The organism is Roseovarius sp. SK2 (assembly GCF_028807495.1).
Taxonomy (GTDB): Bacteria; Pseudomonadota; Alphaproteobacteria; order Rhodobacterales; family Rhodobacteraceae; genus Roseovarius; species Roseovarius confluentis.
Genome location: NZ_JARAMK010000003.1, coordinates 281,864 through 394,107, shown reverse-complemented (window position 1 = coordinate 394,107; position 112,244 = coordinate 281,864). Strand labels below are relative to the sequence as shown.

The 112,244-nt window shown below is 64.4% G+C and carries 109 protein-coding genes and 2 tRNA genes (2 of these 111 running past the window's edge); 52 read left to right on the top strand and 59 right to left on the bottom strand.

All coding sequences use genetic code 11. From position 1 onward, the window contains the following. Window positions 1–749 carry the 3' portion of a saccharopine dehydrogenase gene (locus PVV74_RS08905; protein ID WP_274592930.1) on the top strand. It extends 298 nt beyond the left edge of the window, so the window shows 749 of its 1,047 coding nt (coding positions 299–1,047); its start codon lies beyond the left edge, outside the window; the stop codon is at window positions 747–749. A gap of 13 nt (window positions 750–762) precedes the next feature. Then, window positions 763–1,905, top strand: coding sequence for a saccharopine dehydrogenase family protein (locus tag PVV74_RS08900; RefSeq protein WP_274592929.1), 1,143 nt, complete (start codon window positions 763–765; stop codon window positions 1,903–1,905). Window positions 1,906–1,971: 66 nt separating this feature from the next. Here PVV74_RS08900 and PVV74_RS08895 read toward each other — a convergent pair whose 3' ends face one another. From PVV74_RS08895 to PVV74_RS08865, 7 genes are all read right to left on the bottom strand, one after another. Then, on the bottom strand, window positions 1,972–2,586 hold the full coding sequence (locus PVV74_RS08895; protein WP_274592928.1) for an outer membrane protein: 615 nt from the start codon (window positions 2,584–2,586) through the stop codon (window positions 1,972–1,974). Between the two features lie 150 nt (window positions 2,587–2,736). Beyond that, the gene (locus PVV74_RS08890) at window positions 2,737–3,063 is read right to left on the bottom strand and encodes a DUF3775 domain-containing protein (protein ID WP_103762865.1); all 327 of its coding nucleotides are present in this window, start codon (window positions 3,061–3,063) and stop codon (window positions 2,737–2,739) included. 70 nt (window positions 3,064–3,133) lie between these two features. Next, complete coding sequence (locus tag PVV74_RS08885) at window positions 3,134–3,868, bottom strand: SDR family NAD(P)-dependent oxidoreductase (RefSeq protein WP_274592927.1); 735 nt, start codon at window positions 3,866–3,868, stop codon at window positions 3,134–3,136. After that, window positions 3,865–4,446 (bottom strand): DUF3833 domain-containing protein, encoded by a 582-nt coding sequence (locus PVV74_RS08880; protein WP_421998544.1) that lies wholly within the window; start codon window positions 4,444–4,446, stop codon window positions 3,865–3,867. The genes PVV74_RS08885 and PVV74_RS08880 overlap by 4 nt, the downstream gene beginning before the upstream one ends. After that, the gene (locus PVV74_RS08875) at window positions 4,446–5,711 is read right to left on the bottom strand and encodes an MFS transporter (RefSeq protein WP_274592925.1); all 1,266 of its coding nucleotides are present in this window, start codon (window positions 5,709–5,711) and stop codon (window positions 4,446–4,448) included. Before PVV74_RS08875 ends, PVV74_RS08880 begins: the two co-directional genes overlap by 1 nt. Then, complete coding sequence (locus PVV74_RS08870) at window positions 5,708–6,463, bottom strand: DUF1365 domain-containing protein (protein ID WP_103762862.1); 756 nt, start codon at window positions 6,461–6,463, stop codon at window positions 5,708–5,710. The genes PVV74_RS08875 and PVV74_RS08870 overlap by 4 nt, the downstream gene beginning before the upstream one ends. Further along, the gene (locus PVV74_RS08865; protein WP_274592924.1) at window positions 6,460–7,758 is read right to left on the bottom strand and encodes an NAD(P)/FAD-dependent oxidoreductase; all 1,299 of its coding nucleotides are present in this window, start codon (window positions 7,756–7,758) and stop codon (window positions 6,460–6,462) included. Before PVV74_RS08865 ends, PVV74_RS08870 begins: the two co-directional genes overlap by 4 nt. Before the next feature lie 116 nt (window positions 7,759–7,874). Here PVV74_RS08865 and PVV74_RS08860 point away from each other — a divergent pair, with 116 nt between their 5' ends. Together PVV74_RS08860 and PVV74_RS08855 are read left to right on the top strand one after the other, a co-directional pair. Continuing rightward, entirely contained in the window at window positions 7,875–8,534 is a 660-nt protein-coding gene (locus tag PVV74_RS08860; protein ID WP_103762860.1) for a sigma-70 family RNA polymerase sigma factor, read from the top strand. An 8-nt stretch (window positions 8,535–8,542) separates the two neighbouring features. Further along, entirely contained in the window at window positions 8,543–9,193 is a 651-nt protein-coding gene (locus tag PVV74_RS08855; protein ID WP_103763005.1) for a ChrR family anti-sigma-E factor, read from the top strand. Window positions 9,194–9,276: 83 nt separating this feature from the next. On the opposite strand, the gene PVV74_RS08850 is transcribed toward PVV74_RS08855, so the two are convergent. Then, complete coding sequence (locus tag PVV74_RS08850) at window positions 9,277–10,221, bottom strand: LysR substrate-binding domain-containing protein (protein ID WP_274592923.1); 945 nt, start codon at window positions 10,219–10,221, stop codon at window positions 9,277–9,279. A gap of 116 nt (window positions 10,222–10,337) precedes the next feature. Here PVV74_RS08850 and PVV74_RS08845 point away from each other — a divergent pair, with 116 nt between their 5' ends. Continuing rightward, entirely contained in the window at window positions 10,338–10,982 is a 645-nt protein-coding gene (locus PVV74_RS08845; RefSeq protein WP_103762858.1) for a glutathione S-transferase family protein, read from the top strand. A gap of 41 nt (window positions 10,983–11,023) precedes the next feature. Continuing rightward, window positions 11,024–11,299: a DUF4242 domain-containing protein gene (locus tag PVV74_RS08840; protein ID WP_103762857.1), complete on the top strand. Its 276-nt coding sequence runs from the start codon at window positions 11,024–11,026 to the stop codon at window positions 11,297–11,299. Window positions 11,300–11,471: 172 nt separating this feature from the next. Here the strand turns inward: PVV74_RS08840 and PVV74_RS08835 are convergent, their stop codons facing one another. Beyond that, entirely contained in the window at window positions 11,472–12,215 is a 744-nt protein-coding gene (locus PVV74_RS08835; protein ID WP_103762856.1) for a glutamine amidotransferase, read from the bottom strand. 193 nt (window positions 12,216–12,408) lie between these two features. Between PVV74_RS08835 and PVV74_RS08830 the strand changes: the two genes are divergently transcribed. Next, complete coding sequence (locus PVV74_RS08830; RefSeq protein ID WP_274592922.1) at window positions 12,409–13,629, top strand: 3-deoxy-D-manno-octulosonic acid transferase; 1,221 nt, start codon at window positions 12,409–12,411, stop codon at window positions 13,627–13,629. Beyond that, the gene (gene lpxK, locus PVV74_RS08825) at window positions 13,629–14,621 is read left to right on the top strand and encodes a tetraacyldisaccharide 4'-kinase (protein ID WP_274592921.1); all 993 of its coding nucleotides are present in this window, start codon (window positions 13,629–13,631) and stop codon (window positions 14,619–14,621) included. Before PVV74_RS08830 ends, lpxK begins: the two co-directional genes overlap by 1 nt. Before the next feature lie 68 nt (window positions 14,622–14,689). Here lpxK and PVV74_RS08820 read toward each other — a convergent pair whose 3' ends face one another. The 3 genes from PVV74_RS08820 to PVV74_RS08810 are packed head-to-tail and all read right to left on the bottom strand — an operon-like array spanning window position 14,690 to window position 17,037. Further along, the gene (locus tag PVV74_RS08820; RefSeq protein ID WP_103762853.1) at window positions 14,690–15,811 is read right to left on the bottom strand and encodes a CaiB/BaiF CoA transferase family protein; all 1,122 of its coding nucleotides are present in this window, start codon (window positions 15,809–15,811) and stop codon (window positions 14,690–14,692) included. Then, on the bottom strand, window positions 15,808–16,509 hold the full coding sequence (locus PVV74_RS08815; protein WP_103762852.1) for a DsbA family protein: 702 nt from the start codon (window positions 16,507–16,509) through the stop codon (window positions 15,808–15,810). Before PVV74_RS08815 ends, PVV74_RS08820 begins: the two co-directional genes overlap by 4 nt. Before the next feature lie 9 nt (window positions 16,510–16,518). Then, on the bottom strand, window positions 16,519–17,037 hold the full coding sequence (locus tag PVV74_RS08810; RefSeq protein WP_103762851.1) for a DUF721 domain-containing protein: 519 nt from the start codon (window positions 17,035–17,037) through the stop codon (window positions 16,519–16,521). An 83-nt stretch (window positions 17,038–17,120) separates the two neighbouring features. Between PVV74_RS08810 and mutY the strand changes: the two genes are divergently transcribed. After that, window positions 17,121–18,200 carry an A/G-specific adenine glycosylase gene (gene mutY / locus PVV74_RS08805; RefSeq protein WP_274592920.1) on the top strand — a complete coding sequence of 360 codons (1,080 nt, stop codon included), beginning with the start codon at window positions 17,121–17,123 and terminating at the stop codon, window positions 18,198–18,200. Window positions 18,201–18,266: 66 nt separating this feature from the next. Then, window positions 18,267–19,427, top strand: coding sequence for an alkane 1-monooxygenase (locus PVV74_RS08800; RefSeq protein ID WP_274592919.1), 1,161 nt, complete (start codon window positions 18,267–18,269; stop codon window positions 19,425–19,427). A gap of 115 nt (window positions 19,428–19,542) precedes the next feature. Here PVV74_RS08800 and PVV74_RS08795 read toward each other — a convergent pair whose 3' ends face one another. From PVV74_RS08795 to petA, 3 genes are read right to left on the bottom strand one after another with little or no spacing between them, the layout of a single operon-like run. After that, a complete protein-coding gene (locus PVV74_RS08795; RefSeq protein ID WP_103762848.1) occupies window positions 19,543–20,334 on the bottom strand; it encodes a cytochrome c1 in 792 nt (263 codons plus the stop codon). Window positions 20,335–20,351: 17 nt separating this feature from the next. Continuing rightward, the gene (petB, locus tag PVV74_RS08790; protein ID WP_103762847.1) at window positions 20,352–21,692 is read right to left on the bottom strand and encodes a cytochrome b; all 1,341 of its coding nucleotides are present in this window, start codon (window positions 21,690–21,692) and stop codon (window positions 20,352–20,354) included. A gap of 12 nt (window positions 21,693–21,704) precedes the next feature. Next, a complete protein-coding gene (gene petA / locus PVV74_RS08785; RefSeq protein WP_103762846.1) occupies window positions 21,705–22,283 on the bottom strand; it encodes a ubiquinol-cytochrome c reductase iron-sulfur subunit in 579 nt (192 codons plus the stop codon). Window positions 22,284–22,510: 227 nt separating this feature from the next. Between petA and PVV74_RS08780 the strand changes: the two genes are divergently transcribed. The 4 genes from PVV74_RS08780 to PVV74_RS08765 all read left to right on the top strand — a co-directional run bounded on the left by PVV74_RS08780 (window position 22,511) and on the right by PVV74_RS08765 (window position 25,879). Continuing rightward, window positions 22,511–23,191, top strand: a complete 681-nt coding sequence (locus tag PVV74_RS08780; protein ID WP_274592918.1) for an outer membrane protein — start codon at window positions 22,511–22,513, stop codon at window positions 23,189–23,191. A gap of 39 nt (window positions 23,192–23,230) precedes the next feature. Next, entirely contained in the window at window positions 23,231–23,623 is a 393-nt protein-coding gene (locus tag PVV74_RS08775) for a hypothetical protein (RefSeq protein ID WP_103762844.1), read from the top strand. A gap of 44 nt (window positions 23,624–23,667) precedes the next feature. Continuing rightward, complete coding sequence (locus tag PVV74_RS08770) at window positions 23,668–25,074, top strand: PepSY-associated TM helix domain-containing protein (RefSeq protein WP_274592917.1); 1,407 nt, start codon at window positions 23,668–23,670, stop codon at window positions 25,072–25,074. Between the two features lie 103 nt (window positions 25,075–25,177). After that, entirely contained in the window at window positions 25,178–25,879 is a 702-nt protein-coding gene (locus tag PVV74_RS08765) for a calcium-binding protein (RefSeq protein ID WP_274592916.1), read from the top strand. A 1-nt stretch (window position 25,880) separates the two neighbouring features. Here PVV74_RS08765 and PVV74_RS08760 read toward each other — a convergent pair whose 3' ends face one another. The 4 genes from PVV74_RS08760 to dapF form a co-directional block, all read right to left on the bottom strand. Beyond that, window positions 25,881–26,483, bottom strand: a complete 603-nt coding sequence (locus tag PVV74_RS08760; RefSeq protein ID WP_274592915.1) for a glutathione S-transferase family protein — start codon at window positions 26,481–26,483, stop codon at window positions 25,881–25,883. Window positions 26,484–26,535: 52 nt separating this feature from the next. Then, the gene (locus tag PVV74_RS08755; protein WP_274592914.1) at window positions 26,536–27,156 is read right to left on the bottom strand and encodes an FMN-binding negative transcriptional regulator; all 621 of its coding nucleotides are present in this window, start codon (window positions 27,154–27,156) and stop codon (window positions 26,536–26,538) included. A 123-nt stretch (window positions 27,157–27,279) separates the two neighbouring features. Next, a complete protein-coding gene (gene mtaB / locus PVV74_RS08750; protein WP_274592913.1) occupies window positions 27,280–28,548 on the bottom strand; it encodes a tRNA (N(6)-L-threonylcarbamoyladenosine(37)-C(2))-methylthiotransferase MtaB in 1,269 nt (422 codons plus the stop codon). Next, window positions 28,545–29,384 (bottom strand): diaminopimelate epimerase, encoded by an 840-nt coding sequence (dapF, locus tag PVV74_RS08745; RefSeq protein ID WP_274592912.1) that lies wholly within the window; start codon window positions 29,382–29,384, stop codon window positions 28,545–28,547. Before dapF ends, mtaB begins: the two co-directional genes overlap by 4 nt. Before the next feature lie 107 nt (window positions 29,385–29,491). On the opposite strand from dapF, the gene PVV74_RS08740 reads away from it, so the two are divergent. Continuing rightward, window positions 29,492–29,567: transfer RNA gene (locus PVV74_RS08740), tRNA-Lys, on the top strand. Window positions 29,568–29,753: 186 nt separating this feature from the next. Here PVV74_RS08740 and PVV74_RS08735 read toward each other — a convergent pair. Together PVV74_RS08735 and PVV74_RS08730 are read right to left on the bottom strand one after the other, a co-directional pair. Further along, window positions 29,754–30,440 carry a GntR family transcriptional regulator gene (locus tag PVV74_RS08735; protein ID WP_274592911.1) on the bottom strand — a complete coding sequence of 229 codons (687 nt, stop codon included), beginning with the start codon at window positions 30,438–30,440 and terminating at the stop codon, window positions 29,754–29,756. After that, the gene (locus PVV74_RS08730; protein WP_274592910.1) at window positions 30,437–33,337 is read right to left on the bottom strand and encodes an FAD-binding and (Fe-S)-binding domain-containing protein; all 2,901 of its coding nucleotides are present in this window, start codon (window positions 33,335–33,337) and stop codon (window positions 30,437–30,439) included. Before PVV74_RS08730 ends, PVV74_RS08735 begins: the two co-directional genes overlap by 4 nt. Before the next feature lie 122 nt (window positions 33,338–33,459). Here PVV74_RS08730 and PVV74_RS08725 point away from each other — a divergent pair, with 122 nt between their 5' ends. From PVV74_RS08725 to PVV74_RS08710, 4 genes are all read left to right on the top strand, one after another. Beyond that, complete coding sequence (locus PVV74_RS08725) at window positions 33,460–34,650, top strand: pyridoxal-phosphate-dependent aminotransferase family protein (protein ID WP_103762836.1); 1,191 nt, start codon at window positions 33,460–33,462, stop codon at window positions 34,648–34,650. Window positions 34,651–34,789: 139 nt separating this feature from the next. Next, window positions 34,790–35,758 (top strand): Bug family tripartite tricarboxylate transporter substrate binding protein, encoded by a 969-nt coding sequence (locus tag PVV74_RS08720; RefSeq protein WP_245890461.1) that lies wholly within the window; start codon window positions 34,790–34,792, stop codon window positions 35,756–35,758. Between the two features lie 75 nt (window positions 35,759–35,833). Next, window positions 35,834–36,340, top strand: a complete 507-nt coding sequence (locus PVV74_RS08715) for a tripartite tricarboxylate transporter TctB family protein (RefSeq protein WP_274592909.1) — start codon at window positions 35,834–35,836, stop codon at window positions 36,338–36,340. A gap of 19 nt (window positions 36,341–36,359) precedes the next feature. Then, window positions 36,360–37,874, top strand: coding sequence for a tripartite tricarboxylate transporter permease (locus PVV74_RS08710; RefSeq protein WP_103762833.1), 1,515 nt, complete (start codon window positions 36,360–36,362; stop codon window positions 37,872–37,874). Window positions 37,875–38,477: 603 nt separating this feature from the next. On the opposite strand, the gene bhcD is transcribed toward PVV74_RS08710, so the two are convergent. The 4 genes from bhcD to bhcA form a co-directional block, all read right to left on the bottom strand. Continuing rightward, on the bottom strand, window positions 38,478–39,443 hold the full coding sequence (bhcD, locus tag PVV74_RS08705) for an iminosuccinate reductase BhcD (RefSeq protein ID WP_103762831.1): 966 nt from the start codon (window positions 39,441–39,443) through the stop codon (window positions 38,478–38,480). A 70-nt stretch (window positions 39,444–39,513) separates the two neighbouring features. Continuing rightward, the gene (gene bhcC, locus PVV74_RS08700) at window positions 39,514–40,677 is read right to left on the bottom strand and encodes a 3-hydroxy-D-aspartate aldolase BhcC (RefSeq protein ID WP_274592908.1); all 1,164 of its coding nucleotides are present in this window, start codon (window positions 40,675–40,677) and stop codon (window positions 39,514–39,516) included. 111 nt (window positions 40,678–40,788) lie between these two features. Further along, entirely contained in the window at window positions 40,789–41,757 is a 969-nt protein-coding gene (bhcB, locus tag PVV74_RS08695; protein ID WP_103763003.1) for a beta-hydroxyaspartate dehydratase BhcB, read from the bottom strand. Then, a complete protein-coding gene (gene bhcA, locus PVV74_RS08690; protein ID WP_103762829.1) occupies window positions 41,757–42,947 on the bottom strand; it encodes an L-aspartate--glyoxylate aminotransferase BhcA in 1,191 nt (396 codons plus the stop codon). Before bhcA ends, bhcB begins: the two co-directional genes overlap by 1 nt. Window positions 42,948–43,114: 167 nt before the next feature. Here bhcA and bhcR point away from each other — a divergent pair, with 167 nt between their 5' ends. Together bhcR and PVV74_RS08680 are read left to right on the top strand one after the other, a co-directional pair. Next, window positions 43,115–43,957, top strand: a complete 843-nt coding sequence (gene bhcR, locus PVV74_RS08685) for an HTH-type transcriptional regulator BhcR (RefSeq protein WP_103762828.1) — start codon at window positions 43,115–43,117, stop codon at window positions 43,955–43,957. Window positions 43,958–44,014: 57 nt separating this feature from the next. Further along, on the top strand, window positions 44,015–46,198 hold the full coding sequence (locus PVV74_RS08680) for a dehydrogenase E1 component subunit alpha/beta (protein ID WP_274592907.1): 2,184 nt from the start codon (window positions 44,015–44,017) through the stop codon (window positions 46,196–46,198). 186 nt (window positions 46,199–46,384) lie between these two features. Here the strand turns inward: PVV74_RS08680 and PVV74_RS08675 are convergent, their stop codons facing one another. From PVV74_RS08675 to msrB, 6 genes are all read right to left on the bottom strand, one after another. Then, on the bottom strand, window positions 46,385–47,782 hold the full coding sequence (locus tag PVV74_RS08675; protein ID WP_103762826.1) for a TRAP transporter large permease: 1,398 nt from the start codon (window positions 47,780–47,782) through the stop codon (window positions 46,385–46,387). Next, a complete protein-coding gene (locus PVV74_RS08670) occupies window positions 47,782–48,411 on the bottom strand; it encodes a TRAP transporter small permease subunit (RefSeq protein ID WP_274592906.1) in 630 nt (209 codons plus the stop codon). Before PVV74_RS08670 ends, PVV74_RS08675 begins: the two co-directional genes overlap by 1 nt. Window positions 48,412–48,414: 3 nt before the next feature. Then, window positions 48,415–48,675, bottom strand: a complete 261-nt coding sequence (locus PVV74_RS08665) for a hypothetical protein (protein WP_103762824.1) — start codon at window positions 48,673–48,675, stop codon at window positions 48,415–48,417. Between the two features lie 60 nt (window positions 48,676–48,735). Next, window positions 48,736–49,752 (bottom strand): C4-dicarboxylate TRAP transporter substrate-binding protein, encoded by a 1,017-nt coding sequence (locus PVV74_RS08660; RefSeq protein WP_274592905.1) that lies wholly within the window; start codon window positions 49,750–49,752, stop codon window positions 48,736–48,738. A 149-nt stretch (window positions 49,753–49,901) separates the two neighbouring features. After that, entirely contained in the window at window positions 49,902–50,411 is a 510-nt protein-coding gene (gene msrA / locus PVV74_RS08655) for a peptide-methionine (S)-S-oxide reductase MsrA (RefSeq protein ID WP_274592904.1), read from the bottom strand. Continuing rightward, window positions 50,411–50,854 (bottom strand): peptide-methionine (R)-S-oxide reductase MsrB, encoded by a 444-nt coding sequence (gene msrB / locus PVV74_RS08650; protein WP_103762821.1) that lies wholly within the window; start codon window positions 50,852–50,854, stop codon window positions 50,411–50,413. Before msrB ends, msrA begins: the two co-directional genes overlap by 1 nt. Window positions 50,855–51,219: 365 nt before the next feature. On the opposite strand from msrB, the gene PVV74_RS08645 reads away from it, so the two are divergent. Next, window positions 51,220–51,642 carry a response regulator gene (locus PVV74_RS08645; RefSeq protein ID WP_170067170.1) on the top strand — a complete coding sequence of 141 codons (423 nt, stop codon included), beginning with the start codon at window positions 51,220–51,222 and terminating at the stop codon, window positions 51,640–51,642. Here PVV74_RS08645 and PVV74_RS08640 read toward each other — a convergent pair. The 5 genes from PVV74_RS08640 to PVV74_RS08620 all read right to left on the bottom strand — a co-directional run bounded on the left by PVV74_RS08640 (window position 51,622) and on the right by PVV74_RS08620 (window position 58,144). Beyond that, a complete protein-coding gene (locus tag PVV74_RS08640; RefSeq protein ID WP_274592903.1) occupies window positions 51,622–51,966 on the bottom strand; it encodes a hypothetical protein in 345 nt (114 codons plus the stop codon). The genes PVV74_RS08645 and PVV74_RS08640 overlap by 21 nt on opposite strands. Window positions 51,967–51,988: 22 nt before the next feature. Next, window positions 51,989–56,350 (bottom strand): chemotaxis protein CheB, encoded by a 4,362-nt coding sequence (locus tag PVV74_RS08635; RefSeq protein ID WP_274592902.1) that lies wholly within the window; start codon window positions 56,348–56,350, stop codon window positions 51,989–51,991. A gap of 98 nt (window positions 56,351–56,448) precedes the next feature. Further along, window positions 56,449–56,835 (bottom strand): DUF4112 domain-containing protein, encoded by a 387-nt coding sequence (locus PVV74_RS08630; RefSeq protein ID WP_274592901.1) that lies wholly within the window; start codon window positions 56,833–56,835, stop codon window positions 56,449–56,451. 814 nt (window positions 56,836–57,649) lie between these two features. Next, window positions 57,650–57,725: transfer RNA gene (locus PVV74_RS08625), tRNA-Ala, on the bottom strand. 95 nt (window positions 57,726–57,820) lie between these two features. Next, window positions 57,821–58,144, bottom strand: a complete 324-nt coding sequence (locus tag PVV74_RS08620) for a TIGR02300 family protein (RefSeq protein WP_103762815.1) — start codon at window positions 58,142–58,144, stop codon at window positions 57,821–57,823. Window positions 58,145–58,258: 114 nt separating this feature from the next. Between PVV74_RS08620 and PVV74_RS08615 the strand changes: the two genes are divergently transcribed. The 4 genes from PVV74_RS08615 to PVV74_RS08600 are packed head-to-tail and all read left to right on the top strand — an operon-like array spanning window position 58,259 to window position 60,829. After that, the gene (locus PVV74_RS08615; protein WP_274592900.1) at window positions 58,259–58,948 is read left to right on the top strand and encodes a M48 family metallopeptidase; all 690 of its coding nucleotides are present in this window, start codon (window positions 58,259–58,261) and stop codon (window positions 58,946–58,948) included. A 45-nt stretch (window positions 58,949–58,993) separates the two neighbouring features. Further along, the gene (locus PVV74_RS08610) at window positions 58,994–59,671 is read left to right on the top strand and encodes a GntR family transcriptional regulator (protein ID WP_103762813.1); all 678 of its coding nucleotides are present in this window, start codon (window positions 58,994–58,996) and stop codon (window positions 59,669–59,671) included. Window positions 59,672–59,714: 43 nt separating this feature from the next. Continuing rightward, the gene (gene ubiG, locus PVV74_RS08605) at window positions 59,715–60,434 is read left to right on the top strand and encodes a bifunctional 2-polyprenyl-6-hydroxyphenol methylase/3-demethylubiquinol 3-O-methyltransferase UbiG (protein WP_274592899.1); all 720 of its coding nucleotides are present in this window, start codon (window positions 59,715–59,717) and stop codon (window positions 60,432–60,434) included. Then, on the top strand, window positions 60,431–60,829 hold the full coding sequence (locus PVV74_RS08600; RefSeq protein WP_274592898.1) for a DUF4149 domain-containing protein: 399 nt from the start codon (window positions 60,431–60,433) through the stop codon (window positions 60,827–60,829). Before ubiG ends, PVV74_RS08600 begins: the two co-directional genes overlap by 4 nt. Here the strand turns inward: PVV74_RS08600 and PVV74_RS08595 are convergent. Next, a complete protein-coding gene (locus PVV74_RS08595; RefSeq protein WP_103763002.1) occupies window positions 60,826–61,788 on the bottom strand; it encodes an acetyl-CoA carboxylase carboxyltransferase subunit alpha in 963 nt (320 codons plus the stop codon). The two genes, PVV74_RS08600 and PVV74_RS08595, sit on opposite strands and share 4 nt — an antisense overlap. 111 nt (window positions 61,789–61,899) lie before the next feature. Between PVV74_RS08595 and PVV74_RS08590 the strand changes: the two genes are divergently transcribed. After that, a complete protein-coding gene (locus PVV74_RS08590) occupies window positions 61,900–62,457 on the top strand; it encodes a helix-turn-helix domain-containing protein (protein WP_274592897.1) in 558 nt (185 codons plus the stop codon). Then, window positions 62,454–62,981, top strand: coding sequence for a GNAT family N-acetyltransferase (locus PVV74_RS08585; protein ID WP_274592896.1), 528 nt, complete (start codon window positions 62,454–62,456; stop codon window positions 62,979–62,981). Before PVV74_RS08590 ends, PVV74_RS08585 begins: the two co-directional genes overlap by 4 nt. On the opposite strand, the gene PVV74_RS08580 is transcribed toward PVV74_RS08585, so the two are convergent. Next, complete coding sequence (locus PVV74_RS08580; protein WP_103763001.1) at window positions 62,978–63,601, bottom strand: hypothetical protein; 624 nt, start codon at window positions 63,599–63,601, stop codon at window positions 62,978–62,980. The two genes, PVV74_RS08585 and PVV74_RS08580, sit on opposite strands and share 4 nt — an antisense overlap. A 44-nt stretch (window positions 63,602–63,645) precedes the next feature. Next, a complete protein-coding gene (locus PVV74_RS08575) occupies window positions 63,646–64,251 on the bottom strand; it encodes a LysE family translocator (RefSeq protein WP_103762808.1) in 606 nt (201 codons plus the stop codon). Window positions 64,252–64,332: 81 nt separating this feature from the next. Between PVV74_RS08575 and PVV74_RS08570 the strand changes: the two genes are divergently transcribed. Further along, window positions 64,333–64,776, top strand: a complete 444-nt coding sequence (locus tag PVV74_RS08570; protein ID WP_103762807.1) for an Lrp/AsnC family transcriptional regulator — start codon at window positions 64,333–64,335, stop codon at window positions 64,774–64,776. Here the strand turns inward: PVV74_RS08570 and PVV74_RS08565 are convergent. The 4 genes from PVV74_RS08565 to PVV74_RS08550 form a co-directional block, all read right to left on the bottom strand. After that, window positions 64,773–65,933, bottom strand: coding sequence for a cation:proton antiporter (locus tag PVV74_RS08565; RefSeq protein ID WP_274592895.1), 1,161 nt, complete (start codon window positions 65,931–65,933; stop codon window positions 64,773–64,775). The genes PVV74_RS08570 and PVV74_RS08565 overlap by 4 nt on opposite strands. A 108-nt stretch (window positions 65,934–66,041) precedes the next feature. After that, a complete protein-coding gene (locus PVV74_RS08560; protein ID WP_274592894.1) occupies window positions 66,042–67,352 on the bottom strand; it encodes an ABC transporter permease in 1,311 nt (436 codons plus the stop codon). Further along, window positions 67,349–68,155 (bottom strand): taurine ABC transporter ATP-binding protein, encoded by an 807-nt coding sequence (locus PVV74_RS08555; RefSeq protein ID WP_103762804.1) that lies wholly within the window; start codon window positions 68,153–68,155, stop codon window positions 67,349–67,351. Before PVV74_RS08555 ends, PVV74_RS08560 begins: the two co-directional genes overlap by 4 nt. An 86-nt stretch (window positions 68,156–68,241) precedes the next feature. Further along, window positions 68,242–69,234 (bottom strand): taurine ABC transporter substrate-binding protein, encoded by a 993-nt coding sequence (locus tag PVV74_RS08550; protein ID WP_103762803.1) that lies wholly within the window; start codon window positions 69,232–69,234, stop codon window positions 68,242–68,244. Window positions 69,235–69,632: 398 nt separating this feature from the next. Here PVV74_RS08550 and PVV74_RS08545 point away from each other — a divergent pair, with 398 nt between their 5' ends. Next, window positions 69,633–71,018 (top strand): aminotransferase family protein, encoded by a 1,386-nt coding sequence (locus PVV74_RS08545; RefSeq protein WP_103763000.1) that lies wholly within the window; start codon window positions 69,633–69,635, stop codon window positions 71,016–71,018. A 93-nt stretch (window positions 71,019–71,111) separates the two neighbouring features. Here PVV74_RS08545 and PVV74_RS08540 read toward each other — a convergent pair whose 3' ends face one another. After that, window positions 71,112–71,783, bottom strand: a complete 672-nt coding sequence (locus tag PVV74_RS08540; RefSeq protein WP_274592893.1) for an OmpA family protein — start codon at window positions 71,781–71,783, stop codon at window positions 71,112–71,114. 187 nt (window positions 71,784–71,970) lie between these two features. Then, on the bottom strand, window positions 71,971–72,834 hold the full coding sequence (locus PVV74_RS08535; RefSeq protein WP_274592892.1) for a bifunctional helix-turn-helix domain-containing protein/methylated-DNA--[protein]-cysteine S-methyltransferase: 864 nt from the start codon (window positions 72,832–72,834) through the stop codon (window positions 71,971–71,973). 97 nt (window positions 72,835–72,931) lie between these two features. Here PVV74_RS08535 and nth point away from each other — a divergent pair, with 97 nt between their 5' ends. Both nth and PVV74_RS08525 read left to right on the top strand, forming a co-directional pair. Further along, window positions 72,932–73,576, top strand: coding sequence for an endonuclease III (nth, locus tag PVV74_RS08530; protein ID WP_103762800.1), 645 nt, complete (start codon window positions 72,932–72,934; stop codon window positions 73,574–73,576). After that, window positions 73,573–74,559 (top strand): adenosine kinase, encoded by a 987-nt coding sequence (locus tag PVV74_RS08525; RefSeq protein ID WP_103762799.1) that lies wholly within the window; start codon window positions 73,573–73,575, stop codon window positions 74,557–74,559. Before nth ends, PVV74_RS08525 begins: the two co-directional genes overlap by 4 nt. Window positions 74,560–74,982: 423 nt before the next feature. On the opposite strand, the gene PVV74_RS08520 is transcribed toward PVV74_RS08525, so the two are convergent. Next, entirely contained in the window at window positions 74,983–75,801 is an 819-nt protein-coding gene (locus PVV74_RS08520; RefSeq protein ID WP_274592891.1) for a sulfotransferase family protein, read from the bottom strand. 150 nt (window positions 75,802–75,951) lie between these two features. Here PVV74_RS08520 and PVV74_RS08515 point away from each other — a divergent pair, with 150 nt between their 5' ends. From PVV74_RS08515 to PVV74_RS08505, 3 genes are read left to right on the top strand one after another with little or no spacing between them, the layout of a single operon-like run. Next, window positions 75,952–77,529 carry a DUF5928 domain-containing protein gene (locus tag PVV74_RS08515; RefSeq protein ID WP_103762797.1) on the top strand — a complete coding sequence of 526 codons (1,578 nt, stop codon included), beginning with the start codon at window positions 75,952–75,954 and terminating at the stop codon, window positions 77,527–77,529. 11 nt (window positions 77,530–77,540) lie between these two features. Then, window positions 77,541–77,927, top strand: a complete 387-nt coding sequence (locus PVV74_RS08510; RefSeq protein ID WP_103762796.1) for an HIT domain-containing protein — start codon at window positions 77,541–77,543, stop codon at window positions 77,925–77,927. Between the two features lie 49 nt (window positions 77,928–77,976). Continuing rightward, entirely contained in the window at window positions 77,977–78,807 is an 831-nt protein-coding gene (locus PVV74_RS08505) for an ion transporter (protein WP_103762795.1), read from the top strand. A 6-nt stretch (window positions 78,808–78,813) separates the two neighbouring features. Here PVV74_RS08505 and PVV74_RS08500 read toward each other — a convergent pair whose 3' ends face one another. Continuing rightward, window positions 78,814–79,743 carry an ABC transporter ATP-binding protein gene (locus PVV74_RS08500; RefSeq protein ID WP_103762794.1) on the bottom strand — a complete coding sequence of 310 codons (930 nt, stop codon included), beginning with the start codon at window positions 79,741–79,743 and terminating at the stop codon, window positions 78,814–78,816. A 74-nt stretch (window positions 79,744–79,817) separates the two neighbouring features. On the opposite strand from PVV74_RS08500, the gene PVV74_RS08495 reads away from it, so the two are divergent. From PVV74_RS08495 to PVV74_RS08485, 3 genes are all read left to right on the top strand, one after another. Beyond that, window positions 79,818–79,997, top strand: coding sequence for a zinc-finger domain-containing protein (locus PVV74_RS08495; protein WP_103762793.1), 180 nt, complete (start codon window positions 79,818–79,820; stop codon window positions 79,995–79,997). 251 nt (window positions 79,998–80,248) lie between these two features. After that, the gene (polA, locus tag PVV74_RS08490; protein ID WP_103762792.1) at window positions 80,249–83,047 is read left to right on the top strand and encodes a DNA polymerase I; all 2,799 of its coding nucleotides are present in this window, start codon (window positions 80,249–80,251) and stop codon (window positions 83,045–83,047) included. Between the two features lie 301 nt (window positions 83,048–83,348). Beyond that, the gene (locus PVV74_RS08485) at window positions 83,349–83,474 is read left to right on the top strand and encodes a hypothetical protein (protein WP_268873914.1); all 126 of its coding nucleotides are present in this window, start codon (window positions 83,349–83,351) and stop codon (window positions 83,472–83,474) included. A gap of 145 nt (window positions 83,475–83,619) precedes the next feature. Here PVV74_RS08485 and PVV74_RS08480 read toward each other — a convergent pair whose 3' ends face one another. Next, window positions 83,620–84,201, bottom strand: a complete 582-nt coding sequence (locus PVV74_RS08480) for a DUF1285 domain-containing protein (RefSeq protein WP_274592890.1) — start codon at window positions 84,199–84,201, stop codon at window positions 83,620–83,622. Between the two features lie 69 nt (window positions 84,202–84,270). On the opposite strand from PVV74_RS08480, the gene PVV74_RS08475 reads away from it, so the two are divergent. From PVV74_RS08475 to PVV74_RS08460, 4 genes are read left to right on the top strand one after another with little or no spacing between them, the layout of a single operon-like run. Then, window positions 84,271–85,278: an AAA family ATPase gene (locus PVV74_RS08475; protein ID WP_274592889.1), complete on the top strand. Its 1,008-nt coding sequence runs from the start codon at window positions 84,271–84,273 to the stop codon at window positions 85,276–85,278. Beyond that, window positions 85,275–86,153, top strand: a complete 879-nt coding sequence (locus tag PVV74_RS08470; protein WP_274592888.1) for a DUF58 domain-containing protein — start codon at window positions 85,275–85,277, stop codon at window positions 86,151–86,153. The genes PVV74_RS08475 and PVV74_RS08470 overlap by 4 nt, the downstream gene beginning before the upstream one ends. Further along, the gene (locus PVV74_RS08465; protein ID WP_274592887.1) at window positions 86,150–88,924 is read left to right on the top strand and encodes a DUF4159 domain-containing protein; all 2,775 of its coding nucleotides are present in this window, start codon (window positions 86,150–86,152) and stop codon (window positions 88,922–88,924) included. Before PVV74_RS08470 ends, PVV74_RS08465 begins: the two co-directional genes overlap by 4 nt. Continuing rightward, the gene (locus tag PVV74_RS08460; protein ID WP_274592886.1) at window positions 88,921–90,969 is read left to right on the top strand and encodes a hypothetical protein; all 2,049 of its coding nucleotides are present in this window, start codon (window positions 88,921–88,923) and stop codon (window positions 90,967–90,969) included. Before PVV74_RS08465 ends, PVV74_RS08460 begins: the two co-directional genes overlap by 4 nt. A 158-nt stretch (window positions 90,970–91,127) precedes the next feature. Here the strand turns inward: PVV74_RS08460 and PVV74_RS08455 are convergent, their stop codons facing one another. Continuing rightward, window positions 91,128–91,487: a hypothetical protein gene (locus PVV74_RS08455; RefSeq protein ID WP_103762786.1), complete on the bottom strand. Its 360-nt coding sequence runs from the start codon at window positions 91,485–91,487 to the stop codon at window positions 91,128–91,130. A gap of 143 nt (window positions 91,488–91,630) precedes the next feature. On the opposite strand from PVV74_RS08455, the gene PVV74_RS08450 reads away from it, so the two are divergent. The 7 genes from PVV74_RS08450 to PVV74_RS08420 all read left to right on the top strand — a co-directional run bounded on the left by PVV74_RS08450 (window position 91,631) and on the right by PVV74_RS08420 (window position 98,077). Continuing rightward, window positions 91,631–93,070: an FAD-linked oxidase C-terminal domain-containing protein gene (locus tag PVV74_RS08450; RefSeq protein ID WP_274592885.1), complete on the top strand. Its 1,440-nt coding sequence runs from the start codon at window positions 91,631–91,633 to the stop codon at window positions 93,068–93,070. A gap of 44 nt (window positions 93,071–93,114) precedes the next feature. Continuing rightward, window positions 93,115–94,251 carry a glycolate oxidase subunit GlcE gene (gene glcE / locus PVV74_RS08445; RefSeq protein ID WP_274592884.1) on the top strand — a complete coding sequence of 379 codons (1,137 nt, stop codon included), beginning with the start codon at window positions 93,115–93,117 and terminating at the stop codon, window positions 94,249–94,251. Then, window positions 94,248–94,433, top strand: coding sequence for a hypothetical protein (locus tag PVV74_RS08440; protein ID WP_274592883.1), 186 nt, complete (start codon window positions 94,248–94,250; stop codon window positions 94,431–94,433). Before glcE ends, PVV74_RS08440 begins: the two co-directional genes overlap by 4 nt. Further along, window positions 94,430–95,716, top strand: coding sequence for a glycolate oxidase subunit GlcF (gene glcF / locus PVV74_RS08435; protein ID WP_274592882.1), 1,287 nt, complete (start codon window positions 94,430–94,432; stop codon window positions 95,714–95,716). Before PVV74_RS08440 ends, glcF begins: the two co-directional genes overlap by 4 nt. An 80-nt stretch (window positions 95,717–95,796) precedes the next feature. Then, window positions 95,797–96,609 (top strand): trypsin-like serine peptidase, encoded by an 813-nt coding sequence (locus PVV74_RS08430; RefSeq protein WP_274592881.1) that lies wholly within the window; start codon window positions 95,797–95,799, stop codon window positions 96,607–96,609. A gap of 1 nt (window position 96,610) precedes the next feature. Continuing rightward, window positions 96,611–97,465, top strand: a complete 855-nt coding sequence (locus PVV74_RS08425) for a trypsin-like serine peptidase (RefSeq protein WP_274592880.1) — start codon at window positions 96,611–96,613, stop codon at window positions 97,463–97,465. A gap of 144 nt (window positions 97,466–97,609) precedes the next feature. After that, window positions 97,610–98,077 (top strand): Hsp20 family protein, encoded by a 468-nt coding sequence (locus tag PVV74_RS08420; RefSeq protein WP_103762781.1) that lies wholly within the window; start codon window positions 97,610–97,612, stop codon window positions 98,075–98,077. Window positions 98,078–98,336: 259 nt separating this feature from the next. Here PVV74_RS08420 and PVV74_RS08415 read toward each other — a convergent pair whose 3' ends face one another. From PVV74_RS08415 to PVV74_RS08400, 4 genes are all read right to left on the bottom strand, one after another. Beyond that, window positions 98,337–100,355 (bottom strand): vWA domain-containing protein, encoded by a 2,019-nt coding sequence (locus PVV74_RS08415; protein ID WP_274592879.1) that lies wholly within the window; start codon window positions 100,353–100,355, stop codon window positions 98,337–98,339. Beyond that, on the bottom strand, window positions 100,352–100,888 hold the full coding sequence (locus PVV74_RS08410) for an RNA polymerase sigma factor (protein WP_274592878.1): 537 nt from the start codon (window positions 100,886–100,888) through the stop codon (window positions 100,352–100,354). The genes PVV74_RS08415 and PVV74_RS08410 overlap by 4 nt, the downstream gene beginning before the upstream one ends. Window positions 100,889–101,023: 135 nt before the next feature. Beyond that, window positions 101,024–101,908, bottom strand: coding sequence for a dihydrodipicolinate synthase family protein (locus tag PVV74_RS08405; RefSeq protein WP_274592877.1), 885 nt, complete (start codon window positions 101,906–101,908; stop codon window positions 101,024–101,026). Window positions 101,909–101,916: 8 nt separating this feature from the next. Continuing rightward, a complete protein-coding gene (locus PVV74_RS08400) occupies window positions 101,917–103,395 on the bottom strand; it encodes an NAD-dependent succinate-semialdehyde dehydrogenase (protein WP_103762778.1) in 1,479 nt (492 codons plus the stop codon). A gap of 83 nt (window positions 103,396–103,478) precedes the next feature. Here PVV74_RS08400 and PVV74_RS08395 point away from each other — a divergent pair, with 83 nt between their 5' ends. Further along, window positions 103,479–104,267, top strand: coding sequence for an alpha/beta hydrolase (locus tag PVV74_RS08395; protein ID WP_274592876.1), 789 nt, complete (start codon window positions 103,479–103,481; stop codon window positions 104,265–104,267). Window positions 104,268–104,374: 107 nt separating this feature from the next. Here PVV74_RS08395 and PVV74_RS08390 read toward each other — a convergent pair whose 3' ends face one another. Beyond that, window positions 104,375–105,373: a P1 family peptidase gene (locus PVV74_RS08390; protein WP_274592875.1), complete on the bottom strand. Its 999-nt coding sequence runs from the start codon at window positions 105,371–105,373 to the stop codon at window positions 104,375–104,377. A gap of 163 nt (window positions 105,374–105,536) precedes the next feature. Between PVV74_RS08390 and PVV74_RS08385 the strand changes: the two genes are divergently transcribed. Further along, window positions 105,537–106,775 (top strand): aminopeptidase P family protein, encoded by a 1,239-nt coding sequence (locus PVV74_RS08385; protein ID WP_274592874.1) that lies wholly within the window; start codon window positions 105,537–105,539, stop codon window positions 106,773–106,775. Window positions 106,776–106,813: 38 nt separating this feature from the next. On the opposite strand, the gene PVV74_RS08380 is transcribed toward PVV74_RS08385, so the two are convergent. Then, window positions 106,814–107,629, bottom strand: a complete 816-nt coding sequence (locus tag PVV74_RS08380; RefSeq protein WP_103762774.1) for a cyclase family protein — start codon at window positions 107,627–107,629, stop codon at window positions 106,814–106,816. Window positions 107,630–107,754: 125 nt separating this feature from the next. Here PVV74_RS08380 and PVV74_RS08375 point away from each other — a divergent pair, with 125 nt between their 5' ends. Next, window positions 107,755–108,351: a DUF1523 family protein gene (locus PVV74_RS08375; RefSeq protein WP_274592873.1), complete on the top strand. Its 597-nt coding sequence runs from the start codon at window positions 107,755–107,757 to the stop codon at window positions 108,349–108,351. Window positions 108,352–108,353: 2 nt separating this feature from the next. On the opposite strand, the gene PVV74_RS08370 is transcribed toward PVV74_RS08375, so the two are convergent. The 4 genes from PVV74_RS08370 to PVV74_RS08355 all read right to left on the bottom strand — a co-directional run. Then, window positions 108,354–109,226 (bottom strand): dimethyl sulfoxide reductase anchor subunit family protein, encoded by an 873-nt coding sequence (locus tag PVV74_RS08370; RefSeq protein ID WP_274592872.1) that lies wholly within the window; start codon window positions 109,224–109,226, stop codon window positions 108,354–108,356. After that, window positions 109,226–110,005 carry a 4Fe-4S dicluster domain-containing protein gene (locus tag PVV74_RS08365; RefSeq protein ID WP_274592871.1) on the bottom strand — a complete coding sequence of 260 codons (780 nt, stop codon included), beginning with the start codon at window positions 110,003–110,005 and terminating at the stop codon, window positions 109,226–109,228. Before PVV74_RS08365 ends, PVV74_RS08370 begins: the two co-directional genes overlap by 1 nt. Further along, entirely contained in the window at window positions 110,002–110,154 is a 153-nt protein-coding gene (locus PVV74_RS08360; protein WP_170067169.1) for a hypothetical protein, read from the bottom strand. The genes PVV74_RS08365 and PVV74_RS08360 overlap by 4 nt, the downstream gene beginning before the upstream one ends. 115 nt (window positions 110,155–110,269) lie before the next feature. Next, a protein-coding gene (locus PVV74_RS08355; RefSeq protein WP_274592870.1) for a molybdopterin oxidoreductase family protein crosses the window boundary here: on the bottom strand, window positions 110,270–112,244 show its 3' portion. It continues 851 nt past the right edge of the window; 1,975 of the gene's 2,826 nt are visible here — the last part of the coding sequence; the start codon falls outside the window, past its right edge; its stop codon occupies window positions 110,270–110,272.

The following is a 112,244-nucleotide window of genomic DNA, read 5'->3' as shown; positions in this document are numbered from 1 at the left end:
CCGGCCGCCGCCTGCTGGACCGCTTCAAGGCAGGCGGCGGCACGCTCTACGACCTGGAATACCTGGTGGATGAACACGGCCGCCGCGTTGCCGCCTTCGGCTACTGGGCGGGCTATGCCGGCGCCGCCGTCAGCCTCTTCGCCTGGGCCGCGCAGCAGCAGGGCCAGACCTGCGGGCCCGTCACCGCCTACCCGGACAAGGACGCGCTGCTCGCGGATCTGGCCGAAACACTCGACGCCACCGGCGTTGAGCGCCCTTCGGCCATCGTCATCGGCTCGCTTGGCCGCGTCGGCACCGGCGCGGCCGACCTCTGCACCGCGATGGATGTCACCACCACCAAGTGGGACATGGACGAAACCGCCCACGGCGGCCCCTTCCCGGACATCCTTCAGCACAACCTTTTCCTCAACTGCATCTTCGCCCGCCCCGGCACGCCCGTCTTCGTGCCACGCGAGGCCCTGACCGCCCCCCGCCGCCTGACCGTCATCGGCGACGTGGCCTGCGATCCGGACAGTGATTACAACCCCGTGCCGGTCTATTCCCAGGCCACCACCTGGGACGCCCCCGTGACCCGCGTGCACGACGCGCCCCCGCTCGATGTGATGGCGATCGACAACCTGCCGTCGCTCCTTCCGCTGGAATCCTCGCAGGACTATGCCAGCCAACTCTTGCCATCCTTGAAAACACTGGACAAACTGGACGCCGGAGTATGGGCGCGCACGGAACAGACCTTCCGCGAGCACGTTTGAAGGGGGCACCGACATGACAATCCACTGGTGTGGCACCGGCCTGTCGGCCGTGCCCGGGCTGCGCAGGCTGATCGAGGCGGGCCACGACGTCACCGTCTGGAACCGCTCGCTGGACAAGGCCGAGGCCGCCGTGGGCGACCTCACCAACCGCATCCGCGCCTTCGATTTCGACATGCTGTCGGCCGAGGTGCAGGAGGGCGATATCGTGGTGTCCATGTTGCCCGGCGACTGGCACGTGCCGATCGCCGAGATGTGCATCAACAAGGGCGCACACTTCGTCTCAAGCTCCTACATCGCCCCCGAGATGCGCGCGCTCCACGCCAAGGCGCTTGTGCGCGGCGTCAGCGTGGTCAACGAGATCGGCCTCGATCCCGGCATCGATCACCTGATGGCCCATCACCTGATGGCCGAGTACCGCGCCTCCGCGGCGTTCAACCCCGAGAACGATCTCAGCTTCCTCAGCTATTGCGGCGGCATCCCCAAAAACCCCAACCCGTTCCGCTACAAGTTCAGTTGGTCACCGCTGGGCGTGCTCAAGGCCCTGCGCTCGCCCTCTCGCTCGATCCGCAATTTTTCGGAACTCAACGTGCAGCGCCCCTGGGACGCGCTCGGCACCTACACCGCGCCCCTGCCCACGCCGGAAACGTTCGAGGTCTACCCCAACCGTGACAGCCTGCCCTTCCTCGAGGACTACGGCTTCGAACCGACCTGGCGGGTCAAGGAGTTCGTGCGCGGCACGCTGCGCCTCAACGGCTGGTCCGAGGCCTGGGGCGACGTCTTCGCCGAGATCGAGACGCTCGAAGGCCCCGAAGGCGAGGCCCGGCTCAAGGAGATGTCCGACCAGTTCTGGCGCGACAACGCCTATGGCGAGGATGATCCCGACCGCGTGGTGCTCTGCGTCGACCTAAAGGCCGAACGCGGCGGCAGCCCTGTCTGGCACAAGACCTTTGTCATGGATGCCTGGGGCGACGCGCGCGGCACTGCCATGTCCCGGCTCGTGTCCTTCCCGGTCTCCCTCGCGGTCGAGGCCGTGGCCAACCACGAGATCCCCGCCGGCGTCAGCCCCGCGCCCAGCGACCCCAGGCTGGTGGAACGCATGCTGTCAGAGGTCGACCGGCTGGCCCAGCACCTTCAGGTCGTGGACCACCTCGCCTGACGCATGGTCAAAAGGCGTAGGGTGGGCGAAAGCCCACGCGCCACCCTCGCTATGCTTGCCGTGGCCCTAGAACCGGTAGGACACCCGCGCGCGATAGGTCATGCCATCGACGCTGCCACTGGGCGAGACGTCGTCGAACTCGTGGTAAAGCGCGTCCGCGCCCATCACCCACGTCTCGTTCAGCTTGAAATCCACCCCGGCACCGGCAACCCAGCCCCAGCCATCCAGGCTGACACCACCACCGCCACCGCTCATATGGGCCGCACCTGCGGTGCCATAGACAAAAGCGTTGCCTGCATCGACGCCCATCCGCAGCCGCAGCCGCGCAATCGAGTCCACGTCCACCGCGTTGAAAGAGATGTCGGTAAAGTCGATATCCCCCTCGACGCCGTAAACCAGCGTGCCACGATCCCAGTTGTAGCCAGCGTGGACACCGCCAAGAAAGCCATCATCGCCAAGATTGATGACCTGCGGAATGTTCGCCCCGGCAGGAGGTGGCAAAGTCGCGTCAAGATCAAGATCACCAAAGCCCAGCTGCACGCCGACATAAGGGCCGGCCCAGTCCGAAACTGGTGCGGGTGGCGGCGGCACGTAAGGATCCGCCGGCGGCGCGATGTTGCCCGCAAATGCAGGGGCGGTCGTGATCGAAACAATGGCTGCGACGAGTACAAATGCTTTCATTTCACCCTCCTGGAAACGCCTTCAGGAGGGATGATACCACGTAAACCGCCCTTTCGGACGGTCTTTGCGCGTCCCGTCACATTTTTCGGACCGCGCGGGCAAAGGCGCAACACCACGTAGGTGGGTGAGAACCCACCCCGGCGCTAACCGTCAGCCCCCGCGCACCAGGTCGTCCTCGTCGTCCTGCGCCGACAGGCCCAGCTCGTCCAGCCCGTTCTCCAGATGATCCGACAGGTGCGGCGTGCCCAGCAGGTAATCGGCGGTGGGCGTCGTCGCCTCGTCGCGCGCCGTCGCCTTGGCCTCTTCGATCTCGTCGGCCGCGAAACTGCCGCGCCCGATCCACATCAACGCCACCAGGCTGGCCTGCTCGTCCTCGGCCAGCCGCTCGATGAACGCCCTCAGCTCTCCCTCCGCGCGGTCCAGTTCGCGCGACATGAGGATCACCTGGGCGACTTTGTAAGTGCTGATATCCAGCATGTCCCGACCTCCTTTTCCGGCAGTGAGTCTACCAAGAATATGGCCTTCGGGACAGGCGCCGACCTTGATCTCACGCAAACAAGCGGAAATACAGCCAGTTGGGCAGGAAGCGCGCACCGCGAAAAACAAGGCTGAACCAGCTGGGGAAATTCCGGTCGAACGCGTTCTCGTCGTTCATCAGCTCGAACATCACCTGCGCGGCGTCCTCGGGCTCCATCAGGCCCGGCATCCTGAAATCGTTCTTGTCGGTCAGCCGCGTGCGAATGAACCCCGGATTGGCGCATTGCACCAGCACACCCGTGCGCCACAGATCCGCTCGCATACTCTGCGCCAGCGACATGATCCCGGCCTTCGACGCGCCATACCCGATCGCCCCCGGCAGGCCCCGAAAGCCCACCAGCGAGCCGGTCACGACGATATGCCCACGATCCCGCGCAACCATCTTCGGCACCACGTGGTTCAGCACCCGCACCGTGCCGGTGAAATTCACGTCCGCCATGGCGGTGACCTGCTCAGGCTCCCACTCGGTCGCCTTCATCGGCCAATAGACCCCGGCCAGCGTCACCACGCCGTCGATCTCACCGACCTCCTCGGCGGCCGCCTTCACGCTTTCCTCGTCGGTCACGTCCACGGTCACGATACTGGATCGCCCCGGCAGCATCTCCGCCACCTCTTTCAGCCGGTCCTCGCTGCGGGCCGACAGGATCACCTCCGCCCCCACCGCGCTCAGTTTCCGCGCAAGCGCCGCGCCAAGCCCTTCGCTCGCGCCCACCAGCCAATAGCGTTTTCCAGTCCAGTCCATCATGCCGCTTTCTGAATTTCCGTGTCGTCCAACTTGTGCATGGTCGCCACAAGCTCGGCGACCTTGATCCCATACTTGCGAAACTGGCTGCGGTTCACAATTGTTCCACCCGGCGTCAGGTACATCCAGTCCTCGACGCTCAGAACATGACCACCCGCCTCGGCGGGCAGGCGAATATCATAGCACAATTGCACCGCCGCCCCCGCGTGCCGGCCCTGCCCGGTGCCGACCACGTCATCGGCCTCGGCCCGGATGCGCCCGTCATTGCCCAGTTCCAGCCGCCATTCGCGCTCCTGTACCGTGCCGCTGTCATAGGTGAAATGCTCGGCCATCACCCCCTTGTTGCCGTCCCAGCTTGCATCGAACCGCGCCGAAAACCGCGAGGCCACACGCCCCAGGGGCCCGTAGATCACGCCCTCGCAGCGCAGCGCGCCGTTCAGGTGCTGGCGCAGGTCGAAGCGCGGCAACGTATCGGCGTAATCCTCGACGCTCTGCGCCCGGAACCCGGCGAACCGGTTGCGCAGCATCGCAACCCCGGTTGCCAGCGCCGCCCCGCACATGATCAGAAATCCTTCGAACATCATCTCCGTCTCCCCGCTTCAACCATGGTCCCCACGGGCGCGTCCCCGCCCCCGGGCACCGTTGCCAGCAGCGCAATCGCCGCCAATTTCAAAACACAGGGCACAGCCCCGTAAAGCAGGCTCAGCGCCCACAAGGCTGCGTCGGAATTCTCCTGCCCCGAGGCATAGCCAACCGACTCCAAGAGCGGCAGCAAACCCACCGCCGCGATGGCCAGCGTGATCTTCGAAACGAAGGACCACAGGCTGAATCCCTCGGCCGCGCCCGGCGACACCTCCGCCATGCGATCCGCGAACAGCGCCGGCAACAGCGTCATGTCGGCCCCCAGCGCCACGCCGGTCAGTACGCAGATCACCGCAAAGGCCCAGACATCCCCCGCGCCCAGCATCACGGCAAAGCCGAAGGCGGCAATGGCCAGCACCATCGCCCAGATCAGCACCTGTCGCGGCCCGTGCGCCTCGGCCAGCTTGCCCCACATCGGCGCCGCCGCCGCCGCGCTCAGGAAGAACACCAACAGCAGCGGCCCCTCCCAGCCCGGCGCCGCCAACCTGTCCTCGACATAGAACAGGAACAGCGTGCTGCTCACCGCCACCGGCGCCGAGTTGGCCAGCGCCACCAACAAGAGCCGCCGCGCCACCGGGTCGCGCAGCACCGTGCTGATCTGCGAGGTCACGCCCTCCTCGGGCGGCTGCTCGCGCCACTCGGTCCCCATCGCCCACAGCGCCACCAGCCCCAGCCCGGCAAACGCCACGGCAAACGCCGCGTACCCGCCCAGCGCCACGGGGGCCACGGCGGCGGCACAAATGCCCAAGAGCGCCCCGGTCTCGCGCCACCGGGCCACGCGCAGGTGCCCGCCTTCGCCCATGCGGCCCGCCACCGACACGCCTTGCGCGTAGAAACATATCGTCAGGTAACTGAACGCCGAGAACACCAGCGTCAGCATCACCGCGAACCACCACAAGGGCGGCAGCATCGGCTCCACCGCGAACAGCCCCAGCATCCCCGCGATCATCGCCACCCCGGCGATCACCACGGTCAGCCCGCGATAGCCTGCCGTCATCGCCGACACCCGCCCCAACAGCGGGTCCTGCACGAAATCCAGCAAACGCAGCACCCCCAGGACGGTGCCCAGTGCCGCCAGCGACACGCCATACTCGTCGACGAAAAACTTCGGCGCATGCATGTAAAGCGGCAGCCCCGCCGCCGACAGCATCGCCGCGAACAGCGCAAAGGCCGGCAGGCGCGGCCTCTTGCCCACGTCGCTCATCGGCTCACTTCCCGCGTCGGCGGCTCGGGCCGGTTCTGGAATTTCGCGCCCTTCCACCACAGCTTCAGCGCCTGCCAGTGGATCAGCGCCAGCACCCGGCGTGACCCCAGCGGCCGCCGCGCCAGCGCCTTCAGAACACCGCCGGTCGTCAACGGCCTGCGGTCCCCCACCAGCGTCGCGATCACCCCGCCCTTGCCCCGGCTCAGGTCGATCCAGATGCCGATCCGGTCGGGCCGGATGTCGAACCGAAAGGTGTATTCCCCCTCGATCGTCTGGAACGGCGAGACGTGAAACACCTTCTTTGCCCGCAGCCGGTCCTCGGGACCGATGGGACTGCGATCATCATGGTGACACAGGTAGGAATGCCGGTCGCCATAGGTGTTGGTCACTTCCGCGATCACCACCGTCAGGTCATCCGCCGCGTTGTAACACAGCCAGAAAGACACCGGGTTGAAGATATGTCCCAGCACCCGCGGTTGGGCCAGCAATTCGATCCGCACGGGCGCGGCGAACTGGTGCGCCTCCAGCACCTCGCGCACCCACGCGGCACCACGTCCCTGCCCCGGCGGGCCGCCATGGTCGCGGTCGCGCAGGCTGAAAAGCCCCGCCCGGTTGCGCCCGAACACCCGGCCGGATGGCAGCGCGGCTTCCGCATCCACCATCACGTAATCGATGCTGTACCGGAACGCGTTGCGGACCTCGCCCTTGCGCCCATGCCACGTATGGCCCGCGATATGGTCGGGCCCATTCACGCCGCCGCCGCCGCGCTGTCCCGCGCCAGGATCGCGTCCGCCACGTCATAGGCGCTCGACAACCCGTCCTCGTGAAACCCGTTCTTCATCCAGGCGCCACAAAACCACGTCCCGTTGTCGCCATTGATCCGGGCCACCTCGGCCTGCGCGTGCAGCATGTCCATGTCGTAGACAGGATGCCGCAGCACGCAGCTGTCATAGATCTTTTCCTCCCGGATCCGCCGCGTGCTGTTCAGCGTCACGAAATGCGGGTCGTCCATCGGGATCGGCTGCAGGCTGTTCATCCAGTAGGTCAGGTCGATCTGACCGTCCCGCTTGGCCGGCCCTTCCATGTAGTTCCAGGACGACCACACCGCCCGACGCTTCGGCATCACCGACGTATCGCAATGCAGTACCACGTCATTGGGCTGATACTTGACCCGGCCCAGCGCGCGCTGCTCTTCGGGGGTCGGGTCGGTCAGCATCTTCAGGCTGTCATCGCCGTGGGTGGCGAAAACCACCTCGTCGAATGTTTCCCACTCGCCACCTTGCGCACGCAGCTCGACGCCGCCGTCGGACCGCCGAACCGCGACGACCGGCGCACTGGTCCTGATCTCCACTCCGGCGCGTCCCAGCCATTTGCCCAAGCGATGCACGTACTGGATCGACCCTCCATCGACGGTGTACCACTGGTGCTGCCCGTCATAGCCCAGCAGCGCGTGGTTCTCCATGAATCGGATCAGCGCCTGCGCGGGAAAATCCATCACTTTCTCCGTCGGCGTCGACCATATCGCGCCGGTGAACGGGCTCAGGTACCGCTCGCGAAACCACCGGCCCAGCCCCATGGTCCGCAACAGTTCGCCGATGCTGGCGTCGGGATAGGCCTTCGACGTGCGTACGGCCCGCGCATTGAACCGCAGGATATCGCGCAGCATCATCCACATGCGCGGGTCCAGCACGTTGCGTGTCTGGGCAAAGAACGCCTGCGCCCCGTCCAGCCCGTATTCGAACCGCGTATCCCGGAACGATGCGCCAAAGCTCATCTTGCTCTTGACCACCGGCACGTCCAGCACGTCGAAAAGGTTCGCCAGGTTGGGATAGTTGGCATAGTTGAACACGATGAACCCGGTATCCACCGGCTGCGTCCCGTACTTCCCGGCCATCTTCGTGCGGGCATGGCCGCCCAGCCGCGCAGCGGCTTCGAAAATCGTGACATGGCAGTCCCCGGCCAGCCGCCACGCAGCCCCCAGACCACTGATCCCCGCACCGACGACTGCGACTTTCTTGCGCGTCAGCGCAACTTTCTTAACTGGCATTACGTGTAGTACCCTAACTTGTCTTTACAGAAGTCTACGCGAAACCAGCACTATCGGATGACAAAGAAAACGCCCGAATTTTTGATCCGGTCTGATCGAACCAGCGTACCGTTCACATGTTCAGTGATGCTGACGCCCTCGAGATCACCGGCACCAGTGCCGACGTCCCGCCTCCGGTGGGCGCGCTGCTTTCGATCCGTGGCAACGGCAAGAGTATTGAACCGGTGATCGAGAAGACGGAAGAGCATACCCAGGACTGGGCGCAAGTCATCGCCCGGATACGCGACAAGCGCGACCGCGCCGCCTTTCAGCGGCTGTTTTCGCATTTCGCGCCGCGGGTCAAAGCCTTCCTGATGAAGTCCGGTACAGATGCCTCACTGGCCGAGGAATGCGCACAGGAGGTCATGGCGACCCTCTGGCAAAAGGCCCATATGTTCGATCCCTCCCGCGCCAGCGCGGCGACCTGGATCTTCACCATCGCGCGGAACCGCAGGATTGATGCGATCCGCAAGCAAAGACGACCCGAGCCCGAGGATTTGCCCTGGGGCCCGGAGCAGGAACCAGACCAGGCCGATGCCCTGGCCCTGCAACAGGAGAGCGAAAAACTGGGCGCCGCCATCGCGCAGCTGCCCGAAAAACAGAAGGACCTGATCGAAAAGGCCTATTTCGGCGACCTCACCCATTCCGAGATCGCCGAGGAAACCGGCCTCCCGCTCGGGACCATAAAATCGAGGATCAGACTGGCGCTGGACCGCCTGCGCCACCAGATGAAGTGATTGAGACGATGACAGACACGATCAAACATCACCTGAGTGACAAGTTGCTCATGGCCTACTCCGCGGGCACCCTGCCCGAGGCGTTCAGCCTCGCGGTGGCCGCGCATATTTCCATGTGCGATGAATGCCGCGCCCGGCTCGCGTCCTTCGACGCGGTTGGCGGTGCCCTGATGGAAGAGTGCAGCGATGCCGACCTGTCCGAAACAGCCTTCGAGGATACGCTGGCCCTGATCGACGCGGTCGACATGACCGCCCCCGCAACGGCCGCACCCGCCATCGGCACGCTGCCGCGCCCGGTGCAGGACTACATCGGCGGCGACCTCGACGCGGTGAAATGGAAATCCGTCGGCATGGGCGTGAAACAGGCCATCCTGCCCACGTCGCGCGAGGCCACGGCCCGCCTGCTCTACATCCCCGCCGGCGCCGCCGTGCCCGACCACGGCCACCGCGGCACGGAACTGACGCTGGTTCTGCAAGGCGCCTTCGCAGACGAGGTCGACCGTTTCGGCCCCGGCGACATCGAGATCGCCGACGAAGACCTCGACCACACGCCAGTGGCCGAGGTTGGGGCCGACTGCATCTGCCTCGCCGTCACCGACGCGCCCCTGCGCTTCCGCGGCTTCATCCCACGCATCGCGCAGCCGTTCCTGCGCATCTGATTTCCTCCGTTCGGAGCGTTACCGAACACCGAAAAGCCCTGTCGTTCCGACGGCAGGGCTTTTTTCTCCGCGCATCTAAACTGTCAGTCGGATGTGGCGCCCAGCACCCTCGGACACTCTTGTTCATGGTGTTCCGCCTGCTGCAATAGCCAGGTGACAAAGGCTTCCGCCGCCTTCGACAGCCGTTTCCTTCGATCCCACAGGATGCGATAGGCATACGCTGTCGGATATGTCATCGCGGCGCCGAACGGCGCGACCAGTTGGCCGATGCGCAGACCGTGATAGGCCTCAACCATCCCTGCCATGATCAGGCCCTGCCCCGAAACCGCCGCCTGCAATCCCGAGCTTGTCTTGGAAAACCGCACGCCATGCTCCATGTCCGCTGGCGCGAACCCAAAGCGCGCGCCCCATTCACGGAATCCGACCCAATCCGGGTCGCCGGTCCGGTTCAGCACATGGATCAACGGGATCTCCGACAGGTCGCGCGCCGACCCGTCGATCGCATGCGCGCGTGCGAAGTCCGGCGCACAGACCGGCAGCACCGCGTCCCCGAAAAGCAGGCGAGAGTCGTAGTCTTCGCCCGGCTCGGACCCGTATCTCACGGCCAGGTCGAAATCCTCTGCCATCAGGTCCACGTCCCGGTTCGACGCATCCAGATCAAGCTCGACGCCGGGGTGATCCCTCTGAAACTGCGACAGGCTCCACGACAGCCAGTTTTCGGCAAAGGATTCCGGCAGCGTGACCCGAAGCCGCTGCGACGCCTCCTGTGCCTTCAACTGTTCCAGGGCCTCGGCGATCGCAGCAAAACCGCCGTTCAGGCCACGCGCGACCTGCCGCGCCTCTGGCCGCGCCACCGCCCTGGTACCCGACCGCTCGAACAACGGTCGACCAAGATAGTCTTCCAGCGCACGCACGCGCTGACCCACCGCTGCTGGCGTTATGCCGATTTCCATCGCCGCGGCAGAGAAGTTGCCCAACCTGAGGGTCGCTTCCAGCGCCCTCAATGCATTGAGGTGCGAGAGTTTCATGACGTCAAGGCTAAAGCTTTCCTTTAGCCACACCAAGCAAAATCTGCCGTGCATCCTTTAGCCGGTGTTCGGATACTGAACCTGACCGCGACGCACAGCATATTGGGGGTTTGCAAATGTACACGCTTTTCTGGGAATACATGGCCGGGTCGATCGTGGTGCAGGCCACGCTCGAAGCGATGAATGCCGACTACCGAATGGAGTATGTCGACATGAGCGCCGGACAACATCTCGAGCCCGAATTCCTCGCGCGCAATCCAGCGGGCCGCGTCCCCGCACTCCAACTTCCTGATGGCGGCATCATGGGCGAAACCAGCGCCATCGTGACGCATCTTGGCGAAATGGCCCCGACGTCCGGTCTGACGCCACGTCCCGGCGACCCCGATCGTGGAGACTTTCTGTTCTGGCTCAGCGTGATGTCGACGGCCGGCTATATCACCTCCGGCCGGGTCGGCCATCCAGAACGCTACGCACGGGACAGGGATGCGATCCGCCAGGTCAAGGCGCAGGGCGACAAGGACTACGCTGCCTTCTTCGATCTGATGGAAAATCACATCGCGGGCGCCCCCTATTTTCTGCCGCGCGGGCTGACGGTTCTCGATTTCTACCTAGCCATGCTGGCGGAGTGGATCAGCGACCGGGACAAGGCCCTGTCGCAACGACCCGCGTTGGCTCGGCTGTGCAGCACGGTGCGCGAGACCCCGTCCTATGCCACCGCGCTCGCCGCCCACGCGATGCCGGAACCCGTTTTGCAGGCCTGACGCCACGCGCCGAAGGCCCGGATTTGAAAGGAGACCGACCAATGAACAAGTACATGATCGAAAGAGACATCCCTGGTGTCGGTGCGATGAGCGGTGACGAACTGTGCGGTGCTGCCAACACGTCGAACGCGGCGCTGGCGCAACTGGCCCCAAAGGTGCAGTGGCAGCATTCGTACGTTGCCGGGGACAAGACATTCTGCGTCTATCTTGCAGACGACGAGGACGCCATCACCCGGCACGCCGAACTCAGTGGCTTCCCGGCGACAAAGATCACGCTCATCGAAACGATGATCGACCCGACGACCGATGATACATGACGCCAACAACCCGGTCGAGCGGGGGCGCGTTCGCGATCTGATCGGCACCGCCGTCAAAGGTGTCCTCGCATCGCACGCTCTGTGAACCGCCGGAACGCAAAAAATCACACCGTCGCCATACCACCCGGATACCGACGTGATACCGACGCGGGTTTGCATCTGTTCGCAGGCGTTACCCTTGCGCGTAACGCTGCACGAAATTCCGCAGGATCATCTCGGGCGCGAAAACGTCCGCCGCCCGGCACATGGCAATCAGGTCATCGGCATCCTCGGGCGGGAAATAACCCCGGTCGCGATAGATCCTGATCCGCGTCTCGAACCCTGCCGCATCCGCCTCGGGGTGAAACTGGGTGGCATAGACATGCTCTTTGTACCGCAACATCTGGTAGGGGCACGCCTCGGACCTCACAAGATGCACGCATCCTTCTGGCAGATCCTGCAACGCCTCCTTGTGCCCCACGAAGGCGTCGAACGCCGTCGGCACGCCGACCAGCAGCGCGTCCTCCTTGCCCTCCGGCGTGACGTCGCAGGCCGACGTGCCCACTGCCTCTCCAAAGGCCCGCTTGCTGACATCGCCCTTCAGGTGCGCACCAAGAATCCCGATCCCGTAACAGCAACCCAGGAAAGGAAAATCCCGCGCCGTCACCTTTGGCATCAGCCCCAGCACATCCGCCTCGATCCGCGCCTCTATCTCGGATTTGTCCTCCGGCGCATCGCTGACACAGCCCGGCCCTCCGCCCACGATCACGCCGGAATAATCTTCCAGAACAATATCTTCCGGCAGCCGCTCCTGGTCCATCCGGATACGGCGCGTGCCGCCCGCCTCCAGCCCGCCCTTGCGCAGGATCGCCGCAAACTCGTCATCCGCGGCTTCAGTCTCGGGGCGCAGCTGAAGGATCAAAAAGGGCTTCGTCATCGGGCGTTCTCCGGTATCATCCCATCCATTGGCCCCATTCCGCAGCCAGGGTCAACCCGCCGGCCTCTCTTGACCCCGCCCGGCAATCCAATACCCTGCGCAGAACCCGGCCCGCCGCGAAGGACCCCATGGTGCAGCGCTCCTACAACCCTGATTTCCGGGACTTATTCACCCAAGTCCACATGCTTCGGCCATGAGCCGCTCGCTCAGCCTCGCCGCCTATCTCGCCTATGCAAGGCGCGGCCCCGCACGCCGTTACACGCCCGCCGCGCCGCGCCCGCCGGGCCGTCTGCTCTGGGCGCACGCCGCCGACACGATCCATATCGACGCACTGTTGCAACTCTTCGACCGGCTGCGCCTGCACCGGCCCGAACTGTCGCTTCTGCTCACCACCGCCGGCGCCGCGCCCGACGCCCCCTTCAAGGCCCGGGCCGAGGTCATGGTCGAACAACTCCCCGAGGATACCGTCGCCAACGCCGCGTCCTTCCTCACCCATTGGCAGCCCGACATCGCCCTCTGGACCGGCGGCGCCCTTCACCCCGCACTGATGGATCGCACGGCCGAAACCGGCATCCCCATGGCTCTGATCGACGCCACCGAAACCGCCATGTCCCGCCCCGCCTGGCGCTGGTTTCCCGACCTGCCCCGCGCCCTGTTGCGGCAGTTCGAGTTCGTCATGGCAAGGGACGATGCATCAGCCCGCTACCTGCGTCGCATGGGCGTGCCGGAACGCACGCTCTCCGTCACCGGCCCGCTCCTCGAAGGCACCGTTTCGCTGCCCCATAACGAGACCGACCGCACCGAACTCGCCGCCCTGCTGCTTGGCCGTCCGGTCTGGCTCGCCGCCATGCTCCGCCCCGAGGAAATCGGCACGATCCTCACTGCCCACCGCGAGGTCAGCCGCTTTTCCCACCGCACCCTTCTGATCGTCGTCCCCGACACGCCCGAGGACACCACCCCCTTCACCGACGCCCTGGCCGAGGCCGGGATGCGCCATATCACGTGGTCGACCGGCACCTTCCCCGATGAGACGACACAGGTCATCCTCGCCGACACCTATGGCGAGATGGGCCTGTGGTACCGGCTCGCGCCGATCACCTTCATGGGCAGTTCTCTGATCTCCGGCGCCCATGGCTGCGACCCGAACGAACCCGCCGCCCACGGCTCGGCCATCCTTTACGGCCCCAACATCCGCCGCTACCTGTCCAGCTATTCGCGCTTTGCCGAGGCCGGCGCCGCCCGTATCGTCCGCGATGCCGAAACACTGGCCGCCGCAGTCAAGCGCCTGATCCCCCCGGATCAATCCGCCGCCATGGCGCATGCCGCGTGGGAGGTCGCCTCGCGCAGCGCCGAACTGACCGACCGGATCGCCGATCTTCTGAACGACCGCCTCGACCAACTGGAGGTCCGCTGATGCGTGCACCCGCCTTCTGGGACACCCCGCCGCGCCGCCCATCCCTGCGCGCCCGTGCACTATCGCCACTCGGCGCACTCTATGCCCGCGCCACCGCCCGCCGCGTGGCCACACCACCGGGCTATCGCGCGCCAGTGCCGGTGATCTGTGTCGGCAACATCAACGCCGGCGGCACCGGCAAGACACCCACGGTCATCGCGCTCTTGCAGCACCTGCAGGCGCGCGGGCGCACCCCTGCCGTCATCTCGCGCGGTCACGGCGGCAGTCTCGAGGGCCCCGTCGAGGTGGACGAGCGCAGCCACACCGCGGCCGATGTCGGCGACGAGCCCCTGCTGATCGCCGCCTTCACCCGCACCTGGATCGCCCGCGACCGGACGCTTGCAGCCGAGGCCGCGGCCACCTCCGGCGCAGATGTGATCGTCATGGATGACGGCCACCAGAACCCGTCGGTGGCCCGTGACCTCTCGGTCGTGGTGGTCGACGCGGTCAAGGGCTTCGGCAATGGCCGTTGCATACCCGCCGGCCCCCTCCGCGAACCCGTTCAGACCGGCCTCGACCGCGCCGACCTGCTGCTCTCGATCGGCCCCGACGCCGCCCAGATCGAGTTCCGCAAGACATGGGGCCACGTCATCCTGATCCCCCATGTGGGCGGCAAGCTGGAACCGCTGCAAACCGGCATGGACTGGACAGGCACCCGCTTTCTCGCGTTCGCGGGCATAGGCCACCCCGAGAAATTCTTCGCCACCCTGCGCGGTCTCGGTGCCACCCTCTCGCGGGCCGAGGCGCTGGACGATCACCAGCCCCTGACCGAGGCGCTGATGACCCGGCTGGAAAACGAGGCCGCGCTCATCCATGCCCAGCTCGTCACCACCGAAAAGGACGCCGTTCGCCTGCCCCCGACCTTCCGCCGCAAGGTGCTGACCCTGCCGGTCCGCCTCAACCTATCCGATTGGTCGGCAATCGATGCCAAGCTGGAAAACCTCGGCCTCTGACCCGGCTTTCACTGTTCCTCAAATACTCAAATCCAAAAAATAAAGCGTGGCGCAGCCACACAATCGGATCACGCCAGATCGTCCTCGCCCAGCTTCGGCGAGGCGCGGCGCAACGACAGGTCCGCATCGGAAAACCGCATCGGGCTTCGTACGCCCGGCACCCCGTCCACCTCCACCCTCAGGCCCCGCGCCACGACCTGCGGATCGGCGAAAACCTCCGCCATGTCGTTGATCGGTCCCACCGGCACGCCCTGCGCCTCGCACCCGGCTTGCAACTCGGCCTTTGTCAGACGCATCGTGTATCCGGTCAAAACCTCGGTCAGCGCATCGCGATGCGCCACCCGGTCGGCGTTGGTGGCATAGTCCGGCGCGGTCTTCACCTCCGCCGCGCCCAGCACGTCGCAGAACCGCCCGAACTGCGCGTCATTGCCCACCGCCACGATCAGGAAGCCGTCCGAACACTCGAACACCTGGTAAGGTGCCAGGTTCGGATGCTGGTTCCCCAGCCTTTGCGGCGGCGTGCCCGTGGCAAGGTAATTCATCGCCTGGTTCGCCGTCACCGCCACCGCAGTATCCAAGAGCGCCATGTCGATATGCTGGCCCTTGCCCGTCGCCTGCCGCTGGTGCAATGCGGCCAGGATGGCGGTGCTGGCATAGACGCCGGTGAAGATATCCGTCACGGCCACGCCCACTTTCACCGGTTGGCCCTCAGGATCGCCGGTCATGCTCATCAGACCCGACATGCCTTGGATAATGTAGTCATATCCGGCCTTGCCCGCATAAGGCCCGTCCTGCCCGAACCCGGTGATCGAGCAGTAAATCAACCCCGGGTTCACGTTCGCAAGGCTCGCATAATCCAGCCCGTACTTGGCCAGCCCGCCGACCTTGAAATTCTCGATCAGGATGTCGGCCTCCGCCACCAACTCACGGACACGGGCCTGACCCGCCTCGGTGCGGAAATCAACGGTAACGCTTTGTTTGCCGCGATTGCAGGAGTGGAAATAGGCGGCCGAGCGGTCGCCGTCCCGCTCTATGAACGGCGGGCCCCACTGGCGCGTATCGTCGCCGGCGGGGCTTTCCACCTTGATCACGTCCGCGCCCAGGTCGGCCAGCACCTGCCCGGCCCACGGGCCGGCCAGGATCCGGGCCAGTTCGACAACCTTCAGCCCGGCCAGCGGCGCGGGCTTCATTCGGCCAGTTGGTCGTCGATCATCGCCTTCAACTCGTCATAGGACATGTTGGAATGCGTCTCGCCGTTGATGACCAGCGTCGGCGTCGAATTCACGTCATCGGCCTCGGCGTTCTCCTGGAACCACGCCACCAGCGTCTTGGCCTTGTCGGCGTCGTTCAGGCAAGCATCCAGTTGCTCATCGTCCAACCCCGCGACCTTGCCGATCTTGCGCAGCCGCTCTGAGATGCCCACCGGGTCCTGCCCGTCGCCGATCCAGTCCTTCTGCTGGTCATAAATCATCTCCGTGATGCCAAAGAACCGCTCTTCGCCGCCGCACCGCGCCACCATCGACGCCCACAGGCCGTAGCGGTCGAAATAGACATCGCGATAGGTGAAATGCACGTCGCCATTGTCGATATATTCGGATTTCAGCTGCTTGAACTGGTTCTCGTGAAAATTCGCACAATGCGGGCAGGTGAAGGACGCGTATTCCACGATCTTCACCGGCGCGCTTTCCTCACCCAGTGTCATTTCCACGATCGAGGAGGTGTCGATCTCTTCGGCCGGCGCGTCCGAGGCCTCCTGCGCATTGGCCGCACCGGGCAGGTCGGTCATGCCACTGCCTTGCGTCGTGTTGCCGGTCTGCCCGCTCAGCCACCAGCCGCCGCCGGCCGCCAGGACAAGGGCCGCGGCCCCGGAAAGAAGCACGTTTTTCATCTTATCACCTTACGATTTCTGCGTGTTGCTTTTCGATAGTACGTTCCGGCCCAGCGTTTCCAGCGCATCGCGCAGGCCGTCGTCGCCCACCGGCTGCGCCAGCTTGGCGGCCGCGGCCACTGTCATTTCGCTGGGCGCGGGCTTGGCTGCCGGCTTGGGCCGGTGCTCGAAGCTCGCCTGCCCCTCGGCAAAGCCGGTGGGCGCGGTCTGCGTGATCTGCACCCGCGCGATGGCGTTGTAACCATAGGCGGTGTTGACCCGTTCGCGCAGTTTTTCCTTCTGCATCTCCAGCATCGGCGCCTGTGCGCCCGTCGTCAGCACGACCAGCGTCGCGCCAAACCCCTGCCGTGCATAGCTCACCTTGACCGGGCGGCAGATCGCGGCGATCTCTTCTCCCGCGATCTCTGGCCAGTGGGTCACCACGCGCGACACCGCAAAGCCCCGGCTTTCCGACGCTTTCCGGATCTGCGCCCCCAACAGGGCACCGCTGCGCTTGAAGCCTTTCGTCGTGCCCCGATGTGCGGGCATGGCTGACCTCCCGTTTCCTCGCCCTAATGTAGGGGGTATGAGAGTGAACAACAAACGCAAAGCTGGCAAAGGCGGGATAACAGATGCGTGACAGCGAGATGAGCGCAGAGCTGCTGGACTGGTACGACCGCCACGCCCGCCAGATGCCATGGCGCGTGCCCCCCGAGGCCAAAAAGGCGGGCGTGCGCCCCGATCCCTATGCCGTCTGGCTGTCGGAGGTGATGCTGCAACAAACCACCGTCGCCGCCGTAAAAAGCTATTTCGAACGCTTCACCGCGCTCTGGCCCACCGTGACCGACCTCGCCGCCGCCGAGGACGCGCAGGTCATGGGCGAATGGGCCGGCCTTGGCTATTACGCGCGCGCCCGCAACCTGCTGAAATGCGCCCGCGTCGTCGCCTCGGACCATGACGGTCAGTTCCCCGGCACCGCCGCCGAATTGCAGAAGCTGCCCGGCATCGGCCCCTATACCGCCGCCGCCATCTCCGCTATCGCCTTCGATCAGCCGTCGGTGGTGGTCGATGGCAATGTCGAGCGGGTCATGGCCCGCCTGCATGACATCCACACGCCCCTGCCCACCGCCAAGCCCCAACTGACAGAGGCCGCGGCGACCCTCACGCCGCACACCCGCCCCGGCGACTATGCCCAGGCGGTGATGGACCTCGGCGCCACCATCTGCACGCCCCGCTCGCCCGCCTGCGGCATCTGCCCGTGGCGCACGCCCTGTATCGCCCGCACGAACGGCACGCAGGCCGAATTGCCGAAGAAGGCCCCGAAAAAGGCCAAGCCCACCCGGTTTGGCATCGCCTATGTCGCCCGCCGCGCCGATGGTGCCTGGCTGCTGGAACGCCGCCCCGACAGCGGCCTGCTGGGCGGAATGCTCGGCTGGCCCGGCAGCGACTGGTCCGACGCGCCCACCCCCGCCCCGCCGCTCGACGCTGACTGGCAAATGCTCGACGCCGAGGCCCGCCACACCTTCACCCATTTTCACCTGCGCCTGAAGATCGCCTATGCCTGCCTTGGCCCGGACGCGGACACTCCATCCGACTCCACCTGTTTTGTCCCCGCCCACACCTTCAAACCGACGGAGTTCCCCACCGTCATGCGCAAGGTTTTTGACTTGGCCCGCGAAGCCTTGCAAGACTGCACCTCGAACACGTCCTGAGGCGATTTGCGCAATCGCCCCGCCCCCGCGCATCGCACTATAATCGCGGGCAAAAAGGTGAAGGCCATGCAGACCACCACGCCCAAGTATCTCGGCCCCGACAAGGTTGCGCGCCTGCAACGCGCGCTGCCCTTCTGGGCGGCCTTCTCGCTTGTCCCGCTGGCGATCCTCAGCGCCACGCAGGGCGGTTGGACGGTGATCCTCCTGCCGCTCTTCACCTGGTATTTCTTCGCCGCGCTCGACGCAGTGCTGGGGCTGGAGCTGGACAATCTCGACCCCGAAACGCGCGAGCGGCATATCCGCATGTACACCGCCGTCACCGTGCTTTGGCCGCCGGTGCAGTTCGCCTTGCTTTTCTGGCTGATCTGGTACGCCACCGGCCCCGGCGACGCGCACCTGAACGCTTTGGAGACCATCCTGCTCTTCTTCGGCATGGGCGTGATTTCCGGCACCGTCGGCATCAACTTCTCGCACGAACTCATGCACCAAAAGGACAAAGGCGAGCGTTTCCTGGGCGACGCACTCCTGTCGATGGTGCTCTACTCCCACTTCCGGTCCGAGCACCTTCAGGTCCATCACCGCCATGTCGGCACCCCGCGCGACCCCGTTACGGCCCGCTACAACGAGGGATTCCACCGCTTCTTCCCCCGCGTCCTGCGCGAAAGCCTGGTGTCCTCGTGGGAGGCCGAAAAGGCCATGCTGGCCCGCAAGGACAAGCCATGGTGGGACCTCAAGAACCCGTTCTGGAAATACTGGGCGCTGCAAGGCTTTATGCTGCTTCTCGCCGCGCTGATCGGCGGCTGGATCGGCCTCGCGCTTTTCCTCTGGCAGGCCTTTATCGCCATCTGGCAGTTGGAACTGGTCAATTACGTCGAGCACTACGGCCTCACCCGAAAGCATCTCGGCGACGGTAAATATGAACACGTCAAACCCCAGCACAGCTGGAATGCCGCGCAGAAGGCATCGAACTGGCTGCTGATCAACCTGCAACGCCATTCCGACCACCACTACAAGCCCAACCGCCGCTTTCCGCTGTTGCAGAACTACTCCGAGGACGAGGCTCCGCAACTACCCTACGGCTACCCGGTGATGACCGTGGCCGCGATGATCCCGCCGCTCTGGCGCCGGGTGATGAACCCCCGCGTGCGGCGCTGGCGCGAGAAATACTACCCCGAGATCACCGATTGGAAGCCTTACAACAAGGCGCTGAATCCGCTCCCGCGTTAGTCGTTGAGCCTGCGCGGAATCGAGGCGCAGCAAGCTGAGCCGCCGCGCATCGCCCAAGCAAAAGCCCCCGCTGCATGGCAACGGGGGCTCTGAAATCTCGGCGAAGGCTGAACCCTCAGCTTTCGTATTTCTTCTTGATCGGCTTCCAGATCCGCTTGTTCGTCAGGTACAGCAGCACCGACAGAAGCGTCAGGAAGATCACACCGGTCAGGCCCGCCTGCTTGCGGTCCATCATCTTGGGTTCCGCCGTCCACATCAGGAAGGCCGATACATCCTTGGCGATGGCGCTCAGGTCATTGGCGTGACCATCGGCATATTCCACGTCTTCACCGTAAAGCGGCGGCGCCATGGCGATCCAGCCGCCGGGGAACGCCTCGTTCTCATAGAACGTTGTGCCGGCCTCTTCCTTGGTCTCGCCGGTATAGCTGGTCAGAAGTGAATAGATATACTCCGGACCACCCATGCCTTTGACAAGTTGGTTGATCCCGGTGCCGGCCGGCCCGTGGAACCCGGCGCGGGCCTTGGCCATCAGGCTCAGGTCCGGCGCGTTTTCCAGGTTGGAACCCGGGAAGTGATCGACAGGGCGTGCCGCACGGAAGTCGTCCAGTTCCTCGTCGAAGACCTCGAAGTTCTGCTCGGCATAGGCCCGCACCTCGGCGTCCGAGAAATGCGGCCCACCCTCGTCGCTCAGCGTGCGCAGCGGCACGTATTGCAGGCCGTGGCAGGAAGAACAGATCTCGGTATAGACCTGCAGCCCCCGCTGAAGCTGGTACTGATCGAAGCTGCCGAACGGCCCCTCGAAGGAAAAGTCCACGTCCTTGGTGTGGCCTTCTTCACCGGCGGCGAGCGCGCCGCCGGTCGAAAGGGCCAGGGCCGTGACTGCGCTGATCGCGAATGTCTTCATCATTTGCCTGATCCTTTCTCTTACTCGGCCGGGCTGGCTACGGTGGCCGTGCCGCCGCTTGCCGCCTTGTGTGCCTCGAAATCCGCTTCGATGGTCTCGGGCTGCGGCAACGGTTTCTCGATCACGCCCAACAGTGGCAGGATCACCAGGAAGTAGGCGAACCAGTAGGCCGACGCGATCAGCGAGTAGGTCGCATAGGGCTCTTCCGCCGGACGCGCCCCCAGCCACATCAGCACGACGAAGTCGATCGCCAGCAGCCAGAACCACCATTTGAACATCGGACGATACCGGCCCGACCGCACCATCGAGGTGTCCAGCCAAGGGGCCAGCGCCATCACGGCAATCGCGCCGAACATGGCCAGCACGCCGAAGAACTTGGCGTCGATGATGCCGCCGGTGATGAACGACGCGAACTGCACCACCCACACTTCCGACGTGAACGCCCGCAGGATCGCGTAGAACGGCAGGAAATACCATTCGGGCACGATATGCGCCGGCGTCGCCAGGGCGTTCGCCTCGATATAGTTGTCGGGGTGGCCAAGGTAGTTCGGCATGAAGCCCACGATCGCAAAGAACACCGCCAGGATCACGGCCAGCGCGAACAGGTCCTTGATCACGAAGTAGGGCCAGAACGAAACGGTGTCCTTCTCGGCTTCGGCCTTCGAGGTGCGGCGCACTTCGACACCGGTGGGGTTGTTGTTGCCCGTGGTGTGGAACGCCCAGATGTGCACCGCAACCAGCGCGGCAATCACGAAGGGCAGAAGGTAGTGCAGGCTGAAGAACCGGTTCAGCGTGGCGTTGTCCACCGCCGGCCCGCCCAGCAGCCAGGTCTGGATCGGCTCACCGATCAGCGGGATTGCCCCGAAGAGCCCGGTGATCACCGTGGCGCCCCAGAAAGACATCTGACCCCAAGGCAGCACGTAGCCCATGAAGGCCGTGCCCATCATCAACAGGTAGATCAGCATGCCCACGATCCACGTGATCTCGCGCGGCGCCTTGTAGGAGCCGTAATAGAGACCGCGGAAAATATGCAGGTAGACCGCAAAGAAGAACAGCGAGGCGCCGTTCATGTGCAGGTACCGAAGCATGTGTCCGCCGTTGACGTTGCGCATGATATGCTCGATCGACGCGAACGCTTCGTCAACATGTGGCGTGTAATGCATCGCCAGGACGATCCCGGTGACGATCTGCAACGCCAGGCAGAAGGTCAGCACGATCCCCCAGATCCACATCCAGTTCAGGTTCTTGGGCGTGGGGATCATGATCGTGTCATACAGAAGACCGACGATGGGAAGGCGGCGATTCAGCCACTTCTCGCCACCGGTTTTCGGCTCGTAATGGTCGTGAGGAATTCCAGCCATGAGTGTTATTCCTTATCCCAGCTTAACGGTCGTTTCGTCGACGAATTCGGCAACCGGCACCGGCAGGTTCTCCGGCGCGGGGCCTTTGCGGATTCGGCCGGCCGTGTCGTAGTGCGACCCGTGGCAGGGGCAGAACCAGCCGCCCACACCACTGTCCAGCACGTAGTCGCCGGCATTGCTCAGCGGCACACAGCCAAGGTGCGTGCAGACGCCGATCTGAACCAGCCATTCGCCGGTCTCGTCCAGCGCGCGGTTCTCGTCGGTTGCCGCGGCCTCGCCCTGCAGGTTCTCGTTGCGCGCCACCTGGTCAGGCAGGCTCGAGACATCCACGCTGCGCGCGGCCTCGATCTCGGCCTCGGTGCGGCGGCGGATGAAGACCGGCTTGCCCAGCCATTTCACCGTCAGTTGCGAGCCCTGGTCGACACCGGATACATCCACACGGATCGAACTGAGCGCCTGGACGTCTGCAGAGGGGTTCATCTGGTTGACAAGCGGCCAAACCGCTGCCCCGACCGCCACGGCACCCGCGCCTGCGGTTGCGTAGTAGATGAAATCTCTGCGTGTACCTTCGTGGTCTTCTGCGTGGGACACGAGCCAATCTCCAATCTGTCTGAGCCTTCTAGGCAAATCCCCGTATGCGGCAGACGGACGACTCCGCTCAAACCGCGATTATGCGCGTATTTATCCAAGCTTGCCTGAGGCGTCCAGTGCACAATGCCAATCATTTGAAGAGGGTGCTCATCTGTCGCGCTTGTGAGGGTCTGCCCATGGGTGTAAGGACGGTTGCAACCCGCCCTTCTGTTTCAAAGGCCCGTATCATGCTGAATTCCGCTCGTGTTTCCCTGTTCGCCCTCGTCGCCATGGCCAGCCCCGCCGCCGCCGAGATCGAGCTCAGCTTCTATCTTGGTGCGCAAGGCGTGACCGAAAGCTCCGCCAGTGGTGTCCTGCCCAACGGTGGCGCTGCGTTCAACCGCAATATCGGCTGGGAAGGCAAGCCTTTCGATGCGCCCATCTACTACGGTGGCCGCGTCATGTACTGGACCGACACCAACTGGGGCTTCGGGCTTGAGGGCACACACACCAAGGCCTACATGCCCGCCGGTGACGCCGCCGCCGTGGGCCTCAGCCGGTTCGAGCTGTCGGACGGCCACAACATCTTTACCGCCAACGTGATGAAACGCTGGCCGGGCGCGTTCAACCAGGGCCGCTTCACGCCCTATGTCGGCGGCGGCCTCGGTGTGGCCGTTCCGCATGTGGACGCGCTGGCCGTTGGCGCGACCAACCGGACCTACGACTACGAAAACACCGGCACCGCCGTGCGCGGCATCGCCGGCATCAAGTACGACTTCACTGAAAGCTGGGCGCTCTTCGGCGAATACCAGATGACGTATTCCGAGAACGACATCACCATCGACGGCGACCCCGGACAGCCCGATGGCCGCCTCAGCACCGACCTGCTGACCCACGCGGTCAATTTTGGCATCAGCTACAGCTTCTGAGGTCTGGCGCGCTCCCTTGGCGCGCGCTATTGACCTTGCATGACCACGAAACGCCCTCCCCGCTCCGGCGCGACCCGCAGCATCGGCCTGATGCTGCTCTGGGCGTTTCTGTCCGTCTTCACCGCCTTTTCGTCCTTCGCGCCGGGCACCATGCCCCAGTTCCAGCCCGGCGGCATCACCGTCGTGCTGTGTACCGGCGACGCCCAGCGCAGCATCACGGTCGATGAAACCGGCACCCCGGTCGAGGCGCAGGACGTGCCCTGTCCCTGGGTCACACATGCCAAAGCCGCCGATCCGGTCATCGCCCCGATCGTCGCAGCGCGCACAATCCGCGCCACCCATCGCGACGCGGTTCGCATCCACGCGGCAGCCCCGCTTCCGCGCCCCGGCTTCCCTCCGGCGCAACCCCGCGCACCGCCTGCATACCTTTGATCTGACTGCACTTACCCAACGGCTTCATTTCAAAGGAGAACCTCATGGTTTCCGACCCTACCCCCATGGGCGCGGCCCAGACCGCTGCGCATGATCCGCAGAAACTCTACCGCGCCGCGTGGCGCTGGCACTTCTACGCCGGGCTCTACGTCATCCCCTTCTTCGCCCTTCTGGCCATCACCGGCCTGATGATGCTCTGGATCGCGCATCTTGATGGCCGCGACGGCGAACGCATCCCCGTTACCGCGTTGAAGGCGCCCACCGCCGTCTCGGACCAGGCCAAGGCGGCGCTGGCCGCCATTCCCGGCGGCGAATTGCGCGCCTACATCGCGCCCCGCACCGATGATGTCGCCGCCGTCTTCCGCGTCGACGATGCCTCGGGGCCTCAGCTGGTCGCTATCGACCCCTATACCGCCGAGGTCATCCAAAGCTGGCCGCGCCGCAGCGGCTGGTACGACTTTGCCGACAGCCTGCACAGCGACATCAGGCTTGGCGTCACCGGCGACCGGATGCTGGAAATCGCCGCCTCCATCGGCATGGTCCTGATCGCCACCGGCCTTTACATGTGGTGGCCTCGTGGCGGCGGCACCTGGCGCGAGGCACTGCTTCCCCGTCTGGGCCGGGGCCGCGCCGGCTGGCGTGCCCTGCACGGCGCAGCGGGGTTCTGGATCTCGATCATCCTCACCTTCTTCCTGCTCTCGGGCCTGTCATGGACGGGAATCTGGGGCGCCAAGATGGTCCAGGCCTGGAGCCAGTTCCCGACCGAGAAATGGGACAGTGCCCCCCTTTCTGACGCCACCCATGCCAGCCTCAACGCCGGCCGCGCCGACGTGCCCTGGGTGCTGGAACAGACGCCTCTGCCCGCGTCGGGCAGCATGGCCGGCACCGACGGCCTCGCCCAAGGCACCCCGGTCAATATCGACAGCATGGATGCGCTCGCGCGCCGGATCGGCTTTGACGGACGCTACCAGATGAACCTGCCTACGGGCGACACCGGCGTCTACACCTTCGGGCGGGACTCGATGAACACCGACGACGTGAACCCCACGACCGACCGCACCACCCACGTGGATCGCTACACCGGCCGCATTCTCGCCGATATCCGCTACGAGGATTACTCGCTGGCGGGCAAGGCCATGGCCGTCGGCATCGCGCTGCACATGGGCACGCTGGGATTGTGGAGCGTTCTGGCCAACACCGCCTTCTGCCTGACCGTGCTGATGCTCTGCGTCACGGCGGTGGTGATGTGGTGGAAACGCCGCCCGTCAGGCAGCGCCCGCCTTGCCCCGCCGCCGATGCCGTCCAACATGCCGCTCTGGTCCGGCGCGGTGCTGGTGGGGCTGCTGGTGTCGCTGGCCTTCCCGCTGGCGGGCCTGACCCTGATCGCGGTCATCGCGCTTGACGTGCTGGTAATCTCCCGCATCCCGCCGCTGCGGCGCCTGCTGACCTGAGCCACATGAAAGGGCCCGGGGGTCTCCACCCCGGGCCGCTTTCTTTGAACGCTTCGGCTCCGCGACCCGACACAGGGTCATATTCAACGCGGAGGACCACACAATGAAACGCGACAGCTTCCAGTTCATCGACAGTGCCAGCGACGACTTAACCGGCACGAAGTCCCCCAATGACGGCATTTTCAGCTTGGGCGACCGCCCCGGCCTGCCCGGCGATTTCACCGATGGTGAAGACAGCCACGATGGCGCGCCCGGCGGCCGTGTCCTGCCCGGCGAGGTGCACGGCACGAAAGACGACGACCATATCTTTGACACCAACACGGCAGATGGCGCGCGATACTACGGCTTCGCCGGCGACGACACGATCGAAACCGGCGCGGGGAACGACAGCGTGTTCGGCGGGCTGGGCAACGACGTAATCATCGCCAATGGCGGCGATGACGTGGTCGTGGGCGGCGCGGGCGACGACAATCTCTATGGCGAGGCCGGCAACGACAGCATCCACACCGGCGACGGCGTCGATATCGTGTTCGGCGGCACGGGCGACGATTTCATCTACCTGACAGACGATGGCGATGTGGACACGGTCTATTTCATCCAGGGCAACGGCAACGACGTGATCGACAATTTCGAGACCGGCATCGACCAGGTCGGGATCGGCGGCTTCGGCTTCACCTCCTTCGCCGACATCGAAGGCCTTATCACCTATTCCGGCGATCAGGCGCTGATCGACCTCGGCGGCGGTGACTCGATCATTTTCACCGGGGTCGAAGCGCCGCTTGCCGCCGACGACTTCATCTTCTGACTCAGTCGGGTGCGCTGGCTTTCATGCTGTCGCGCTCGGCAATTGCCTTGAACCAGTCGGCCAGCGCGTCATTCCCTTTGCGCCAGCCGCTGTCATCCAGCCGGAAATCGAGATAGCCCAGCGCACAGCCCACCGCGATCTGGCCGGCGTCCAGCGGCCCGCGCAGATGGCTCATCCACCGCGCATTGATCGCCGCCACGCTGCGCGCGACCTTCTCCCACTGCGCCTCGATCCACGGTTCATACACCATGTCTTCGGGCCGCACCCGCCGCTCGTAGACCATCGCCAGCGCCGCATCCAGAATGCCGTCCGCCGTCGCCTCCAGTGTCAGCGTCTCCCATATCCGCCCCTCGGGATAGAGCTTCGTGCCCGCCCGCGCATCCAGGTAGCGACAGATCACCCGGCTGTCATAGAGCGTCGGCCCCTCGTCCCGGATCAGCGCCGGGATCTTGCCCACCGGGTTCGCCGCCGCCACCGTCGCATCGGTCGCCACCGGCGTTGTCTTAACCTCGACAATCTCGACCTGGTCGATCAGCCCGGTCTCGATCAGGGTCACCTTCACCTTGCGCCCATAGGGGGACGGCTTGGCAGTGATCAGTTGCATCATTCATGTCCTTCCGATTCTTCCCAAAGCTACGCCCTCGATGGTCAGTGGTCTAGCTGCCCGCATCGCGCATCAGCGCCGCCAAGGCTCCGGTCTCAACGCCCATGCCCGATGCGTCCACCGCCTCGGCGGCCCGCAGGCGCACGTCATCCGACTTGTTCTGATTCAGCTTCCATGTGCCGTGGATCTCGTCCACCCGCATCCGGCAGGGCACGATCTGCCGCATCATCCGGTCCAGCACGTCCGGCGTCATCTTTTCCATTGTCCAAGGAGCTTTCGGCAAGAGCTGATCCTCGAACTGCGCCGACTGCCGGTCCAGCAAATCGTGCATCTCGTCCTGCGGCCGCAACTCCATGTCACCCACCAGATGCACCGCCACGTAATTCCACGTCGGCACCTGGTCCTCCGCCCCGTACCAGTCCGGCGACACGTAAGAGTAAGGCCCCACCACAGCCAGCCGTGCATGCAAGGGCGCGGAGAGCGCCCGCGCAATCGGGTTCGACCGCACAAGGTGAAACTCCGCCACCGCCCCATCCTCGGACAAAAGGAACGGGACGTGGCTCATCAGCGGCGCCCCCTCCGCCGCGACCGCCAGCACGCCAAAGCCTTGCGCCCGCGCGAACGCGACATTCCGCGCCTCCGGGGTCTGGCGAAAGATCGGGTTGGGATGCATGGCGGGTCTCCTTTGCGCTCACCATGTCGCAACGACCTCCGTCACGGCCAGCAAAGAATTGTCCCTGTCACAATCAAAGCGCTGCGATGGCTCGCGGAAAAGACCCCGCACGCACCACGCCCGCTAGCACAAGGCCGTGTCCGCCGTCAGCCGCGCCGCGTCATGCCCGGTCACGCGGGCCGACACGATCTGCCCTTCAGGCTGATCACTGCCAAACGTCACCTCGGTAAACTGCTCGGTCCGGCCCATCCGGGCATTCTCCAGCAACACCTGATGCACCCGTCCCTGCTGTTCGTCCAGATGCCGCGCCACGCGCGCCTCACCCGCCGACCGCAGCCACGCCGCCCGCTCCTTGATGGCCCGCCCGTCCACTTGTGGCATCCGTGCCGCCGGGGTGCCCGGGCGCGGGCTATAGGGGAAGACATGCAGCCAGGTCAGCCCACACTCCTCGACCAGCCGCAGCGAATTCTCGAACGCCGCCTCGGTCTCCGTCGGAAACCCGGCGATAATATCAGCGCCAAAGGTCATATCGGGGCGCAGCTTGCGCGCCTCCTCGGAAAACCGGATCGCGTCATCCCGCAAATGCCGCCGCTTCATCCGTTTCAGGATCAGGTCGTCTCCGTGCTGCAAACTCAGATGCAGATGCGGCATCAGCCGCGCTTCGGTTGCAATCGCCTGCATCAGGTTCTCGTCCACCTCGATCGAATCGATCGACGAAATCCGCAACCGCGGCAGGTCCGGCACCAGCTTCAGGATCCGCATCACCAGATCGCCCAGCTTGGGTTCCGCCGGCAGATCCGCGCCCCAGCTTGTCAGGTCCACGCCGGTCAGCACCACCTCGTTATAGCCCCGGTCGACCAGCCGCTTGATCTGGTCCACCACCACGCCCGCCGGCACGCTGCGCGAGTTGCCGCGACCGTAAGGGATAATGCAGAAGGTGCAGCGATGGTCACAGCCGTTCTGCACCTGCACATAGGCCCGGCTCCGCGTGCCGAACCCGTCGATCAGGTGCCCCGCCGTTTCGGTAACGCTCATGATGTCGTCGACCTGAACCGCCTCGGTCTCGCCGATGAAGTCCGCCGCCAACCCGGCCCAGGTGTCGCGCACCATCTTCTCGGTGTTGCCGATCACGGCGTCCACCTCGTCCATCGCGGAAAACGTCTCGGGCTCTGTCTGCGCCGCACAGCCCGTCACGATCAGCCGCGCCTCGGGGTTCTCGCGCCGCAGCTTGCGAATCTCCTGCCGCGCCTTGCGCACCGCCTCGGCGGTCACCGCGCAGGTGTTGACCACCACGGCATTCTCCAGACCCACCTCGCCGGCAAGCTCTTTCATGGCTTCCGTCTCATAGGCGTTCAGCCGACAGCCCAGCGTTGTGAAAACCGGCGCGCTCATGACGCGGCCCTAAGGAAATCGGGCGTCAGCACCCCGTCACAGACATGCACGGTCGGCCCGGTCATCCAGACGCCATCCTCGCGCCACTCGACCCGAAGCGTTCCGCCATCAAGGTCGATCCGCACATCGCGCCCTGTCAGCCCCCGCCGCGCCGCCGCCACCGCGACAGCACAGGAGGAAGACCCCGAGGCCAGCGTCAGGCCCACGCCCCGCTCCCACACCCGCATCCGCATGTGATCGGGGCCGATCACGCTGGCCACCTGCACGTTGGTCCGCTCGGGAAACAGCGGATGATGCTCGTACCGCCGCCCGAAACTATCCAGCGGAATCGCCTCGGCATCCTCGACGAAGAAGGTACAGTGCGGATTGCCCATGCCGGTGGCCACCGGCCCGCCCTCGATGGGCAGCTCCAACGTGTCCATCTCCTCGGCCAGCGGCACCCCGTCCCACTCCAGCAAGGGCGCCCCCATGTTGACCGAGGTCAGACCGTCGCCTGCATCCACCGCGTAAAGGTCCCCCCTTGCCGTGGTCAGGTGCAGCCTGTCACGGCCCGTCTCATCCAGCAGAAACCGCGCAATACATCGCGTCGCGTTCCCGCAGGCCCCGGCCTGCGTGCCGTCACTGTTCCAGAATTCCAGGTGCGCATCGACGTCATCCGCGCCCTGACGGATCACCGCCAACTGATCGAATCCGATCCCGCGGTGCCGGTCTCCGACCGCCTGCGCCAGTGCCGGCGTGACCTCCACCACTCGCGCACGCGCGTCCACCACGACAAAGTCGTTTCCCAGCCCATGCATCTTCATGAAGGGCAACCCGGTATCCTGCGCATCGCTCATGGCCGCGCATATAAAGCGCCCGTCGCGACGAATCCAGCCACAGCGGAAAATTCCCTGCAATTGGGGCTTGACCCCCCTGCCCCCTCTTTCTAGATAGGCCGCCTAGTGGGCCGTTAGCTCAGTTGGTAGAGCAACTGACTTTTAATCAGTGGGTCGCAGGTTCGAATCCTGCACGGCTCACCACTGTTTCCGGGAGTTTATGCGCTATCGGAGCGTCATGCGAGAGCGTGACGCGTGTGATGGATTCGCGTGCCGGACCGCGCGGACTTCGGACGTCCGCCACCGCGCGCCCGGCCCTCCCCGGGCAACCTCGGATGCCAGTCTCAGGTATATGCAAAAGCGCCCGTCACTTGGCCGGGCCGGCTCGGATCAGCCCGTTGCGCCGTTGGCAATCAGCCAGTCGCGCACCGTCTCCAACTTGTTCTGAAGATGCTGGCGCAGGATCGACGCGAGCCCGGCGCCGTCTCGCGCCTCGAGGCATGCCATGATCTCTTCGTGCTCCTCGGTCGCCTTTTTCCACCGCGCATCGGTCATGTTGGCCACGAACCGCGCCCGACGCACCTGCGTGGCCAGCGACCGGTACTGCACGGTCAGCGTCTCGTTGCGGGCGGCGGCCAGGATGGCCTCGTGGATCTGCTGGTTCAGATCGAAATACTCGGCCAGCAGCCGCGCCTCGAAATGGCCCACCATCTCGTCATGCAAAGAGCGGACCGTGCGGATTTCCTCATCCGTGATCCGTTCGCAGGCCAACTCTCCCGACAGCGCCTCCAGCGCGCCCATCACCGGGAACACCTCTTCCAGGTCGCCAAGCGTGATCTGGCTGACCCAGGCGCCGCGGTTCGGCTCCAGCACGACCAGCCGGTCGAAGGCCAGCACCTTCAGCGCCTCGCGCAGTGGGGTCCGCGACACGCCGAACATCTCGCACAGCTCGCGCTCCGGCACCTTCGTGCCCGGCGCAAGCTGGCCGCTGACAATCAGCTCCCGCACCCCGTCGGCCAGTTCCTGGTGCAGCGATGTCCGCCGTAGCGTCTGAACGCCCTTGTTCTGCACGTTCATCTCCCCCGTCCCTCCAGCGCCATGTCCAGCACCCGCGCCACATGGAACGCCTCGCGCTCCGTCCCGTCGGCGATCTGGTGGCGGCAGGACGTGCCGTCCGCCACGATGATCGCATCCCCGGCCTCGCGCACCGCTGGAAAGAGGCTCAGCTCCCCCATCTTGCGCGATACCTCCTCCGTTTCCACGCCATAGCCGAAAGACCCGGCCATACCGCAGCAACTGGATTCTATAATGTCGACATCGGTTTCAGGCAATAGCGCCAGCGTGCGCTGGATCGCTGGCACCACGTCATGGGCTTTCTGGTGACAGTGACCATGCAGCTTCAGCGGCTTGCCCACGGGCTTCAGCGGCAGCGTCAAATCCCCGGCCTCGGCGGCCTCGGCGATGTATTCCTCCAGCATCCGCGCCTGCGCCGCCACCGTCTCGGCCTGTGTGCCAGGCAACAGCGCCGGAATCTCGTCGCGCAGGGTCAACAGGCAGGACGGCTCCAGCCCGATGATGGGCAGGCCTTTCTCGGCATGCGGCGCCAGCGCATCCAGCAGGCGCTGGCCGGTCTTGCGTGCCTTCTCCATCAGGCCGGTCGACAGGTAGGTCCGCCCGCTGTCCAGAGGCTTCGACTGGCCGTCGGTGGCCACGGCCACACGCTTGCCGCCGGCCCGCAGCACCCGAAGCGCGGCGCGCAGGTTCTCGGGCTCGAAATACCGGTTGAAGATGTCGGCAAACAGGATGACATCCGGGTTCTCGTCCTGTGCCTCGCTGTCGCGGAACGGCTTGGACGACCAGTGCGGCAGCTTCCGCGACGCGGCAAAGCCGGTGGGCTTTTCCATCAGCCGGGCCAGCAGCGGGATGCTGTTACGCATGTTGATCAGCCACGGCACCTTCGCGGCGTAGGGCGCGTAATCCGGCATGTAGCCCACCAGCCGCTCGTGCAGGCCCAGCCCGTGTTTCTCGACCCGGGCCGCCGTCACCTCGGCCTTCATCTTGGCCATGTCGACGCCGGTCGGGCATTCGCGCTTGCACGCCTTGCACGATACGCAGAATTTCAGCGTTTCGGCCATCGCGTCCGAGGTCAGCGCATCCGGCCCCAACTGCCCCGACAGCGCCAGCCGCAGCGTGTTGGCCCGGCCCCGCGTCACGTCTCGTTCATTGCGGGTCGCGCGGTAGGACGGGCACATCGCCCCGCCCGCCAGCTTGCGGCAGGCCCCGTTGTTGTTGCACATCTCGACCGCGCCCTGGAACCCGCCGCCCGCGCCGGGATAGGCCGACCAGTCAAAGGCGGTCTTCAGCGGCTTCACCTCGTAGTCCGGCGTGTAGCGAAACAGCGACCGGTCATCCATCTTCGGCGCTTCGACGATCTTGTTGGGGTTGAAGCGGCGCTCCGGGTCGAACTGGTCCTTCACCCGCAGGAATTGCGTGGTGATCTCGGACCCGAACATCTTTTCATGGAATTCCGACCGCACGATACCGTCGCCATGCTCGCCCGAATGCGACCCCTTGTAATGCGCCACCAGGTCGAATGCTTCTTCGGCAATCGACCGCATCTTCTTGACGTCCTCATCCAGCTTCAGGTTCAAGACCGGCCGCACGTGCAGACACCCGACCGACGCATGGGCATACCACGTCCCCTGCGTGCCGTTCTTCTCGAAGATCTCGGTCAGGCCGGCCGTGTATTCCGCAAGATCCTTCAACTCGACCGCGCAATCCTCGACGAAGGAGACGGGTTTGCCCTCCTGCTTCATCGACATCATGATGTTGAGGCCCGACTTGCGCACCTCTGTCACCTGCGCCTGCAGGCGGGCGTCGGTCACATCCGTAACGCCGCCCCAGCCCTTGCCCTCATGCGACCAGTCGAACCCAAGGTCGCCCATCGTCTCGTGCAGCGCCTTCAGCTTGGCGGCATTGCCCTCCGCGCTACCCTCGTCGAATTCCACCAGCAGCAGCGCGGCAGGCTCCCCGCGCACCGCCTGCTCGATCGTCGGGCGGAACATCGGGATCTGCCGCGACAGCCCGATCATCGTCGAATCGACCAGTTCCACCGACAACGGGTCCAGCTTGACCAGGTGCTGCGTGGCGTCCATCGCCTCGTAGAAGGTGGGGAAGTGGCAGATGCCCAGCACCTTGTCGCCCACCAGCGGCCACAGGTCCAGCTCTATGGCAGTGAAATAGGCCAGCGTCCCTTCCGACCCGACCAGCAGATGCGCCAGGTTCACGTCCTTGCCGTTGGGCACCAGGGAATCGAGGTTGTAGCCCCCCACCCGCCGCGTCAGCTTGGGAAACCGCGCGTCGATCAGCGCCGTGTGCTCCTCGCCCAGGTCCAGCATGTCCGCCGCGATCCGGTCGAACGTGCCGTTGCCGCGCAGCGCGTCACGCGAAACCGGACCGAAATGCGCGAAACTGCCGTCATGCAGCACCGCGTCGATGGACCGGACATTGTCGCGCATCGTGCCATAGCGCAGCGACCGCCCCCCGCAGGAATTGTTCGCCGCCATCCCGCCGATGGTCGCGCGCGAACTGGTCGAGACATCCACCGGATACCACAGCCCGTGCGGCTTCAGCGCCCGGTTCAATTCGTCCAGCACGATGCCGGGCTCCACCACCACGCGGCGATTCTCCACGTCCAGCTCGATGATTCCGTTGAAATACCGCGCGTTGTCCAGAATCAGGCCCGAGTTGACCGTCTGCCCGCATTGCGAGGTGCCGCCACCCCGGCCCGTCAGGGGCACACCCGATTCGGCGGCCGCCGCCAGCGCGATCTCCACGTCTTCGCGCCCCGTCGGCGCCGCCACCCCTTTAGGGGTGATCTGGTAAATAGACGCATCCGTCGAATAACGCCCACGTGACGCGGTGTCGAACATGATGTCGCCGCGAAAGCCTTTTTTCAGCGCCTCTTCAAGCATTTCCCATTCCTCCCTGCTGCGGTGTTGACATCGTGATACAGCTTCGTGATACATAATTCAAAATTAAAAATGCAATCGGGTTCGGTGACACAGGGCCGCATCCGGGAGGAGGACAATACACCATGACGCACAAAGCTGGCCGCCATTTTCTGCAAATTCCCGGGCCAAGCGCGGTGCCCGACCGCGTCCTGCGCGCCATTTCGGCCCAGGTGATGGACCACCGCGGACCGGATTTCGCCGCGGTCGGCCTGCAGGCGCTCGAAGGCATGAAGACGATCTTCAAGACCGAGCAGGACGTGTTCATCTTTCCGTCCTCCGGCACCGGCGCCTGGGAAGCCGCGCTCGTCAACGTCCTGTCCGAAGGCGACCGCGTGGTCATGTACGAGACCGGCCACTTCGCCACGCTGTGGAACAAGATGGCCAAGCGTCTTGGCATCGAGGCCGAGTTCATCGAGGGCGACTGGCGCGGTGGCGCCGACCCCGAGGCCATCGGCCAGCGCCTGCGCGAGGACACCAACCACGAGATCAAGGCGGTCTGCGTCGTGCATAACGAGACCTCGACCGGCTCGGTCTCCCCCATCGCCGAGGTACGCCGCGCCATCGACGAGGCCGGCCACCCCGCGCTTTTGATGGTCGACACGATTTCCGGCCTCGCCTCGGTCGATTTCCGCTTCGACGAGTGGGGCGTGGACGTCGCCGTTTCAGGTTCGCAGAAGGGCCTCATGCTGCCACCCGGCCTGTCGTTCAACGCGGTCAGCGCCAAGGCGATGAAGATTTCCGAAACCGGCGGCATGCGTCGTTCTTACTGGGACTGGCAGGATATGCGCGGCCCGAATCAGACCGGCTATTTCCCCTACACGCCCGGCACCAACCTGCTTTACGGCCTGAACGAGGCCATCGCGATGCTGCATGACGAGGGGCTGCCCAATGTCTTCGCCCGGCACCAGCGCCACGGCCAGGCAACCCGTGCCGCCGTCCGCGCCTGGGGGCTGGACGTGCTCTGCCGCCAGCAGGGGCAGGAAAGCGGTGTTCTGACCGCCGTCGTCGTGCCCGAGGGCCACAGCGCCGACGCCTTCCGCGCCACCACTCTGGAACATTTCGATATCTCGCTCGGCAACGGCCTGTCCAAGGTCGCCGACCGCGTGTTCCGCATCGGGCACCTGGGCGATTTCAACGACGCCATGCTGATGGGCACGCTGTCCGGCGTCGAGATGGGCCTCAAGAAGGCCGGCATCCCGCACCAGAAGGGCGGGGTTGACGCCGCCATGCAGGTGCTTGACGAAACCGACGTGGCTGCACTGACCGCCGCATGACGAATTCAGGGCCCGGCCGCCACTGCGCGCCGGGCCTCGTCTTGACGGCCCCCGGTTCGCGGTGCCGTCAAGGCCGCAAGTCGATCCGCGTATCGGATCCGTTCGATGCGCAAACCGGAACCCAAGGGAGGAGAACCAAATGACGTTCCATACTACCATGAAACCCGCCGCCATCGCGGCCCTGCTCGGCTCCAGCCTGCTGGCCGGACCCGCCCTCGCGCAGGACGACTACCCGTCGCGCAGCGTCGAGGTCGTGCACCAGTACGGCCCCGGCGGCGGCACCGACCGTTTCGTGCGCGCCGTGGCGCAACCGTTCGAGGAGATCACCGGCGAAAGCATGGTGTCGATCTCGGTCCAGGGCGGCGGCGGCATCCCCGCAGTCGTGAACTTCACCCAGCGCCCCGCGGACGGTCACTCGCTGATGGCGATCAGCCCGGCGCAGATCATCGCGCACGTGCAGGGCCGCATCGACATGGCCGATTTCAAGCCGCTGGCCCGTGTCCAATATGACCAGGCCCTCATCTGGGTCCCCGCGGACAGCGAGTTCGAGACCATCGACCAGTTCGTGCAGCACGCCAAGGACAACCCTGGCGACCTGAAGATCGCGCTGTCCGGCGCGGCCGGCTTCGACGAAATCACCGTCGGCCTCTTCGGCCTGGAAGCCGAAGCCGACTTCGGCACCGTGCCGTTTTCCTCGTCCGAGATGGTGTCCAACACCCTCGGCGGCCAGGTCGACGCCATGTTCGAAGAATACGGCCCCGCACGCGGCCTTTACGATTCCGGCGACATGCGCCCGCTGGTCGTGTTCTCCGAAGAGCGTCTGCCGGTCCTCGAGGACGTGCCCACCGCCACCGAGAAAGGCTGGGACGTGACCCTTGGCCGCTGGCGCGCCTTCGCGATGCAGGCCGAGGACTCCGCCGAAAACGCCGAGACGCTCTATGCCGACATCGAGGAAGCCGTGGCGACCGAAAGCTACAAGAAGTTCGAAGAGCAGAACGCGCTTCAATACCGCTCCGAACTGCTGGGTCCCGATGAATTCCAGACCTTCATCGACGGCGAGATCGAGACCTACACCACGGTCCTGCGCGAACTCGGCTATATCGAGTAATACCGCCGCATCGCATTGACAGGGGGGGCGCCTCACCGCGCCCCCCGTTCCTTGATTGTCTCGGCAGGAGCGGACATGTCCAAGAACATCATCGAATTTTCCTTCGCGCTCGGGCTCTTTGTGGTGTCAGTCTGGTTCTGGCTGATCGCGGACGGCTTTCCCGTCTCACCCCGGTACGAAGGCATCGACACAGATTTCTGGCCCAAGATCACCTTCGGCCTGATGGCCCTCACCTCGGGCCTCGTCGCCCTGGGCAGCCTGCGCGACATGCTCGCGGCCCGGCGCGTCCCGGCCTCGACCTCGGTCAACCCGGCGGACTGGGGCACCATCGGACGCATGAGCGCAATGGGGCTTCTGGTCCTTTTTTACTTCATCGCCTTCGGCAAGGTTGGCTTCGTGCTGTCGACGATCGTGTTCCTCTGGGCCGCCTCTGCGATGATCCCCAGCGGACGTTTCTGGGTCAAAGTCGCCTTCGCGCCGATCTTCACCGCCTTGCTGACGCTGCTCTTCGCCTACGGCCTGTCGCTTCCGCTGCCGCGCGGCGTCGGTCCGTTCTACGAACTCAGCCTGCTCCTCTACTGATCCACGGGAACCTGCGCCAATGGCCGAATATCTCGACGCGCTCACCTATATCGTGAGCAGCCCGACCAACCTTTTCTTCATCGTTTTCAGCGTGATCTGGGGCATCGCCTTCGGGTCCGTCCCGGGCCTGACCGGCATCGTCGGCGTCGCCCTGCTGATCCCCTTCACCTATGCTTTCGAGAGCGAACAAAGCCTTCTGCTGCTCGGCGGCGTCTATGTCGGGGCCACGTTCGGCGGGTCGATCTCCGCCATCCTCTTCAACACGCCCGGCTCGCCCGAGGCCGCCTGCACCGCGCTCGATGGCTACCCGATGGCCAAGCGCGGCGAGGCCGGCAAGGCCCTGGGCATCGCGCTGGCCTCCTCGGCCATCGGCGGCATCTTCGGCACGGCGGTGCTGATGCTGTTGGCCCCGCCCATGGCGCAACTGGCACTGGAATTCGGCCCGCCCGAATATTTCGCCCTCGCCGTGCTGGGCATCTCGGCCATCGCCTCCATCGGCGGCGGCTCGGTGCTCAAGGGGCTGACCGCGGGCCTGATCGGCCTGGGCATCGCCACCGTGGGGCTTGATCCGATCACCGGCATGGGCCGCTATACCTTCGGCAACAACATGCTGCTGACCGGCATCAGCTTCGTGCCCGTCATCATCGGCACCTTCGCCATGGCCGAGGTCCTGACCCGCGTGGGCGAAGGCAACAAATCCTCGACCGCGATCACCGACGTGTCGACCAAGCTGCCCTCCCGCAAGGAAATGAAGGACAGCAGCGGCACGCTGGCGCGCTCTTCGGTCATCGGCGCGATCATCGGCGCCCTGCCCGGCGTCGGCGCCACCACGGCCTCCTTCATCAGCTATTCCGAAGCGGTCCGCTGGTCGCGCCACCCCGAGAAATTCGGCACCGGCGTGGCCGAGGGCATCGCGGCGCCCGAGTCGGCCAACAACTCGGCCGTCGGCGGCTCGATGATCCCGCTCCTGGCCCTCGGCATCCCGGGCAGCGCCACCACGGCGGTCATGCTGGGCGGTCTGACGGTGCATGGCATCATCCCCGGCCCCCTGCTGATGGAACAGAACACGCGGCTGGTCTACTCGGTCTTCATCGCGATGATGTTCGCCAATATCCTGATGCTGGCCTTCGGCGTCCGCGCCGCGCGCTACTTCGCGCTGATCCTGACGGTGCCCTATGCCTATGTCGGCCCCGCCATCATCGTGATGTGCATGACCGGGGTCTACGGGCTCAACGGCAACATGGTCGATATCGGGGTGATGCTGGCCTTCGGCGTGGTGGGCGTGCTGCTGAGGGTGATGAAATACCCCGTGGCCTCGTTCATCATCGGCCTCGTGCTTGGCCCCATCGCCGAGAAAAGCCTGCGGCAGGGCCTGATCATCGCCGATCAGAACTACCTGGAGTTTGCCGCCCGGCCGATCACCGCGGCGCTGCTGCTGCTCAGCCTCGCCTCGCTGCTCTACGGCTTCTACGGGCAGTACAAGCTGGCCCGCGAAAGGCGCAACGCCACCACGGTGGCAGACACCGCCGACTGATCCCTGTCCCCGGGCGCGGCAGGTCCGCGCCCGGGGCACTGCACCCACACCTCCTGCCATCGACGATTTATCCGCCTGGTGCGTTCCGCACCACGATCGCCGGTGCGCCAGTGATCCGCGTCGGCGTCTCCGACAATACCTTCCTGAGCCAGAAGACAGGGCGCAGGCTTGTACGCCGGCCCTTGGCATGTTGCGGCGCAGATGATTGCGGACCGCTGCGGCAGCGCAGAGATTTTCGTAGTCAGCCCTTTTAAAACATCGGAGCATAGCCCGCAGCCGGTTAACAGCCGCGACGCGGCCCGGCCATCGTCAGCCCCTGGGCTGGCGATTTGGCTGAGGCTGGGCGCACCGATCATTCCGAGGATGTATGTGGCAGGCATAAAATGCTTCAGACTTGCCGCCTGATCGCCACCCCAGGGGCTGACGCTCGCCTCCGCCATGCCCGCAGGCATTCCGGCGCCAAGGTGCACCACAACACGCAAAGGGCGCGAGCCTGCGCCCGCGCCCCTGCTTTTTCTTGCCGAAAATACTCGAATCCCGGCCTTGGCCCCGAGCGCCACGCACGTCATGCGGCGTGCACGGTCGCGGCCTCGTATCAGATGATCAGAAATCCACCTCGATCGCGCGGCCCTGCTCGACCGCCAGATCCACAACACTCGCCGCAACGGCAAGATCCTGCAGGCCGACGCCGGTACCGTCGAACAGGGTGATCTCGTCATCGCTGCTGCGGCCCTTGTGGGTGCCGTTGATGACCGCGCCTAGTTGGTGAACGTCGCCCTCTGTAATCAGGCCCTCGCCCACCGCGTGCTGCGCTTCACCGATGCTGATCGACTGCGCCACCTCGTCGGTGAACACCGTCGCCTTCTGCAACAGCGCCGCCTCGACCTCCTGCTTGCCCTTGGTGTCGGTGCCCATGCACGCCACGTGACACCCCGCACCGACATGGTCGGCCATCAGCGTCGCGTCAAAGGACGAGGTGATCGAGATGATCACGTCCGCCTCCGTCATGCCCTCCAGTTCGACCGCCTCGAAAGCCACGCCGGCTTCCTTGGCGACCTTCTCGATATTGGGCAGCATCTCGGGGTGGTAGTTCCAGCCGATCACCTTCTCGAAGTCCCGCTGCTCCAGCGCCGCGCGCAGCTGGAACGTCGCCTGGTGGCCCGCGCCGACCATGCCGATCACCTTGGCATCCTTGCGCGCCAGATGCTTGATCGACACCGACGATGCGGCGGCGGTGCGCAGCGCGGTCAACAGGTTGCCGCCCACCATCGCCTTGGCCTTGCCGGTATCGGGATCGAACAGGAACACCGTCGACTGGTGGTTGATGATGTCCCGCTTCTCAAGGTTGTTGGGCCAGTAGCCCCCGGCCTTCAGCCCCAGCGTCAGGCCGGCCTTGTCGAACCCGCCCTTGAAGCCGTAAAGCGCGTCCTCGTGCCCGATCGCCTCGCGGACGACGGGAAAGTTATACGCGTCACCCGCCGCCATCGCGGCAAAAACCTTTTCGACGGCATCGAACGCCGCCTCTCGGGTCATCAGGTCGGCAATCTCGCGCTCGGGAACAATGATCATGTTTGGGGGCCTTTCAAAAAAGCGGGGTCAGCGAAATGCCAACCCCGACAGTCCACAGGAAGAATTGGGTTTAGTACGCGTGGCCGCGGGCCGACACCGGCCAGACGGTTTCCACCTTGCCGCCGCGCACGCCGACGTACCAGTCATGCACGTTGGCGGTGGGGTCGCAGTGGCCCGGCACCAGCTTCAGCTTGTCGTTGACCTTCAGCACGCCGCCGGGGTCCTTCACCACGCCATGCTCGTCCGAGCACTTGATGTATTCGACGTCGTCGCGGCCGAACACCACCGGCAGACCACTGTCGACCGACTGCGCCTTCAGGCCGGCATCGACGATCGCCTTGTCCGCCTTGGCGTGGGACATGACCGAGGTCAGGATGAAGAACGCGTTGTCCCACTCGCCCTGGTCGATCCGCTTGCCGTCCTTGTCCAGGATGCGGCCATAATCGGCGTCCATGAACGCATACGACCCGCACTGCAGCTCGTTATACACGCCCGAGTTCGACTCGAAGTAGTACGACCCGGTGCCGCCACCGCCGACGATGTCGCACTCCAGCCCTTCGGCCTTCAGCGTGTCGACCGCGTCTTTCACCATCGCCACGGCGATGTCGATCTTTTCCTTGCGGTCGTCATAGCTGTCCATGTGCTGCATCGCGCCCTGGTAGGCCTGGATACCCGAGAACTTCAGCCCGTCCGCCGCGTCGATCGCCTTGGCAATCTCCACCACTTCCGGCGTCGTCGTCACGCCGCAGCGGCCCGCGCCACAGTCGATCTCGACAAGGCACTCGATCTCGGTGTCGTGCTTCTGCGCCGCCGCCGACAGGTCGGCCACGTTGGCCAGGTCGTCCACGCAGCAGATCGTCCGCGCGCCCAGTTTCGGCAGCTTGGCCAACCGCTCGATCTTGGCCGGGTCGCGCACTTGGTTCGACACCAGGATGTCCTTGATGCCGCCACGGGCGAACACCTCGGCCTCGGAGACTTTCTGACAGCAGACGCCACAGGCGCCGCCCAGTTGTTCCTGCAGCTTCTGCACGTCCACGGACTTGTGCATCTTGCCGTGGGTGCGGTGACGCATGCCGTGTTCCTTGGCATAATCACCCATCTTCTTGATGTTGCGCTCCAGCGCGTCGAGGTCCAGCACCAGGCAGGGCGTCTGGATCTCGGCCTCGGACATCCCCGGCTTGGCCGGAATGTCGAAGCCCACTTCGAAATCGTCGAGATTGCTCATGTCTTTCATCGGATCTCTCCCTATCCATGAATATCTTGGTCATGCAGGGCCACGCCGCCCTGCCGGCTCGTATCAACTACGTAAGTTTCCTATCGGAAACCGCAACCGGGTGCAAAGGAATCACGTCATCCACGGCAACTTGTCCAGATCGACATTGCCGCCGGTCACGATCACACCCACGCGCTTGCCCTTGAAGGCATCCTTGTTCTTCAGGATCACCGCCAGAGGCACGGCACAGCTGGGCTCCATGACGATCCGCAGGTACTTCCACGTGATCTTCATCGCCTCGATGATCTCTTCCTCGCTGGCGGTGTACATCTCGCTGACGTGGTTCGACACGAAATGCCAGGTCAGGTCCTTCAGCGGCACTTTCAGCCCGTCGGCAATCGTGTCGGGCGCGTCGTCGGCAATGATGTGCCCGGCCTTGAAACTGCGATAGGCGTCGTCCGCCTGCTCCGGCTCGGCCGCGATGATCTTCACCTCGGGGGCCAGGTTCGACAGGGTCAGGCAGGTGCCCGAAATCATGCCGCCGCCCCCGATGGGCGCGACCATCATTTCCAGCCCGTCGACCTGCTCCATGAACTCCTTGGAACACGTCCCCTGCCCGGCGATCACGCGCGGGTCGTTATAGGGATGCACGAACTCGCCGCCGGTCTTTTCCTGTACCTCGGCAAACACCGCCTCGCGGCTGCTGGTGGACGGCTCGCATTCCGTGATCGTCCCGCCATAGCGCCGCACGGCATCCTTCTTGGCTTGCGGCGCCGTGCGCGGCATCACCACGTTGCACGGGATCCCGCGCCGCCCCGCCGCATAGCTCAGGCACAGCGCGTGGTTGCCGGACGAGTGCGTCGCCACACCCTTCTCGGCCTGTTCGTCGCTCAGGCCGAACACGGCATTCGATCCGCCACGGACCTTGAACGCCCCCGGCTCCTGAAAGTTCTCGCATTTGAAGAACAGCTCGGCGCCGGTCAACTCGTTCAGATAGGCCGACTGCAACACCGGCGTTCGGTTGATATGCGGCTTGATCCGCTCATGCGCGTCCAGCATGTCCTGGTATGTGGGGATATACATCTCCGTGGCGTCCTTCATCAGGCAGCGTCCTTCTGGCTCTGGGCCGGGCGCCGGCGCCACACATCCTGTGCCGCTGCCACACCGGACCCAAGTTCGATATCAAGACCCAGGTCCACCATGCACATTTCCGCCGTGCCAAGGCCGGACAGGGCCATCGCATCCGTCAGGCTTCCAAGGTGACCAAAGCGGAACACCTTGCCCGCGACCTCACCAAGGCCCACGCCGAACGCCATTCCATAGGCATCCGCCGCATGGGTCACGATCTCGGTCGCGTTGAAGCCCTCAGGCGTGCAGATAGCGCTCACCGTATCCGAGTAAACCTCCGGCGACTTGGCACAAAGCGGCATTCCCCATGCCTTTGCCGCCGCCCGCACGCCATCGGCAATGCGTGTGTGACGGGCGAAAACCGCGTCCAGCCCTTCGTCCAGCAGCATGTCGCAGGACACTTTCAGACCGTTCATCAGGCCCACCGCCGGCGTATAGGGATATGCACTGGCCGCGTAGCCTTTCAGCATGTCGTGCACGTCAAAGAACGTCCGGTGCAGCTTGGCCGACTTCGTCGCGTCCATCGCCTTTTCGCTGAACCCGACGATGGCCAGGCCAACAGGCAGCATGAACCCTTTTTGCGAGCCGGTCACGGCAACGTCCACGCCCCATTCGTCCATGCGGAAATCCATCGATCCGATGGAGCTGACGCCGTCCACGAACAACATCGCGGGGTGGCCGGCGGCGTCCATCGCCTTGCGGATCGCCTCGATATCCGACTTCACGCCGGTCGCAGTCTCGTTATGCGTGGCCAGCACTGCCTTGATCTCGTGCCCTTTGTCGGCACTCAGGATCTCGCCATAGCGCGCGGCGGAAATACCTTCGCCCCAGGGGGTCTCATCAACCACCAGGTCAAGACCATGGCGCTCGCACATGTCGATCCAGCGATGGCTGAACATGCCGTTGCGCGCGATCAGCACCTTGTCGCCCGGCGACAACGTGTTGGTCAGCGCCGTTTCCCAGCCGCCAGTGCCGGTCGACGGAAAGATGAACACCTCCGCCGAGGTCGACTTCAGCACCTTCTGCACGCCCGCGCGTGCAGGGTGCAGGATATCCCCGAAGATGGCCGATCGGTGGTCGATCGTCGGCATGTCGCAGGCTTTGCGCAGGCTCTCCGGCACGTTGGTCGGGCCGGGAATGAAAACGGGATTCTGAAAACTCATGTTCGTCTCCTCCAAAACTCACCGCCTGTTTACAGGGCTTGCCCACGCTTGAAAATTTTTTTGAAATCGTTTTTCATTTTTGTTCAGGGTTGATTTATTTATACTTGTCAGATGTTTATATTTTTCATATTGTGAAGTAATATTTCAAAATTATATCGAGGCACCAAATGGCCGACCCGAATCCCTCCCCGAGACGCGCCCGTGGCCGCCCCCGCGGCTGGGACGACAAGACCGATCAGAACACCATCAAATCCCTCGACCGCGCCATGGAGGTGCTCGATTACGTCAGCCAGCACCAGGGCAAGGCGCTCTCGGAACTCGCGACCGAGATGGATCAGTCTCCCGCCACCCTCTACCGCGTGCTCGTCACTCTGGAAACGCGCGGCCTCGTAGAATTCGACCCCGAGGAACAGGCCTGGCATATCGGCCCGCAGGCGTTCATCATCGGCGCCCGCTTCCTGCGCCGCACCACGCTTGTCGAACGCGCCCGCCCCATCCTGCGCCGCCTGATGGAAGCGACCGGCGAAACCGCCAACCTGGGCGTCGAAACCTCCGGCCAGGTCCTCTTCGTCAGCCAGGTCGAAACACATGCCAGCATCCGCGCCTTCTTTCCGCCCGGGACGCTCTCGCAGATGCATGCCTCGGGCATCGGCAAGGCGCTGATGGCCGAAATGGACGACGCCCGCCTTGCCCGGCTGCTGCAAGGTCAGACCCTGACAGCCTACACCGAACACTCCATCACCGACGCCGACATATTGCGGTCCGAACTCGCCCGCACCCGCGCCCGCGGCTATTCCATCGACGGCGAGGAAAAGAATATCGGCATGCGCTGCATCGCCGCCCCGGTCTTCGATTTCAACAACGAGCCCGTCGCCGGCATTTCCGTGTCCGGCCCCACCAGCCGCGTCGGCACCGGCGATATCGACCGGCTCAGCGCCGCCGTGATGCAGGCCGCGACCGACCTGACCACGGCCATCGGCGGCGTCACCCGCCACGATCCCGGCACCTGACCCTTCCCATTCCCGCGCCGCTTGGCTACGCCTTTTCTCACAAGAAGGAGCCAGCCCATGGACCGCGCCCAGATCGTGCATGAAAACTTCCTGAACCGCACAGGCACCGGCGACCTGCCCCCGGGCCGCGATCCCTCCGGCCCGCTCGATCCCGACACCGCAAAGCTCATCTTCCGCGCGCAATGCCTCTCCCGCGCGCTCGACGCCCAGGCGCGCGTCATGCAAAAAGCCGGGCAAGGCTACTACACCATCGGCTCCTCGGGGCACGAGGGGCTCGCCGCCGTCGCCGCGGCCCTGCGCCCCACCGACATGGCCTTCCTGCACTACCGCGACGCCGCCTTCCAGATCGCCCGCGCCCTGCAAACCGGCCACGAGGACATCGCCATGGACATGGCCCTCTCCTTCGCCTGTTCCTCCGAGGATCCCATCTCGGGCGGCCGCCACAAGGTGCTGGGGTCCAAGGCGCTCAACATCCCGCCCCAGACCTCCACCATCGCCAGCCACCTGCCCAAGGCGGTCGGCACCGCCTATTCTCTCGGCCTCGCCCGCCGCCACGCGCCAGAGCACGAACAACTGCCCCGCGACAGCATCGTCATGGCCAGCTTCGGCGACGCCTCGGCCAACCACGCCAGCGCCCAGGCCGCCTTCAACACCGCCGCCTGGACCGCCTATCAGAACGTCCCCCTGCCAATGCTTTTCGTCTGCGAGGACAACGGCATCGGCATCTCGGTCAAGACCCCCAAGGGCTGGATCGCCGCCAATTTCGCGCACCGTCCGGGCCTGACCTACATGGCCTGTGACGGGCTGGATATCTACGACACCTACGCCACCGCCCAGCGCGCCGCCCACCACGCCCGCACCCACCGCCAGCCGGTCTTCCTGCACGTCCGCACCGTGCGCCTCTACGGCCATGCCGGCGCCGACGTGCCCACCACCTACCTGCCCAAATCCGAGGTCGAGGCCGACGAGGCCAACGACCCCCTGCTGCATTCCGTCCGCCTGCTGCAAAGCGTCGGCATCCTGACCCCGCTGGACGCCCGCACCCTCTACACCGAAACCTGCGCCGAGGTCGAAAAGACCTGCGACCGCGCCGCCACACGGCCGCGCCTGCAAACCGCGCAAGACGTCATGGCCTCCCTCATCCCGCCGAAACGCGAATGCGTCCCCACCAACGGTCCCAGCGCCGAGGCCCGCGCGCAGGCCTTTGGCCCCGACCTCAAGGCGATGGAAGAGCCGCAGATCCTCTCGCGTCACATCAACTGGGCGCTCACCGATCTCATGCTCACCCACCCCGAAATCACCCTCATGGGCGAGGATGTGGGCCGCAAGGGCGGCGTCTACGGCGTCACGCAAAAGCTGCAAAACCGCTTCGGCCCCGCGCGCGTGATCGACAGCCTGCTCGATGAGACCTCCATTCTGGGCCTCGGCATCGGCATGGCCCATAACGGCTTTCTGCCCATCCCGGAAATCCAGTTCCTCGCCTACCTCCACAACGCCGAGGATCAGCTGCGCGGCGAGGCCGCGACCCTGCCTTTCTTCTCGAACGGCCAATACACCAACCCCATGGTCCTCCGCATCGCGGGCCTCGGCTATCAAAAGGGCTTCGGCGGGCATTTCCACAACGACAATTCCATCGCCGTCCTGCGCGACATTCCCGGCCTGGTCCTCGCCTGCCCCTCCACCGGCGCCGACGCCGCCCGCATGCTGCGCGAATGCGTCCGCCTCGCGCGCGAGGAACAGCGCGTCGTCGTCTTCCTGGAACCGATCGCACTCTACCCCATGCGCGACCTCACGGAGACGGGCGACAACGCTTGGCTCACGACCTATCCCGACCCGTCCGAAACCATCCCATTAGGCCAGGTCGGCCAACACGGCGACGGTACAGATCTGGCCATCGTCACCTTCGGCAACGGCCACCACCTCTCGCGCCAGGCGCAGGCCCAACTTGACGCCGACGGCATCAAATCCCGCGTCATCGACCTGCGCTGGCTCTCACCCCTGCCCGGCCCCGCCCTCTTGGACGCCGTGGCGGACTGCAGCCGCATCCTGATCGTGGACGAAACCCGCCATTCCGGCGGCGTGGCCGAGGCGCTGATGGCGCTCTTCACCGAACACACCGCCATCCCCCACAGTCGCCTCACCGCCACCGACAGCTTCATCGCCACCGGACCGGCCTATGCCGCCACCATGCCCTCGGCGGACACGATCCTCGCCACCGCGCGGACCGTCTGCCGCAGATGACCCGACCCCGGCTTTCATCGTTCCAAAAATACTCAAAACCGCCACACGGACCCGATGCGCAACGCCCGATCCGTTAACACCGGAGGCCGGAAGAAATCGCACCGTCGACATACCACTCGGATACCGACGCGATACCGACACCGGCTTTTCGGCCCAAGCCCCTGATTAACCAAGTGATTCTCAGGGCTATGCCAACCCCGGCAGCCATAGCACGATGATCGGAAACGCCACCAGCAGCCCGATCGTCACCGCATCCGCGATGAAGAACGGCATCACGCCCTTGAACACGTCCTGCACGCTCAGGTCAGGCCGCACCCCGGCCACCACGAAACAGTTCAGGCCGATAGGGGGCGTGATCAGACAGAACTCCGCCATCTTGACCACCAGGATCCCGAACCAGATCGCGCACATCTCGCCCGACATGCCGAACGCGCTGTCCTCGACGCTGACGAACTCGCCCCCGTTCAGCGCCATGACCGCCGGATAGACCACCGGCAGCGTCAGCAACAGCATCCCGATCGCATCCATGAACATGCCCAGCACGGCATAGGCCAGCAGGATGCAGATCAGGATCAGCATCGGCGACACGGTCAGCGAGGTGATCCAGTCGGCAAACGCCCCCGGCAGGTCCGCAAACCCCAGGAATCGCACGTAAATCAAAACGCCCCAGATGATGGTGAAGATCATCACCGTCAGCTTCGCGGTCTCGATCAGGGCCGACTTCAACTCGCCCAACCGCATGCCGCGCCAGAGCGCCATCAGGAACACGATGAACGCCCCCACAGCCCCGCCCTCGGTCGGCGTGCCCCAGGCATCGCCAAAGGGGTTGTAGACGAAGAAGATGATGATCACGACAACCGCCACGATGGGCAGCGCGGCAGGTAGAGAGGCGAATTTCTCGCGCCAGGTGAACCCGCCCACCGGCGGCCCCACCGACTTGAAAATGACCGCGATCCCGATGATCAGCGCGGCATAGACGATGGCCGAAAACGCCCCCGGAATGAACCCGGCGAGCAGCAGCTTGCCCACGTCCTGCTCCACGATAATCGCGTAAATCACAAGGATCGCCGAGGGCGGAATAAGGCTCGCCAATGTGCCCCCGGCGGCCACCACACCAGCAGCGAACTGTTTGTTATACCCAATTTTAAGCATTTCCGGGATAGCTATGCGGGCAAAGACAGCCGCCGTGGCCACCGATGCGCCCGACACAGCCGCGAAACCGGCTGTGGCGAAAACCGTCGACACGGCCAGGCCACCGGGCACCCAGGCGATCCACCGCTTGGCGGCCTCGAACAGGGCGCGTGTCAGGCCGGCGTAATAGGCCAGGTACCCGATCAGGATGAAGGTCGGGATCAGGGAAAGTGCGTTCGCCGACACCTTGGAATGCGGCACCTGCCCCGCGGTCTTGACCGCCACCGTCAAAGCCCACCAGAAATCCTCGCCGCCGAAATCCTTCTTGGACCAGAAGATGACGATCAGCCCCAGAAACCCCGCAAGCCCCGCGGCAAAGGCCACGCGCATCCCGATGACCACCATCACCAGCATGAAGCCGGTGGTCCAAAGGCCGATGGTGATCGGTTCCATCAGTCGCGCCCTTCCAGTTGCTCGGCCTCAAGCCGCGCCTGATCAGCCACCGACAGCGTCAACGGCACGGCCACGGGCCGCTCCAGTCCAAGGAAAAAGGCACGCCCATAGCCCACCACTTGCAACACCAACCGCAGCACCAGCACACCGAACGCCACCGGCACCACCAGCTTGGCCGGCCAGACCGGCAAGCCGATATCGATCGTGCTATCGCGTGAACACAAGGGGCGCGCACAGTCGAAAGACCGGTCGAAATGCGCCCAAGCCCCCCACACCAATGCGACCATCAGCAACAGCACCAGAAGTACCGTGATCAGCTCCAGCAACCACAGGATACGCCCGTGCAGATTGCCAATCAGGATATCCATGCGGATATGCCCGCCCTCGCGCTGCACGTAGGACACGCCCATGATCGCGATCAGCGGCATCAGCACCTCGATGTAATCCACGTATCCCGCCAACGGCACCCCGAAGAACTTGCGCCCCGACACCGAGTAGGCCGCAAGGAACATGAGGGAAAACGCCGCGATCCCGCTGAGCAGCGCCATGAATCGCTCTACGGGCAGCAGCGCGCGGTCCAGCCGGCTCAACAGGCTGCTGTCGCTCAGAACGGTCGCGGCCCCGGCCATCGGCTAGTCCGTTCTTTCGACGGCGATGCTCAACGTGGTGCCCAACCCGTTACCGCCAAAGCTGGTCGTCACCGTCTTTTTCAGGACAATGCAGGGCCAGTTCTTGCCGTCGACCCACAGGTTCCACGACTGCCCGACATCGGGGATCGGCGGCGCATAAGAGGTGGCCGAGATACGATATTCCTCGGTATGGATCTTATGACCATCCGGGTCAGACACCTTCAGAAGAATGATCAGCGGCAGTTGGTTCACTTCTACGACCATATGCTCGGCACCTTTCTTGAAGAGGCCGTCCGGGGTCAGCCCCCGGACGGCCAGCCGCGCTCAGTTCGACGCGCGATGCTCTTCCAGCGTGCTTTGCACGAGATCGTAAAGCTCCTGGCCCGGCAGGCCCTGCGCTTCCATTTCCTGGATCCAGGCTTCACGTGCGGGGTCCGCGGCCTGGGCCTTGAACTCTTCCTTCACGCTGTCCGAGATCATCACCTTCTCGACGCCCTTTTCCTCCAGAACGCTGTCCCAGCGCTTCAGAAGCTCTGCATAATTGGCAAGGTAATGGTCCAGCGCCTCGGGCACCGAGCTGTCCAGCGCCTCGCGGTGCTCGTCGCTCAGCCCTTCATAGGCGTCGATATTCACCACCACCGGGCAGTTCACCGTGCCGGGGTTCAGGTTGGCCGTCCACCAGTCCGCCTGGTTGATCGTGCCAAAGCTCAGATGCGCGTGCTGGGCGAACGACACGGTGTCGACGACGCCCGATTCCATCGCCTGATAGGCTTCGGTCGCGGTCACCGAGGTGGGCACCGCCCCCACCGCCTTGAACGCCTCGCCAAGACCGCCGGTGGCGCGCACCCGCATCCCTTCGAAGTCGGCCAGTTCGTTGCGCGGTTCGCCCGTTCCGACAAGGTTGTATTGCGGCATCGGCGAGGTCATCAGCAGCTTGGCGTTCCACTGCGCCATCTCCTCGGCGGCGGCCGGGTGATTATAAACGGCGGTGGACACGGCGACCTCCTCATCGAGGTTGCTGACACCCAGGAACGGCAACTCCAGAACGGTCACGACGCGGTTCTTGTCCGGGTGATAGCCCGCGCAGAACTGCGCCATCTCGAACGCGCCGATCGAGATACCGTCAAGGTTCTCGCGGTTCTTCGAAAGGCCGCCATAGCTGACGTTCATGGTGAACTCGCCGTTGGTCTTTTCGGCGACCAGCTCGGCCAGTTTCTCGACGTGCTCGGTAAAGGCGCGGCGCTTGCCCCAGACGGACACGTTCCATTCGACGGCCAAGGCTTCTCCGGCAAAGGCGAAGGACAGCGCGGCGGTAACGCCGGCTCCGATCATCTTGTTCATTGGTTCTCTCTCCCTGTTTGTGCGGGGAATACTAAGTGTCTCGACCCACGAAGCAACAGGGTAATTTTGGGTAGATCTTTAGGAAACGAACAGGGCCGCCCCCGGTGGGACGGCCCTGAGAGTCAGATCGAAGCGCGAATTTCTGCGGGTTATTCCGCCGCGTCGCGCCTCGGCAGCACCCAGTCGGGCCGGGGAAAATGGCAGGTATAGCCGGCTGGGAACCGCACCAGGTAATCTTGGTGTTCGGCCTCAGCCTCCCAGAAATCGCCCACCGGCTCCACCTCGGTCACGACCTTGCCAGGCCACAGGCCCGAGGCGTTCACGTCGGCAATCGTGTCTTCGGCCACGGCTTTCTGCTCGTCGTTCACATAGTAGATCGCCGAACGATAGCTCATCCCGACGTCATTGCCCTGCCGGTTAGGCGTGGTCGGATCGTGGATCTGGAAAAAGAACTCCAGGATCTGCCGGTAGCTGATCTTGTCGGGATCAAACCAAATCTCAATCCCCTCGGCATGGGTGCCGTGATTGCGATAGGTGGCGTTGGGCACGTCACCGCCAGTGTAACCCACCCGGGTCTTGCCCACACCCGGCATCTTGCGTATCAGCTCCTGCATGCCCCAGAAACATCCGCCTGCCAGCACTGCGCGTTCTTCAGTCATTACACGTCCTCCACTTGATCCAGGTAGTCACCATAGCCTTCGGCCTCCATCTCGTCACGCGGGATGAACCGCAGCGAAGCAGAGTTGATGCAGTATCGCAGCCCGCCCCTGTCCTGCGGCCCGTCGGGAAAGACGTGGCCCAGATGGCTGTCGCCATGGGCGCTGCGTACTTCTGTGCGAACCATGCCAAGCGAGGCGTCTCGCAACTCGGTCACATGCGCCGGCTCGATCGGCTTGGTGAAGCTGGGCCAGCCACAGCCGCTCTCGAACTTGTCGGACGAGGCGAACAGCGGCTCGCCGGAGACGATGTCCACGTAGATACCAGCTTCCTTGGTGTCGTTGTATTCGCCGGTAAACGGCCGCTCGGTGCCGTTCTCTTGCGTGACGCGGTATTGCTCTGGCGTCAGTCGTGCCACCGCGTCTTCAGTCTTTTGGTAGGTCATGGATACCCCCGTTTGATGCGTTCCTCTGAAAAATGGCCTGTCCCCGGCGCTTTACAAGCCCCGAGCGCAGGACCGTGTTTGAACCGAAACACATCTGCGCAAGACCCATGATCACGCACCAATCAGGACAACGACCATGAAATCTTGCACCAGCCCCACCCGCGCCGCACCGGGCCCCAAACCCGGCGTGAAAATCCACAATCAGTTTCTGCCTGCAGACCGCGCCACGCAGATCCTGCTGCAACAGTTTCTGTGATTCTGCCCAAGGCGGCGCCCCGCTCAACTCGGCTCAACCACATTGCGATTCTTCGGCGACAACGCTACACTAAGGCGCGAACAGAATATCTGAGGATAGTGTCATTTCCTTGCCTTCGGTCCTTGTCGTCGAAGACGATCCGTTCATTTGTGTCGGCCTCGAAGTCGCGCTCAGTGACGCCGGATATCAGTCTTTGAAAAGCGCATGCTCCTATCGGGATGCGCTTGCCGCGATCGATTCCGGCGGTTTTGACTACTGCATCCTCGACCTCGATCTGGGCAATTCCTTTTCAGACGCATTCCTGAACGAGCCCGAGGGCAAACGCCTTCTGGCCGTACTGCAGTCTCGGGGCGTGTCCACCGTGATCTACAGCGGTATCCTCGGCGAACAACGCCGCATCACTGATTTGGACCCATCCGTGATCACCATCGACAAAACCGAACCAGCGGAAATCGTGATCGAAGCTTTGTCGCGCATGGGCCGCAGCACACCGTCCAAGCCGGTAACCCCATCAGTGACGAGCACCCCCTAGAAACCACTCCAGTTGCGCCTCGGTATACGGCTTTTCTATCACCAGCACCTCTTCAAGATCGGCCGGCAAGTATTGACGTCCATGCGCCGTCAGAAAAGCGAAGTGCACCCCATCCTTGTGAAGGCGCCGCGCAAAGACTGAACTATTGCGGTCCTTGCCAAGATTGAAATCCACGAAAGCCGCATCGGGCAGGGCCGCGTCGCAGGACTGCATGGCGGGCGCCTCTGCGCTGAACGGCCCGACCACTTCGTGCCCCATCATCTCGAGCATTTCCGCCAAGTCGACCTGCAAAAGAGGATCGTCTTCCAGTACCAGTACCTTCATCGCGGTTGCTCCCGACGCGGCATCACGTCAAATCCGACAGTGCAATCCTTACATGAATACCCGTATCGCGATAGTCTATTGTCACGTCAGCGCCTTGGGCCGCAAGGATGCGCGTCAACAGCGTTGTGCCAAACCCTGCCGACGTCGGGGCCTCAACGCCCGAAAGACCGGATTCGATCCAGTTTATTTCCAAGCCGTCCTCATTTTGCCAACTGACATCCAGCCGCCCTTCCTCGGTCGACAGCGCGCCGTACTTGCTGGAATTGGTCGTAAGTTCGTGAAAGCCCAGCGCCAGCGTCTGCACAAGGCCAGGTGGCAATTCCACGTAAGGCCCGTCAAGATGGATCGCATCCACCCGGCTCGCGCGATAAGGGTCGATCTCGGTCTCGATCAGGCTCCTCAAAGACATGCCCTGCCACTTGGCATCCGCCAGTTGCCGGTGCGCCGCCGCCATCGCCCTGATCCGCGCCTGAAGCGCGTCGCGATAGCCCTCCAACGTGTTCGACGACCGCCCTGTCATCCGGGTGATGGTCGACACCGTCGCCAGGATATTCTTCACCCGATGATCCAGTTCGGCCGAGATGACCGCCAACCGTGCCGCCTCCGCCTTGCGTTCGGTGATGTCCAGATTCAGCCCAACCCAAGAGGTAATGCGGCCAGTGTCATCGCGGATAGGCCGCCCCAGCGCCAGTGTGTGATAGATCTTGCCGTCCTTGCCGATGATATCCAGCTCTCGCTCCCACGGCGTTCCGGTGCGCAGCGTTTCGGTCCACAGCTCCTTGATCTCGTCGCGCATCTCGGGCGCGACGCAGTCGCTCAGGCCTGCGGTCTGTGCCTCTTCCAGCGTCTTGCCGACCAGTTCCAGGAAAGCGGGGCTGACATAGGTCAGATTGCCCTCCGCATCGTTGATCCACACCCCGAACGGAATCGACTCACCCAGCGTGCGATACTGGTCGAAGCGCTCTGCAAGGTCGCGCTCCAACCGCTTGCGCTCGCTCACGTCCAGCGCGGCGGAATAAAACCCCGTCACCGCACCCGCCGCATCCCGTCTCGGCGCATAACTGACCAATACATCGCGTTGCGCGCCGTTCGTGTCGGACCCGATCGACACCTCGAATGTCTGCTCTTCGCCGCGAAGAGCGCCAGCGACATAAGGGGCAACGACCTCGTAGGCCGCGGGGTTCACCAGGTCCGACATCCGCAGCCCCTCGATCTCGTCCGCGGTCCGGCCCCAGAACTCGTAGGCCTTGTTGACGAACTCGTAACGTTGGTCGCCGTCGATCACGGCAAAGAGGATCGGCAGACTGTCCGCCATGTCGCGCAGTTGTCGGCGCTCTTCCTCGATGCTGTCCAGCGCCCGCCCGCGCGCAATCACCAGCCACAGAACATTCGCCGTCGCCTGTAGGAAATTTATGTCGTCGGCGTCAAAGCCACAGCGTTCGAGGCTGCATTCATGCACGCCCAGAACACCCCATGGCGCTTCATGCGGTCCGATCATCACGCTGGCGCCGCACAGGATGTGATGATCCTTCAGCAGTCTCGGCGCTGTAAACCGCTTTTCTTCGCGGAAATCCCTGACCACCACGGCACTGCGCTGTTGCAGCGTATACCCCGCCTGGCTTTCGACGCCTGTGCCGACTGTCGACTCCCCAACCGTCGCCTCGGTCCAACCGACGCCTGCCCGGAGGGTCAATCGGCCGCCGCCAGGATCAAGCTGAAGCACCTTGGTGAACCGCACGTTCATATGCTCCGACAATTCGCGCACGGCCATGTCCAGAACATCCTGAAGTTCCGCCCCCGAAAGCGCCAGGCGGCCCAATTCGGCAACAGCCTCCTGTTGCGCCTCGCGACGTCGGGCGGCAGCACGGGCTCTCTGAAGGTTGGTGACGTCGGTATATGAAACCACCACCCCCCCGATCTTGTTGTCCGACGTCCGGTAAGGGCGCAGGCGGCGGATGCGGTGCCTGCCGTCATCAGTACTGATCTCGGCTTCGATATCGCTCAGTTTATCAAGACAGGTCCGCGCGTCCTCGATCAGGTTCGGGTCCTGCACCCGCATCACGATGTCCTCGACCGGCCGGCCGATATCGCCGTCAAGGATGCGCATCACCTCCTTCATCGCTGGCGTGAACCGGCGAATCAGCAGGTCGGTATCAAGGAAGATCACGCCGATGTCGATCGAGGTCAGCAGGTTGTTGAGATCGTTGTTGGTCTGCTCCAGTTCCTCGATCTTGTCCTCGAGCTGGCTGTTGACCGTAGACAATTCCTCATTGAGCGATTGCAGTTCCTCGCGCGAGGTCTCCAGTTCCTCGTTGGTCGACTGCAACTCCTCGTTCATGCTCATGACCTCTTCATTCGAGGCTTTCAGCTCTTCGTTCGAGGTCTCCATCTCCTCGATGGTCGATTGCAGGTCTTCGCGCGTTGATTGCAGTTCGTATTCCAGCGTTTCGACCGCATCGCGCTCACCCGGTCCGGCCGCTTTGCGGGCCTTGGCCCGCGCGTCTGCCTCTGCATCGGTATCGCGCAAGTCCGAAGCATCTTCGAAGCAGACAAGATAGTTGGGCTCACCGTCGCTCCCGTCGACTTTCTCAGCGAAAATCCGGACACTGATCTGGCCGCCGCCGCGCGGCACGTTCAGCGCAACCGCCTCCGCCTCTTCGCCGCCCGATCGCATCGTGTTCAGGACCATGCGCAGCTTGCCGCGCAACTCGGGCACTACGATTTCAGGCAACCGGCTGGTCGGCTCGCCATCCGGAAACTGCAGATAGTCGCGCATCGTCCCGTGAAAATAAAGCGCCTCGAGGCTCTTGTTGACGACCACGCAGGGCGGCACGAAGCGCTCCAGCAGTTGCCGTCGCGCGGTTTCGGCAACCGGCGCGAAAGAGCGCGGGCGCGACGCCAGTTTCGGACCGTCACCCGTTCCGCTCGGCGGAGCGGGGAACTTCCCCGGCCGAACCCGGCTGTTGACTGCCTTGCGATAGATCCGGCTGCTTTTGTCGACCGCCGTGAACAGGCGACCGGGCCGTTCCGCGTTCTCCGAGTTGCCCAGCAGCAGGTGCCCGCCCTCGCCCAGCGCAAAGTGGAACATCTCGATCATCCGCTGCTGCACATCGGTTTCGAGATAGATCATCACGTTGCGACAGCTGATGATGTCCAACCGCGAAAAGGGCGGGTCCGAAATCACGTTCTGAGTGGCAAAAACCACGGTTTCGCGCAGCCGTTTGCTGACCAGGAACGTGTCGTTATGCTCGACGACGAAATTGCGCCGCAACCGCTCGGGTATGTCGGGCAGCGCAGCGGCGGGATACTCGCCGCTACGGGCGACTTCGATGGCCTTCGAGTTGAGATCCGTGGCAAACACCTGAACCGGACAATCCACGCGACGCCTGTCCAGCCGGTCGAAGATCGTCATGGCAAGCGTATAGGCTTCTTCCCCGCTGGCACAACCGGGCACCCAGGCACGGATCGCTTCCCCCTTCTTTTTGCCGTCCAGCAGGGGCTCGATCACCTTGTCGGCAAGAGCCTCCCAGACTTCAGGCTCGCGAAAAAACCGCGTCACGCCGATAAGAAGGTCGCGAAAGAGGCAGTGCACTTCCTCGGGAGTCTGGGTCAGGTAAGCGACATAATCGGACAGCTCCCGGAACTGGCCCAGCCCCATGCGCCGCTGGATGCGCCGTTCCACCGTGCCGCGCTTATAGTTGCCAAATTCATACTCGGTCTGCAGCCGCAGCTGCCGCAGGACTTCGTTGTACCCTTCGCCAGCCTGCTGCGACAGGGACTTGTCCGCATCCGCCGGCTTGCGCAGATACGGATGCTCGAAGAACTGCGTCAACCGCTCGGGCATCTCGGCCACCGGCAGGACGAAATCCACAAGTCCGGTGTTGAAAGCGCTGCGCGGCATCCCGTCATGTTCGGCCTCAACAGCGTCCTGCGCCATCGCCATGCCACCCGCCGCCTTGATCTCGCGAAGGCCCAGCGTGCCGTCGCTGCCGGTGCCCGACAAAACGATGCCAATCGCCTTTTCCTCTCGCTCCTCGGCCAGCGACCGGAAGAAATAGTCGATCGCCATGCGCATGCCCTTTTCCTCGACCGGCGCATCAAGGCTCAGTTTGCGGTCGATCAGGCGGATGAACTTGCCCGGCGGGATAACGTAGACGGTGTTCGGCTCCAGCAACATGTCATCCGCGGCCTGCACCACGGTCATCGAGGTCTGCCGCGTCAACAGGTCCGCCATCATGCTGGGATGGTTCGGATCCAGGTGCTGAATCAGGATATAGGCAGCTCCGGTATCCCCCGGCAACGCCTTCAGAAACCGCTTGTAGGCATCCAGCCCTCCGGCGGAAGCACCGATACCGACGATTGGGAAATCCCTGTGGTCTGCCATGCGTCCTCCTGACAAGCAAAGCCTATCGGAAACCGAGTACTTTGAACAACGGCTTCTTGATCTGCCAAGCCTTTTGCAGGTTGCGCCAGAGCACCACTTCAGCTGCGTGCAAATTCGGGCGTCTGCCCTCCTGCTGCCGACGGAACATCCAGATCGCGGCGCAGTAGCGCCACGTTGCGGCGGTGGGATTTGAAGAACAGGTCAAACGCGTCGCCGATCAGGGGAATGCCACCAATTACCGTGTCGACCCCGGTGTTCAGCGCCATGCGCCCCAGCACCCGCTTGCGCGCCCCCATCCGGTGCCCTTCGACGATGATCCAGGCACCGGGCCCAAGGGTGACCAAGTCACCCACCCCCGGTATCAGCCCCAAAATCGAATCCCACCCGACCGGGATGCCGAGCAGTGGAATCCGGAACTTGGAATCCAGAGTGTTGGCTAACCGGTCCAGCCGAGCCAGTCGCGCGGTGTGGTCGCTGTCGGTCATCACGACCTGTCACGCTCTGCACCGACGCTTAGCCGCCAGGGCGCGATGCGAACGGGTTGAGTTGCAACACGGCGAGTCAGGGCCACAACGACCGAATGCAGCAGGAACATCGGGAAAATCCTTTCGCGAACTTCAGCCTGCAGTGTGTGCAAGCCTGCCCGATCAACGTGCGGCCCAGGCGCAAGGTTCCGCCCTGCGTTGCCACGCGGTCGGTGCTGCTCCGGTCAGGGAGGCGGCTGCTGCAACAGGGTCACCGCGGCGATCAGCATGTCCTCGTTGTCGCCCAGAACATCCTGCCGCGTGGGGAAATGGCGTCGTGTGGCGGTCGCGCCCAACCCCTACAGCGGCAGCCCCCGGTTGGGTCCGGCCCGCAATGCCCGGCGCACGGCGACACGGCAGTCCATGGCCGCGGGAAGATGCGGAATGGGTGGCAGCGCTCGAGGGACGGGATTGCCCCGGACATCGTACGCAGTGGGCGGCTGGCGCGAAACACGTTGCGCGTGGGCTCGATCGCGCGGTCGGTTATCATGTGCAGCAGCGCCTCGCCTGCCGGAATGGTGCCGCCGTCAAGGCAATATTCCGGCAACCCGGGGCACTTAACTCTGATTGTAACTTAATAAACTTACCAAGAAACAATCACCAGAAACCAAGTAACGACTCACACTACTAAGCCTGTCATGTCCGATAAATCCAGTATCATACTCAAGTCCACTCAACTGCTGCTCTGTTGGAGCAAATGAACTATTGAAATTTAGGGGCATGGGCGGGGCACAGTGGTCACGGTGCGAATTTCATCAATAAATTCAACGGGATTTGGTGGAGCCTAGCGGGATCGAACCGCTGACCTCCTGCATGCCATGCAGGCGCTCTCCCAGCTGAGCTAAGGCCCCGAACCGATGGCCCGTCGCCGGGCCGTCATTTGCCGCGTTCTAGGTAAAGCGGCAGGCGGGATCAAGTGGAAAATCCCGCCCTCTCACAACTTGGTTCAGCTTTCGTCGTCGTCCGACGCAACGTCCGCGATATCATCGAGCGAGACGTTATCATCGTCGTCGTCGTCGTCCAGAACATCGTCGCCCAGGTCCACATCGACATCATCATCATCCTCGATGACTTCCTCGTCGACTTCGTTGCCCTTCATCTTCTTGGTCTCGGCATCTTCCGCGTCCGCGGTGATCGACCGGCTCTTGCCGGAATGCAGCTCGACAACCTCGCCCGTGTAGGGGCTGACGATCGGGTCTTTGTTCAGGTCGTAAAACCGTTTGCCCGTCGTCGGGCAGACGCGCTTCACACCCCATTCTTCCTTGGGCATCCTTATCCCTTTCGGTGTCTGTGGACTTGCAGGCGTTCGACGTCCCCTGCCATAAGACGTATCAGGTGTCAAAGGCATAAAGCGCGGCGCAGCGCTGCAAGAGGTGAGCGGCATATGGGGCATTACGTTCTGCCCGGCAACCCCCCGGTCGAAGTGACCCTGCGCCGCTCGGCGCGGGCGCGGCGGATTTCGCTTAGGGTGTCGGGTGTTGACGGGCGCGTGACGCTGACCATGCCCCCCGGCGTGGCAGAGCGCACGGCGCTGGACTTCGCCAATGAAAAGGCCGCGTGGCTGAGGGCGCAACTTTCACGTCAACCCGATCTGACCGAGGTACGAATCGGCTCGGACCTGCCTGTCGAGGGCCGCCCGCGCCGTCTCTTGCCCGGTTCGGGCCGGCGGATCGAGCTTGCGGACGACACGCTCACCGTGCCCGGCCCGCCCGAAACCGCACCCCGGCGGGTCCAGGCTTGGCTGAAGACCCGCGCCCGCGACCAGCTTGCCGCCGCCTCGGATCATTATGCGCAGGCGGTTGGCCGCAAGTACGCCCGTCTGACCCTGCGCGACACCCGCTCGCGCTGGGGCTCGTGCACCCAAGACGCAGGGTTGATGTATTCCTGGCGGCTCATCCTCGCGCCCCGCGACGTTCTCGATTACGTCGCCGCGCACGAGGTCGCGCATCTCGTTGAAATGAACCATTCGCGCGCCTTCTGGAGCATCGTCGATCGGATCTGCCCCGGCTATGACACGCCGCGCCGCTGGCTGCGTGAAAACGGTGCGGAACTTCACCGCTATCGCTTCGACTGACGCAACAGGATTGACCGCGCGGCAAACTGTGATCACAAATGCCCCATGAACTTTCCGCCGCGCTCCGAAGCCGGGCTTGCCTCGGCCACCGGCGCCGCCCCCACCGGGTCGGCCCATGACCGCGTCTATCGTGGATTGCGCAGTCGTATCATGCATGGCGAGTTGCGACCCGGACAGGCCCTGACCCTGCGCGGCGTCGGCGCGGAATACAATGTTTCCATGACCCCTGCCCGCGAGGCCGTCCGCCGCTTGTCGGCCGAGGGTGCCCTGACGGTCAGCAGCTCTGGCCGCCTTGCCGCGCCCGAGCTTGGCAACGAACGAATCGAGGAACTGGCCGCGCTGCGCGCCCTGATCGAGGTCGAACTGGCCAGCCGCGCCCTGCCCCGCGCCCACATGGCCCTGATCGACCGCCTGCAATCCATCAACACGCGGATCACCGATCACATCGCCCACCAGGACGCGGTCGGCTATATCCGCTCGAACCTCGAATTTCACCGCACGCTCTACCTGCGCGCCCAGGCGCCCGCGATGCTGGCCATGGCCGAAACCGTCTGGCTGCAACTCGGCCCCACGATGCGCGCGCTTTACGGCAAACTGCAGCAGAAAGAGCCGCCGCGTTACCACCGCCTGATCATCTCGGCGCTCAAGGCCGGGGACGAACCGGGGCTGCGCCTTGCCGTCCGCTCCGACGTGACCCAGGGGCTGAAGATGCTGCTGGCCTGACGCCGCCTCTGGATGCCCGTGGCAAGCGGCCTATCTCCGCCGCATGGCTGAAAAAAACCGCAACAAGCAAGAAATCTACGACAATGCCGCCGCGCAATGGTGGTCGGACGACCTCCGCTGGGTGCGCACGCTGAAAAACCTTGTGCCCGCCCGCCTGAAGTTCTTCGACCGGCACATAGACTGGGCGGGCAAAACGGTGCTCGACCTTGGCTGCGCAGGCGGCTTCATGGCCGAAGCCATCGCCGGGCGCGGCGCGCAGGTCACCGGCATCGACCCCGCGAAGGAGGCCATCGCCGCGGCCCGGTCCCAAGCCGCACAATCCGGCCACGACATCCGCTACGACACCGGCGTGGGCGAGGCGCTACCCTATGAAGATGCGGCCTTCGATGCCCTCGTCTGCGTCGACGTCCTGGAGCATGTCTCGGATCTGAGGCAGGTCCTGCACGAGGTCGCCCGCGTGCTGAAACCTGGCGGACTGTTCCTGTTCGACACCATCAACCGCAACATCATCGCCCGGCTGGCCACCATCACCATGGCCGAAGATATCCTTGGCCTGCTGCCCAAGGGGACCCATGACCCCGCGATGTTCATCAAGCCAGCCGAACTGACGGACGGGTTGCAGGTTGCCGGGCTGATCCCCGGCAAGATAACGGGGCTTGGCCCGACCGGCCTGACCCGACGGCTGGATTTCAGGTTCGGCGTGCTGCCTTTCAAGCAAGTGATCTATATCGGAACCGCCCGGAAACCGGAGGCCACAACATGACGTTCCTCGCCCTGCTTCTGACCGCGCTCCTCTTCGGCGGCATGACGCTCTATGCTTTCGGCTTCGCGGCCTTCGTGCTGCGCGCCCTGCCGGAAGAGACAGCGCGCACCCTGATCCGCCGCGCCTTTCCACATTTCTACCTGTTCGTGCTGGGCACGTCCGGCCTCGCCGCAGTCTGTGCCGCCTTCGCCGACCTGCTGTCCATGGCGATACTCGCCGTGATCGCGCTCACAACGCTCTACGCGCGGCAATCTCTCATGCCGACGATCAACGCGGCCACCGATGCCGGCCACTCCAAACGGTTCAAGCTGCTGCATCTTGGCTCGGTGATGATCACGCTGGCCCACATCGCGGGCGCGGCATGGGCCCTCATCCGGCTCGGCGTAATCCTCTAGGCCGCTAGGCCAGTCGATCCCATCTTCAGGAACTTCTCGCGCCGGTCACGCACCAGTTCCTCGCGCGACAGGTCCTTCAACCCGTCCAACATCGCCCGGATCGCATCACTCACCGACGCCATCGCGCCCGTCGGGTCACGATGCGCGCCGCCCTTGGGCTCGTCGATCACGCGATCGATCACGCCCAACTTGATCAGGTCCTGCGCGGTCAGCCGCAGCGCCTCTGCAGCCTCGCGCATCTTCTCGGAATCCTTCCACAGGATGCTGGCACAGCCCTCGGGGCTGATCACCGAATAGACGGAATGCTCCAGCATCGCCACGCGGTTGGCCGAGGCGAACGCCACCGCACCACCCGATCCGCCCTCGCCGATAATGACACTGACCAGCGGCACACCGGCCTTCAGGCACATCTCGGTCGAGCGGGCAATCGCCTCGCTCTGGCCGCGCTCTTCGGCGCCCTTGCCCGGATAGGCGCCGGGCGTGTCCACCAGCGTGATAACCGGCAGGTTGAACCGGTCCGCCATGTCCATCAGCCGGATCGCCTTGCGATAGCCCTCGGGCCGCGCCATGCCGAAATTCCGCTCGATCCGGGACTTGGTATCGTTGCCCTTCTCATGCCCGATCACAACCACCGGCGTGTCGCCGAACCGCGCCAGCCCGCCCATCACGGCCTGATCATCGGCAAAATTCCGGTCGCCCGCCAGCGGCGTGTATTCCTCGAACAGCGCCTCGATGTAATCCTTGCAATGGGGCCGGTTAGGATGCCGCGCCACCTGGCATTTCCGCCATGGCGTCAGGTCCTTGTAAAGGTCGGTCAGCATGGCAGCGGCTTTCTTGTCCAGCGCCCCGGCCTCGTCCTCGACATCCATCCCCTCGGTCGTCCGCGCCATCGCGCGCAGCTCTTCCGCCTTGCCTTCGATTTCCGCCAGAGACTTTTCAAAGTCGAGGTAATTGGTCATGCCCATGCTCCTGTTTGGCCTACGGGATATATGGAAAAGGTCGGAGGGTTCAACAGACTTCGCATCATGCGGGCATTGCGCGAATCTCTTATATGGGATAAATTTCCATTTATGGAATCACCCCTTGCCTTACCGCCCACGCTGGCCCGACACATCCGCGACCTGCGCCAGTCGCGCGACCTGACACTGGCCGATCTGGCCAAGGCCAGTTCCGTCAGCCGAGCGAGCCTCTCTCGGATCGAGAATGGCGAGGTCAGCCCCACGGCCGACACGCTTGCCAAGCTCTCGACCGCCCTGCGCCTGCCGATCTCGCAATTGATCTCACCGCTGGAAAGCCGGCTCCAGGCCTTCGTGCCCCGCTCTGCCCAGCAAGTCTACCACGACGCCAGCCACGGCTTTCAACGCCGAAACGTCTCGCCCCCCAGTGCCGGCCTGCAACTCGAGATCGTCGAGGCCACGCTCGAACCGGAGGCGACGATCTCCTACGACCATCCCAGCGTTCCCGGGCACGAGCATCATTTCGTATTGCTCGAAGGCGCGTTGTACATCACTGTCGACAGCCAGACCCACAGCCTTTGCCCCGGCGACTGCCTGCGCTACCGCCTGAACGGCGTGTCGGAGTTCTGCGCCGGGCCGGACGGCGCCCGCTACCTGCTGGCGCTGGCATGACCGCGCCGCACATCATCAATCTGACCGTCCCCGCGCTGGATCGGAATCTCGACGGCCTCACTCGCCTGCTGATCGACACAGTGACCGAGGGCGCTGCCGTCAGCTTCCTGGATCCACTCGCGCCCGAGACGGCCCGTGCCTTCTGGCAAGCCGACGTCTTCCCCGAGGTTACCGCCAACCGCCGCTGCCTGCTCACCGCCCACCTGGGTGATACGCTTGTCGGAACGGTGCAACTGATCACCGCCATGCCGCAGAACCAGCCGCACCGGGCCGAGATCGCCAAGATGATGGTCCACCCCACCGCCCGACGCCGCGGTCTGGGGCACGCGCTGCTGCGGGCCGCGCTGGATCATGCCCGAACCTTGGGCAAGACCAACGTGACCCTCGACACCCGCAGCGGCGATGTCTCGCAATCACTTTACGCCTCGGTGGGGTTCGAAGTGGCGGGCATCATTCCCGATTTCGCGCTCGATCCCGACGGACGGACGCTCCATTCCACGACCTACATGTACAAACGGCTTTAGCCGCGCGCGACGTCAAGCACCGCTCGCAGCGCCAGTTCCGGCGAACTCAGAACCGGCACGTTCAGATCCTCCAGCCGCGCCGCCGCGCCATCCATCGAGGCTTGCGCCAGCACCACCGCTGCCACGTCGCCCTGCGTCTCGACCGCTTGCCGCACCTCGCCAGCGATCACGGCATCAAAGGCCTCTGTCTCGCCTGCCTCGAACAGCGGCCAGTATTGCGGCATCGGCAGGGGATAGACCTTTTGCGGCGTGCCGTCCTCGGCCAGCGCGCGTTCCAGCAGCGCAAGGCTGGGCGCATAGGTACTCTCCAGGCAGAACGCCATCAGCACCGGCCCCTGCGCCTGCGCCGCCGCGCGCATCATCGGCCAGTCCACGCGCATCGCCCCCGCGCTCTCGGCCACTGGCCCCAGCGTCGTGCAGGTACACAGCACCGGCCCCGGCGCACGGGCGATCACGCCTGCGATTTCGTCTTCCAGCGCCGCAGCGCCGTCGTCCTGCGCCTTTTTCAGCCATCGCGGACGCACAACGTGCTTCAACGTCATATCCGGATTGATCCGGTCCCGGATGTTGTCGAACCGAACCCGGTGCGCCTCGGCCGTATGCAGCAAGGTGATTGTCATGCCTGCCGTCATCGCAGCATCCCCGTCATGGCGCAAGTCCCGGCCTATCCCGCGCCCTGCTGTCGCAAGACCAGGACCAGCGTCAGCACCAGCAGTGCCGCCATCATCCGGTTGAACACCCGCAACCGCTTTGGGCTGTTCAGAAAGCGGCGCATCTGCTGGCCCAGCACCGTCCAGCTCGTGGTGCTGACAACCGACGCGACCACGTAAACCCCGGCCACCCACAAGATCGCGTCAAGGTCGCGGCTCGTCGCGTAAAGCGTGATCGCCGACAGCGCCATGCTCCATGCTTTGGGATTTACCCACTGGAAAGCTGCCGATTGCAGGAAGGTCAGCGGCTTGCCTTCCGCCCTGGCCTCCCTCGGCGGGGCGGCATTGGCGATCTTCCACGCAAGGTACAAAAGGTACGCGACACTCAGCACCATCAGGATCGTGTAGGCCGGCGGCCACAGGTCGAACAACTGCATAACCCCCAGCCCCACCAGCACGATCATGCAGGGAAATCCCAGCGTTATTCCCAACATGTGCGGCACGGTCCGGCGAAAGCCGAAGTTCGCGCCCGAGGCCATCAGCATCAGGTTGTTGGGCCCCGGCGTGATCACCGTTGTGAAAGCAAAACCGGTAAGAAGGGTCAGCAGCTGGAATGTCATGAACGCAACATATGGCGTAAGTAGCGCAGTGAAATTGCGTTCCTTTGCGTATGATTTGGTTTTATGCAATTATTTGCGCCTATGGATCACATAAACGACAAAATATTGCACGAGCTCCAGCGCGACGGTCGGATCAGTAACCTCGATTTGGCAGAGAGAGTCGGCCTTTCGCCCTCCGCCTGCCTGCGCCGGGTGCAGGATCTAGAACGCCGCGGCATCATCACCGGCTTCCGCGCCGTGCTCGACCGCTCCAAGCTGGGCGTCGGGTTCATCGCCTATGCCACGGTTGGACTGAACTCCCACACCAAGGACAGCCAGATCGCCTTCGAACGCGCCATGGCCACAGCACCCGAAGTGGTCGAGTGCCACAACATCACCGGGTCGGTCGAATACCTGCTTCGGATCGAGGTGGCCGACCTGCCCGCCTACAAGGCGTTCCACACCGATGTCATCGGCACGCTGCCGCAGGTCAACGCCATAACATCCTTCGTGGTGATGGGCTCGCCCAAGGACATGCGGGCCTAACCGTCCTGCCGGGTCACCCGCCGGATTGCCAGCAGGGTCAGGGGCGGGCCTATGATCTCGAACACTACAGTGCTGGCAATGGTCAGCGCCATGATCGTTCCCGACCAGTCCGGCAGCGCCTCGCCCGCGACCAGCGCGATGCCGACCGCGACGCCCGCCTGCGGCAAGAGCGCCGGGCCATACCACCGCCGCTCTGCCGCGCTGGCCCCGGCCAGCCAGCCCCCGGCGAACCCGCCCCAGATCCGCGCCAGTATCCGCAAGCCAAGGTAAAGCACCCCGGCCCAACCAAGCCCCAAAAGTGCGTCCAATTCCAGTGTCGCCCCGGCCAGCAGAAAGAACAGGATCATGAAGGGCCACTGAACATGTTCGATCTCGTGAAAGGCGCGCTCGTGGTGCTGCGCGAAATTCACCACCACCGCGCCGGCTGTCATCCCCGCGATCAGGAAGGACACCTCGAGCCACAGCGCAAGGCCCGCGGTCAGGAACACGATCCCGATCGCCTCGGCCTGCTGCGGCTCTCCCGGGGTCAGCCGCCCGGTCAACAGCGCCGCCGGCACGCCCAGCGCCACGCCCAGGGCGACACCACCCAGGATGTCATGCGCCGCGCCACCCAGGATCTCGGCAAGTCCGCTGGACTGGCTGACCACCGCAAGCACAAGACTGAACAGGATCAGGCCCCAGACGTCGTCTATGGCCACGATCCCCTTCAACGTGTCGGCGAATGCGCTCTTCACCCCAGTCTGCCGGATCACATCCGTCATCGCCGCCGGGTCCGTCGCCGTGGCAATCGCGCCCAGCACCAACGCCAACTGCCAATCCAGGCCGATCAGCACCAACCCCGCCACGACGACACCCGCCGTGCCCAGCGCGATCACCAGGGACAGGATCAGGATGGCCCGCCCACGCCGCGCCAATATCTCGCGGGTCAGCGTCCCGCCCAGTAGAAAGGCGACCATGGTCAGCGCGACAATGGACAAGACCTCGAACCACGCGATCAGGTCGCCGGGGATCAGGTCCAGCCCGGCCTGCCCGGCGACCAGGCCCAGCAGCAACAGCATCGTCACCCGTGGCAGACGCGTGAAACGTCCCGCCTGGTCCGCCACCAGCCCGGCCAGGAACAGGACCCCGAGGGCCATCAAAAGTTCGGCAATTTCCATGGCGTCACCCTGCACGGTCGCGCGTGCATTCTTCCTTGATCCGCATCAACTCGCCATAACGAAAAACGCCCGGCACGAGGACCGGGCGTTTCGCAATTCTCGTCGCCGTCAGACGCGCCCTTTCCACGGCACCAGCCATTTCTCCAGCATCCGGATGCCCACGTCGATCAGGAAACCGATGATCCCGATCAGGATGATCCCGACGATCACGATATCGGTCAGCTGGAATTTCGACGCGACCATAATCATCATGCCAAGGCCCCGCTCGGCCGCCACAAGTTCGGCGGCCACGACGGTGCCCCAGCAGACACCCATGGCAACCCGAGCGCCGGTGAAAATCTCCGGCAGGCTGTTGGGAATGATCACCTTGGTCAACACCTGCGACTTGCTGGCCCCCAGCGAATAGGCCGCGTGCACCTTGGATATCGCCACGCCGGACACCCCGGCCCGTGCCGCGATCGCCATGATCCAAAGCGCGGCCAGGAACAACAGGATCACCTTGGACTGCTCACCGATACCGAACCAGATAATCATCAGCGGGATCAGCGCCAGCGGCGGCACTGGCCGCATGAACTCCACGATCGGGTCGAACCAGCCGCGTGCCCAGTTGGTCAGGCCCATCGCATAGCCCAGCGGTATCCCCACCAGCGCCCCGAAGAAGAAGCCCAGCAAGACCCGTTGCAGCGAGATCCACGTATGCTGCCACAGGGTATAATTGCGATACCCTTCTTCGTTCAGTTCGAAGAACCGCTCGACCGTCACCTCGGGCGCAGGCAGGTACAGCCGCTGCATCCGGTTGCCGGTCGAGGGCGAGAAGGTCGGCGTCCCCTTGTCGGTCAACCCAAGGTCGCCTTCCGGCAGCTTGAGCGTTTCCCCCGCCTGCACCTCGGTCCCGTTCAGCGCGGTGATGACGGCGTCCTCGCCCCGGCCCATATCGTCATTGCCGAACACGTTGATCACCTTGTAGCCGTATCGCGGCACCACAAGGCTGTCGTTCTTGGCGAACCCCTCGCCCGGCTCCACCTCGGGCGCCGCCGGAATGCGGCCCGGGTTGCCCTCTGCGTCCACCGTCTGGCTGATATCCTCGCGGTAGACCAGCACGGTCACCTCGGCATCGTCCGCCCGTCCGTCCGGCAAGGTGGACGTATAGGTGAACGTCACCTCGCCCAGATAGGGCGACGACGCCTGCGGCAATGGCAGGGTAGAGTTCGTGAAGGCCACCCACAGCAGGAAGATCGTGATCACCGACAGCACGCTGGCCGCCCGATTGGGGCGCACGGCGCTTTCGTCACCGAAGGTCACGGTTTTCAGCGCGGTATAGTCGATCCGCGCAAAGAAGGCCCGGTACAGTGCCGAAACCGCGAGATAGGCAATGAAAAACGCGCCCACATAGAGCGCGAGAACGATGAACCCGGTCATGCGCTTTCCTCCACGCGGCCCATGATCTCTTCTTCCATGTTCCAGATCATTTCGAGGATTTCCTCACGCCGCTGACTGAACTCGGGATGTTTTTTCACCTCGCGCAGGTCCTTGCCCACACCCAGATCGGCAAAAGGCAGGCGATATTCCTTGTGAATGCGCCCCGGCCGCGGCGCCATCACCAGCAGCCGCTCACCCAAGAGCAGCGCCTCTTCGACCGAGTGGGTGATCAGGATGATCGTCTTGCCTGTCTCCTTCCAGAGCTTCAGTACAAGTCCCTGCATCTTTTCCCGCGTCAGCGCATCGAGCGCCCCCAAGGGTTCGTCCATCAGGATCACGTCGGGATCGTTGGCCAGGCAGCGGGCAAGCGCCACACGCTGCTGCATCCCGCCGGACAATTCGTAAATCGCCTTATCCTTGAAATCCTTCAGGCCCACCACCTCCAGCAGGTGATCGACGGTCGGCGTATAGGTCTTCTTGCTCTCGCCCTTCATCCGGGGGCCAAAGCTCACGTTGTCGCGCACGCTCATCCATTCGAACAGCGCGCCCTGCTGGAACACCATGCCGCGCTCGGCATCCGGGCCGGTGACCTTGTGATCGTTCAGCACGATCTGCCCTTCGGTCGGCGCCAGAAACCCGGCGACGATGTTCAAAAGCGTGGTCTTGCCACAGCCCGACGGCCCCAGCACGCTCATCAATTCGCCGCTCTGCAGCTCCAGCGAGACGTCCTTGAGCGCCTGCACATGCCCGCCATTCGGCAGATCGAAGCGCATGGAAAGATTGTCGATTTTCAATGTCGACATTCCTGCCCCCTTCCGTTTTCGGATTATTGGTGTTGGTGCGGTCCCGCGGGCCGGGCATGCGGCCCGTGGGCGTCTTGCGAAAAACCTTACTGAATGGCGGCTTCGAGCGGGCCGGTGTTCACATTCGTCTCGTAAGAGGCTTTTGACGCGTCGATCGAACCGGCTTCCACGAAGACGTCCGCGACACCCTTCATGAATTCCTGCGCGCCGCCGCCCAGCCATTTCTCGGTCAGTTGCTCATCCGCTGGCGGGAACACGAAAGTCTCGATGGTGGCCATCGTGTCTTCTTCCGACATGCCAGCGTCCTCGGCGATCACCGGCAGCATCTTGTCGTGGTTGGCTTCGTCCGCCCACATGGCGTTGGCGTCCGCCGTCACCTTGAGGAAGCTCGACACCACGTCCGGGTTCTCGGCGATGAACGACGCCGGGCCCGAGGTCACGTCGAACACGAGGATGCCCAGCTCTTCCTTCTCGGCGCCGGTCAGCAGGACGTTGCCGCTTTCCTTCATGCGGCGCAGCGCACCGCCCCAGCCACAGGCCATGTCGACGGCGCCTTGCGCCAGCGCGGCCTGCCCTTCGGCAGGGGCCATGTCCACGACCGTCAGGCTGTCCAGCGACACGCCGAAATGGTCCATCTGCTTCAGAAAGCCGTAATGCGCCGCGGTGCCCAACGGCACGGCGACCTTCTTGCCGGCCAGTTCGCCCGCGCTGTCCTTGTCGATCTCCAACGCCGCCGACACGACGCAGTTGTCGTTGTCCGAATAAGAGACGGCCACGTCGACGATCTGCAAATCCTGGCCCGCGCTGGTGGCCACCACGAAGGGCGGCACGCCCTGGCTGACCACCAGTTGCACGTCACCCGACGCCATCGCGGCGCTCATGGCGGTGCCGGTGTCGAAGCTGACCCAGTTCACCGTCATGCCCATCGCCTCGTCATACATACCTTCGGCCTTGGCGTACTGGAACGGCATCGGCCATTCGAGGAAATAGCCGACCGTGATTTCCTGCGCCGATGCCGAAGCGCCCGCCAAAAGGCCCGCGCCGGTGGTGGCTGCCATGAGTTTTGACTTGAGTGTCATAGGTTCTTGTCTCCCTGGAGTTTCGTTTCTTTTATGTCGCGCCATCCTTGCCGGGGCCTTTGTCCACACGGCAGAAACTTTTCCGCCGCGCTGCCCCCGATGGCAGATGCGGCCTCATCCGAGCCGAATTTACGATTCCGATCAATGATTTTGTCTGGCAAAAAGGGCTTCTTCCACCTTTCCGAACCGAAGTTTCGGAAAAACCGTCTCAGAAATCAGCAGAATAGCACCAAATCACCGGATTACCGGGGGCAAACCGGCCATTGCTGGACTTAAACAATGAGCCCAGTTGGCCCTATCGACAGAACCGGATTCGAGGCTGATTATACGCCAATGGCACCGCTTTGCACTTCTGCGCCCCCGGCCACCGTGCCGGGCTTGACCTGATGGAGTTTCCGATGGATGGCAACCTGCTGAACGATATCGAAAAAGTCGTGGACGCCGACCGCGCCCATGTCTGGCACCACTTGATTCAACACCAGCCGTTTCAGACCGGCGCCCCCAAGATCATCGTCGAGGGCAAGGGCATGCGCGTCTGGGACCAGCACGGCAAGGAACACATAGACGCCGTATCCGGCGGTGTCTGGACGGTGAACGTGGGCTACGGCCGCGAGCGCATTGCCAACGCCATTCGCGACCAGCTGATCAAGCTGCCTTATTTCGCGGGCTCCGCCGGCTCGATCCCCGGCGCGATGTTCTCGGAAAAGCTGATTTCCAAGATGCCGGGCATGAGCCGCGTCTATTTCACCAATTCCGGCTCCGAGGCGAACGAGAAAGCCTTCAAGATGGTCCGGCAGATCGCGCACAAGCGCTATGGCGGCAAGAAATACAAGATCCTCTACCGCGAGCGCGACTATCACGGCTCGACCATCGGCACGATGTCGGCGGGCGGTCAGGACGAGCGCAACGCGCAGTACGGCCCCTTCGCACCCGGTTTCGTGCGCGTGCCGCACTGCCTTGAATACCGCGCGCAATGGGACCTGACCGGCGAGGAGTACGGCATCGCCGCCGCCAATGCGATCGAGGAAGTCATCCTTGCCGAAGGCCCCGACACGGTCGGCGCGCTCTGCCTTGAGCCCGTGACCGCCGGTGGCGGCGTCATCACTCCGCCCGAGGGCTACTGGCCCCGCGTGCAGGAGATCTGCCGCAAGTACGACATCCTGCTGCATATCGACGAGGTCGTCTGCGGCGTGGGCCGCACCGGGACCCACTGGTTCGGCTACCAGCACTACGGGGTCGAGCCCGATTTCGTGACCATGGCCAAGGGCGTCGCCTCGGGCTATGCCGCCATTGCGTGCTGCGTGACCAACGAGAAAGTCTTCGACATGTTCAAGGACGACATCGAGGACCCGCTCAACTACTTCCGCGACATTTCCACCTTTGGCGGCTGCACCGCCGGCCCCGCCGCGGCGCTGGAAAACGTCGCCATCATCGAAGAGGAAGGCCTGCTGGAAAACACCACGAAGATGGGCGACTACATGATGGATCAACTGAACGCGCTGGCCGACAAGCATGCCGTCATCGGGCAGGTCCGCGGCAAGGGCCTCTTCCTCGGGGCAGAGCTTGTGTCAGACCGCGCCAGCAAGGAACCGGTGCCCGAGAAACAGGCACAGGCCGTCGTCGCCGACTGCATGGCGCAGGGCACGATCATCGGTGTGACCAACCGCTCGATCCCGGGCTTCAACAACACGCTGTGCTTCTCGCCCGCGCTCATTTCGACCAAGGACGACATCGACCAAATCGTCGCCTCGGTCGACGAGGCCCTGGGGCGCGTCTTCGGTTGAACGCAACGCTTGCAACGCAAACGCCCCGCCGGGTCCTCCGGCGGGGCGTTTCGTTTCAGCGCCAGATTATTCTGCGAATAATCTTCGCCGGCGTCAGGCCGCGTTGGGCAGGATGACGATTTCCACCCGCCGGTTCTGCGCCTTGCCGTCCTCGGTCAGGTTCGAGGCCACCGGCGCATCTTCGCCGCGGCCGAACGCGTCGATCCGGCTGAAGGCAACGCCACCGTTCATCAGCACGTCCGCCACGGCATTCGCGCGCCGCTCGGACAGGTCCTGGTTATGTTCGGCACCGCCGGAATTGTCCGTATGGCCGACGATCTGTACCCGGCTGTCGGGATAATTCTGAAGGTTCTGCGCCACCGCGGACAGATCGCTGCGCAGGCCCGGACGCACCGCTGCGCTGTCCACGTCAAACAGGATATCCTGCGGCAGCGTCACGATCAGGCGGTCGCCGGTGTTCTGGATATCGACATTGTCGTTGCCAATGTCGTTGCGCAGTTCGGCTTCCTGCCGGTCCAGCATGTTGCCGGCCACGGCACCGCCCGCCGCGCCGACGGCGCCGCCGATCAGCGCGCCCTTGACCTTCTTGTCGGCCACGAGCGCCCCCGCGCCCGCACCCAGCAGCCCGCCCAGCAGTGCGCCTTGCTTGGCCTTCTGGTTCCGGTCAACGGCGGTGTCGTCGAGGTAGGCCGGGCTGGTACAGGCCGTGGCCCCCAACATCGACAGACCTGCAATGATAGTGACTGTTTTGTGTGAAATGCTCATCCTGATGCCTCATGTTCCAAACGCCCGTTTGCCGGGTCTGATCGTGATTCTAAGCAATTTTCGGCCAATGCCCAAGCATATTCTGCGGGGAATTCGGCGAGGATCCGCCCAGAACGGCCTTTCCCCACGCCACGAAACCGGCCGGAAATGCGCATTCCCGGCCCAATTTTCTGCCCAGGAAATGGGCTCACCCGGCCTCGACCCGCGCACTTTCCCATGCCAGGATCGCCCGTTTCACCGGCAGTCCCCAGTGATAGCCGCCCAGACCGCCCGATTTGCGCAGCGCCCTGTGGCACGGGATCAGGAAACTGACCGGGTTACGCCCCACCGCCGTGCCCACGGCGCGTACGGCCCGCGGATTGCCGATGGATTGCGCGATTTCCGAATAGGTTGTCACATGGCCCGACGGGATCTGCATAAGCGCCTCCCACACCTTGATCTGAAAGGGCGCGCCGATCATGTAAAGCGGTACTTTCTCGCCCGCCTGGCCGCCCGCACGGAAGGCTTGCAAGACCCACGGGCGCAGCATCATCGGATCTTCCACGAATTCCGCGTTGGGCCAGCGGGAAATCATGTCCGCCATCGCCGCCTCTTCGCCGGTTTCGCTGGCGAACCCGATACCGCATATGCCCTTCTCCGTGCCCATGACCAGTGCCAAACCGAACGGGCTGTCGAACCATCCCCAATAGATCTTCATCCCCGCGCCCCGCCGCGCGAACTCGCCGGGGCTCATCGCCTCCCAGCGCAGGAACAGGTCGTGCAGCCGCCCCGTCCCCGACAGCCCCAACTCATGCGCCGTGTCCAGCGTGGTGAACCGCTCGGCCAGCAGATCCTTGGCCTGCCCCACGGCGAGGTATTGCTGATACCGCTTCGGGCTGACGCCCACCCACTGCGTGAACAACCGCTGAAAATGCGACGGGCTCATATTCATGCCGCGTGCCAGATCCGACAGGCTGACGCCCGCCCCGCCCGCGTCAATCAGGTCGATGGCCCGGCGCATGACGTTGAAATGATACCCATCGCGGATTTCGGTGTTGATCCCGGCGTTCATGTGTCGTCTCCATTCAATGCAATGAATGTACGCGCACGCTCGCCCCTCGGCGACCCGAATGTTGCGCATCCGCCCCAAAGCGGGCACAAGGACAGCCATGGCCAAGCAACTCGACTACAAAACGATCCGCGAGATATTCACCCGGTTTCAGGAAGCCTCCGCAGAGCCAAAGGGCGAACTCGACCACGTGAACGCCTACACGCTTCTCGTCGCCGTCGCCCTTTCTGCGCAGGCCACCGATGCCGGCGTCAACCGCGCCACGCGCGAGCTGTTCAAGATCGCCGACACACCTGAAAAGATGCTGGCTCTGGGTGAGGAAGAGCTGATCGAACACATCAAGACGATCGGCCTTTACCGCAACAAGGCCAAGAACGTGATGAAGCTGTCGCGCATCCTGATCGACAAGTACGACGGCCAGGTGCCCAATTCGCGCGCCGCGCTGCAATCGCTCCCGGGCGTGGGGCGCAAGACCGCCAACGTGGTGCTGAACATGTGGTGGAGCTATCCCGCGCAAGCGGTCGACACCCATATCTTCCGCGTAGCCAACCGAACCGGCATCGCGCCGGGCAAGGACGTGGACGCCGTCGAGCGCGCCATCGAAGACAACGTGCCGGTGGACTTCCAGCAGCACGCCCACCACTGGCTTATCCTGCACGGACGCTACCACTGCAAGGCCCGCGCCCCGATGTGCCAGACCTGCATCATCCGTGAACTCTGCCAATTCGAGGAAAAAAGACTGTGACCAAGTACCAAGCTGTCGGCATCGGTAACGCCGTCGTCGATGTCATCTCGCAAGCCGATGACGGGTTTCTGTCCCGCATGGGCATCGAGAAAGGCATCATGCAACTGATCGAACAGGATCGAGCCGAACACCTTTACGACAACATGCAGAACCGCACCCAAATGGCCGGCGGCTCAGTCGCCAATACAATCGCCGGACTGGGCGCGCTGGGCCTCGGCGCCGCTTTCATCGGCCGGGTCTCGGACGATGCGCTGGGTCATGATTACGCCCGCGAGATGGCAGATGTCGGCGTCGACTTCGTCAACGCGCCCGCAAGCGACGGCGAACTGCCCACCTCCCGGTCGATGATCTTCGTGTCGCCCGACGGCGAGCGGTCGATGAACACCTACCTTGGCATCTCCACCGAACTCGGCCCCGACGATGTCGACGAGACCGTCGCGGGCGGCGCCGGGCTGCTGTTTCTCGAGGGCTACCTGTTCGACAAGGACAAGGGCAAGGCCGCCTTCCTCGCCGCCGCCCGCGCCTGCCGCGAGGCGGGTGGCATGGCCGGCATCACCCTGTCGGACCCGTTCTGCGTCGACCGGCACCGCGCCGATTTCCGCAAGCTGGTGACCGAGCTTGACTACGTCATCGGCAACGAGCACGAATGGTGCGCCCTCTACGAGACCGAAGACCTGGGTGCCGCGTTGGAACAGGCCGCGGCTGAAAGCGGCCTGATCGTCTGCACCCGCTCTGGCCATGACGTGGTGATCGTGCGCGGCGACGAAACCGTGACCGTGCCGGTGGCTTCTATCACGCCCGTCGACACGACCGGCGCGGGCGACCAGTTTGCAGCGGGCTTCCTTTACGGTCTTGCGACCGGCGCCTCGCTGGACGTGGCCGGCCGCATGGGTTGCATCGCCGGGGCCGAAGTGATCAGCCACTACGGCGCTCGCCCGGAAACCGATGTGAAAGCGCTTTTCAAGGCTGAAGGGCTGATCTGACCGGTGCCATTTTCTTTCAAAGAAAATGGGTCGGAAAATGGGATTTTCCGCTTAGGTTCCGACGAGCGGCGCGGCTGATCCGCTTCGGTGCGAATGGTCCGCGTCGGACCATTTGAGTATTTGAGGCAAGAAAAAGCCGTGGATGCGCGTCCGGGTCGGGCGTCGTTCGGCGCGGCGCCGATGCAGACCCGAAACCCGGACGCGGCTTTTCCTTGCACGGTCATCGGCTCTCCAGCCTGTACCGCACCACGATCATGACGAGGCATCGTTAAGAAAACGTTCGCGGCTTTTTCTTGCCTAAATACTCAAATCACCGCGCTCTCAGTCTTGCCGATGGCCGGACGAGAGCGTCGCGACTGCCACATGCCCGAGGAGGAGGCACGACGACGAGACAAGCGAGCGTGCGCGGCCCGCGCACTCCGCCTACTCGCCCAGCTTGGCGTGTACCTCGTCCAGGTCGATCTCGCCGATGGGCATCTTGTTCGACGGATCGTCGAAATCGTATTTGAACAGCTCGAAATCCCGGTGATAGATCTCTTTCACCAGGTGCATCGACAGGTCGTCGAAATAATCCTCGACCGGGTGCGCCCGTTTCGGCCCGTGGCCCTCGCTCTCGTTGAAACGCGGGATCTCTTTTAGGTCCACCTTGTTCGGCGTCTTCGTCGCCTTCAGGACATCCGCCATCCCGTCGTTGAACGATTCCGTCCAGAAGATCCTGTCATACGTGCCGCCATTGACGATGAAGGTCGAAACGTGCCCCGCCATCGACGACCAGTGGATGTCCGGCTCCATCGGGCGTTTCCAGCGGATGGTGTCGCGCGTGAACAGCAGGAACCGGCGGAAACTCTTGATCTGGTCGAACTCCTGCTTGCCGTCCTCGCCGCCAACCTCGATGCCGTATTTCTGGATCAACAGCGGCACCAACTTGCCGCGATAGCGCTTGCCGTTGCGCTGGATGCCGCAGATCTTGTCGAAAAAGGACGACAGGATGCGCGTGTAGGGGTTGCGCACGCAGGTAAAGGCATAGGACGTATGCGTTTTGACATTCGCCTTGATCAAGGGCTGGCTTTCGTCGCGGGCCCACTTGTGCAAACCGTCGGTCGCATCGTGGATATCACCGTCAAAGAATTCACCATGGTCCGAGTAGTACATGATCTGCCCAATGGTTGAGCAGGCGCATTTCGGCACCACGCGATAGACCATGCTCTCGCTTTCCGTCATCCATGTACCGGGAAAGCCCATTTGCCTGCCTCCAGCCCCGTTGTCCTGGTTCTTCTTGGGTCAATTCGTGTTTAGCCCGTTAAAAAAACCAACGAAAGCCTGTTTATTCAACGGCTGTTCATCTCTATCACTATAAACAATTGACGAAAGAGCAGGTAAATCGTTTCGCCTATGGCCAGGATCGCCTTCATTCTGCTGTGCCACAAGGACCCCGATGCGATCATCGGACAGGCGAACATGCTGACCGCGGCGGGCGACTATATGTCGATCCACTTCGACGCCCGCGCCAAGCCCGAACATTACCGCAAGATCCGCGCGGCGCTGGCCGACAACCCGAACGTCACTTTCGCCCGCAAGCGCATCAAGTGCGGCTGGGGCGAGTGGTCGTTGGTGCAGGCCACGCTCCACGCCATCGAGGCCGCGGTCGACGCGTTCCCCCGCGCCACCCATTTCTACATGCTGTCGGGTGACTGCGCCGCCATCAAGTCGGCGCGCTACGCCCACGATTTTCTCGACGCCCACGATGTCGATTACATCGAAAGCTTCGACTATTTTGCATCCGACTGGATCAAGACCGGCATGAAGGAAGAGCGGCTGATCTACCGCCATTTCTTCAACGAACGGAGTCATAGCCGGCTGTTCTACGCCTCGTTCAACATCCAGAAAAAGCTGCGCCTCACCCGCGAGATCCCCGCCGACCTGCAAATCCAGATCGGCAGCCAGTGGTGGTGCCTGCGCCGCCGCACCATCGAGTGGATTCTCGATTTCACCCGCAAGCGCCGCGACGTGATGCGTTTCTTCCGCACCACCTGGATTCCCGACGAGACCTTCTTTCAGACCCTCGTGCGCCATCTCGTCCCGGAAAGCGAGATCCGGACCCAGACCCTGACCTTCCTGATGTTCACCGATTACGGGATGCCGGTGACCTTCTACAACGACCACTACGACCTGCTGCTCAGCCAGGACGCCCTCTTTGCCCGCAAGATAAGCTCCGAAGCGACCGAGCTCAAAACCCGCCTCGGCGCGCTTTACGCCGATGAAGACGCCCGCTTCAACATTTCCGATGAGGGGCGCAGCCTCTTCAAGTTCCTGACCGGCCGCGGCCGCATAGGACGCCGCTTCGCCCTGCGCTTCTGGGAAACCGAAAGCACGCTGGGGCGCGAACGCGAGCTCATGATCATCATCTGCAAGAAGTGGCACGTCGCCAAGCGGATGATCGACACCATCCGCCAGGTCACGAACGTGCCGGCCATCGAATACCTCTTCAACGAGGAAAACACCCACCTGCCCGACCTGGGCGGCATCCAGGCGACGCTGGGCAAACGCACCCGCCATCGCCGGGCGCTTATGCGGATGCTGTTCGACTATTTCGAGACCGACCGCCTGATCGTCTGCATGGATCCCGGCAATATCGACCTGCTCGAGGATTTTTGCAACGACCGCTCCACCACCAAGCTTCTGGAAATCCAGTGCGAGTTCTCCGACGCCTACTTGGCCGGCCATGCCCGCCGCGTCGGGCTGGCCGGCACCCAGACGCCCAGGGAAACGCTGGAACGCCTGCTGCCCACGATCCGCGGCGACATCAACTTCGAATCCGATCGCATCCGCGACGCCGAGTTCGAGAATCACAGCATCATGAAACAATCCAACGACCCCGAGGATAACGCCGACCTCATCGCCCGCTTCCTTGATATCGCGCCCGACAAGGCGCTAGAGGTTGCGCAAACCGACCACCTGTATGCCGACTGAGGCCACCCAACATGTCTTTTTCCTATGACGACCAGAATATATTCGCCAAGATCCTGCGCGGCGAAATCCCCAACGACACGGTGCTGGAAACCGAGCACACGCTCGCGTTCAACGACATCCAACCACAGGCGCCGGTGCACGTTCTGGTGATCCCCAAGGGACCGTACGTCTGCCACGATCACTTTGCCGCCGAGGCATCCGAGGCGGAACTGGTGGATTTCATGCGCGTCACCGCGCAGGTTTGCGCCATGACCAGCGTCTCGCCGGGCGACGGCTATCCGGGCTACCGCACCATTTCAAACGCGGGCGAGGCCGGCGTGCAGGAAGTGCCGCATTACCACCTTCATATCCTTGGCGGTCGCGGCCTCGGGCGGATGCTGGCCAAGGCCGACACCTGATCCGAACCGTGCCTTGCGCCCCAGCGCAGCTTGCCCCATATCCAGCGCCATGAGCCAGACAACCCAAGCCAGTCCCAAAAGCCTGCGCGCCCGCGTCGAGACGCTCGTCAGCCGGACGAGCTTTCAGAATTTCATCCTCGCGGTGATCCTTTTCAACGCCGTGGTGCTGGGGCTGGAAACGTCGCAGACGGCGATGGCGGCGGCGGGCCCGCTGATCGTCTTGCTCGACAAGATCTGTCTCGCGATCTTCGTGGTCGAAATCGCGCTGAAGCTCTTTGCCCGCGGCACGGCGTTCTTCCGCAACGGCTGGAACGTCTTCGACTTCGTGATCGTCGGAATCTCGCTCATCCCCTCCACTCAGGGCCTGTCGGTGCTGCGCGCCCTGCGCATCCTGCGTCTGTTGCGGGTGCTGTCGGTCACCCCGTCCCTGCGCCGCGTGGTCGAGGGGTTGATGAACGCCCTGCCCGGCATGGGCTCGGTCTTTCTGCTGATGGGGATCATCTTCTACATCGGCTCGGTCATGGCGACCAAGCTGTTCGGCGGCGGATGCCCTGCCTGCACCCCCGAAGAGGCCGTGCTGTTCGACGAATGGTTCGGCACGATCGGTCGCTCCGGCTATTCCCTCTTCCAGATCATGACGCTGGAATCATGGTCGATGGGCATCGTCCGCCCGGTGATGGAGGTCTATCCCTACGCCTGGGCCTTCTTCGTGCCGTTCATCCTTGTAACCACCTTCGCGGTGGTGAACCTTGTCGTGGGCCTGATCGTGAACTCGATGCAGGACGCGCATAACCTCGAAGCCGAGGAACGCACCGACACCTACCGCGACGAGGTGCTGCAACGCCTGAAATCCATCGAGGACACGCTGAAGGACAAGTAAGCGCCCTCAGCGCGAACGGGTCAGCTCCAGGAACACTTCCTCAAGGTCCGCCTGCTCGGTTCGCACGTCCCGGATGCGCATCCCCGAGGCGCGCACCGCCTCCAGCACCGCTTCGGCCGACATCTTGGTCGAGCGATAGCTGATCGCCACCTGCCCACCGGGCCGCGTCTCCACCGTCAACCCCTCGCCCTCGGGCAAGGCCACCGGGTCTGCCTCTGGCTCGATCACCATGGTGCGCCGGTCCATCTGGCTCAGCAGGTGCGCCGTGCTGTCCCGCGCCACGACCGAGCCTTCGTTGATGATGGCGATCTCGTCGCACATCTCCTCGGCTTCCTCCAGGTAATGCGTCGTAAGGATGATCGTCATCCCCTGCTCGTTCAGCTTGCGCACGTTCTGCCACAGCATCTGGCGCAGTTCGATATCCACGCCCGCCGTCGGCTCGTCCAGCACCAGGATATGCGGGTGATGCACCAACGCCTTCGCCAGAAGCAGCCGCCGCCGCATCCCGCCCGACAGGGTCCGCGCATAGGCCTCGGCCTTGTCGCTCAGACCTACCAGTTCCAAAATCTCGTCGCTGCGCCGGTCCTTCTTCGGCACACCGTACAGACCCGCCTGCACCTCCAGGGCCGCGCGCGGCGCAAAGAACGGATCAAGGTTCAATTCCTGCGGCATCACGCCAATGGAGGCCCGGCTTTGCCGCGGGTTCACGTCCTGGTCGAAGCCCCAGATCTTCACCTGTCCCTTGGTCTTGGTCACAAGCCCGGCCAGGATGTTGATCAGCGTCGACTTGCCCGCGCCATTGGGCCCCAAAAGGCCAAAGACCGACCCCTTCGGCACGTCCAGGTCCACCCCCGTCAGCGCAGGTTTTGACATGCCGTGCTTGCCGCCACCATAAACCTTTTCCAGGCCTCTCACTTCGATTGCATTTGTCGGCATGGCGGCTCTTGTCCCCGGGTGTCTCTCGGATATAGTCTGCCCGGACCTACTTGCAGCCAAAAGGAACGCCGTCAATGGTGACCGAAGCCCCCGAGACCCGGATCGTCGACAGCTACCGCGTGGCCTGTGATGGCGGCGAAGGCGCATTGGGCCACCCGCGCGTGTGGCTGACCATCCCGCAAGACATCGGCTTCGTCGAATGCCCCTATTGCGACGCCAAACTGGTGCACCGCGATTTCGAGGGCAAGGTCTGAGGTCCGACAGCCCACCGGCGTGATCCCGTTCCAAATCCGGGTCCGGACGTATCGCGGCAAGACCCTCTGACCCTCCGCATGCTTTCACGGCCAGTCTGACCCAACGGGGCGCCTGCGGCGCACAGGTTTTCCAGGATGAGGGGTTTCACCCCTCAAACTCCCCGAGAGTATTTCCAGCAAGAAAAAGTCAGGCTGGAACTGCCATGACGGGCGTGAGATATGTAATCCAACAGCAAGGAAGGGCGCGGCACATGGCATTCGGCAAGGGACATCACCTGCACCTGATCGACGGGTCGGCCTTCATCTTCCGCGCCTACCACGCCCTGCCGCCGTTGACGCGCAAATCCGACGGTCTGCCCATCGGCGCCGTGTCGGGCTTTTGCAACATGCTGCAGAAATATGTCGAGGACAGCACCGGCGCCGACGCCCCCACCCATGTCGCCGTGATCTTCGACAAGGGCAGCCACACCTTCCGCAACGACATGTACCCCGAGTACAAGGCGAACCGCGACGAGATGCCCGAGGATCTGCGCCCGCAGATCCCGCTGACCCGCCGCGCGACCGAGGCGTTCAACATCGCCTGCAAGGAAATGGAAGGATACGAGGCCGACGACATGATCGCCACCCTCGCCGTGCAGGCCCGTGACGCGGGTGGGCGCGTGACCATCATCAGCTCGGACAAGGACCTGATGCAGCTTGTCGGCGGCGGCGTCGAAATGCTGGACGCCATGAAGAACCGCCGCATCGACCGCGAAGGCGTCGAGGAGAAATTTGGCGTCGGACCCGAGCGCGTCGTGGACGTGCAGGCTCTCGCCGGCGACAGCGTCGACAACGTGCCCGGTGCGCCCGGCATCGGCATCAAGACCGCGGCGCTCCTGATCAACGAATACGGCAGCCTCGAGGAACTTCTCGACCGCGCCGAGGAAATCAAGCAGCCCAAGCGCCGCGAAACCCTGATCGAAAAGCGCGAACAGATCGAGCTGTCGAAAAAGCTCGTGCAACTCGACTGCGAAACGCCACTCGATTTCACCCTCGACGACCTCGAGGTGCGCGACCCCGATCCCGACACCCTGCTGGCCTTCCTGACCGAGATGGAGTTCCGCACCCTCACCAAGCGCATCGCCGACGCGCTGGACGTCGAGGCCCCGGCCATCCCCGAGCCCACCGCACCCGAATCGGCAGAGGACGGCGCACCCGACTGGCCCGCCATCGACCCTGCGAAATACGAACGTGTCTCGGACATGGACGCGCTGCAAAGCTGGATCGACCGCATCACCGCCCGCGGCTACGTCGCCGTCGACACCGAGACCACCTCGCTCAACGAGATGCAGGCCGATCTCGTCGGCATCTGCCTGTCGATCGATCCGGGCGAGGCGTGCTACATCCCGCTCGGCCACAAGGACGGCAACGCGGATGACCTCTTCGGCTCCGACGCCCTGCTCGACGGCCAGATCCCGATGCAGGACGCGCTCGACGCCCTGAAACCCGTGCTCGAGGATCCGTCGATCCTCAAGATCGGGCAAAACATGAAATATGACACCAAGATCATGGCCAATTACGACATTGCCATGGCCCCGATCGACGACACGATGCTGATGTCCTACGCGCTCTATTCCGGGATGCACGGCCACGGCATGGACACGCTCGCCGAACGCTACCTGTCGCACACCCCGATCCCGATCAAGGACCTGTTGGGCACGGGCAAAGCCGCCATCACCTTCGACCGCGTGCCCATCGACGAGGCGGTGAAATACGCCGCCGAGGACGCCGACATCACCCTGCGCCTCTGGCACACCTTCAAGCCGCAACTGCACCGCGCGAAGGTCACCACCGTCTACGAGACGCTCGAACGCCCACTGGTACCCGTGCTGGCGCAGATGGAACGCAACGGCATCAAGGTCGACAAGGACACGCTCTCCCGCATGTCCGCCGCCTTCGCCCAGAAAATGGCCGGGCTCGAGGCCGAGATTCACGAGCTTGCGGGCGAGAAGTTCAACGTCGGCTCCCCGGCGCAGCTGGGCGACATCCTCTTCGACAAGATGGGGCTGGAGGGCGGCAAACGCGGCAAGAACGGCAAGTATTCCACGCCTGCCGACGTGCTCGAAGACTTGGCAACCGAGCACGACCTGCCCGCCCGCGTGATGGACTGGCGGCAGGTCAGCAAGCTGAAATCGACCTATACCGACGCCCTGCAGGACCATATCGACCCCGACACGGGCCGCGTTCACACGTCCTATGTCCAGACCGGCGCCAGCACGGGCCGCCTCGCCTCGACCGATCCCAACCTGCAGAACATCCCCATCCGCACCGAGGAAGGCCGCCGCATCCGCGAGGCTTTCGTGGCCGAGGACGGCAACACGCTCGTCGCACTGGACTACAGCCAGATCGAGCTGCGCATCCTCGCCCATATCGCCGACATCCCGGCGCTCAAGGAGGCGTTCCGCGACGGGCAGGACATTCATGCCATGACAGCGTCAGAGATGTTCGACGTCTCGATGGACGACATGACACCCGAGATCCGCCGCCGCGCCAAGGCGATCAACTTCGGCGTGATCTACGGCATCTCGGGCTATGGCCTCGCGCGCAACCTGCGCATCCCCCGCGCCGACGCGCAGGCCTTCATCGACCGCTATTTCGAGCGGTTCCCCGGCATCCGCACCTACATGGACGACACCGTCGCCTTCGCCAAGGAACACGGGTTCGTCCAGACCCTTTTCGGCCGCAAGATCCACACGCCCGAGATCGGCGCCAAGGGCCCTCGCGCCGGCTTTGCCCGCCGGGCGGCGATCAACGCGCCGATCCAGGGCACCGCCGCCGACATCATCCGCCGTGCCATGATTCGCATGCCATCCGCCATCCAGGACCTGCCCTGCAAAATGCTGCTGCAGGTCCACGACGAACTTCTGTTCGAGGTCTCGGGTGGCGCCGAGGAAAAGGTCATCGACACAGCCCGTGACGTTATGGAGCAAGCGGCCCGACCCGCCCTGCATCTCGACGTGCCGCTCGTGGTCGACGCGGGACAAGGCAACAATTGGGCCGAAGCGCACTGAGCGCACACCACAGGCACGGAACCAACCCCGAACGCGCGGAATCGAGCGCCCGCGCGTTAGGCTGATTGACGTATCGGAAAAGCGACTTTTCCCAGACGGGGTGCAAAAGTAGCACAGTTGCAACAGCGCAAAACCCTTTGAAAATCGCGGAATCCCGCTGAAAAAGGCATTTACGTGATAAAAATGCTGCCATAGAAGCCATAGCAGCCGGAGATTCGCGTTTTTACGCAAGCTCTTGTGTTGACAACAATTCGCGTTCAAACACAGTATCGGGCGCGTGACATGGAAGGAATTTGTTCACATGAAAAACAAAACTGCAATGATTGCTGCTCTCATCGCAACCGTCGGCCTGGCCGCCTGCGCACAGCAACAACAAGAAGAAGTCGTGGTTCCGGTTGAGCCTGAGCCCGTAACGACGAAGTACTAATCTTCGACGTATCCCCGGGTCGGGGCACGGCACTTTCGGGTGTCAGCCTCGACCCGGGAAACCTATCTTAAGACGATGACTGATCCGCCTGATGCTTCCCGCATCGGGTTTTTTTGTGTCTCGAAGGCTGCAGGGTCAGACTGCGTCAGTCCGCGGGCAGGTCCTCTGACGGGATCATCGGGAAAAACGCGCCGTCCGAGCGGACACCGAACCAGCCATCCTCGTGCTCGCCCAGATCCACCAGCCGGTAGAACGACTTGCGATCGATCAGAGCCTCCAGCCCCGCCCGCACATGCAGGTAGGGCGACGGCTCGCCCGACTCGGGGTCACGCTCGACCCGGATCGCATGGTTCGTCCCCGCCAACACGTGATCGCCCACGTTGGTCACGAAAACCAGCATCTGCGCCTCGCCTTCGCCTTCCGACTCGAAATCCACCGCGACGAAAGGTGCGTCCTCCACCACGATGCCGACCTTTTCCACCGGCGTGACAAGGAAATGGCGGTCACCTTCCTTTTTCAGGATGGTCGAGAACAGCCGCACCAGCCCTTCACGCTCGATGACCGTGCCTTCGTGATACCACGTGCCGTCCCGCGCGATCCGCATGTCGATCTCGCCGGTGAACTCCGGGTTCCACAAATGCACAGGCGGCAGGCCCTTGCCGCTTTCCTTGCGTGCCGTTTCGGCAAGGCTTTCCGCTGACGGGGTTGTGACCGATTTATTGCTCATTGCTTTTGCCATTTTGCTTGCGCGCGATACACTCTACCCAAGCGATATAGCCCATACCGGAGTTTTGCCATGACCGACGACGCCGACCTGCTGGCCGGGATCGAAGCCCTCGAAGACAAGCTGGCCCAGGCCCGCGCCTCGATCACCCGTCGCTTCATCGGGCAGGAACGGGTCGTCGACCTGTCGCTCTCGGCGTTGCTCTGTGGCGGCCACGGCCTGCTGGTGGGCCTGCCCGGCCTCGGCAAGACCCGTCTGGTGGAAACGCTGAGCATCGTCATGGGCCTCGATTCGAACCGTGTGCAGTTCACGCCCGACCTGATGCCCGCCGACATTCTGGGCTCCGAGGTGCTGGAAACCGGCGCCGACGGCACCCGCGCGTTCAAGTTCATTCCCGGCCCGATCTTCTGCCAGCTTCTGATGGCCGACGAGATCAACCGCGCCAGCCCCCGCACCCAATCCGCGCTCTTGCAGGCCATGCAGGAACGGCAGGTCTCGGTCGCCGGCGAGGACCGCCCGCTGACCCCGCCCTTCCACGTGCTGGCCACGCAGAACCCCATCGAACAGGAAGGCACCTACCCCCTGCCAGAGGCCCAGCTTGACCGCTTCCTCGTGCAGATCGACGTGCCCCACCCCGACCGCGACACCGAACGCGCGATCCTGCTCGCCACCACCGGCGCCACCGAGGAAGAGGCGCACCAGGTCTTCACCGCCGAGGAACTCATCGCCGCGCAGACCCTCCTGCGCCGGATGCCCGTGGGCGAGGCCGTGATGGAACAGATCATCGACCTTGTCCGCGCCTTCCGCCCCGATGACCCCACATCGTCCGAGACGGTGCGCGAAAACGTCGCCTGGGGCCCCGGCCCCCGCGCCGCGCAGGCGCTCATGCTGACCGTCCGCGCCCGTGCCATGATCCAGGGCCGCCTGGCCCCCGATTCGGACGATATCGCCGCCATGGCGCAGCCGGTTCTGACGCACCGCATGGCGCTCAACTTCGCCGCACGCGCGCGGGGTGAAAACCTTGACGACCTCATCGCCGCCACCGTCGCCCAAGTGACGAGGACCGAGGCCGCCGCTTGACCCAAATCGCCCCTCTCCGCGCCCGGTCCGAGGCCGAGGCCGCCCGCTTTCCCGCGCTTCTGGCCCGGGCAGAGCACTTGGCGGGGACCGTCCTACTGGGCGAGCATGGCCGCCGCCGCGCGGGCATGGGCGACGATTTCTGGCAATACCGCCCGGTGCAGGCCGGGGATGAACTGCGCCACATCGACTGGCGCCGCTCCGCCCGCTCGGACACGCAGTTCCTGCGCCAGCGCGAATGGCAGATCGCCCAAAGCGTCACGCTCTGGGTCGACGGCGCGGCCTCCATGCGTTTCGCCTCCGACGACACCCTGCCGCAAAAAGCCGACCGCGCCCGGCTCCTGTCGCTGGCCATCGCCATCCTGCTGAACCGTGCAGGCGAGCGCATCGGCCTGTCCGGTGCCGACCTGCCGCCCCGTAGGGGCGACGCCCAGATCGAGCGGCTCGCCATGGCCCTCGGCCAGGACGGCCCCGACGATTACGGCGCGCCCCAGACCACCGGGATGCTCTCGCACGGACGCGCCCTGTTCCTGTCGGACTTTCTTGGCGATCTCGACCCGGTGCGCGAGGCGCTCACGTCCGCCGCCGACCGCGGCGTGCGCGGCGTCCTCTACCAGGTTCTCGACCCGGCCGAGGAGAGCTTCCCCTATCGCGGCCGCACGATCTTCGAATCGGTGGGCGGCACGATGGTGCACGAAACGCTCAAGGCGTCGGAACTGCGCGACCGCTACCTGGAACGCCTCGCCGCCCGCAAGGATGACCTGCGCCACCTCTGCGCCACCACCGGCTGGCTCTACGGCACGCATCACACGTCGGACTCCGCGCAATCCGCGCTCCTGTGGCTTTATAACGCGTTCGACGGGGGACACGGACGATGACCATCGGCCCCATCGGTTTCGCCGCGCCCTGGCTTCTGGTGGCGCTGGCCGCTTTGCCCATCCTGTGGCTGATCCTGCGCGCCGTGCCACCCGCGCCCATCCGCCGCCGCTTTCCCGGCGTGGCGCTTCTTCTGGGCCTTCGCGACGACGACAGCGTGTCGGACCGCACGCCCTGGTGGCTGCTGCTGTTGCGGATGCTGGCCGTCGCCGCCGTCATCATCGGGCTCGCCGGCCCCATCCTCAATCCGCAGGACGAGGCGCAGGCCAACCGCACCGGCCCGATGTTGATCGTGCTCGATTCCAGCTGGGCCAGCGCCCGCGACTGGCCCGCACAGGAAGACCTGCTCGATTCCCTATTGGCCGAGGCCGGGCGCAATGCCCGCCCCGTCGGCATCCTGCAACTCTCGGACCCAGAAACCCCGGTCTTCCAGGCCGCCGAGACGTGGCGCACCCGCCTCACCGGCCTCGCCCCCTCGGCCTGGTCTCCGCAACCCGACGCCTTCGAGGACGCCGCCAACTTGCTCGGCGACGAGAATTTTGAAACCCGCTGGTTCTCCGACGGTCTCGCCCGCGACGGCCGGCAAACCCTGCTCGACGCCCTGCAGGATCGTGGCCCCGTCACCATCCACGAAAGCGCCGTGCCAATCTACGCGCTGACACCGGCTGTGGTCGAGGACGACGCCCTGCGCCTCACCGCCACGCGCGCAAATCCCGGCCCCGCCCGCGACATCACGGTCGAGGCGCATGGCCGCGACCCCTCCGGCGCCCAGCGCCTGCTGGCGACGCAGGACATGACGTTCGAGGCCAGCGCGAAAGAGGCCACGACGCTTCTGTCCCTGCCCGCCGAACTTCGCGCCCGCCTCACCCGGTTCGAGATCGCCGGCCAGTCCCATGCCGGCGCCGTCACCCTGACCGACGACAGCCTCAAGCGCCGCGAGGTCGCGCTCATCGCCGGCCGCGAAGACCGCGAAGGCCTCGAACTTCTGTCTCCGCTCCACTATCTCGAACAGGCGCTCGAACCCACTGCCGACCTGCTCGACGGCAGCCTCAGCGACGTCCTGCCCGCCAACCCCGATGTTGTCGTGCTGGCCGATGTCGCCACGCTCTCGGGTGCCGAACAGGCCGATCTGCTCGACTGGACCGATCGCGGCGGCATGCTCCTGCGATTCGCCGGACCGCGTCTCGCCGCCTCGGACGTTTCGCGCGGCGACGAAGCCCCGCTGATGCCCGTCCGCCTGCGCGCCGGTGGCCGCTCCGTCGGCGGCGCCATGAGCTGGGGCGAACCCAAGGAACTCGCCCCCTTCCCCGAATCGAGCCCTTTCTTCGGCCTTGACGTGCCCTCCGACGTCACCGTCACCGCTCAGGTGATGGCCCAGCCAGACCCCACGCTGGCCGACCGCGTCATCGCGCAACTCAGCGACGGCACGCCGCTTGTCACCCGCAAACGCATCGGACAGGGGCAGGTTGTCCTTTTTCACGTCACCGCCAACGCCGAGTGGTCCACCCTGCCGCTTTCGGGCCTCTTCGTGCAGATGCTCGAACGGCTGGCGATATCCTCCAGCCTCGCCCTGCCTGACCTGGCCGAACTTGAAGGCACTACCTGGCAGCCCGTGCAGGTCCTTTCGGGCTCGGGCATCCTGGAAGATGCCGGCACCCTGCCCGGCGTCGACGGCACCCGCTTTGTCGAGGATGTCCCCGGCCCCGATTTCCGCCCCGGCCTCTACGATGGCCCCGACCGGCGGCTCGCGCTCAACGTCCTGCCCTCTGACACCACTCTGGCACCTGTCAGCTGGCCCGCCGACCTGCCCGTTCTGGGCCTCGACCGCCCGCCAGAGGCCGCGCTCGGCGGCTGGTTCCTCGCCGGGGCGCTCTTGATCCTGATGGCCGACATCCTCGCTTCGCTGGGCCTCTCTGGCCGCCTGCTGCCCGCCCGCGCCACGATGTCCGCCCTCCTTCTGGCGCTCCTGCTCAGCCCGCAAATGGCCGACGCGCAGGACAGCAGCATGACCGAGGCCGACGAAAAGGCCCTCATGGCCGCGTCCGAGGTCGTGCTGGGCCACGTCATCACCGGCGACCGCAGACTCGACAACGCCGCCCAGGCGGGCCTGCGCGGCTTGGGCGAAACGCTCTTCTTCCGCACCTCGGTCGAACCGGCAGACCCCGTCAGCGTGAACCTCGAAACCGACGACCTCTCGGTCTATCCGTTCCTCTACTGGCCCATCTCTCCCGATCAGCCGATCCCGTCCGAGGAAGCCTACGTCAAGCTCAACGAATACCTGCGCACAGGCGGCATGATCCTCTTCGACACGCGCGACGCCAATGTCGCGGGCTTCGGCGCCTCCTCTCCGGCGGGCCGCAAGCTGCAACGCCTCGCCCGCCCGCTCGACATTCCTCCGCTGGAGCCCATCCCCGAGGACCACGTGCTCACCCGCACCTTCTACCTGCTGCAGGACTTCCCGGGCCGCCACACCGGCCGCTCCGTCTGGGTCGAATCCGCGCCCCCCGACGCCGAACAGGTCGAGGGCATGCCCTTCCGCAACCTCAACGACAACGTCACGCCCGTTGTGATCGGCGGCAATGACTGGGCCGCCGCCTGGGCGATGGACGACCGCGGCAACCCGCTCTTTCCCGTGGGCCGCGGCTTTGCCGGCGAACGCCAGCGCGAGCTGGCCTACCGCTTCGGCGTGAACCTCGTGATGCACGTCCTGACAGGCAACTACAAATCCGACCAGGTGCACGTGCCCGCCCTTCTCGACAGGCTTGGCCAATGACCGGCAGCATCGTCTTCGAACCCCTCCTCAACCCGTGGCTCATCGCGGCGCTTGCCGGCATGATGATGACGGGAACTGCGCTCGCCATCTGGCGCGGCCTCTCCGGCTGGCCGTTCCGCGCGCTGGCCGGTCTGGTGGTCCTCGCCGCGCTCCTGGGTCCCGTCTACCAGGCCGAGGACCGCGAACCGCTCTCCGATATCGTCCTGATGATCGAGGATGAAAGCGCCAGCCAGACTCTCGGCGACCGTTCGTCCCTCACGGAAACCAGCGCCGACGACCTCGCCGCCCGCATAGCCGCGCGCGACAACACCGAACTGCGCCGCATCACCGTCCCCGACGGCGCCGACAACACCGGCACCCAGCTGATGACCGCCTTGTCAGAGGCCTTGGCCGAAGAACCCCGCGCCCGCATCGCCGGCGCGATTCTCATGTCCGACGGGCGCCTGCACGACCTCGACCGCGCCCCCGACATGCCCGCGCCCATCCACCTGCTGCACACCGGACGCGAAGAAGACTGGGACCGCAAGCTGGTGGTCGAAAACGCCCCGGCCTTCGCCATCCTGGGCGAGGAAATCCAGATGACCCTGCGCGTCACCGATGACGGCGACGCCCCCGAAGGCACCTCCACCGTGCCCGTAGACGTCTCGGTAGACGGCGAGGAACCACAGCGCTTCAACGTCCCCCTGAACGAGGATATCGACCTGCCACTGCGCCTGCCTCATGGCGGCCGCAACGTGCTGCAATTCTCCACCCCCGCCGTCGACGGCGAACTGACGGACCGCAACAACACCGCGCTTGTCCAGATCAACGGCGTCCGCGACCGGCTCAGCGTGCTCCTGGTGTCGGGCGAGCCGCACGCCGGAGGCCGCACCTGGCGCAACCTGCTGAAATCCGACAGCTCCGTCGACCTCGTCCACTTCACCATCCTGCGCCCCCCGGAAAAGCAGGACGGCGTGCCGGTGCGCGAGCTTTCCCTCATCGCCTTCCCCACCCGCGAGCTCTTCCTCGAAAAGATCGAGGATTTCGACCTCATCATCTTCGACCGCTACAAGCGCCGCGGCATCCTGCCGTCGCTCTACCTCGACAACGTGCGCAGCTACGTCGAAGGCGGTGGCGCGGTCCTCATCGCCGCTGGCCCCGATTATGCCGCCGCCGACAGCCTCTATCGCACCCCGCTCGAGGCGATCCTGCCCGGCCGCCCCACCGCCCGCGTGCTCGAGGAACGCTACAGCCCCTCGATCACCGACCTTGGGCAGCGCCACCCGGTCACCTCCGGGCTGGAACAGGAGTTCGGCGGCGAATGGGGCCGCTGGATGCGCCAGATCGAGGTCGAGGAAACCTCCGGCGACACCGTCATGACCGGCGTCGGCGACCGCCCCCTCCTGACCCTCGACCGCGTCGGCGAAGGCCGCGTGGCGCTTCTTGCCTCCGACCACGCCTGGCTCTGGAATCGTGGCTTCGAGGGTGGCGGGCCGCAACTGGAACTGCTGCGCCGCCTCGCCCACTGGATGATGAAAGAACCGGAACTGGAAGAAGAGGCGCTCTGGGCCGAGGCGACCGGACAACAGATGCGCATCATCCGCCGCTCGCTCGAAGATACCGTCGGCCCGGTCACGATTACCACGCCTGAGGACGAACAGATCGAGATGGACCTCGAAGAGGTTTCTCCCGGCCGGTTCGAAGCGCTCTTCGACGGCCCCACCATCGGCCTTTACCGGCTGGAAAACGGCGAGCACACCGCCGTCATCGGCCTCGGCCCCGCCTCCCCGGTCGAATTCGAGAACACCATCGCCGACACCGAAACGCTGGAACCTTACGTGTCCCAGACCGGCGGCGGCATCCACCCGCTGGCCGACGGCCCGCCCCGCGTGCGCACCGTACGCGAAGGCCGCGCCATGGCCGGCCGCGGCTGGATCGGCCTTTTGGATCGCAACGCCTACCAGACTCGCTCGGTCACCCAGACGCCGCTCCTGCCCGCCTGGCTGGTCCTTCTGCTCGCCGCATCCCTCATCGTCGGCGGCTGGCTCCGCGAAGGACGTCAGTAGTCCCGCCCCGCGTCCTCTGGCCCAAAATATCCCCGCCGGAGGCTCCCACACCGGCCACGCGCGGATAACCGCGTCACACCGGCACAGGCCGCCGAGGCGTCGGACCCCAGTCCGACTCCGAGACAAACCTGCACGCGCCCAAGGGCGCGTTCCTTTTATCAGGGTTGCAGCGCCACGCGTTTCTGCGATCCGGACCAGCCATCGACCGAACAACGCGGCCGCACGAAGATCTCGCGCGTCCCGTCCGGGATCACCACACCGCTCAACGAGCGGGTGAAAGGCTGCTCGTTCACGTGCGGGTGCATCAGCTCGCGATACCCCAGCCGGCTGCCTGCCGCGTCCAGCACTTCCCAGCCGTCGGCATAATGGTCCCACCCGGTGTCCGGATGGCGAATCGTCACGTGGATATTCCACACCATGCCCGCCTTTTCGACGGTCACGTCCAATACCTGCGGCTCGTCGCCGAAGGCAGGTGCGGCCAGAAGCGCGGCCACGAAAAATGCAGCAAGTCTTTTCATGTCTGACAATATAGGTGAGCGTCACGACTGATGCACTCACAACCGCGTGCTGACAGAATTCTTCTCGTCATTGCGTCGCGCATGCCGCACTTGCGACTGACGCAAATTGGTTATATTATCTTACCAATCCTCGGAGAACCGCCATGGAAATGCCAAAACCGAACCCGACCATCCTTGCCCGCAAGTCGCAACTGCTCGACCGGCTGGCATCTTTCCTGCCGCGCGAGGCGCTCATTCACGACCCCGCCGAGACCCGCGCCTATGAATGCGACGGGCTGACCGCTTACAAGTGTCCGCCGCTCGCCGTGGTCCTGCCCGCCTCCACCGCCGAGGTCTCCGAGACCCTCAAGATCTGCAACGACATGGGCGTGCCCGTGGTGCCGCGCGGCGCGGGCACCTCGCTCGCCGGCGGCGCGCTCCCGACCGAGGACAGCGTCATCATCGGTGTCGCCCGCATGAACGAAGTGCTGGAAACCGATTACGAAAACCGCTTCATCCGCGTGCAAACCGGCCGCACCAACCTCTCCGTCACCGGCGCGGTCGAGGAAGACGGCTTTTTCTACGCCCCCGACCCCTCCAGCCAACTGGCCTGCGCCATCTCGGGCAATATCGCGATGAACTCGGGCGGCGCGCATTGCCTGAAGTACGGCGTGACCACCAACAACCTGATGGGCGTGACCATGGTTCTGATGGACGGCACCGTGACCGAAATCGGCGGCGCGCATCTCGATGCCGAGGGGCTCGACCTTCTGGGTCTCATCTGCGGCTCCGAAGGTCAGCTTGGCATCGTGACCGAGGCGACCCTTCGCATCCTGCACAAACCCGAAGGCGCGCGCCCCGTCCTGATCGGCTTCGATTCCTCCGAGATCGCGGGCCAGTGCGTGTCGGACATCATCAAGGCCGGCGTCCTGCCCGTGGCGATCGAATTCATGGACCGCCCCTGCATCCGCGCGACCGAGGCCTTCGCCGGCGCTGGCTACCCCGATTGCGAGGCGCTCCTGATCGTCGAGGTCGAAGGCTCCGACGCCGAGATCGACGAACAGCTCGAAACCATCATGGACATCGCCCGCAAGCACGACCCCGTCGAACTGCGCCAATCCTCGTCCGACGACGAGAGCAAGCGCATCTGGCTCGGCCGCAAATCCGCCTTTGGCGCGATGGGCAAGATCAACGACTACATGTGCCTCGACGGCACGATCCCGGTCAACGAACTGCCCTATGTGCTGAAACGCATCGGCGAGATGTCCAAGGAATACGGCCTCGACGTCGCCAACGTCTTTCACGCGGGCGACGGCAACATGCACCCGCTGATCCTGTTCGATGCCAACAAGGAGGGCGACCTTGAGCTCTGCGAGGATCTGGGCGCCGATATCCTGAGGCTCTGTGTTGAAGTCGGCGGCTGCCTCACGGGCGAGCATGGCGTCGGCATCGAAAAGCGCGACCTGATGCTGCACCAATACGACCCGCCCGACCTGGAAATCCAGATGGCCGTCAAGGACGTGTTCGACCCCAAGTGGCTGCTCAACCCGGCCAAGGTGTTCCCGCTCGCGTCCTCCGACACCCGCCGGATCGCCGCTGAATGACCATTCCGGGGCGCTGCCCCGGACCCCGGAGTATTTTTGGAACAATGAAAGCCCTTGCCCCCACCTCCGAGGCCGAACTGGCCGATATGGTCGCCTCCGCGTCCGAGCCTCTGCGCGTCATGGGCGGCGGCACACGCCCCATCGGCGTGCCGGTCAACGGCCAGCCGCTGACAACCTCGGGCCTCTCCGGCGTAAACCTCTATGAGCCCGGCGCACTGACGCTGGTGGTCCAGGCCGGCACCCCGGTGGAAGAAGTGCGCAAGACCCTGGCCAAGGAGGGGCAGCGCCTCGCGTTCGAACCGATGGACCATCGCGGCCTGCTGGGCACGACCGGCGAGCCCACCATCGGCGGCGTCTTCGCCGCCAATGTCTCTGGTCCCCGCCGTATCCAGGCCGGGGCCGCGCGCGACTTCCTGCTGGGCGTGCGCTTCGTCGACGGACAGGGCCAGGTCACCCGCAACGGCGGGCGTGTGATGAAGAACGTCACCGGCTACGACCTCGTCAAGCTGATGGCGGGCAGCTACGGCACCCTTGGAGTACTCACCGAACTGGCGCTCAAGGTATTGCCCGCGTCCCACCAAACGGCCACGATCACGCTCTCGGGTCTCGACGACACCACCGCCGTCGCCGCTCTCTCCCGCGCGCTCGGCTCGCCATTCGAGATCACCGGCGCGGCGCATCGCCAGACCGAGGACGGCCCGCAAACCTGCCTGCGCATCGAGGGCTTCGAAAAATCCGTGGCCTACCGCGCGGGTCAACTCCAGACCCTTCTGGCCGATCTCGGCGCCGCCGACATCGAAACCGACCCGGACATAAACGCGACGCTCTGGCAGGACATCCGCGACGTCGCCTGCTTCCATGACGGGCCGGGAGATGTCTGGCGGCTGTCCGTGAAGCCTTCCGACGCGCCCGGGATCAAAGCGCAGGTCGACGGAGCCGAGGCACTTTATGACTGGGGCGGCGGCCTCGTGTGGCTGCGCGTGCCGCAGGACACCCAAGCCGACACCATCCGCGCCGCCGTCAACGCCGCCGGCGGCCATGCCACGCTGATCCGCGGCAACCGCGCGGGCGGTGTCTTCCAACCGCTTTCCCCGCCCATCGCAGCACTTCAGGACGGGCTGCGCGCCCGGTTCGATCCGCGCAGCATCCTGAACCCCGGCCTGATGGGCCGCGCCGCATGATCGATGCACTGCTCTTCGCCATCGGGTTTCTGGCCGGGCCGACCGTCCTCGGGGTGATGGCCATACGCACCAGTACACTGTCACCTCACACCCGCCCCGCGGCCTACGGCGCAACCGCCGCCGCCGCCACCCCCTGCCCTGGTTCGGGCTTTACACCGCACAGATGGTTGCCGACCGAATGAAAACAGACTTTACCGAAGACCAGCTCAAATCCCCCGCGATCCAGCGCTCGAACGAGATCCTGCGCTCCTGCGTGCATTGCGGATTCTGCACCGCGACGTGCCCCACCTACCAGGTGCTCGGCGACGAACTCGACAGCCCCCGCGGCCGGATCTACCTGATCAAGGACATGCTGGAGAACGACCGCGACCCGGATCCGGAAACGGTCAAGCATATCGACCGCTGCCTCTCGTGCCTCGCCTGCATGACGACCTGTCCGTCCGACGTGCACTACATGCACCTCGTCGACCACGCCCGCGAATACATCGAGGATCGCTACCAGCGCCCCTTGTTCGAGCGTGTCCTGCGCTGGACGCTGGCGCGCATCCTGCCCTACCCGAACCGTTTCCGCGTTGCCATGCTGGGCGCCAAGATCGCCAAACCGTTCAAATGGGCCCTGCCCGACGCCCGCCTGCGCGCCATGGTCGAGATGGCCCCCAAGAGCATCCCCCCGGTCAGCCGCAATGACGACCCGCAAACCTTCCCGGCCAGGGAAAAGCCTGTCAAACGCGTCGCCCTGATGACCGGCTGCGCGCAAAAGGCGCTGAACACCGACATCAACGACGCCACCATCCGCCTGCTCACCCGTTTGGGCTGCGAAGTGGTGGTGGCCAAGGGCGCCGGCTGTTGCGGGGCGCTGACTCATCACATGGGCAAGACGACCGAAAGCCACGCCACGGCGGCCCACAACATCCGCGCCTGGACCGCCGAGATGGATGGCGACGGGCTCGATGCCATCGTCATCAACACCTCCGGCTGCGGCACGACGGTCAAGGATTACGGCCACATGTTCCACACCGAGGCGCTGGCCGAGGATGCCGCCCGCGTCTCGGATATTGCCATGGATGTCTCGGAACTCCTGATGCAGCTCGACTTGCCCGAGGGCACGCCCAAGGACACCCGCGTCGCATACCATGCCGCCTGCTCACTGCAGCACGGCCAGCAGATCAAGACCCACCCAAAGACCCTGCTGAAAAACGCCGGGTTCGAGGTGGTCGAACCGGCCGACGCACACCTCTGCTGCGGCTCGGCTGGCACCTACAACCTGATGCAGCCCGCGATCTCCAAGCAGTTGAAAACGCGCAAGGTTCAGACGCTCGAAGCCAAGTCGCCCGACATCATCGCCACCGGCAATATCGGCTGCATGATGCAGATCGGCTCGGGCACCGGGGTGCCGGTCGTGCACACTGTCGAACTGCTCGATTGGGCCACCGGCGGACCGAAACCCCCGGCGCTGCGGGAGTAATCCGGCCCGGCCCTATTTTCGACATATTGCGCCGGTACGAGCTTGGGAAATCAAGCGAGGCACCCGGTTTGTTCAAGAGCATGCGATTCACAGGGCTTGTTGCGGCCCTGTTGTGTTGGGTCACGTCGGTATCCGCGCAGGATACGGCGCTTCAACGTCTGGATACCACCGATGACGGCCGCCAGTGGCAGGCCGTGGGGCGTATCGACATCGGCGGAAGCGGCTTTTGCACCGGCGCCCTGATCGCGCCCGACCTCGTACTGACCGCCGCGCACTGCCTGTACGACGCCACCACGGGCAAGGCGGTCGACACCCAGCAGATCGAGTTTCTCGCCGGCTGGCGCAATGGCCGCGCCACCGCCTATCGCTGGGTCCGCCGCGCGGTGGTGCATCCCGAATACGATTATTCCAACAGGATCGACGCCGCCCGCGTGCGCAACGACATCGCACTTCTGGAACTGCACCACCCCATCGCCAAGTCCGGCGTCGTCCCGTTCCACACCGATACCCAGCCGCGCAAACATACACGCATCGGGCTGGTCAGCTATGCCCGCGAACGCTCCGAGGCGCCCTCGCTGCAGGACATGTGCCAGGTTCTGGAACAGCGCAGCGGGCTTCTCGTGATGTCCTGTGACGTCGATTACGGCGCCTCCGGCGCGCCGGTCTTCACCTTCGAGGACGGCGCCCCGCGTATCGTCTCGGTCATCTCCGCCATGGCCGAGATCCACGGCAAGAAAGTCGCCCTGGGCGCCTCGCTCGACCGTCCCCTTGCCCTGATGCGGGACGCTTTGGAAAACGGAGGCAGCCTTCGGGATCAGGCGCGCATCGACCTGTTCTCGACCGGCCAGAACCGTGACACCGGCGCGAAATTCGCCTCACCGGACCTGGACTGACATGTTGCGCCGCCTGATGTCGCTCTGCGGGCTTCTCGCGGGCCTCATCCTGCCGACGCTGGCCACCGCCAGCGACCTGATCCGCCTGACCAACCGCGATGACCTTCTGGGGTGGGAGGCCGTGGGCCGCATTGACCTCGGCCAGGACAGCTATTGCACCGGCACGCTGATTGCCGACAACCTCGTGCTGACGGCGGCCCATTGCGTCTTTGACAAGCGAAGCGCACCGCTTCTGCCCGAACGCATCGTGTTTCGCGCCGGCCTGCGCGACGGGGCCGCCATCGCCGCGCGGAACGTCCGCCGCTTCGTAGTGGCCGACGGCTACGCACCCTCCGACGGAATGTCCGCCGACAATGTCCGCCGCGACGTGGCCTTGCTGGAACTCGACACGCCCATCCCCACCGCCACCGCCAGCCCCTTCGCGCTGCACCACAATCCCACCCGCGGCGATGACGTCAGCGTCGTGTCCTACGGCAGGCAACGCGACGATGCGCTCTCATGGGAGCGTGAATGTGACGTGCTCGGCCGCGGGCAGGGGCTGATCTCCTTCAACTGCAACGTGACCTTCGGCTCGTCCGGCGCGCCGGTCTTCTCCGACGGCGGCTACCGCGCCCGCATCGTCAGCCTCGTCGTCGGCGGCCACAAGACCGAGCACGGCACCACCGTCGCCTATGGCATGGAACTGCCCGAGGCGGTCGCGGCGCTGAAACGCAAGCTGCGCGCGATGCCCAGCACCTTTCCAAGAACCACAGGCATACGCCGCAACAGTGCGGAGACCGCGCTTTTTCCGCCCAATGGCACCAGTGACCAACCCACCCCGGGCACACATCCCGGTCCGAAATTCGCGAAGCCTTAGCGTTTGAAAGCGTCAAACAGGTCTTGAAACCGGTTTTTCCGCTTCCCAAATAAGCGTTGTCCGACGCCGCATCGCGGGTCGGAAGCACCCGCCTGTCCCGTTTGGGAAGGCATCCACATAGGTATCGCTCAACGGAGGATTCCAATGCGTAACTTTGATCTTGCCCCGCTCTACCGGGCATCCATCGGGTTTGACCAGATTGCCGACATGATGGACCGTGTCCTCGCCGGTGACGTCAATCATCCCACCTACCCCCCTTACAATATCGAAAAGACGGCTGATGATGCCTACCGCATCTCCATCGCCGTCGCAGGGTTCAGCGACGACGAGCTATCCGTCGAACTGCGCGAAGGCGCCCTGATCGTCTCGGCCCGCAAGGCCGAAGAGGAAGGTGACCGCACCTACCTGCACCGTGGCATCGCCACCCGCGCGTTCGAACGCAAGTTCCAGCTGGCCGACCACGTCAAGGTCACCGGTGCGACGCATACCGACGGAATGCTGCATATCGAGCTGGTGCGCGAAGTGCCCGAGCGGCTGAAGCCCCGCCGCATCGAGATCGCCAGCGGCACATCCACCCACAAGGATGTCGTTGACGCCGAGACGGTCAACTAAACGGCAAATCCTAGAACGCGAAACGCCCCGTGGTTGCCACGGGGCGTTTTTCGTTCGGGGCCGCGCTGTCGTCGCCCGCCCGGGGTGGCGATCCGTCACTCGTTCCACGCACTTTATCGCAGCAAAATCCGCCGGACAGTCGAGCGAAGGGCAGAGCGCAGCAAAATCGCCGCCCCCTGGGTGGGGGGTCATGCCGGAGGCATGCTTCCAGCATGACGATAGCGCGGCGGCCTGCGTCCTTGATTCCGCGCAACGTTGATCACCGCGAAAGGCTCTCCGCCAACCGCATCAGCTGCACCGCCTCGGCACGATAGCCGAACGGGTCTTCGCCCTTCGCGCCGTTGGCCAGCGCAATCGCCTCCGCATAGCCCCAATCGCCAAGATACGTCTCATCGCGCAACAACTGCCCGAAACCGGCAATCGCCGCCGCGAACCGCGCTTCGGCCCCGGCCTCGCCACTCTCGACAATAGGTTGCTCGATCAGCTGGCTGTCATCCTGGCTGGGCGCCTTGTACCGCAGCTTGAAATACCCAAGCTCACCAGCGTCCCCGCTCACCGCCTCCGCCGCGCCATAGCGCAGCGGGTCACTCATCTGCGCGGGCGATCCGACCGGCGTGATCTCATAAAGCGCCGTCACCTGGTGACCGGCCCCGATATCGCCCGCATCCACCCGGTCATTGTTGAAATCCTCCCGCCGCAAGGCACGGGTCTCGTAGCCGATCAGCCGGTACTCGACCACGGCCGCCGGGTTGAACTCCACCTGGATCTTCACGTCATCGGCAATAGGATAAAGCGCCCCGCTCACCTGATCGACCATCACCTTCTGCGCCTCGGACAGCGTGTCGATATAGGCCGCGTGACCGTTCCCATTCTGCGCCAGCGCCTGCATCGTCGCATCATCCAGGTTGCCGCGCCCAAAGCCCATCACCGACAGGTAGGTGCCGCTCTCGCGCTCTTGCGCGATATACTCCTTCAACGCCTCGGGGTCGCTGATCCCGACATTGAAATCCCCGTCCGTCGCCAGGATCACCCGCGACACGTCCCCCTCGCCGCGCATTTCCCCGGCCAGCGCATAGGCCTGTTGCAGGCCCGCCTGCCCGGCGGTCGAGCCCCCGGCCTCCAACCGGTCCAGCGCGCCCAGGATCGTCTCCCGCTCCGTCGCCGCCGTCGGCGCCAGCGCCTGCCCCGCACTGCCCGCGTAGGTGACAATCGCCACGCTGTCCCGCTCGGTCAACTGCGGCAGCATCAGCACCAGCGATTGCTTCAACAGCGGCAGCTTGTTCGCCGCCTGCATCGACCCGCTCGTGTCGATCAGAAACACGAGGTTCAATGGCGGGCGATCCTCTACGGGGGGCATCTCTCCCTGGATCGCGATATGCACCAGCTGCGTGTCCGGGTTCCACGGGGTGTCCGTCACGCTCACCGTGGGCGCGAAAGGCGCATCGCCTTCGGGCGCGGCGTAGTCATAGGGGAAGTAGTTCACCATCTCCTCGATCCGCACCGTTTCCTTCGGCGGCAGGGTTCCGGCTCGCAAGGACGATCGCACCACACCATACGATGCCGTATCTACGTCGATCGAGAATGTCGAAACCGGTTCTTCCGCCGTGATTTTCAGCGCGTTCGGCTCCACCTCGGGAAACGCTTCGGTATCGCTTTCCGGCAGAGCCGTCGCAGCATCGGCATCCGGCTGCGCGATCCGTCCGACCGTGGTGGTGTTGGCCGCCCCTCCGGCATATCCCTCAAGCTCGCGCGGTGCTATGGACTGCGCCGCAGATGGAGCCGCCTGCCGCCGCGTCTCTGCGCCCAACTCGGGTTTTGCCATCTGGGGCTCCGGCGCAGGCCTCGGTGCTTCGGCGGCCGGTGCAGGCTCCGCCGGGGCGACATCCAACGTCAGTTCCTCTGCGGCATTCGGCACCGGCGCTTCCCTGCGCAGGCCCGCGTCCGCCAAACCGTCATCCGCTTCGGTCACCACAGGCTGCGTTCCCCGCAGCGCCGGCGCGTTCTGCCAATCCGGCACCACCACGACCATCCCCAGCGCCACCAGCGCCGTTGTCGCCGTCAGCGCTCCGCGCGTACTCATCCGCATCAACATGTCCGTCACTCCTCTGAACAGGCCCGCTTTCGGGCGATCAGAAGTTTGACGCGCGCCATCCCGCGCCTCTTGGAGATCGGCAAAGTTTTTCCGCGCCAGAGCGATGTCCGCCGCCTTCTTCTCGGCATCCGGCTTCGGTGTCGCGGCCTGCATCATGGCCTTCAGGTCATCGAGGTCGTCGCTCATGCGTCCTCCTCTCTCGCGCGCATCGCGCGCAACTGTTTCTTGGCCTCCGACACGCGCCACCCCACCGTGCCGCCCGAGATGCCCAGCACCTCGCCCGCCTCGGCATGGCTCATGTCGTCCAGTACCAGCGCCAGCGTGTCCCGTAACTCTTCCGGCAGGGCGCGCATCGCTTGCGTCAGCCAATCGACGGCCTCGGCCACCTCCGCGTCCGCGGCCCGCCGGTCCACTTCCCAGTCGCCCCAACCTTCCGCGTATCTCGCCCGCACCGCCGCCCTGCGCCGCCGGTCATGGGCCGCGTTCACCACCACCCGCCACAGCCAAGTGGTAAACCTCGACGCACCACGAAAACCGCCCAGCTTCCCCGGCAGCGCCGCGCACACATCCTGCGTCAGGTCCTCCGCCTCCGCCCTCGCGCCGGTCAGCCGAAAGGCCAGCCGGAACACGGCATCGTAGTGCTGCTCGACCAAAGCCGAGAAGGCCGCCGCATCGCCATCGGCGGCAGCTGTGGCCAGGGTTTCGTCACTGACAGTCATGCGCATCACGATTGTAGGACGCTGCCCGGTCGTCAATCCTTGGCGGCCCGCGAAAAAAATTTCGCACCATCAATGCGCGCGTAGGGTGGGATTTCATCCCACCGTGACGGGATCTCATCCGACGTGTCGCGCCCCCTACAGAGCCCCGACCCGCTCCAGCACCGCCTTCAACTCGGCCCGGCCGGTATCGCTCAGCGCATCCTGCGGCGGCAGCGGTTCGCCCACCTCATACCCCTGCAATTCCAGCCCGGCCTTGACGCAGGCCGCAAGGTTGTACTTCGCAAACGCCTGGTTCAACGCCCACAGATCGCGCTGCAACTCCATCGCCGCCTGGTACTGCCCGACCTTGCACAGCTCATACAATTTCACACTCTGCTTCGGCACGATGCAGGCGGGCCCGGCCATCCAGCCCTTGCCGCCGATCAGCATCACGCAGGCCGGGATATGCGCCGAGGCGGCAAAAATATCGAGCTTGTCGCCCACCCGGTCCATGATCGACAACAGCCGCCCGGTATTGCTGGATGCATCCTTCAGACATCGTATGTTCGGCACCTCCGCCAACTCCGCGATCAACGGCACGCTCAGGTCGCTGCGCTGGAAATTCGGGTTGGTGTAGATCACGATCGGCAACTCCACCGCTGCGGCGATGGCGGTAAAGTAGTCCTTGATGCCCCGGTCACTCACCGGAAAATACGCCTCCAGAACCGCCAGAATACCGTCACAGCCCATGGCCGCGAATTCCCGCGCCTGTCGCTCGGCCTCATGGGTCGTCGTCGCCGCGACACCCGCCACCACCGGCACCCGGCCCTTGGCGGCCGCCACCACCGTCTCGACGATGTCGCGCTTCTGCTCCCAGCTCAGATAGGCGAACTCCCCCGTCGAGCCCAGCGGCGTCAGACCATGCACGCCCGCGTCGATCAGGTCGTCACACAACCGCGTCAGCACCGCGCGATTGACGCGGCCCTCGCCATCCAGCGGCGACACCAGGTAAGGAAAGACCCCGTGAAACCCCTCCTCCATGCCGCGCCTCACACGCTCATGCAGACATATTTCAACTCCAGGAAATCCTCGATCCCGTGATGGCTGCCTTCCCGGCCAAGGCCCGACTGCTTCACGCCGCCGAAGGGCGCCACCTCGGTCGAGATAATCCCGGTGTTCACGCCCACGATCCCGTATTCCAGCGCCTCGGCCACCTTGTAAACCCGGCTCAGGTCCTTGGCATAGAAATAACTCGCAAGGCCAAAGATCGTGTCGTTCGCCATGGCGATCACGTCATCCTCGTCCTCGAACTTGAAGAGCGGCGCCAGCGGCCCGAACGTCTCTTCCTGGCTCACCTTCATATCCTGCGTCACACCCGTCAGGATCGTCGGCTTGAAGAAATTGCCGTCCATCTCGCCATCCGCGCCCCCTAGGATGACAGTGCCTCCCTTTGATTTCGCATCCTCGATATGCTCGACCACCTTCTCGGACGCCTCCGGGTTGATCAGCGGCCCCAGCTCGGTGCCGTCCTCCAGCCCGTCGCCCACCTTCATCTGGCTCACCCGGTTCTTCAGCTTCTCGGCAAAGGCATCATACACCCCTGCCTGCACATAGATCCGGTTGGCACAGACACAGGTCTGCCCGTTGTTGCGGAACTTGCACATGATCGCGCCTTCCACGGCGGCATCCACATCGGCGTCGTCGAACACGATGAACGGCGCGTTCCCGCCCAGCTCCATCGAGCATTTCATCACCTGGTCGGCGGCCTGCCGCAGCAGGATACGCCCCACCTCGGTCGATCCGGTAAAGGTCAGCTTGCGCACGTTCGGGTTCTCGCAGAACTCCTTGCCTATATCGCTCGACCGCGACGAGGTCACGATGTTGAACACCCCCGCCGGAATGCCCGCCCGCTCGGCCAGCACACCCATCGCCGTGGCCGACAACGGCGTCTCGGCGGCCGGACGACCGACGAAGGCGCAGCCCGCCGCCAGCGCAGGCGCCGCCTTGCGCGTGATCATCGCGTTGGGGAAGTTCCAGGGCGTAATGGATGCGGCCACCCCGATCGGCTGTTTCAGCACCATGATCCGCTTGTCGCGCTGGTGGCCGGGGATCATCTCACCATAAACCCGCTTGGCCTCCTCGCCGAAGAACTCGATGAAGGACGCACCATAGGCGATCTCACCCTTCGCCTCGGCCAGCGGCTTGCCCTGCTCTGCGGTCAGGATCGTGCCCAGGTCGTCCTGGTGCTCCATCATCAGGTCGAACCACTTGCGCAGCACCGCGGCCCGCTCCTTGCCCGTCCACTTGGCCCATTCCTTCTGCGCCTTGGCCGCGCCTGCAATGACGTCGGCCACCTGTTTGCGGTCCAGGTCCGCAACATTGGCGATCACGTCGCCCCGCGCCGGGTTCACAACCTCGAACGTGGCGCCGTCCGCACCATCGATCCACTTACCCCCGGCATAGGCCCTCTCGGCCAGCAGATCGGGGTCCTTCAAAAGCGATTTCAGGTTGGTGGCAGTATCGAGCATGGCGCATCCTCCGGCAAAAACGTCTCGTCTTGGCAAAGCATCTGGGGCAGAAAATGTCTAGGGCCAGCCCGAAGGAGCAGATCATGGATTACGACGACGCCTACGCCAACGTCCCCCACATCCCGGACGGCGAAAGCTACCCGCCCCGCTGGGCCGCCGAGGCGGCAGCCTTCCGCGAGGCACGCGCAACAGACCGCAACGATCTCGGCGTTTCCTACGGCGATACCCCGCGCCAGGCCTACGACCTCTTCCGCCCCGAAACGGCGCCGAAAGGCACCCTCGTCTTCGTCCACGGCGGCTACTGGCTCCGCTTCGACCGCAGCTATTGGTCCCACCTCGCCACCGGCGCTCTGGCCCGCGGCTGGTCCGTCGCCATGCCCTCCTACGACCTCTGCCCCGACGTCCGCATCGCCGGCATCACCACCCAGGTCGCCCGCGCCATCCAGAATATCGCCGAAAGTGAGCCCGGTCCCCTCGCCCTCGCCGGCCACTCCGCCGGCGGTCACCTCGTCTCGCGCATGATCCAACCCGGCCTACTGCCCATCGATGTCACAGATCGGATCACCACCATCACCCCGATCTCCCCGGTCTCCGACCTGCGCCCGCTCCTGCACACCGCGATGAACGCCCAGTTCCAGCTGACCGAAGACACCGCCACCGCCGAAAGCCCCGCGCTCATGACAGAACGCCTCGATATCCCCACTCACATCTGGGTCGGCGCCGACGAACGCCCCGTTTTCCTCGATCAGGCCCGTTGGCAGGCCGACGCCTGGTCCTGTCCCCTGCGCATCGACAAGGGCCGTCACCACTTCGACATCATCGACGCCCTCAAGGACCCCGAAAGCCTCCTGATGCGCGATATCCTCGGCTGACCAGCCCCGGCTTTTTCTTGCCGAAAATACTCAAAACCCGCCGCGCGCCACGAGCCCCACGCGAGGACCCTGCGTAGGGTGGGTGAAAACCCACGCGCCCCCGCCTCTCATCCCTGTCCGAACTGCTCCACCCAACACGGCACCCCATCTCCCGCCGCGGGCCGCCCCGCGAAAACCGCCCGCGCAATCGCCCGCGCCACGCAGGTTGCCGCCGCATGCCCCAACGCCAACTGCCCCGCCACGTCCGGCGCCTCGGCCCGTCCCGTGGCCGCGGCAAAGATCAGATCCCCATCCATCGGGGTGTGCGACGGCAGCAGCGCCCGGGCATACCCATCATGCGCCGCCACCGCCATCCGCGTGCACTGCGCCTGCGTCAGGCTCGCATCCGTCGCCACGACTCCAATCGTCGTTGCCGCGTGCTGTCCCAGCTTCGTCCTCGGCTCCTGCACATCCCCGAAATCACGCGCCACGCCTAGCCCGCCAAACTCGTCGCCCATCTCGAACGGCGCCGCCCAGAACTCACCGCGCTCGCCGGCCACGGCCGACCCCAGCGCGTTGACCGCCACCAGCGCCCCCACCGTCACACCCGACGCCAGCACGACCGAGGCCGAGCCCACGCCCCCCTTGAAATCCGCTGTCACCGCGCCCGCTCCGGCCCCGGAACTCCCAATCTCGAACGCCTCTCCCCGGGCCGCCAGCGCCTCCCGCCCCAGCCGCTTGTACGGGTTCTCGGCCCAATCCTTGTCCCCGCCATTCAGCAGATCGAACAGGATCGCCCCCGGCACGATCGGCACGCGCTGGTCCCCCACGGCAAAGCCCCGCCCCGCGTCACGCAACCCGTCCGCCACGCCCGACGCCGCATCCAGCCCGAATGCGGACCCGCCCGACAAGACCAGCGCATCGACCTCTTCCACCACCTTGTCCGGCGCCAGCAAATCCGTCTCCCGCGTGCCCGGCGCCCCGCCCATGACGTGCACACCAGCTGTAAAAGGTTCGTCTCCCACGACAACGCTCACCCCGGTCTTCACCGCCGCATCGTCGGCCTGCCCCACCAGTATTCCCGGCACATCCGTGATCAGGTTCCGCTTTCCCGGTCTTGCCGTCATGGTCCGTTCCCGTCCTCTTTTTGTCGCAGACCATCTTGCCAGACCTGCCCCGCTCTGCAAGAACAGCGTCAGACCCGCGGGCGATGGCGTCGCCCCAAACCCGGGTCTCATATCCCAACAGTCCTGAACGCCGGGACCTTTCTTGCTCAAGGAGGGTCACACAATGACTGCATCCCAAACCCAGACCGACTTCGCGGCAACGCGCCCCGAATTCTACCGTTTCCACAACGGCGAAAAGGCCCCGCTGCCCTTTGCCGCATCCGAATACGACCAGCGCCTCGCCGGCCTGCGCCGCATCATGGCCGAATCCGGCGTCACCGCCGCCGTCTTCACCTCGATGCACAACATCGCCTATTACTCTGGCTTCCTCTACTGCGCCTTCGGGCGGCCCTACGGCCTTGTCGTCACGGCGACCGACAGCGTCACCATCTCGGCGGGCATCGACGCAGGCCAGCCCTGGCGGCGCTGTTACGGTGACAACATCACCTACACCGACTGGCAGCGCGACAATTACTGGCGCGCAATCCGCTCCGTCACCGGCACCGGCGGGGTGATCGGCTACGAATCCGATCACCTGACACTCCAACAGCGAGAGAAGCTCGGCCACTACCTTGTCCCCAGCGACATGATCGACATCGCGGGCCACACCATGACCCAGCGCATGGCCAAGTCCCCCGCCGAGATCGCCCTCATTCGCCAATGCACCGCCATCGCCGATGCCGGCGGCCATGCCATCCGCGACGCGGTCCGCATCGGCACCCGCGAAATCGACGTCGCCATGGCGGGGCGCGACGCGATGGAACTGGAAATCGCCCGCCGCTTCCCCGATGCCGAATACCGCGACAGCTGGGTCTGGTTCCAGTCCGGCCTCAACACCGACGGTGCCCACAACCCCGTCACGGCCCGGCAACTCCAACGCGGAGATATCCTGTCGCTCAACACCTTCCCGATGGTCTCGGCCTATTACGTGGCCCTCGAACGCACCATGTTCGCAGGCGAGGTCGACGCCGCCTCGCTCGCCATCTGGCAGGCCAACGTCGCCACCCACGAATACGGCATGTCCCTGCTGAAGGCCGGCATCTCCTGCGCCGAGGTCACGCACAAGATCAACGCCTTCCTGGCCGAGCGTGACCTTCTGCAATATCGCACCTTCGGCTATGGCCACAGCTTCGGCATCCTGTCGCATTACTACGGCCGCGAGGCCGGGCTGGAACTGCGCGAGGATATCGACACCGTGCTGAAACCCGGCATGGTCATCTCGATGGAGCCGATGCTGACCATCCCCGAAGGCCAGCCCGGCGCCGGCGGATACCGAGAACACGACGTGCTGGTCATCACCGAGGACGGCCACGAAAACATCACCGGCTATCCCTACGGGCCGGAGTTCAACGTCGTGGGCTGAACCAAGCGCCCCGGCCCTACCGCCGGGGCATCTTCATTTCAGATCAACGCGAAGATCCGCGCCGGCCCCCCGGTGCCGCCCATGTGCTTCGGCGCACCGATCACGATCGTCGCCCCGCTGGCAGGCACCTTGTCGAGATTGGCAATGCATTCGATCCCGAAGCGCCCGGTCGGCAGCCAGGCGTAATGTGCCGCGAAATCCGCCGACGGCCCGTGATCCAGCGACAGCGTGTCGGACGCGATGGATTGCGCCCCCGTTTCCTCGACCAACATTTGCGCCGCCTCCACGTGGAATCCCGGGAAGTGCATCTTGTCGCCATCAAAGCCCCGAAACGCGTCCGATCCGGCCTTCGCGCCCCATCCCGAATAGAGCGCGACACAGGCATTATCCGGTATTTCGCCGTTCGCCTCGATCCAGGCGCGCAGGTCATCCGGCGTCACCTGCGCATCCGCGTCCTCCTCTGCCTTGGAGGCAATATCGATCACGCAAAGCGGCGCCACAAGGCTTCCCACAGGGATCTCGTCCACCGACGCACCATCCTCCGAAAAGTGCAGCGGTGCGTCCACATGCGTGCCGGTATGCTCGTTCACCGTCAGTTCCATCAGGTTGAAGCCGTTGTCGGCGAAATTGAACTTCTGCTCCATCGAGATCCCGGGCGCCCCGAAATAGGTCGGAAAATCCGGCCCGTAGGCATGAGTCAGATCCTCGACCGCATCATGCCCCGACGCCATCGCCCGCGGCGCACCGAAAGTGCCCAGCGCAGCCGCGGCCCCGGCCGCCGCACCGACGCCGAACAACTGCCGGCGCGACAACATCTTTTCCTTCACCGCTTGCATCACGCAGATATCACACATTATCTCGACTCCTGTTGGTTGTGTTCGGTCCCGATCCACAGGATAACACGGATCGACGCACTCGGGGGCGGTCCTTCGCGCGGCGTCCTTGCCGCGCCCGCCCCGGCATCAAGGAGCGAACGATCATGCACTATATCAAATGGATTTTCGTTGCCGCCTTCTGGCTGCTGGTCGCGGGCTTCCTGCACTACACCCTACCGCAGCACGACATCGCGCGCGTCACCGACACTTACGAGAAACGCATCGATTTCGGTGAGAACTCGATCTTCTGGTCCAACGTGGGCAGCGGCGACGCCGAGGGCACGGCCAACCGCGACATCTTCTTCATCCAGACCCGGCTCGCAGACGGCGGTGTCATGGTCTACCGCAACGAGGATACCGGCTGGGGCTGGCCCCCCTATTTCAAGTTCGACACCTCGAACCTTCAGGCCGAGGCCGCCGACCTGCGCTCGACCTCAGAGACACCCAAGTGGGTGTCGATCACCCATTACGGCTGGCGCAACGAATTCTTCTCGATCTTCCCCAACGCCATATCGGCCGAGCCGGTCGAAGGCCCGAACGTCACCATCATTCCGTGGTTCAACATTATCTTCCTGACGCTGCTGGCCGCCCTCGTCTGGGCCGTCCGCGTCCGCTGGATCCGATTCCGTGAACGCCGGATCGACCCTGTCACGGATGAGTGGGGCCTGACCGACCCGAAACCGGGCCAAGACCGAGTGTAGGACTAGCGTTTCCCGTAATACAGGCCCACCACATGCTCGGCCTCCGCAAAGAACAGCCAGCGCGAGGCCGCGATCCCGCCCAGATGCGCGAGAACAGCCACCAGCGCCGCGATATGTGAAAACGGCACCAGCAGCAGCACGAAAGGCACCGTGTAGCCGAACAAGAGCGCGATCATCCGCAGCTTCTGCGCATGCTTGCGCCCTACCACGTAGACAAATTCCCTTAGCAGATAATTGTTGCCCGTATGCGGCGGCTCGAACGCCCGCACCGTGCCGATGCTCCCCAGCCCCGTCGCGGTGGCCATGTCCGTCCCGCTCTGCGCCAGCGCCTTGTCCCCGCGCAGCCACCAGATGACCTGCACGGCGGCAGCCACCGGCATCAGGATCAGCGCAATCGCCACCTGCCCGGCCAAGAGCGCGCCACCCGCCAGCGCAATCGCCATGAACAACAGCGGCGTCAGCGGCGTGTTCCAGCGCGGCACGGTTTTCATCTGCGTGTAGATCATCGAGGTGGTGAACACCGTCACCGCCGACAGCACGGCTCCGATCACCCCCACCAACATCCAGGCCGTGTCGAAAAACACCAGCCCCGCGCCATAAACCGCCATCACCACCAGCGCCGCGACCGAGGACACACCCTCACGGCTCAACCATGACGACCGCCACTGCGTGAACGCCTTCAACGCCCGCTCCGGGTGTCCCAGGTGAAAGGTCGACGCCATCAGCCCTCCCACCGCCAGCAGGTAGGCAATCACGAAGAACGTGAACGCGACCCATCCGGTGGGCACGATGACCCCGAGCCCCAGCCAGAACAACAGGCCGAACCCAAGGCCCGACAGCGTGGTGAATACGATAACGGACGGTGCAGGATGCATCAGATCTTCTCCAGCGCTTTATCAAGCCAGCCGATAAACCCCTTCGGCTCCTCAGCCACGGGGGCCAGCAGCGGCGCCAGAACGTCGATCTGCGCCTCCGGGGCCGCCATCACCTGGTCCTTGGGCCGCGGCGGCAGGTACTGGTTCACCGGCTTCGTGCCCTGCTCGGGCATCAGGTCCATGCCGCCGCGCTCCTCGACCAGTTTCGACACGTCGCTCTCCGGATCGCCCAGATCGCCGAAATGCCGCGCCCCCGCCGGGCAGGTCCGCACGCAGGCCGGTACCCGGTCCTCCTCGGGCAGGTTGTCGTTGTAGATCCGGTCGACGCAAAGCGTGCATTTCTTCATCACGCCTTCCGCCGCGTCCATCTCCCGCGCGCCATAGGGACAGGCCCAGGCACACAGACCGCAGCCGATGCAATCGCTCTCGTTCACCAGAACGATCCCGTCCTCGACCCGCTTATAGCTGGCGCCGGTCGGGCATACCGTAACGCATGGTGCATCTTCGCAATGCAGGCAGGATTTCGGGAAGTGAATGAGCTGCGCCGCCGGATGCGGCATCCCGCTCTCGGCCAGGGGCTGCACCTCATAGGAATGCACCCGGTTCAGGAACGTCCCGCGCGGGTCGTCGCCATATGGGTCCTGGTCACTCAGCGGCGCGCCGTAATTCTCGGTGTTCCATCCCTTGCAGCTCACCACGCAGGCGTGGCAGCCGACGCAGGTATCCAGGTCGATCACCAGCCCCATCTTGCGCTGCGTCGTTTCGGGAAGCGTCGTCATGCTTGCCGCTCCTCTGTCTTGGCTGGGACGCCACCGCTTTGGGGCGCGTCCTCGCTCGAATTCCATTTGCCGACGAACCACACGAAGGTCCCGACCACGAAGATCACGAACGCCAGTATGGCGATCAATGTCAGGGCCCTACCGCTCACCGCCGCCCCTCCGCGCACCCATTTTCCGCGCGGAAAATGGGCCGGAAAATACGCATTTTCCGCCCAAGACTTTTCGAAAAGTCTTGCCAATTTTCTTGTAAGAAAATTCCCGCGCTCATTTGCCCACCTTCCAGCGCAGCTCGTCCGGCCCGGTCCCCACCGGCGACCGGATCGGCGCGAATGTCGGGTGCACCTCCTCGGGCGCCGCCGTCTTCTCGATCTTAACCCGCAGGTCGAACCACGCCGCCTGCCCCGTCACCGGGTCGCTGTTCGCCCAGCGCAGCCCGTCACCCTTGGGCGGCAACAACTCATGAATGAGGTGATTGAGCAGAAACCCCTTCGTGGCCTCTGGCGCGTCCTTTTCCAGCGCCCAGGCGCCCTTGCGCTTGCCGATCGCGTTCCATGTCCAGACCGTGTTCTCGTTGAGCGCGGCCATATGCGCCACAGGCACCGTGATCTCGCCATGCGTCGACGTAACCTTGGCCCAGTCGCCATCGGCAAACCCGTTCGCCTCCCATATCTTGGTCGGCAGGTAGAGCGGATTGCGCCCATGAATTTGCCGCAGCCACGCATTCTGCGAACCCCACGAGTGATACATCGCCATCGGTCGCTGCGTCAGGGCGTGCACAGGGTATTCCACCGGGTCCACATGCCCGTCCTCGAACGGCGGATACCAGATCGGCAGCGGGTCCAGCGTCGCCCTGATCCGCTCGCGCAGATGCTCGGGCGGTTGCCGTTCCCCATGTCCCTCGGCGGCCAGCTGAAATTTCCTCATCGTTTCCACATAGACATCGAAAATGAAAGGCTGCGGGCTGTCATATAACCCCATGCCGACGGCCCAGTCCTGGTAGCCCATGTTCCACGGTTTCATATACGCATGTTCTTCGGCGATATGGCTCACGAAGAACCCGCCATTCTCGATATAATTATCAAGCTGTGAGGCGTTCGGCGCACCGCGGCCATGCTGCGGCCCATCCTTCCCCATCCGCCACCCGGCCAGCGGCCCAACACCCGGTTTGCGCTCGTGGTTGACCATGTAATCGGCATAATCTGCCCACTTGGCGCTGCCATCCTCGTTGGTGAATCCCGGCAGCCCCATCTTGTTGGCCAACAAAATCAGCGCCGTCTGAAACCCTTTCACATCCCGGTCCGGCTCCACGACGGGCCAGCGGATGGCATCGGCCGCCGCATCCGCCTCACAAATCGGACGGTCCAGCAGGCTGATGCAGTCATGCCGCTCCAGGTAGGTCGTGTCAGGCAGGATCAGGTCGGAATAGGCGACCATCTCGGAACTATACGCATCCGAATATATGATACGTGGGATGACATACTCGCCAGCCTCGTCCTTGTCCGTCAGCATGTCGATCACGCCGCGCGTGTTCATCGAAGAGTTCCAGGACATGTTCGCCATGTACATGAAAAGCGTGTCGATCTTGTACGGGTCGCCCGCGTGGGCATTACTGATGACCATGTGCATCAACCCGTGCGAACTCATGGGATTTTCCCAGGTGAACGCCTTGTCGATCCGCGCCGGGCTGCCATCTTCCTTCAGCGCCAGGTCCTCTGGCCCCCGCACGAAGCCCAGATGCGGCCCGTCCAGCGGACGATGCGGCGTCACCTTGCTATGCGGCGTCGGATGGATGCTGACCGGTTTCGGATAAGGTGGCTTGAAGCGGAAGCCACCCGGCACTTCAACGCTGCCCAGAAGGATCTGCAACAGGTGCAGCGCGCGGCAGGTCTGAAACCCGTTGGAATGGGCGCTGATCCCTCGCATCGCGTGGAAACTGACCGGGCGGCCCACCATCGTCTTGTGGGTCTCGCCCCGGAAATCCGTCCATTCGCGGTCCAGCACGATTTCTTCTTCGAAAGCCACACGCGCCAGTTCTGCGGCAATCGCCCGGATCCGCCGCGCACTCACGCCACAGCGTTCCGCCACGGCCTCGGGCGCGTAGTCCTCTCCCATGTAGCGCTCCGCCAGCAAATGCATCACCGGCCTATGCGTCACGCCATCCTTTTCATAACTGGCCGACAGGTCCGGCTTCACGCCTTTCCTGTCGAACGGTGCAGGCTGTCCCGTCGCGCGGTCGATC

Bases quoted from the DNA above. Each gene is read 5' to 3' on its own strand.
- PVV74_RS08900 (WP_274592929.1), top strand. From the start codon at position 763: ATGACAATCCACTGGTGTGGCACCGGCCTGTCGGCCGTGCCCGGGCTG.
- PVV74_RS08895 (WP_274592928.1), bottom strand. From the start codon at position 2,586: ATGAAAGCATTTGTACTCGTCGCAGCCATTGTTTCGATCACGACCGCC.
- PVV74_RS08890 (WP_103762865.1), bottom strand. From the start codon at position 3,063: ATGCTGGATATCAGCACTTACAAAGTCGCCCAGGTGATCCTCATGTCG.
- PVV74_RS08885 (WP_274592927.1), bottom strand. From the start codon at position 3,868: ATGATGGACTGGACTGGAAAACGCTATTGGCTGGTGGGCGCGAGCGAA.
- PVV74_RS08880 (WP_421998544.1), bottom strand. From the start codon at position 4,446: ATGTTCGAAGGATTTCTGATCATGTGCGGGGCGGCGCTGGCAACCGGG.
- PVV74_RS08875 (WP_274592925.1), bottom strand. From the start codon at position 5,711: ATGAGCGACGTGGGCAAGAGGCCGCGCCTGCCGGCCTTTGCGCTGTTC.
- PVV74_RS08865 (WP_274592924.1), bottom strand. From the start codon at position 7,758: ATGCCAGTTAAGAAAGTTGCGCTGACGCGCAAGAAAGTCGCAGTCGTC.
- PVV74_RS08860 (WP_103762860.1), top strand. From the start codon at position 7,875: ATGTTCAGTGATGCTGACGCCCTCGAGATCACCGGCACCAGTGCCGAC.
- PVV74_RS08855 (WP_103763005.1), top strand. From the start codon at position 8,543: ATGACAGACACGATCAAACATCACCTGAGTGACAAGTTGCTCATGGCC.
- PVV74_RS08850 (WP_274592923.1), bottom strand. From the start codon at position 10,221: ATGAAACTCTCGCACCTCAATGCATTGAGGGCGCTGGAAGCGACCCTC.
- PVV74_RS08845 (WP_103762858.1), top strand. From the start codon at position 10,338: ATGTACACGCTTTTCTGGGAATACATGGCCGGGTCGATCGTGGTGCAG.
- PVV74_RS08840 (WP_103762857.1), top strand. From the start codon at position 11,024: ATGAACAAGTACATGATCGAAAGAGACATCCCTGGTGTCGGTGCGATG.
- PVV74_RS08835 (WP_103762856.1), bottom strand. From the start codon at position 12,215: ATGACGAAGCCCTTTTTGATCCTTCAGCTGCGCCCCGAGACTGAAGCC.
- PVV74_RS08830 (WP_274592922.1), top strand. From the start codon at position 12,409: ATGAGCCGCTCGCTCAGCCTCGCCGCCTATCTCGCCTATGCAAGGCGC.
- lpxK (WP_274592921.1), top strand. From the start codon at position 13,629: ATGCGTGCACCCGCCTTCTGGGACACCCCGCCGCGCCGCCCATCCCTG.
- PVV74_RS08820 (WP_103762853.1), bottom strand. From the start codon at position 15,811: ATGAAGCCCGCGCCGCTGGCCGGGCTGAAGGTTGTCGAACTGGCCCGG.
- PVV74_RS08815 (WP_103762852.1), bottom strand. From the start codon at position 16,509: ATGAAAAACGTGCTTCTTTCCGGGGCCGCGGCCCTTGTCCTGGCGGCC.
- PVV74_RS08810 (WP_103762851.1), bottom strand. From the start codon at position 17,037: ATGCCCGCACATCGGGGCACGACGAAAGGCTTCAAGCGCAGCGGTGCC.
- mutY (WP_274592920.1), top strand. From the start codon at position 17,121: ATGCGTGACAGCGAGATGAGCGCAGAGCTGCTGGACTGGTACGACCGC.
- PVV74_RS08800 (WP_274592919.1), top strand. From the start codon at position 18,267: ATGCAGACCACCACGCCCAAGTATCTCGGCCCCGACAAGGTTGCGCGC.
- PVV74_RS08795 (WP_103762848.1), bottom strand. From the start codon at position 20,334: ATGATGAAGACATTCGCGATCAGCGCAGTCACGGCCCTGGCCCTTTCG.
- petB (WP_103762847.1), bottom strand. From the start codon at position 21,692: ATGGCTGGAATTCCTCACGACCATTACGAGCCGAAAACCGGTGGCGAG.
- PVV74_RS08780 (WP_274592918.1), top strand. From the start codon at position 22,511: ATGCTGAATTCCGCTCGTGTTTCCCTGTTCGCCCTCGTCGCCATGGCC.
- PVV74_RS08775 (WP_103762844.1), top strand. From the start codon at position 23,231: ATGACCACGAAACGCCCTCCCCGCTCCGGCGCGACCCGCAGCATCGGC.
- PVV74_RS08770 (WP_274592917.1), top strand. From the start codon at position 23,668: ATGGTTTCCGACCCTACCCCCATGGGCGCGGCCCAGACCGCTGCGCAT.
- PVV74_RS08765 (WP_274592916.1), top strand. From the start codon at position 25,178: ATGAAACGCGACAGCTTCCAGTTCATCGACAGTGCCAGCGACGACTTA.
- PVV74_RS08760 (WP_274592915.1), bottom strand. From the start codon at position 26,483: ATGCAACTGATCACTGCCAAGCCGTCCCCCTATGGGCGCAAGGTGAAG.
- PVV74_RS08755 (WP_274592914.1), bottom strand. From the start codon at position 27,156: ATGCATCCCAACCCGATCTTTCGCCAGACCCCGGAGGCGCGGAATGTC.
- mtaB (WP_274592913.1), bottom strand. From the start codon at position 28,548: ATGAGCGCGCCGGTTTTCACAACGCTGGGCTGTCGGCTGAACGCCTAT.
- dapF (WP_274592912.1), bottom strand. From the start codon at position 29,384: ATGAGCGATGCGCAGGATACCGGGTTGCCCTTCATGAAGATGCATGGG.
- PVV74_RS08735 (WP_274592911.1), bottom strand. From the start codon at position 30,440: ATGAACGTGCAGAACAAGGGCGTTCAGACGCTACGGCGGACATCGCTG.
- PVV74_RS08730 (WP_274592910.1), bottom strand. From the start codon at position 33,337: ATGCTTGAAGAGGCGCTGAAAAAAGGCTTTCGCGGCGACATCATGTTC.
- PVV74_RS08725 (WP_103762836.1), top strand. From the start codon at position 33,460: ATGACGCACAAAGCTGGCCGCCATTTTCTGCAAATTCCCGGGCCAAGC.
- PVV74_RS08720 (WP_245890461.1), top strand. From the start codon at position 34,790: ATGACGTTCCATACTACCATGAAACCCGCCGCCATCGCGGCCCTGCTC.
- PVV74_RS08715 (WP_274592909.1), top strand. From the start codon at position 35,834: ATGTCCAAGAACATCATCGAATTTTCCTTCGCGCTCGGGCTCTTTGTG.
- PVV74_RS08710 (WP_103762833.1), top strand. From the start codon at position 36,360: ATGGCCGAATATCTCGACGCGCTCACCTATATCGTGAGCAGCCCGACC.
- bhcD (WP_103762831.1), bottom strand. From the start codon at position 39,443: ATGATCATTGTTCCCGAGCGCGAGATTGCCGACCTGATGACCCGAGAG.
- bhcC (WP_274592908.1), bottom strand. From the start codon at position 40,677: ATGAAAGACATGAGCAATCTCGACGATTTCGAAGTGGGCTTCGACATT.
- bhcB (WP_103763003.1), bottom strand. From the start codon at position 41,757: ATGAAGGACGCCACGGAGATGTATATCCCCACATACCAGGACATGCTG.
- bhcA (WP_103762829.1), bottom strand. From the start codon at position 42,947: ATGAGTTTTCAGAATCCCGTTTTCATTCCCGGCCCGACCAACGTGCCG.
- bhcR (WP_103762828.1), top strand. From the start codon at position 43,115: ATGGCCGACCCGAATCCCTCCCCGAGACGCGCCCGTGGCCGCCCCCGC.
- PVV74_RS08680 (WP_274592907.1), top strand. From the start codon at position 44,015: ATGGACCGCGCCCAGATCGTGCATGAAAACTTCCTGAACCGCACAGGC.
- PVV74_RS08675 (WP_103762826.1), bottom strand. From the start codon at position 47,782: ATGGAACCGATCACCATCGGCCTTTGGACCACCGGCTTCATGCTGGTG.
- PVV74_RS08670 (WP_274592906.1), bottom strand. From the start codon at position 48,411: ATGGCCGGGGCCGCGACCGTTCTGAGCGACAGCAGCCTGTTGAGCCGG.
- PVV74_RS08665 (WP_103762824.1), bottom strand. From the start codon at position 48,675: ATGGTCGTAGAAGTGAACCAACTGCCGCTGATCATTCTTCTGAAGGTG.
- PVV74_RS08660 (WP_274592905.1), bottom strand. From the start codon at position 49,752: ATGAACAAGATGATCGGAGCCGGCGTTACCGCCGCGCTGTCCTTCGCC.
- msrA (WP_274592904.1), bottom strand. From the start codon at position 50,411: ATGACTGAAGAACGCGCAGTGCTGGCAGGCGGATGTTTCTGGGGCATG.
- msrB (WP_103762821.1), bottom strand. From the start codon at position 50,854: ATGACCTACCAAAAGACTGAAGACGCGGTGGCACGACTGACGCCAGAG.
- PVV74_RS08640 (WP_274592903.1), bottom strand. From the start codon at position 51,966: ATGAAGGTACTGGTACTGGAAGACGATCCTCTTTTGCAGGTCGACTTG.
- PVV74_RS08635 (WP_274592902.1), bottom strand. From the start codon at position 56,350: ATGGCAGACCACAGGGATTTCCCAATCGTCGGTATCGGTGCTTCCGCC.
- PVV74_RS08630 (WP_274592901.1), bottom strand. From the start codon at position 56,835: ATGACCGACAGCGACCACACCGCGCGACTGGCTCGGCTGGACCGGTTA.
- PVV74_RS08620 (WP_103762815.1), bottom strand. From the start codon at position 58,144: ATGCCCAAGGAAGAATGGGGTGTGAAGCGCGTCTGCCCGACGACGGGC.
- PVV74_RS08615 (WP_274592900.1), top strand. From the start codon at position 58,259: ATGGGGCATTACGTTCTGCCCGGCAACCCCCCGGTCGAAGTGACCCTG.
- PVV74_RS08610 (WP_103762813.1), top strand. From the start codon at position 58,994: ATGAACTTTCCGCCGCGCTCCGAAGCCGGGCTTGCCTCGGCCACCGGC.
- ubiG (WP_274592899.1), top strand. From the start codon at position 59,715: ATGGCTGAAAAAAACCGCAACAAGCAAGAAATCTACGACAATGCCGCC.
- PVV74_RS08600 (WP_274592898.1), top strand. From the start codon at position 60,431: ATGACGTTCCTCGCCCTGCTTCTGACCGCGCTCCTCTTCGGCGGCATG.
- PVV74_RS08595 (WP_103763002.1), bottom strand. From the start codon at position 61,788: ATGACCAATTACCTCGACTTTGAAAAGTCTCTGGCGGAAATCGAAGGC.
- PVV74_RS08590 (WP_274592897.1), top strand. From the start codon at position 61,900: ATGGAATCACCCCTTGCCTTACCGCCCACGCTGGCCCGACACATCCGC.
- PVV74_RS08585 (WP_274592896.1), top strand. From the start codon at position 62,454: ATGACCGCGCCGCACATCATCAATCTGACCGTCCCCGCGCTGGATCGG.
- PVV74_RS08580 (WP_103763001.1), bottom strand. From the start codon at position 63,601: ATGACAATCACCTTGCTGCATACGGCCGAGGCGCACCGGGTTCGGTTC.
- PVV74_RS08575 (WP_103762808.1), bottom strand. From the start codon at position 64,251: ATGACATTCCAGCTGCTGACCCTTCTTACCGGTTTTGCTTTCACAACG.
- PVV74_RS08570 (WP_103762807.1), top strand. From the start codon at position 64,333: ATGGATCACATAAACGACAAAATATTGCACGAGCTCCAGCGCGACGGT.
- PVV74_RS08565 (WP_274592895.1), bottom strand. From the start codon at position 65,933: ATGGAAATTGCCGAACTTTTGATGGCCCTCGGGGTCCTGTTCCTGGCC.
- PVV74_RS08560 (WP_274592894.1), bottom strand. From the start codon at position 67,352: ATGACCGGGTTCATCGTTCTCGCGCTCTATGTGGGCGCGTTTTTCATT.
- PVV74_RS08555 (WP_103762804.1), bottom strand. From the start codon at position 68,155: ATGTCGACATTGAAAATCGACAATCTTTCCATGCGCTTCGATCTGCCG.
- PVV74_RS08550 (WP_103762803.1), bottom strand. From the start codon at position 69,234: ATGACACTCAAGTCAAAACTCATGGCAGCCACCACCGGCGCGGGCCTT.
- PVV74_RS08545 (WP_103763000.1), top strand. From the start codon at position 69,633: ATGGATGGCAACCTGCTGAACGATATCGAAAAAGTCGTGGACGCCGAC.
- PVV74_RS08540 (WP_274592893.1), bottom strand. From the start codon at position 71,783: ATGAGCATTTCACACAAAACAGTCACTATCATTGCAGGTCTGTCGATG.
- PVV74_RS08535 (WP_274592892.1), bottom strand. From the start codon at position 72,834: ATGAACGCCGGGATCAACACCGAAATCCGCGATGGGTATCATTTCAAC.
- nth (WP_103762800.1), top strand. From the start codon at position 72,932: ATGGCCAAGCAACTCGACTACAAAACGATCCGCGAGATATTCACCCGG.
- PVV74_RS08520 (WP_274592891.1), bottom strand. From the start codon at position 75,801: ATGGGCTTTCCCGGTACATGGATGACGGAAAGCGAGAGCATGGTCTAT.
- PVV74_RS08515 (WP_103762797.1), top strand. From the start codon at position 75,952: ATGGCCAGGATCGCCTTCATTCTGCTGTGCCACAAGGACCCCGATGCG.
- PVV74_RS08510 (WP_103762796.1), top strand. From the start codon at position 77,541: ATGTCTTTTTCCTATGACGACCAGAATATATTCGCCAAGATCCTGCGC.
- PVV74_RS08505 (WP_103762795.1), top strand. From the start codon at position 77,977: ATGAGCCAGACAACCCAAGCCAGTCCCAAAAGCCTGCGCGCCCGCGTC.
- PVV74_RS08500 (WP_103762794.1), bottom strand. From the start codon at position 79,743: ATGCCGACAAATGCAATCGAAGTGAGAGGCCTGGAAAAGGTTTATGGT.
- PVV74_RS08495 (WP_103762793.1), top strand. From the start codon at position 79,818: ATGGTGACCGAAGCCCCCGAGACCCGGATCGTCGACAGCTACCGCGTG.
- polA (WP_103762792.1), top strand. From the start codon at position 80,249: ATGGCATTCGGCAAGGGACATCACCTGCACCTGATCGACGGGTCGGCC.
- PVV74_RS08485 (WP_268873914.1), top strand. From the start codon at position 83,349: ATGAAAAACAAAACTGCAATGATTGCTGCTCTCATCGCAACCGTCGGC.
- PVV74_RS08480 (WP_274592890.1), bottom strand. From the start codon at position 84,201: ATGAGCAATAAATCGGTCACAACCCCGTCAGCGGAAAGCCTTGCCGAA.
- PVV74_RS08475 (WP_274592889.1), top strand. From the start codon at position 84,271: ATGACCGACGACGCCGACCTGCTGGCCGGGATCGAAGCCCTCGAAGAC.
- PVV74_RS08465 (WP_274592887.1), top strand. From the start codon at position 86,150: ATGACCATCGGCCCCATCGGTTTCGCCGCGCCCTGGCTTCTGGTGGCG.
- PVV74_RS08460 (WP_274592886.1), top strand. From the start codon at position 88,921: ATGACCGGCAGCATCGTCTTCGAACCCCTCCTCAACCCGTGGCTCATC.
- PVV74_RS08455 (WP_103762786.1), bottom strand. From the start codon at position 91,487: ATGAAAAGACTTGCTGCATTTTTCGTGGCCGCGCTTCTGGCCGCACCT.
- PVV74_RS08450 (WP_274592885.1), top strand. From the start codon at position 91,631: ATGGAAATGCCAAAACCGAACCCGACCATCCTTGCCCGCAAGTCGCAA.
- glcE (WP_274592884.1), top strand. From the start codon at position 93,115: ATGAAAGCCCTTGCCCCCACCTCCGAGGCCGAACTGGCCGATATGGTC.
- PVV74_RS08440 (WP_274592883.1), top strand. From the start codon at position 94,248: ATGATCGATGCACTGCTCTTCGCCATCGGGTTTCTGGCCGGGCCGACC.
- glcF (WP_274592882.1), top strand. From the start codon at position 94,430: ATGAAAACAGACTTTACCGAAGACCAGCTCAAATCCCCCGCGATCCAG.
- PVV74_RS08430 (WP_274592881.1), top strand. From the start codon at position 95,797: ATGCGATTCACAGGGCTTGTTGCGGCCCTGTTGTGTTGGGTCACGTCG.
- PVV74_RS08425 (WP_274592880.1), top strand. From the start codon at position 96,611: ATGTTGCGCCGCCTGATGTCGCTCTGCGGGCTTCTCGCGGGCCTCATC.
- PVV74_RS08420 (WP_103762781.1), top strand. From the start codon at position 97,610: ATGCGTAACTTTGATCTTGCCCCGCTCTACCGGGCATCCATCGGGTTT.
- PVV74_RS08415 (WP_274592879.1), bottom strand. From the start codon at position 100,355: ATGAGCGACGACCTCGATGACCTGAAGGCCATGATGCAGGCCGCGACA.
- PVV74_RS08410 (WP_274592878.1), bottom strand. From the start codon at position 100,888: ATGACTGTCAGTGACGAAACCCTGGCCACAGCTGCCGCCGATGGCGAT.
- PVV74_RS08405 (WP_274592877.1), bottom strand. From the start codon at position 101,908: ATGGAGGAGGGGTTTCACGGGGTCTTTCCTTACCTGGTGTCGCCGCTG.
- PVV74_RS08400 (WP_103762778.1), bottom strand. From the start codon at position 103,395: ATGCTCGATACTGCCACCAACCTGAAATCGCTTTTGAAGGACCCCGAT.
- PVV74_RS08395 (WP_274592876.1), top strand. From the start codon at position 103,479: ATGGATTACGACGACGCCTACGCCAACGTCCCCCACATCCCGGACGGC.
- PVV74_RS08390 (WP_274592875.1), bottom strand. From the start codon at position 105,373: ATGACGGCAAGACCGGGAAAGCGGAACCTGATCACGGATGTGCCGGGA.
- PVV74_RS08385 (WP_274592874.1), top strand. From the start codon at position 105,537: ATGACTGCATCCCAAACCCAGACCGACTTCGCGGCAACGCGCCCCGAA.
- PVV74_RS08380 (WP_103762774.1), bottom strand. From the start codon at position 107,629: ATGTGTGATATCTGCGTGATGCAAGCGGTGAAGGAAAAGATGTTGTCG.
- PVV74_RS08375 (WP_274592873.1), top strand. From the start codon at position 107,755: ATGCACTATATCAAATGGATTTTCGTTGCCGCCTTCTGGCTGCTGGTC.
- PVV74_RS08370 (WP_274592872.1), bottom strand. From the start codon at position 109,226: ATGCATCCTGCACCGTCCGTTATCGTATTCACCACGCTGTCGGGCCTT.
- PVV74_RS08365 (WP_274592871.1), bottom strand. From the start codon at position 110,005: ATGACGACGCTTCCCGAAACGACGCAGCGCAAGATGGGGCTGGTGATC.